99 protein-coding genes (2 of these 99 only partly in view) are annotated in these 115343 nt (G+C 37.5%); 61 read left to right on the top strand and 38 right to left on the bottom strand.

The genetic code is table 11. From position 1 onward, the window contains the following. From JR347_RS16210 to JR347_RS16115, 20 genes are all read left to right on the top strand, one after another. A protein-coding gene (locus tag JR347_RS16210) for a c-type cytochrome (protein WP_205721628.1) crosses the window boundary here: on the top strand, nucleotides 1-821 show its 3' portion. It extends 427 nt beyond the left edge of the window; only the last 821 of its 1248 coding nucleotides appear in the window; its start codon lies beyond the left edge, outside the window; it ends in the stop codon at nucleotides 819-821. A 38-nt stretch (nucleotides 822-859) separates the two neighbouring features. Next, nucleotides 860-3922 carry a TAT-variant-translocated molybdopterin oxidoreductase gene (locus tag JR347_RS16205; RefSeq protein WP_205723943.1) on the top strand — a complete coding sequence of 1021 codons (3063 nt, stop codon included), beginning with the start codon at nucleotides 860-862 and terminating at the stop codon, nucleotides 3920-3922. 48 nt (nucleotides 3923-3970) lie between these two features. Beyond that, complete coding sequence (gene nrfD / locus JR347_RS16200) at nucleotides 3971-5338, top strand: NrfD/PsrC family molybdoenzyme membrane anchor subunit (protein ID WP_205721627.1); 1368 nt, start codon at nucleotides 3971-3973, stop codon at nucleotides 5336-5338. A gap of 3 nt (nucleotides 5339-5341) precedes the next feature. Further along, nucleotides 5342-5872: a DUF3341 domain-containing protein gene (locus tag JR347_RS16195; protein WP_205721626.1), complete on the top strand. Its 531-nt coding sequence runs from the start codon at nucleotides 5342-5344 to the stop codon at nucleotides 5870-5872. A gap of 13 nt (nucleotides 5873-5885) precedes the next feature. Beyond that, nucleotides 5886-6521, top strand: a complete 636-nt coding sequence (locus JR347_RS16190; RefSeq protein WP_205721625.1) for a c-type cytochrome — start codon at nucleotides 5886-5888, stop codon at nucleotides 6519-6521. A gap of 31 nt (nucleotides 6522-6552) precedes the next feature. After that, nucleotides 6553-7905 (top strand): quinol:cytochrome C oxidoreductase, encoded by a 1353-nt coding sequence (locus tag JR347_RS16185; protein WP_205721624.1) that lies wholly within the window; start codon nucleotides 6553-6555, stop codon nucleotides 7903-7905. A 27-nt stretch (nucleotides 7906-7932) separates the two neighbouring features. Beyond that, nucleotides 7933-9003 (top strand): cytochrome c oxidase subunit II, encoded by a 1071-nt coding sequence (locus JR347_RS16180; protein WP_205721623.1) that lies wholly within the window; start codon nucleotides 7933-7935, stop codon nucleotides 9001-9003. Nucleotides 9004-9016: 13 nt separating this feature from the next. Then, nucleotides 9017-10891 (top strand): cytochrome c oxidase subunit I, encoded by a 1875-nt coding sequence (locus JR347_RS16175; protein ID WP_205721622.1) that lies wholly within the window; start codon nucleotides 9017-9019, stop codon nucleotides 10889-10891. Next, the gene (locus tag JR347_RS16170; protein WP_205721621.1) at nucleotides 10881-11918 is read left to right on the top strand and encodes a COX15/CtaA family protein; all 1038 of its coding nucleotides are present in this window, start codon (nucleotides 10881-10883) and stop codon (nucleotides 11916-11918) included. Before JR347_RS16175 ends, JR347_RS16170 begins: the two co-directional genes overlap by 11 nt. Then, entirely contained in the window at nucleotides 11915-12802 is an 888-nt protein-coding gene (cyoE, locus tag JR347_RS16165) for a heme o synthase (RefSeq protein WP_205721620.1), read from the top strand. Before JR347_RS16170 ends, cyoE begins: the two co-directional genes overlap by 4 nt. 13 nt (nucleotides 12803-12815) lie before the next feature. Beyond that, nucleotides 12816-13397 carry a cytochrome c oxidase subunit 3 gene (locus JR347_RS16160; protein WP_205721619.1) on the top strand — a complete coding sequence of 194 codons (582 nt, stop codon included), beginning with the start codon at nucleotides 12816-12818 and terminating at the stop codon, nucleotides 13395-13397. Nucleotides 13398-13421: 24 nt separating this feature from the next. Then, nucleotides 13422-14138 (top strand): cytochrome c oxidase subunit 3, encoded by a 717-nt coding sequence (locus JR347_RS16155; RefSeq protein WP_205721618.1) that lies wholly within the window; start codon nucleotides 13422-13424, stop codon nucleotides 14136-14138. A 20-nt stretch (nucleotides 14139-14158) separates the two neighbouring features. Continuing rightward, nucleotides 14159-14491 (top strand): cytochrome C oxidase subunit IV family protein, encoded by a 333-nt coding sequence (locus JR347_RS16150; protein ID WP_205721617.1) that lies wholly within the window; start codon nucleotides 14159-14161, stop codon nucleotides 14489-14491. A gap of 64 nt (nucleotides 14492-14555) precedes the next feature. Further along, nucleotides 14556-15092: a hypothetical protein gene (locus JR347_RS16145; protein WP_205721616.1), complete on the top strand. Its 537-nt coding sequence runs from the start codon at nucleotides 14556-14558 to the stop codon at nucleotides 15090-15092. After that, nucleotides 15070-15588 (top strand): DUF420 domain-containing protein, encoded by a 519-nt coding sequence (locus JR347_RS16140; protein ID WP_205721615.1) that lies wholly within the window; start codon nucleotides 15070-15072, stop codon nucleotides 15586-15588. Before JR347_RS16145 ends, JR347_RS16140 begins: the two co-directional genes overlap by 23 nt. A 6-nt stretch (nucleotides 15589-15594) precedes the next feature. After that, nucleotides 15595-15840 carry a hypothetical protein gene (locus tag JR347_RS16135; RefSeq protein ID WP_205721614.1) on the top strand — a complete coding sequence of 82 codons (246 nt, stop codon included), beginning with the start codon at nucleotides 15595-15597 and terminating at the stop codon, nucleotides 15838-15840. Further along, the gene (locus JR347_RS16130) at nucleotides 15827-16192 is read left to right on the top strand and encodes a DUF983 domain-containing protein (RefSeq protein ID WP_235689699.1); all 366 of its coding nucleotides are present in this window, start codon (nucleotides 15827-15829) and stop codon (nucleotides 16190-16192) included. Before JR347_RS16135 ends, JR347_RS16130 begins: the two co-directional genes overlap by 14 nt. A 64-nt stretch (nucleotides 16193-16256) precedes the next feature. Next, nucleotides 16257-19898 (top strand): sensor histidine kinase, encoded by a 3642-nt coding sequence (locus JR347_RS16125; protein WP_205721613.1) that lies wholly within the window; start codon nucleotides 16257-16259, stop codon nucleotides 19896-19898. Then, the gene (locus JR347_RS16120) at nucleotides 19895-23320 is read left to right on the top strand and encodes a hypothetical protein (RefSeq protein ID WP_205721612.1); all 3426 of its coding nucleotides are present in this window, start codon (nucleotides 19895-19897) and stop codon (nucleotides 23318-23320) included. The genes JR347_RS16125 and JR347_RS16120 overlap by 4 nt, the downstream gene beginning before the upstream one ends. A 40-nt stretch (nucleotides 23321-23360) precedes the next feature. Next, the gene (locus JR347_RS16115; protein ID WP_205721611.1) at nucleotides 23361-23804 is read left to right on the top strand and encodes a DUF6265 family protein; all 444 of its coding nucleotides are present in this window, start codon (nucleotides 23361-23363) and stop codon (nucleotides 23802-23804) included. Here JR347_RS16115 and JR347_RS16110 read toward each other — a convergent pair whose 3' ends face one another. Both JR347_RS16110 and JR347_RS16105 read right to left on the bottom strand, forming a co-directional pair. Further along, nucleotides 23805-24548 carry an ABC transporter ATP-binding protein gene (locus JR347_RS16110; protein WP_205721610.1) on the bottom strand — a complete coding sequence of 248 codons (744 nt, stop codon included), beginning with the start codon at nucleotides 24546-24548 and terminating at the stop codon, nucleotides 23805-23807. It lies immediately after the preceding gene. Beyond that, entirely contained in the window at nucleotides 24545-25273 is a 729-nt protein-coding gene (locus tag JR347_RS16105) for an MlaE family ABC transporter permease (protein ID WP_205721609.1), read from the bottom strand. Before JR347_RS16105 ends, JR347_RS16110 begins: the two co-directional genes overlap by 4 nt. A gap of 107 nt (nucleotides 25274-25380) precedes the next feature. Between JR347_RS16105 and JR347_RS16100 the strand changes: the two genes are divergently transcribed. The 4 genes from JR347_RS16100 (at nucleotide 25381) to JR347_RS16085 (ending at nucleotide 29249) form a co-directional block, all read left to right on the top strand. Beyond that, complete coding sequence (locus JR347_RS16100; protein WP_205721608.1) at nucleotides 25381-26085, top strand: SDR family oxidoreductase; 705 nt, start codon at nucleotides 25381-25383, stop codon at nucleotides 26083-26085. A gap of 63 nt (nucleotides 26086-26148) precedes the next feature. Then, complete coding sequence (gene ispG / locus JR347_RS16095; protein ID WP_205721607.1) at nucleotides 26149-28143, top strand: (E)-4-hydroxy-3-methylbut-2-enyl-diphosphate synthase; 1995 nt, start codon at nucleotides 26149-26151, stop codon at nucleotides 28141-28143. A gap of 2 nt (nucleotides 28144-28145) precedes the next feature. Further along, a complete protein-coding gene (locus JR347_RS16090; protein ID WP_205721606.1) occupies nucleotides 28146-28352 on the top strand; it encodes a DUF6728 family protein in 207 nt (68 codons plus the stop codon). 540 nt (nucleotides 28353-28892) lie between these two features. Then, a complete protein-coding gene (locus tag JR347_RS16085; protein ID WP_205721605.1) occupies nucleotides 28893-29249 on the top strand; it encodes an MmcQ/YjbR family DNA-binding protein in 357 nt (118 codons plus the stop codon). Here JR347_RS16085 and JR347_RS16080 read toward each other — a convergent pair. After that, the gene (locus tag JR347_RS16080; RefSeq protein ID WP_205721604.1) at nucleotides 29241-29864 is read right to left on the bottom strand and encodes a response regulator; all 624 of its coding nucleotides are present in this window, start codon (nucleotides 29862-29864) and stop codon (nucleotides 29241-29243) included. The two genes, JR347_RS16085 and JR347_RS16080, sit on opposite strands and share 9 nt — an antisense overlap. A 114-nt stretch (nucleotides 29865-29978) precedes the next feature. Further along, nucleotides 29979-31961: a tetratricopeptide repeat-containing sensor histidine kinase gene (locus JR347_RS16075; protein WP_205721603.1), complete on the bottom strand. Its 1983-nt coding sequence runs from the start codon at nucleotides 31959-31961 to the stop codon at nucleotides 29979-29981. Nucleotides 31962-32086: 125 nt separating this feature from the next. Between JR347_RS16075 and JR347_RS16070 the strand changes: the two genes are divergently transcribed. The 10 genes from JR347_RS16070 to JR347_RS16025 all read left to right on the top strand — a co-directional run bounded on the left by JR347_RS16070 (nucleotide 32087) and on the right by JR347_RS16025 (nucleotide 49675). Then, complete coding sequence (locus tag JR347_RS16070) at nucleotides 32087-33136, top strand: hypothetical protein (protein WP_205721602.1); 1050 nt, start codon at nucleotides 32087-32089, stop codon at nucleotides 33134-33136. Nucleotides 33137-33189: 53 nt separating this feature from the next. Next, nucleotides 33190-36567, top strand: a complete 3378-nt coding sequence (locus tag JR347_RS16065; RefSeq protein WP_205721601.1) for a CHAT domain-containing protein — start codon at nucleotides 33190-33192, stop codon at nucleotides 36565-36567. 4 nt (nucleotides 36568-36571) lie between these two features. Then, on the top strand, nucleotides 36572-36910 hold the full coding sequence (locus JR347_RS16060) for a hypothetical protein (RefSeq protein ID WP_205721600.1): 339 nt from the start codon (nucleotides 36572-36574) through the stop codon (nucleotides 36908-36910). Between the two features lies 1 nt (nucleotide 36911). Then, entirely contained in the window at nucleotides 36912-38447 is a 1536-nt protein-coding gene (locus tag JR347_RS16055) for a hypothetical protein (RefSeq protein WP_205721599.1), read from the top strand. Beyond that, entirely contained in the window at nucleotides 38444-39382 is a 939-nt protein-coding gene (locus tag JR347_RS16050; RefSeq protein WP_235689698.1) for an SRPBCC family protein, read from the top strand. Before JR347_RS16055 ends, JR347_RS16050 begins: the two co-directional genes overlap by 4 nt. Nucleotides 39383-39458: 76 nt before the next feature. Next, nucleotides 39459-40013: a hypothetical protein gene (locus JR347_RS16045; protein ID WP_205721598.1), complete on the top strand. Its 555-nt coding sequence runs from the start codon at nucleotides 39459-39461 to the stop codon at nucleotides 40011-40013. 90 nt (nucleotides 40014-40103) lie between these two features. Then, the gene (locus JR347_RS16040; protein WP_205721597.1) at nucleotides 40104-45653 is read left to right on the top strand and encodes an alpha-2-macroglobulin family protein; all 5550 of its coding nucleotides are present in this window, start codon (nucleotides 40104-40106) and stop codon (nucleotides 45651-45653) included. Between the two features lie 7 nt (nucleotides 45654-45660). Then, a complete protein-coding gene (gene pbpC, locus JR347_RS16035) occupies nucleotides 45661-47970 on the top strand; it encodes a penicillin-binding protein 1C (protein ID WP_205721596.1) in 2310 nt (769 codons plus the stop codon). 346 nt (nucleotides 47971-48316) lie between these two features. Further along, a complete protein-coding gene (locus tag JR347_RS16030; protein ID WP_205721595.1) occupies nucleotides 48317-49108 on the top strand; it encodes a hypothetical protein in 792 nt (263 codons plus the stop codon). Nucleotides 49109-49114: 6 nt separating this feature from the next. Then, nucleotides 49115-49675 carry an outer membrane beta-barrel protein gene (locus JR347_RS16025; protein ID WP_205721594.1) on the top strand — a complete coding sequence of 187 codons (561 nt, stop codon included), beginning with the start codon at nucleotides 49115-49117 and terminating at the stop codon, nucleotides 49673-49675. Between the two features lie 8 nt (nucleotides 49676-49683). On the opposite strand, the gene JR347_RS16020 is transcribed toward JR347_RS16025, so the two are convergent. Together JR347_RS16020 and JR347_RS16015 are read right to left on the bottom strand one after the other, a co-directional pair. Beyond that, nucleotides 49684-50145, bottom strand: a complete 462-nt coding sequence (locus JR347_RS16020) for a hypothetical protein (protein ID WP_205721593.1) — start codon at nucleotides 50143-50145, stop codon at nucleotides 49684-49686. A gap of 63 nt (nucleotides 50146-50208) precedes the next feature. Next, a complete protein-coding gene (locus JR347_RS16015; RefSeq protein WP_205721592.1) occupies nucleotides 50209-51624 on the bottom strand; it encodes a thioredoxin-like domain-containing protein in 1416 nt (471 codons plus the stop codon). Between the two features lie 133 nt (nucleotides 51625-51757). Between JR347_RS16015 and gldA the strand changes: the two genes are divergently transcribed. The 5 genes from gldA (at nucleotide 51758) to dnaN (ending at nucleotide 57232) form a co-directional block, all read left to right on the top strand. Next, nucleotides 51758-52678: a gliding motility-associated ABC transporter ATP-binding subunit GldA gene (gene gldA, locus JR347_RS16010; protein WP_205721591.1), complete on the top strand. Its 921-nt coding sequence runs from the start codon at nucleotides 51758-51760 to the stop codon at nucleotides 52676-52678. Further along, nucleotides 52675-53403: a gliding motility-associated ABC transporter permease subunit GldF gene (gene gldF, locus JR347_RS16005; protein WP_205721590.1), complete on the top strand. Its 729-nt coding sequence runs from the start codon at nucleotides 52675-52677 to the stop codon at nucleotides 53401-53403. Before gldA ends, gldF begins: the two co-directional genes overlap by 4 nt. Next, the gene (gene gldG / locus JR347_RS16000; protein WP_205721589.1) at nucleotides 53397-55088 is read left to right on the top strand and encodes a gliding motility-associated ABC transporter substrate-binding protein GldG; all 1692 of its coding nucleotides are present in this window, start codon (nucleotides 53397-53399) and stop codon (nucleotides 55086-55088) included. The genes gldF and gldG overlap by 7 nt, the downstream gene beginning before the upstream one ends. After that, nucleotides 55088-56008, top strand: a complete 921-nt coding sequence (locus tag JR347_RS15995; RefSeq protein WP_205721588.1) for a hypothetical protein — start codon at nucleotides 55088-55090, stop codon at nucleotides 56006-56008. Before gldG ends, JR347_RS15995 begins: the two co-directional genes overlap by 1 nt. A gap of 99 nt (nucleotides 56009-56107) precedes the next feature. Beyond that, complete coding sequence (gene dnaN / locus JR347_RS15990; protein WP_205721587.1) at nucleotides 56108-57232, top strand: DNA polymerase III subunit beta; 1125 nt, start codon at nucleotides 56108-56110, stop codon at nucleotides 57230-57232. 52 nt (nucleotides 57233-57284) lie between these two features. Here the strand turns inward: dnaN and JR347_RS15985 are convergent, their stop codons facing one another. From JR347_RS15985 to JR347_RS15975, 3 genes are all read right to left on the bottom strand, one after another. Then, entirely contained in the window at nucleotides 57285-57515 is a 231-nt protein-coding gene (locus JR347_RS15985; protein ID WP_205721586.1) for a hypothetical protein, read from the bottom strand. Between the two features lie 30 nt (nucleotides 57516-57545). After that, complete coding sequence (locus tag JR347_RS15980; RefSeq protein ID WP_205721585.1) at nucleotides 57546-58112, bottom strand: hypothetical protein; 567 nt, start codon at nucleotides 58110-58112, stop codon at nucleotides 57546-57548. 77 nt (nucleotides 58113-58189) lie between these two features. Then, the gene (locus tag JR347_RS15975) at nucleotides 58190-59023 is read right to left on the bottom strand and encodes a LytR/AlgR family response regulator transcription factor (RefSeq protein WP_205721584.1); all 834 of its coding nucleotides are present in this window, start codon (nucleotides 59021-59023) and stop codon (nucleotides 58190-58192) included. 53 nt (nucleotides 59024-59076) lie between these two features. Between JR347_RS15975 and JR347_RS15970 the strand changes: the two genes are divergently transcribed. Together JR347_RS15970 and JR347_RS15965 are read left to right on the top strand one after the other, a co-directional pair. After that, nucleotides 59077-59442 carry a cupin domain-containing protein gene (locus JR347_RS15970; protein WP_205721583.1) on the top strand — a complete coding sequence of 122 codons (366 nt, stop codon included), beginning with the start codon at nucleotides 59077-59079 and terminating at the stop codon, nucleotides 59440-59442. Then, complete coding sequence (locus JR347_RS15965) at nucleotides 59442-59933, top strand: tetratricopeptide repeat protein (RefSeq protein ID WP_205721582.1); 492 nt, start codon at nucleotides 59442-59444, stop codon at nucleotides 59931-59933. The genes JR347_RS15970 and JR347_RS15965 overlap by 1 nt, the downstream gene beginning before the upstream one ends. On the opposite strand, the gene JR347_RS15960 is transcribed toward JR347_RS15965, so the two are convergent. Genes JR347_RS15960 through JR347_RS15945 form a run of 4 tightly spaced genes read right to left on the bottom strand, consistent with a single transcriptional unit; the run spans nucleotide 59930 to nucleotide 62529 of the window. After that, nucleotides 59930-60397 (bottom strand): hypothetical protein, encoded by a 468-nt coding sequence (locus JR347_RS15960; protein ID WP_205721581.1) that lies wholly within the window; start codon nucleotides 60395-60397, stop codon nucleotides 59930-59932. The genes JR347_RS15965 and JR347_RS15960 overlap by 4 nt on opposite strands. Then, nucleotides 60398-61144: a polyphosphate--glucose phosphotransferase gene (gene ppgK, locus JR347_RS15955; protein WP_205721580.1), complete on the bottom strand. Its 747-nt coding sequence runs from the start codon at nucleotides 61142-61144 to the stop codon at nucleotides 60398-60400. 54 nt (nucleotides 61145-61198) lie between these two features. Next, nucleotides 61199-61816, bottom strand: a complete 618-nt coding sequence (locus JR347_RS15950; RefSeq protein ID WP_205721579.1) for an NADPH-dependent F420 reductase — start codon at nucleotides 61814-61816, stop codon at nucleotides 61199-61201. A 2-nt stretch (nucleotides 61817-61818) separates the two neighbouring features. Continuing rightward, nucleotides 61819-62529 (bottom strand): type 1 glutamine amidotransferase domain-containing protein, encoded by a 711-nt coding sequence (locus JR347_RS15945; protein ID WP_205721578.1) that lies wholly within the window; start codon nucleotides 62527-62529, stop codon nucleotides 61819-61821. Between the two features lie 148 nt (nucleotides 62530-62677). On the opposite strand from JR347_RS15945, the gene JR347_RS15940 reads away from it, so the two are divergent. Continuing rightward, the gene (locus JR347_RS15940) at nucleotides 62678-63025 is read left to right on the top strand and encodes a winged helix-turn-helix transcriptional regulator (protein WP_205721577.1); all 348 of its coding nucleotides are present in this window, start codon (nucleotides 62678-62680) and stop codon (nucleotides 63023-63025) included. On the opposite strand, the gene JR347_RS15935 is transcribed toward JR347_RS15940, so the two are convergent. Then, the gene (locus JR347_RS15935) at nucleotides 63012-63740 is read right to left on the bottom strand and encodes a sulfite exporter TauE/SafE family protein (RefSeq protein ID WP_205721576.1); all 729 of its coding nucleotides are present in this window, start codon (nucleotides 63738-63740) and stop codon (nucleotides 63012-63014) included. The two genes, JR347_RS15940 and JR347_RS15935, sit on opposite strands and share 14 nt — an antisense overlap. A gap of 147 nt (nucleotides 63741-63887) precedes the next feature. Between JR347_RS15935 and JR347_RS15930 the strand changes: the two genes are divergently transcribed. Continuing rightward, on the top strand, nucleotides 63888-64712 hold the full coding sequence (locus JR347_RS15930; protein ID WP_205721575.1) for a DUF4197 domain-containing protein: 825 nt from the start codon (nucleotides 63888-63890) through the stop codon (nucleotides 64710-64712). Between the two features lie 30 nt (nucleotides 64713-64742). On the opposite strand, the gene JR347_RS15925 is transcribed toward JR347_RS15930, so the two are convergent. The 4 genes from JR347_RS15925 to JR347_RS15910 all read right to left on the bottom strand — a co-directional run bounded on the left by JR347_RS15925 (nucleotide 64743) and on the right by JR347_RS15910 (nucleotide 68827). Continuing rightward, nucleotides 64743-65846 (bottom strand): fatty acid desaturase family protein, encoded by a 1104-nt coding sequence (locus JR347_RS15925; protein WP_235689697.1) that lies wholly within the window; start codon nucleotides 65844-65846, stop codon nucleotides 64743-64745. A 108-nt stretch (nucleotides 65847-65954) separates the two neighbouring features. Then, on the bottom strand, nucleotides 65955-67160 hold the full coding sequence (locus JR347_RS15920; protein WP_205721574.1) for a tetratricopeptide repeat protein: 1206 nt from the start codon (nucleotides 67158-67160) through the stop codon (nucleotides 65955-65957). Continuing rightward, nucleotides 67157-67852: an SOS response-associated peptidase gene (locus JR347_RS15915; RefSeq protein ID WP_205721573.1), complete on the bottom strand. Its 696-nt coding sequence runs from the start codon at nucleotides 67850-67852 to the stop codon at nucleotides 67157-67159. The genes JR347_RS15920 and JR347_RS15915 overlap by 4 nt, the downstream gene beginning before the upstream one ends. Nucleotides 67853-67876: 24 nt before the next feature. Beyond that, entirely contained in the window at nucleotides 67877-68827 is a 951-nt protein-coding gene (locus JR347_RS15910; protein ID WP_205721572.1) for a YheT family hydrolase, read from the bottom strand. Between the two features lie 118 nt (nucleotides 68828-68945). Here JR347_RS15910 and JR347_RS15905 point away from each other — a divergent pair, with 118 nt between their 5' ends. The 4 genes from JR347_RS15905 to JR347_RS15890 all read left to right on the top strand — a co-directional run bounded on the left by JR347_RS15905 (nucleotide 68946) and on the right by JR347_RS15890 (nucleotide 75457). Beyond that, nucleotides 68946-71297, top strand: a complete 2352-nt coding sequence (locus JR347_RS15905; RefSeq protein ID WP_205721571.1) for a TonB-dependent receptor — start codon at nucleotides 68946-68948, stop codon at nucleotides 71295-71297. 1 nt (nucleotide 71298) lies between these two features. Beyond that, a complete protein-coding gene (locus tag JR347_RS15900; protein WP_205721570.1) occupies nucleotides 71299-72129 on the top strand; it encodes a DUF4249 domain-containing protein in 831 nt (276 codons plus the stop codon). A gap of 69 nt (nucleotides 72130-72198) precedes the next feature. Next, nucleotides 72199-74556, top strand: a complete 2358-nt coding sequence (locus tag JR347_RS15895; RefSeq protein ID WP_235689696.1) for a TonB-dependent receptor — start codon at nucleotides 72199-72201, stop codon at nucleotides 74554-74556. A gap of 1 nt (nucleotide 74557) precedes the next feature. Further along, nucleotides 74558-75457 (top strand): DUF4249 domain-containing protein, encoded by a 900-nt coding sequence (locus JR347_RS15890; RefSeq protein ID WP_205721569.1) that lies wholly within the window; start codon nucleotides 74558-74560, stop codon nucleotides 75455-75457. A 2-nt stretch (nucleotides 75458-75459) separates the two neighbouring features. Here the strand turns inward: JR347_RS15890 and JR347_RS15885 are convergent, their stop codons facing one another. Then, complete coding sequence (locus tag JR347_RS15885; protein WP_205721568.1) at nucleotides 75460-76173, bottom strand: LytR/AlgR family response regulator transcription factor; 714 nt, start codon at nucleotides 76171-76173, stop codon at nucleotides 75460-75462. A 45-nt stretch (nucleotides 76174-76218) separates the two neighbouring features. After that, nucleotides 76219-78537 (bottom strand): tetratricopeptide repeat-containing sensor histidine kinase, encoded by a 2319-nt coding sequence (locus tag JR347_RS15880; RefSeq protein ID WP_205721567.1) that lies wholly within the window; start codon nucleotides 78535-78537, stop codon nucleotides 76219-76221. Nucleotides 78538-78941: 404 nt separating this feature from the next. On the opposite strand from JR347_RS15880, the gene JR347_RS15875 reads away from it, so the two are divergent. Both JR347_RS15875 and JR347_RS15870 read left to right on the top strand, forming a co-directional pair. Next, entirely contained in the window at nucleotides 78942-80480 is a 1539-nt protein-coding gene (locus JR347_RS15875; RefSeq protein ID WP_205721566.1) for an Ig-like domain-containing protein, read from the top strand. An 89-nt stretch (nucleotides 80481-80569) separates the two neighbouring features. Beyond that, complete coding sequence (locus tag JR347_RS15870; RefSeq protein WP_205721565.1) at nucleotides 80570-82213, top strand: dipeptidyl-peptidase 3 family protein; 1644 nt, start codon at nucleotides 80570-80572, stop codon at nucleotides 82211-82213. A 75-nt stretch (nucleotides 82214-82288) separates the two neighbouring features. Here the strand turns inward: JR347_RS15870 and JR347_RS18420 are convergent, their stop codons facing one another. Beyond that, nucleotides 82289-82420, bottom strand: a complete 132-nt coding sequence (locus tag JR347_RS18420) for a hypothetical protein (protein WP_262897026.1) — start codon at nucleotides 82418-82420, stop codon at nucleotides 82289-82291. Between the two features lie 71 nt (nucleotides 82421-82491). Beyond that, nucleotides 82492-83640, bottom strand: coding sequence for a tetratricopeptide repeat protein (locus JR347_RS15865; protein ID WP_205721564.1), 1149 nt, complete (start codon nucleotides 83638-83640; stop codon nucleotides 82492-82494). A gap of 94 nt (nucleotides 83641-83734) precedes the next feature. Between JR347_RS15865 and JR347_RS15860 the strand changes: the two genes are divergently transcribed. From JR347_RS15860 to JR347_RS15850, 3 genes are read left to right on the top strand one after another with little or no spacing between them, the layout of a single operon-like run. Further along, nucleotides 83735-84247 (top strand): SixA phosphatase family protein, encoded by a 513-nt coding sequence (locus JR347_RS15860; RefSeq protein WP_205721563.1) that lies wholly within the window; start codon nucleotides 83735-83737, stop codon nucleotides 84245-84247. Between the two features lie 35 nt (nucleotides 84248-84282). Continuing rightward, entirely contained in the window at nucleotides 84283-84435 is a 153-nt protein-coding gene (locus JR347_RS15855; RefSeq protein ID WP_205721562.1) for a DUF2256 domain-containing protein, read from the top strand. Continuing rightward, complete coding sequence (locus tag JR347_RS15850) at nucleotides 84436-85431, top strand: potassium channel beta subunit family protein (protein ID WP_205721561.1); 996 nt, start codon at nucleotides 84436-84438, stop codon at nucleotides 85429-85431. 2 nt (nucleotides 85432-85433) lie between these two features. On the opposite strand, the gene JR347_RS15845 is transcribed toward JR347_RS15850, so the two are convergent. Together JR347_RS15845 and JR347_RS15840 are read right to left on the bottom strand one after the other, a co-directional pair. Continuing rightward, nucleotides 85434-85823, bottom strand: a complete 390-nt coding sequence (locus JR347_RS15845; RefSeq protein WP_205721560.1) for a VOC family protein — start codon at nucleotides 85821-85823, stop codon at nucleotides 85434-85436. 44 nt (nucleotides 85824-85867) lie between these two features. Further along, nucleotides 85868-86362, bottom strand: coding sequence for a hypothetical protein (locus JR347_RS15840; RefSeq protein ID WP_205721559.1), 495 nt, complete (start codon nucleotides 86360-86362; stop codon nucleotides 85868-85870). A gap of 95 nt (nucleotides 86363-86457) precedes the next feature. Here JR347_RS15840 and JR347_RS15835 point away from each other — a divergent pair, with 95 nt between their 5' ends. Further along, a complete protein-coding gene (locus JR347_RS15835; protein ID WP_205721558.1) occupies nucleotides 86458-88875 on the top strand; it encodes a ligase-associated DNA damage response DEXH box helicase in 2418 nt (805 codons plus the stop codon). A 3-nt stretch (nucleotides 88876-88878) separates the two neighbouring features. On the opposite strand, the gene JR347_RS15830 is transcribed toward JR347_RS15835, so the two are convergent. Then, nucleotides 88879-89130 carry a hypothetical protein gene (locus tag JR347_RS15830; protein WP_205721557.1) on the bottom strand — a complete coding sequence of 84 codons (252 nt, stop codon included), beginning with the start codon at nucleotides 89128-89130 and terminating at the stop codon, nucleotides 88879-88881. Between the two features lie 150 nt (nucleotides 89131-89280). Here JR347_RS15830 and JR347_RS15825 point away from each other — a divergent pair, with 150 nt between their 5' ends. Then, nucleotides 89281-91011: an FMN-binding glutamate synthase family protein gene (locus JR347_RS15825; RefSeq protein ID WP_205721556.1), complete on the top strand. Its 1731-nt coding sequence runs from the start codon at nucleotides 89281-89283 to the stop codon at nucleotides 91009-91011. Here the strand turns inward: JR347_RS15825 and JR347_RS15820 are convergent. Both JR347_RS15820 and JR347_RS15815 read right to left on the bottom strand, forming a co-directional pair. Further along, entirely contained in the window at nucleotides 91008-91463 is a 456-nt protein-coding gene (locus JR347_RS15820) for a GNAT family N-acetyltransferase (protein WP_205721555.1), read from the bottom strand. The two genes, JR347_RS15825 and JR347_RS15820, sit on opposite strands and share 4 nt — an antisense overlap. Further along, a complete protein-coding gene (locus JR347_RS15815; RefSeq protein ID WP_205721554.1) occupies nucleotides 91444-92022 on the bottom strand; it encodes a YdeI/OmpD-associated family protein in 579 nt (192 codons plus the stop codon). Before JR347_RS15815 ends, JR347_RS15820 begins: the two co-directional genes overlap by 20 nt. 148 nt (nucleotides 92023-92170) lie before the next feature. On the opposite strand from JR347_RS15815, the gene JR347_RS15810 reads away from it, so the two are divergent. Genes JR347_RS15810 through surE form a run of 3 tightly spaced genes read left to right on the top strand, consistent with a single transcriptional unit; the run spans nucleotide 92171 to nucleotide 94799 of the window. Continuing rightward, nucleotides 92171-93388, top strand: a complete 1218-nt coding sequence (locus JR347_RS15810) for a bifunctional 3,4-dihydroxy-2-butanone-4-phosphate synthase/GTP cyclohydrolase II (protein ID WP_205721553.1) — start codon at nucleotides 92171-92173, stop codon at nucleotides 93386-93388. Beyond that, nucleotides 93388-94023, top strand: coding sequence for a hypothetical protein (locus JR347_RS15805; RefSeq protein ID WP_205721552.1), 636 nt, complete (start codon nucleotides 93388-93390; stop codon nucleotides 94021-94023). The genes JR347_RS15810 and JR347_RS15805 overlap by 1 nt, the downstream gene beginning before the upstream one ends. Beyond that, complete coding sequence (surE, locus tag JR347_RS15800) at nucleotides 94023-94799, top strand: 5'/3'-nucleotidase SurE (protein WP_205721551.1); 777 nt, start codon at nucleotides 94023-94025, stop codon at nucleotides 94797-94799. Before JR347_RS15805 ends, surE begins: the two co-directional genes overlap by 1 nt. Here surE and JR347_RS15795 read toward each other — a convergent pair. From JR347_RS15795 to JR347_RS15775, 5 genes are all read right to left on the bottom strand, one after another. Beyond that, nucleotides 94796-95626: a DUF6048 family protein gene (locus JR347_RS15795; protein WP_205721550.1), complete on the bottom strand. Its 831-nt coding sequence runs from the start codon at nucleotides 95624-95626 to the stop codon at nucleotides 94796-94798. The two genes, surE and JR347_RS15795, sit on opposite strands and share 4 nt — an antisense overlap. Further along, entirely contained in the window at nucleotides 95598-96281 is a 684-nt protein-coding gene (locus JR347_RS15790; protein ID WP_205721549.1) for a hypothetical protein, read from the bottom strand. The genes JR347_RS15795 and JR347_RS15790 overlap by 29 nt, the downstream gene beginning before the upstream one ends. Nucleotides 96282-96322: 41 nt before the next feature. Next, nucleotides 96323-98836, bottom strand: a complete 2514-nt coding sequence (gene priA, locus JR347_RS15785) for a replication restart helicase PriA (RefSeq protein ID WP_317192606.1) — start codon at nucleotides 98834-98836, stop codon at nucleotides 96323-96325. A 3-nt stretch (nucleotides 98837-98839) separates the two neighbouring features. Beyond that, nucleotides 98840-100939: a thioredoxin domain-containing protein gene (locus JR347_RS15780; RefSeq protein WP_317192605.1), complete on the bottom strand. Its 2100-nt coding sequence runs from the start codon at nucleotides 100937-100939 to the stop codon at nucleotides 98840-98842. A gap of 148 nt (nucleotides 100940-101087) precedes the next feature. Next, nucleotides 101088-101873 carry a sterol desaturase family protein gene (locus JR347_RS15775; RefSeq protein ID WP_235689695.1) on the bottom strand — a complete coding sequence of 262 codons (786 nt, stop codon included), beginning with the start codon at nucleotides 101871-101873 and terminating at the stop codon, nucleotides 101088-101090. 95 nt (nucleotides 101874-101968) lie between these two features. Here JR347_RS15775 and JR347_RS15770 point away from each other — a divergent pair, with 95 nt between their 5' ends. Further along, nucleotides 101969-102592, top strand: a complete 624-nt coding sequence (locus JR347_RS15770) for a TetR/AcrR family transcriptional regulator (protein ID WP_205721548.1) — start codon at nucleotides 101969-101971, stop codon at nucleotides 102590-102592. On the opposite strand, the gene JR347_RS15765 is transcribed toward JR347_RS15770, so the two are convergent. Continuing rightward, complete coding sequence (locus JR347_RS15765; protein ID WP_205721547.1) at nucleotides 102571-103551, bottom strand: GSCFA domain-containing protein; 981 nt, start codon at nucleotides 103549-103551, stop codon at nucleotides 102571-102573. The genes JR347_RS15770 and JR347_RS15765 overlap by 22 nt on opposite strands. A 3-nt stretch (nucleotides 103552-103554) precedes the next feature. After that, on the bottom strand, nucleotides 103555-104010 hold the full coding sequence (locus tag JR347_RS15760; RefSeq protein ID WP_205721546.1) for a MaoC family dehydratase: 456 nt from the start codon (nucleotides 104008-104010) through the stop codon (nucleotides 103555-103557). Between the two features lie 123 nt (nucleotides 104011-104133). Between JR347_RS15760 and JR347_RS15755 the strand changes: the two genes are divergently transcribed. Beyond that, a complete protein-coding gene (locus JR347_RS15755; RefSeq protein ID WP_205721545.1) occupies nucleotides 104134-105183 on the top strand; it encodes an NAD(P)-dependent alcohol dehydrogenase in 1050 nt (349 codons plus the stop codon). A gap of 52 nt (nucleotides 105184-105235) precedes the next feature. Here the strand turns inward: JR347_RS15755 and JR347_RS15750 are convergent, their stop codons facing one another. Then, complete coding sequence (locus JR347_RS15750) at nucleotides 105236-105763, bottom strand: hypothetical protein (RefSeq protein ID WP_205721544.1); 528 nt, start codon at nucleotides 105761-105763, stop codon at nucleotides 105236-105238. Nucleotides 105764-105893: 130 nt separating this feature from the next. On the opposite strand from JR347_RS15750, the gene JR347_RS15745 reads away from it, so the two are divergent. Together JR347_RS15745 and JR347_RS15740 are read left to right on the top strand one after the other, a co-directional pair. Further along, the gene (locus JR347_RS15745; RefSeq protein ID WP_205721543.1) at nucleotides 105894-109043 is read left to right on the top strand and encodes a UvrD-helicase domain-containing protein; all 3150 of its coding nucleotides are present in this window, start codon (nucleotides 105894-105896) and stop codon (nucleotides 109041-109043) included. An 87-nt stretch (nucleotides 109044-109130) separates the two neighbouring features. Then, nucleotides 109131-112013, top strand: coding sequence for a PD-(D/E)XK nuclease family protein (locus tag JR347_RS15740; RefSeq protein ID WP_205721542.1), 2883 nt, complete (start codon nucleotides 109131-109133; stop codon nucleotides 112011-112013). Between the two features lie 146 nt (nucleotides 112014-112159). On the opposite strand, the gene JR347_RS15735 is transcribed toward JR347_RS15740, so the two are convergent. From JR347_RS15735 to dinD, 3 genes are all read right to left on the bottom strand, one after another. Further along, nucleotides 112160-112459, bottom strand: a complete 300-nt coding sequence (locus JR347_RS15735; protein WP_205721541.1) for a hypothetical protein — start codon at nucleotides 112457-112459, stop codon at nucleotides 112160-112162. Beyond that, nucleotides 112440-114458: a histidinol-phosphatase gene (locus tag JR347_RS15730; RefSeq protein WP_205721540.1), complete on the bottom strand. Its 2019-nt coding sequence runs from the start codon at nucleotides 114456-114458 to the stop codon at nucleotides 112440-112442. The genes JR347_RS15735 and JR347_RS15730 overlap by 20 nt, the downstream gene beginning before the upstream one ends. Nucleotides 114459-114848: 390 nt before the next feature. Next, on the bottom strand, nucleotides 114849-115343 hold the 3' portion of the coding sequence (dinD, locus tag JR347_RS15725) for a DNA damage-inducible protein D (RefSeq protein WP_235689807.1). It continues 249 nt past the right edge of the window; 495 of the gene's 744 nt are visible here — the last part of the coding sequence; its start codon lies off the right edge, out of view — the gene reads right to left on this strand; its stop codon occupies nucleotides 114849-114851.

Genomic DNA, 115343 nt, shown 5'->3' with positions numbered 1-115343 from the left:
ATGGCGCAGCAGTTGCCGCGGGAGGCGAGGGATCAGGTGTTCCATCTACTTATATAAACGCTATAATGATTGGTCTAATCATAGTATTAGTACTAATCCTTGTTGTTTTAATATTAATAACAACGATTCTTCAAAAATACCTGAATCAAAAAGAAGATTTAGATGAAGATGATAAAGCAATCGTTAACCCTACATTTAGTTTTGACTCGTTAATTAAGAGTAAGCCGTTCATCTTTATTGTAATATTCTTATTTGCAGCCATCTCATTTAAAGTTGTTATTAATAACTTATATGCAGTAGGCGTTCAGAAAGGATATGCTCCAAAGCAACCAATAGCCTTCTCTCACAAATTACATGCTGGTCAGTACGAAATTGATTGTAATTACTGCCACACTGGTGTAAGAAAAAGTAAGAGTGCGAACATTCCTTCGCCAAACATCTGTATGAATTGTCATAGTGCGATCAAAACTGAGTCGCCAGAAATTCAGAAGATATATGCGGCTATAGAAAATGATAAGCCTATTGAATGGGTCAGAATTCATAACCTACCTGATTTGGCTTATTTCAACCACTCACAACACGTTCAAGTAGGTGGCATTGAGTGCGAAACTTGTCACGGAGAAATCAAAGAAATGGAGGTTGTACAGCAGGCATCATTATTAACAATGGGTTGGTGCATCGATTGTCATAGAAAAACCGATGTAAATACGAAAGGCAACGATTACTATGACAAATTAGTGGAACTTCACGAACAGGAAAGTAAAGAGGCATTAAAGGTAGAAGATATCGGAGGGTTAGAGTGCTCTAAGTGCCATTACTAATTAATTAAAATAAAATATACATCGATATATAAAATATGATGAAGGATAATAAAAAGACATACTGGAAAGGAATTGAACAGTTATCTAACGATCCTGAGTTTGTAAAAAAAGCTGAGAGCGAATTCCCTGAATTTTTACCTACTGGTAACGGTGAAGGAGAAGGTAGCACAAGAAGGGATTTTCTAAAATTGATGGGTTTTGGCGTGGCTGCAGTTTCGTTAGCAGCTTGCGAGGCTCCTGTAAGAAAGGCTATTCCTTACGTTAACAAGCCAGTGGATGTTGACCCTGGTATTCCTAACTATTATGCTTCTACATATGCATCTGGTGGTGACTATTGTAGCATCGTAGTCAAAACAAGAGAGGGTAGACCTATAAAAATCGAGGGTAATAAGCTTTCAAAAATAACGCAGGGAGGAACAAGTGCACAAGTTGATGCATCTGTTTTATCTCTTTATGATAATGAAAGATTAAGAGGCCCGAAAGCAGGCGATAAGAATACCGACTGGGAAACTCTTGATAAAGAAGTAATGACCAAGTTAGGTTCTATTGCTGCGCAAGGTGGGGCAATTAGAATTGTTTCAAATACAGTTTTGAGCCCAACAACTAAAAAGGTAATTTCTGATTTCCAGGCAAAATATCCTACAACTGAGCATGTAGCTTATGATCCTATTTCTTCTGAAGGTATGCTGGCCGCAAATGAGTCATCATTCGGTAAGCGAGCAATACCTTCTTACGATTTTAGCAAAGCAGATGTAATTGTAAGCTTTACTGCCGATTTCTTAGGAACATGGATTTCTCCTATTGAATTCACGAAACAATATAGTAAGACAAGAAAACTGAATGATGGTAAAAAGACAATGTCTCGCCACTATCAGTTTGAGTCTAATTTATCATTAACGGGATCTAATGCTGATTACCGTACAATGATTAAGCCTTCAGATGAAGGAAAGGCAGTTGCTGCACTTTATAATGCTGTTGCTGCAAAAACTGGAGGTTCTTCAGTTTCCGGTGCTGGTAAATATCCAAACATCGACAAAGCTGCAGCTGATTTATTAAAAGCGAAAGGTAAATCAATTGTTGTTTCCGGATCAAATAATGAAGGAGTTCAAACATTGGTTAACGGAATTAACAGTATGCTTTCCAACTACGGAAAGACTATTGATTTAGATAAGCATGCAAACTTCCGTCAAGGTAATGCGTCAGCTATGGATAAATTCATTACTGATGCAAAAGGCGGACAAGTTGCGGCTGTAGTATTCTACAACTGTAACCCTGTTTACAATCACACTAGAGGAGGTGAACTAAAAGCTGCTCTTGCTAAAGTTTCTCTAAAAGTGTCTACTTCTGATAGACCTGATGAAACTGCTGTGGCTTGTGATTACATAGCCCCTGATCATCATTATTTAGAGTCTTGGAACGATGCTGAGCCTAAAAAAGGCTCTTATAGCCTTGCTCAACCAACCATTACTCCAATTTTTAAAACAAGACAAGCACAAGATTCTTTCCTAACATGGTCTGGTGCTTCTAAAGATTACTATACTTATTTAAGAGATACTTGGAGAAGCACAATGCCTGTAAGTGGCAGCTTCGATATGTATTGGGATAAAGCATTATATAACGGTGTTGTTGAAGTTGAATCTGAAGAACAACAAACTTTTGAGTTTGCGGGAGATGTAAATTCTGCTGCACGTTCGGCAACTTCAATGAATGCTGCTGATCTTGAGTTGGCAGTTTACACTAAAGTTGGTATTGGTGATGGAACGCAAGCCAATAACCCTTGGCTACAGGAGATGCCGGATCCAATCACTAAGGCTACTTGGGATAACTATTTAACAGTTTCTCAATCATGGGCTACTGCAAATGGTGTAAAGGCTTTCGAAGGTAAAGCTAATATGGTAAACCTTACTGCAGGTGGAAAAACTGTAAAGCTTCCAGTTGTTATTCAACCTGGACAAGCACCAGGTACTGTTGGTTTAGCAGTTGGTTATGGAAGAACAAATGCCGGTAAAGTCGCTGATGGTAGAGGCGTTGATGCTTATCCTATATTAGTAGGTGGTGCAGCAAAAGTGGAGGTACTTGATGAACAATATCAAGTGGCTCAAACTCAGACGCATCAAACGTATATGGGAAGAGAGACTGTTATTCAAGAGTCTGTTCTTTCTAAATATCAAAAAGATCCTTCTGCTGGAAGATATCATCCGCATGTATCAACATGGCAAGAAGAGTCTGGTGAAACTTCTCCGGGTAACCTAAGTCTTTGGAAAGGTCACAAATACAAAAACCATCATTGGGGATTAGCTATTGACTTGAACTCTTGTACAGGGTGTAGCGCATGTCATGTGGCTTGTCAGTCTGAAAACAATATTCCTGTAGTTGGTAGAGACGAAGTAATTATGCGTAGAGATATGCATTGGATGCGTATCGACCGTTACTACAGCTCTGCAAGCGTAGATAACTACGAAGCAATGGAAGTAGCTGCTGAAAACCCAGAAGTTACCTTCCAACCTATGATGTGTCAGCATTGTAATAATGCTCCTTGCGAAACAGTTTGTCCTGTTGCAGCAACAACACATAGCACCGAAGGTCTTAACCAAATGACTTACAACAGATGTATTGGTACAAGATATTGTGCTAACAACTGTCCTTATAAAGTAAGAAGGTTTAACTGGTTTAAGTACCATGATAACTCTCAGTTCGAGGATGTAAACACTGCAATGAGTAATGATCTTGGTAAAATGGTGTTGAATCCTGATGTTACTGTAAGATCTAGAGGTGTAATGGAAAAGTGCTCTCTTTGTGTTCAGAGAATACAGTATGGTAAGCTTGAAGCTAAGAAAGAGGGTAGAAGACCAAATGATGGAGACATCAATACTGCTTGTGCTAGTGCGTGCCCTGCAGATGCCATTGTTTTTGGAGACATGAACGATAAAGAAAGCAGAATCTACAAAATGCTCAAAATTGAGGATACGGAGAAAGCTGACTATATTATAGAAAAGGAAATTGGTGAGCCAAGAGCATATCACGTGCTTGAGGAGATAGGTGTTAAGCCTAACGTTACTTACCTAACGAAGATTAGAAATAAAGAAGAGAGCGAAGCTTAAGCAATGCTCTGGGAAATAGATAGAAATTAAAACTAAGAACTAACAAATATGCAAGTTACTTCATCTGTTCGTGAAGCTCTGGTTACCGGAAATAAAACGGTTCATGATGTTACGGAAGATATCTGCAGACAAGTAGAAGGAAAGCCGACAAAATCATGGATGCTGGGCATGGCCATTTCACTTGGAGCTTTAGCCATAGGAGCTTATTGCGTTTTCGTATTGTTATGGGAAGGTATTGGAGTTTGGGGATTAAATAAGACCGTTGGCTGGGCTTGGGATATTACTAACTTCGTTTGGTGGGTTGGTATTGGTCACGCTGGTACCCTAATTTCCGCCATTCTTTTGCTTTTCAGACAGAAGTGGAGAATGTCAATTAACAGAGCGGCTGAGGCGATGACGATCTTTGCCGTAATTTGTGCAGCATGTTTTCCTGGTCTTCACATGGGAAGACTTTGGTTAGGTTTTTACTGGGCATTGCCTCTACCAAATACATTCGGGTCTTTGTGGGTAAACTTTAACTCACCACTTTTATGGGACGTATTTGCTATTAGTACATACTTCACTGTATCATTGGTATTCTGGTATATCGGTTTGATCCCAGATTTTGCTTCGATCAGAGATAGAGCTAAGAACAAAATTTCTAAAGCTGTATATGGTGCTTTAAGTTTTGGATGGGATGGAGCAGCTAAAACGTGGTCGCGTTACGAGACAGTAGCATTAATCTTAGCAGGTTTAGCTACACCACTTGTACTTTCAGTACACACAATCGTATCATTTGACTTTGCTACTTCAGTTATTCCTGGATGGCATACAACGATCTTCCCTCCGTACTTTGTTGCTGGAGCGATTTTCTCAGGGTTTGCCATGGTACTAACATTAATGTTGGTAACAAGAAAAGTATTTAAACTAGAAGATTATATTACCATCAACCACATTGAGTTGATGAACATAGTGATCATCATTACAGGTTCAATTGTAGGTATTGCATACATAACGGAGTTCTTCATCGCGTGGTATTCAGGAGTTGAAGCAGAGCAGTATGCATTTATTAACAGAGCATTTGGTCCTTATTGGTGGGCTTATGCAACCATGATGACCTGTAACGTAATTTCACCACAACTTTTCTGGGTGAAGAGTATCAGAACTAATATCGCTGCTACATTTATCTTAAGTATTGTAGTAAACATCGGTATGTGGTTCGAGCGTTTTGTAATTATTGTAACATCCCTACACAGAGACTATCTACCATCTAGTTGGGCGATGTTTTATCCTACACGATACGATGTAGGTGTATACTTATTCACTTTTGGATTATTCTTTACTGCGTTCTTATTATTCGCTAAATTCTTCCCTGTAATAAACATGGCAGAGGTAAAGAGTATCATTAAGTCATCATCTTTAAAAGAGAAGAATTAAAAAATGGAAAGTAATAAACACTTTGTATTAGGCGTATATGACGATGAAGACGTTTTACTCAAAGCCGTTACTAAGGTTCGAGAAAGCGGAGTAAAAATTCACGAAGTATATTCTCCATTCCCTGTTCATGGGTTAGATGAGGTTTTAGGTTATAAGAGAACGAGACTTCCTAAGGCTGCCTTTATGTTCGGTTTATTGGGAACATGTCTAGCATTAACAATGCAGATAGGAATGTTAGGTTTTGACTGGCCAATGATTATTGGGGGTAAAGATTTCTTCTCAATACCTCCGTTTATTCCGGTAACATTTGAATTAACCGTATTACTTTCTGCGCTTGGTATGGTGGGAACATTTATGATCGTAAGTGATCTAAAGCCTTACAAAAAACCAAGATTGATGGACATAAGAATTACCGATGACAAGCACGTAATGGCAATTGACCTTGCTAAAAATAAAATGTCTAAAGATGACATTAAAAAAGTGGTGCAAGGAAGTGGTGCAAGTGAAGTGAATGATAAAGATTTTGAAGATTAAGAACATTCTGAAAATGAGAATAAATACAGTTTTTAATTACCTTTTTAGCCTTACTCTGGCAGCTACATTAGTTAGCTGTGGAGCTGATGGTGATAATCAAGGGTTGGAATATGCTCCAAATATGTACCATTCTGTACCTTACGAGCCGTTATCTCAGATTACTGATGAGGAGGCAGGTGAAGCTGCTCAGTTTTTGAACGACACTAGAGATGGTCACGGTGAATATTATAACTCTAATCCATTGAATGCACATGGAATGACAATGAGAACACCGGCACCTAATACTGTTCCAAGAAATAAGAATGGTATTTTACCTTACAGAATACCTAAAGATAGTCTTGAAATAGCTGCAGAAATTGCTAGTCCGATTGACAGCACAATGGCGGAAGCGGCTATTAAAGATGGCAAAATATTATATGGCAGATATTGCGAGCATTGTCATGGGGCTAAGGGTGAGGCTGATGGATTAGTGGCTGAGAAGTACCCTGGAGTTGCAAACCTTCAAGGTGTAGCTTATAAGAATATTACAGAGGGTCATATTTTTCATGTTATAACATGGGGTAAAGGCCTGATGGGAGCTCACGGTTCTCAGGTTAGTCCTGAAGACAGATGGAAGATTGCGAAATTTGTAAAGTCGATTCAGAAGTAATAGAGATTTAAGAAGTAAATATAACGATACAATGACCGAAGAAAGATTTGAATTTACCGCTGGTGCCAAGAAAACCCTAATGATTATTGGGGTAATAGGTGTGGTATTGTTGGTAATCGGAATTATAACCTCCATGTCAGGTGGTCACCATGAAGCAGGAGAGCATGCATTAAACTCTTTAACTTCTCAATCAGAATTGGTAGCAAGTGCAGACGAAGGTGGTGCTGAGGCTCACGGAGCTGAAGAAGGCGGCCATCACGGAGCGGCAACCTGGTTAAAAAGGATTTATACTAACCTTTGGGTGAACAATGTTTACTTTACCGGTCTTGCAATTATAGGATTGTTCTTTGTAGCTATTCAATATGCAGCACAAGCTGGGTGGTCTTCAGGCATTAAACGAATTCCATTGGCGATGGCTCATTGGTTGCCAATTGCTGGAATATTAATGATTGCAACTTGGTTTTTAGTGAATCACGATGTGTTTCATTGGACACATGCATCACTTTATGCTCCAGTTGAAGAAGGTGGCGATGAAATAATTCAAGGAAAAGCCTCTTTGTGGTACTGGCCATTAGAAGCTGGTTCATTTCCAATATTCTATGTTTTAAGGATGGTAATTTTCTTTGGTCTATGGATTTTGTTTTTCAACTGGATCAAAAAGGAAATGTTGGCGGAAGATATTGATGGTGATGTAAGTCACTGGTACAAGGCAAGAAAATATTCTGCTATATTCCTAGTGATCTTTGCTGTTACATCTTCAATAGCAGCTTGGGATTGGATTATGTCAATTGATCCACACTGGTTCAGTACAATGTTTGGCTGGTATGTATTCGCGAGCTGGTGGGTAAATGGTTTGGCCGTAATTACTTTAATAGTAGTTGCACTTAAATCTCAAGGATATCTATCGATTGTTAATGCCAACCATTTACATGATATTGGAAAATTCGTTTTTGGATTTAGTATTTTCTGGACGTACATATGGTTCTCCCAGTTCTTGTTAATCTATTATGCAAACATACCTGAAGAAACTGTTTACTTCATTCAGAGATTGGATTCAGGAAATTATAAGTGGGTATTTTTTATCAACTTAATATTAAACTTCTTCCTTCCATTCTTGTTACTTATGACAAGAGATGCAAAGAGACACATGTCTTTATTAAGACTTGTTTGTCCAATCATCATTGTGGGTCACTGGTTTGATTTCTACTTGATGGTAACACCAGGTGTGATGCAAACTGAAGGAACGTTTGGATTAGTGGAAATTGGTATGGCAACTGTATTTGGAGTGGCATTCTTGTTTGTTACATTATCAAACTTGGCGAAAGCACCACTGTTTGCGAAGAACCATCCAATGTTGAAAGAAAGTTTACATCATCACATTTAATTGAATAACTGTTAATTATAGAATAATATGTTCGGTATAGTCATAACAATAGGTGTTCTTCTACTCTTGTTCATTCTGTATACACTATTCAGAATTGGAACACTTGTTAATGTAGTTAAGGGAACGGATAAGAAAATAGTAAGTACCAGCAATAAGGTAAATGCGGCTTTAATGCTGATATTCATGATTACCGGTTTTGGTTTCATGTTCTGGTATTCTTGGGCATATTTTGATAAATACACACTACCTGTGGCTTCTGAACACGGTGAAATAACTGATAAATTATTCTGGGTAACAACAGCTGTTACAGGCGTGATTTTTATCATTACTAACGTGCTTCTTTTCTGGTTTGGATATAAGTATCAGTATAAGGAAGGTGAGAGAGGTAAGTTCTACCCAGACAATACTAAACTTGAATTACTTTGGACTGTTGTTCCTGCTATTGTTCTGTCAGTATTGGTTTTTACTGGTTTACAAGCCTGGACTGACATTACAAGCAAAGCATCTGATGATGCCGAAGTAATTGAAGTAATGGGCTATCAATTTGCCTGGGCTGTAAGATATCCAGGAGTAAAGGATAATCAGTTAGGAGCTTATGACTACAAATTAATTGATGATACACAAGGTAATCCTTTTGGTATAGATATTACTGACGAAAATTCTTACGATGATTTTACACCGTTAGAAATGCATTTTCCTGTGGATAAAGAGGTATTGTTAAAAATCAGAGCAAGAGATGTATTACATAGTGTCTTCTTACCTTACCAAAGAGTAAAAATGGATGCTGTACCTGGTCAACCAACTCATTTCAAATTCATTGCCAATAAAACAACTCAGGAAATGAGAGACGAAGTAGGAGATCCTGAATTCGATTACTTCTTAACTTGTACCGAAATATGTGGAAGAGGACACTTTTCTATGAAATTAAAGGTAGTTGTAGATACTCAAGAGGATTATGAAAAGTGGAAAGCCGAGCAACAAACTTGGTTGAAATTGAATCCTGACTTACTTGAGCAGGTACCTGCTGAGAAAAGGGAACTAGCAAAGATAAAAGCTGGCATTGAAGAGGAAAAAGAAGAATTAGAAGCAACATTATAAGATAATAAAGAATATGGCTACTGCTGACATACATATATCTGAAGAAACACATCATGATGGTCATGAGCACGATCATGATCACTCAACAAATTTTTGGACACATTATGTGTTCACTACAGACCATAAAATGATTGCCAAGCAATTCCTGATTACAGGAATTTTTTGGGCACTCCTTGGTGGTATCTTATCTGTAATCTTTCGATTGCAATTAGGTTTCCCTGAGGCTGAATTAGGTTGGTTGAAACCATTTTTAGGAGATTGGATTACTGCAGAGGGTAAAATAGATCCAGAGTTCTACCTTGCATTAGTAACAATGCATGGAACCATCATGGTATTCTTTGTATTAACAGCAGGTTTAAGTGGTACCTTCAGTAATTTCCTAATTCCATTACAAATTGGAGCCAGAGATATGGCTTCAGGGTTTATGAACATGCTATCGTACTGGTTCTTCTTTGCATCAAGTGTGATCATGTTTATTTCCTTATTCATTGAAACGGGACCTGCTTCTGGTGGTTGGGTAATTTACCCGCCATTAAGTGCATTACCTCAAGCGGTTAATGGTTCTGGTTTAGGTATGACACTTTGGTTGACTTCAATGGCACTTTTTATTGTTTCTACTCTTTTAGGTGGTATTAACTATATTACTACTGTCATAAACCTTAGAACTCACGGAATGTCTTTCGCTAAATTGCCATTAACAATTTGGGCGTTTTTCTTAACGGCTATTATCGGTTTGTTATCATTCCCGGTACTATTCTCAGCTGCATTGTTATTAATATTTGATAGAAGTTTCGGAACTAGTTTCTACTTATCTGATATCTATATCAATGGTGAAGCGTTACCAAACCAAGGTGGTAGCCCAATATTATTCCAACACTTATTCTGGTTCTTAGGTCACCCTGAGGTATATATCGTATTGCTTCCAGCATTAGGTATTACATCTGAAATTATTGCTACAAACTCTCGTAAGCCAATATTTGGTTATAAAGCGATGGTTGGATCAATGTTGTTCATTGCAATCTTATCATTTATTGTTTGGGCACACCATATGTTCGTAACTGGTATGAATCCTTTCTTAGGTTCTGTATTTATGTTACTTACATTAATCATTGCTGTACCATCAGCAGTAAAAGTATTTAACTATCTAACAACCTTATGGAAAGGTAATATCAGGTTCACTCCTGGAATGCTTTTCTCAATTGGATTAGTGTCATTCTTTATTAGTGGTGGATTAACAGGTATATTCTTAGGAAACTCTGCGATCGATATTCAACTACATGATACATACTTTGTAGTAGCTCACTTCCACTTAGTAATGGGTAGTGCATCGTTCTTTGGACTTATGGCTGGTGTTTATCACTGGTTCCCTAAAATGTTCGGTAGAATGATGGATGCTAAATTAGGTTATATCCACTTCTGGTTGACTTTCGTGGGTGTGTATCTAGTATTCTTCCCATTGCATTACATTGGAATTGCAGGATACCCAAGAAGATACTATTCATTTACAAACTTCGATGTACTGAATCAGTTTACTGATTTGAATATGTTGGTAAGTATTGCTGCAATTTTAACTTTAGGTGCTCAATTCTTATTCTTGTTCAACTTCTTCTACAGTATGTATAGAGGAAGAAGAGCAACCGCTAACCCATGGAATTCTACAACTCTAGAGTGGACAACACCAATAGAGCCAGGTCATGGTAACTGGCCGGGTGAAATTCCTACGGTTTACAGATGGCCTTACGACTATAGTAAACCTGGTGCTAAAGAAGACTTTATTCCACAGCACATTCCTTTCTCAGAAACTCCTGAATCTAATCTAGATCATGAAAATGAGTTGATTAAATTAGAAGGAGCAACAGATAAAGGCATCGTAGTGGATGAAAAATAACAATCAAGATAAGAGCAGGTTAGGTAAATTTAGCCTGCTCACTCTTGTTGCCATTTATTTCTTAATTCTTGTTGGAGGTATAGTTAGGAGTACAGGTTCTGGTATGGGCTGTCCTGACTGGCCTAAGTGTTTTGGAAGTTGGGTGCCACCCACTGAATTATCTGATCTTCCACCTAACTACAAAGAAGTTTACTCTCAGAAACGGGCTGCTAAGAATATTAAACTTGCTAAGTATTTGAATGCTATAGGTTTTGATGCCACAGCTTCAAGAATTGTTAATGACGAATCCATACTGGAGGAAGCTGACTTTAATCCTACAAAGACCTGGATTGAATATTTAAACAGGTTAGTGGGAGTCGCTATTGGCTTACTTGTTATTGGGACCTTTTTATTTTCAATTCCCTTCAGAAAAACAGAGCCAAGCGTTTTTTATCTATCACTAGGTTCATTAATACTGGTTATTTTTCAAGGATGGGTTGGATCCTTGGTAGTTTCAACTAACCTTATACCTTTCATGGTATCTATACATATGATCATAGCTATCGTAATTGTATTTCTACTTTCTGTAATTGTTATTAAAACAAATCCACAGCTAAAGTTTGCATCAAAACGATCAAAGTATTTAAAAAATATATTGATTTTATGCATGCTTGTGATGTTCATTCAAATTGTGCTTGGCACTCAGGTTAGAGAAAGTATTGATCAAATAGCAGCTTCATTGAGTAGCAGACATTTATGGATAGAAAATCTTGGAATAGAATTTATAATTCACAGATCATTTTCATGGGTTGTGTTGTTAATAAATGTGTATCTAATATATACTCTGTACAAATTGAATATTCTCAACCAAACGGCTAAAGCATTACTTGCTGTAGTGCTAATCACAATTATTACGGGTGTGATTATGGCTTATTTTAATATCCCGGCAATGGTTCAACCTATTCATTTATTGTTGGGCACAATGGGAATTGGACTTCAATTTTTCTTATTTTTGCAACTCAAAAAACAAGAGCCTGTTACTGCATGATTACTCAAGATTCATATAGTATTACCTTTACCGACAAGGCTAAGTCTTTCTTTGAACTACTAAAATTCAGGCTCTCATTTCTAGTAGCCTTTTCTTGTGGTTTTGGCTACATATTAGGTTCAAATGGTGTGATTGACTGGGTTCACTTTGCCTCAATTTGCTTTGGCGGATTTCTAATATCTGGAGCGTCCATATCTATTAATCAAATCATTGAAAAGGATTTAGACTTGTTGATGAGCAGAACCATGAACAGGCCTCTGCCTACAAAAAGAATAAGTGTAAACGAAGCTGCGGCATTTTCATTTATTACGGGTGCTATAGGTATTCTAATATTAGCGCTCAACACTAATATGCTCACAACATTATTGTCAGTGTTGTCAATGATACTTTACAGTTTTGTTTATACTCCATTAAAAAGAGTAGGACCAATAGCAGTTTTTGTTGGTGCAATACCAGGTGCCTTACCACCACTTTTAGGTTGGACAGCAGCAACGGGTTTCATTTCATTAGAGGCATTAATCATTTTTGGAATTCAGTTTATATGGCAATTCCCACACTTTTGGGCAATCGCCTGGGTAGCAGATGAAGATTATAAGAAAGCGGGCTTTAAGTTATTACCATCTGGAGGTAAGAAGGATTTAAATACTGCTATTCAAATAATGATCTACACATTATTCCTGATTCCTTTCGGCTTACTACCAGCCAAGTTTGGCATTACAGGAATTGATTCGGCTATTGTAGTAACAGTTTGCGGAGTGTTGTTTTTAAGTCAAACTTTTGCTTTGATGAAAAATGGAACACGAAAATCAGCATTAAGAATAATGTTTGGTTCGTTTTTATACTTACCCATAGTACAAATTGCTTATTTGTTAGATAAATTATAAAAGAGGAGGAGATATGACTAGTGATTTTAAAATTGTAGAAGAAGCAAAAAAGCCTTTGTCAATGCATCCAAAGAAATTTGGTATGTGGCTTTTTATGATCACAGTGGTAATGATTTTTGCATCATTAACCAGTGCCTATATTGTAAGACAGGCTGAGGGGAACTGGGTTGTGTTTGAATTACCTACTTTGCTATGGATTACTTCAGGAATTATTCTTTTGAGTAGTGCTACAATGCATTGGACATATCTTTCTGCCAAGTCAGATGAGCTTGAAAATGTTAAGCTTGGAATAGGCATAACCCTAGCTTTGGGAGTTGCCTTTTTATTGGGTCAGGTGTATGCCTGGGGAGATTTGGTTGATAACAATGTGTTCTTCGTGGGAAACCCTTCAGGATCATTTTTATACGTGCTAACAGGTTTGCACGGATTACACCTTGTAAGTGGTATCATTTTTCTAATAATTGTATTAATTTCGACTTTTAAATATAGAGTTCATTCAAAAAATTTAGCACAGATTCAGATGTGCGCCACATATTGGCACTTTTTGGGTGGTCTTTGGATTTATTTATTCGTATTTTTATTATTGAATCATTAATTAAACAGGTATAACTTAACTTCTATGTCAGCTACCGCACATTCAATTGATACAGGTAAAAACATCTGGGATGGTGGACAATCACCTTTAAAGGCGAGTTATGGAAAACTCATGATGTGGTTTTTCCTTCTTTCCGATGCTTTTACATTTTCTGCATTACTAATTACCTACGGATTAATTCGTACTGCACATCCTGCTTACACAGGAACCGTTGAAAACTTTACATTTTCACAAGACTACTGGCCAATACCTGAAAAGGTATTTGAAGCGGTGCCATTTATGCATGGTGTTCCATTGCCACTAGTATTTGTGGGTATTATGACGTTTATCCTAATCATGAGTAGTGTGACCATGGTACTTGCGGTAGAGGCTGGTCATAGAATGGATAAAAAGGCAGTAGAGAAATGGATGCTTTGGACAATCATTGGTGGATTAACATTCTTAGGCTGTCAGGCATGGGAATGGTCTCACTTTATCACTGGAACTGGTGGCGGTGGAGCTGGCTTATCTTGGAATGAATATGGTCCTCCTGATTTTGCGGCTTTATTCTTCTTCATCACTGGTTTCCACGGAACTCACGTTTTTAGTGGTGTTGTGTTAAACTTCCTAATTTATTATAATACTGTTACCGGAGTATACGAACGTAGAGGACATTATGAAATGGTAGAGAAGGTAGGTCTTTACTGGCACTTTGTAGACCTTGTTTGGGTATTCGTATTTACTTTCTTTTACCTTGTTTAATCGACTAAACTACTGAACTAATGCATACAGAAGAAACTTCAAATGTGCAGGTAATACCTGCTGATAAAGAAAAGATCAAATTAATCTGGAAAACAGCTGGTATTTTAGCACTTATTACAGCGTTAGAATTCTTGGTTGCTTTTACAGTTCCTCACGAAATGGAAATGACCAGAGTAGTAATTTTCGTTGGTATGACTATCGTAAAGGCCGCTTATATTGTAGGCGAGTTTATGCACCTGAAGTATGAAGTAAAGGTGTTGATTTGGTCAATTATAATACCGATGATATTTGTTGTATGGATGCTTGTAGCATTTGTATATGAAGGCGGGTCAATTTATGCCGACAGATTCTGAGGATAACTTAACAAAATTATATCAGGCTAAGGTGTTATCATCTTAGCCTTCTTTTTGCTCACTAATGAACAAATCAATAAAAATTGCATTTCTCATTGTAATGCTGGCGATACCTGCCGGCATATTCACTTTTCTGAAATTATTTGGAAATAACCAATTTCAGGTAGAAGTGTTTTATGAAGAGGGGTTATCAGGTGTAGAAGGGTCTTGCTTTCAAACGGAGGGTCAGTATTATGTAATTGATTCTGTTTTAAAACAGACTGGTAAACTAAGGGTGGTGGCATTTGTAGACACTAATGACGTATTGGAATTAAACAATATTTACAATCGCTTGAATTCTTTGTTTGATGATAATGTGGATTTAATTGGTTTCATTGATTCCACAAGCACAATTGAAAGTAGTATTTTCAAAGTGACGAAAGTGGAAAACATAACAAATATTCGAGAATGCCATTTTATTAGTGATCAGAGAAATAAGCTTGTATTAGTAGATAGTAAAAATAGAATTAGAGGTTACTACACTCGAGACCTTGATGAAATTGATAGGCTGATAGTAGAATTAAAAATAATAATTGAGAATGATAAAGAATATGGAGACTGAAAAGTCTAACAAGTTAATAATTGCTATTTCAGTAGTAATTCCAATTGCCGTAGCAATATTATTTGGTGTTAAGATTGATGGGTACGACTTTTCATTTTTACCCCCTATTTATGCTACTATCAACGGTTTAACTTCAGTTCTATTAATTGCGGCTTTGATAGCGATAAAGAGCAAGAAGATTTCATTACATGAAAGAATAATGAAGTTTTGCCTTATTCTCTCCGGGCTGTTTTTAGTGATGTATGTTATATACCACATGACAAGCGAACCAACTTCTTACGGTGGTGATTACAAAAATTTATATTTTACCATCCTAATATCGCACATTTTGCTATCTATTAGTGTTATACCTTTGGTGCTATTTACCTATGTTAGAGCTATAAATGGTAACTTTGATAAACACCGAAAGTTGGCGAAAATTACATTTCCAATTTGGCTGTATGTAGCCGTAACTGGTGTTGTTGTTTATATAATGATTAGTCCGTATTACGCATAATATTAAATGAAAAAGATTTTGCTCATAGTGTTCTTTAGTTTGGCTACCCTCACACAGGAGGTGTTGGCTCAATGTGCTATGTGTAGAGCAACTGTAGAGAATAATCTAAGCAATGGAGATATTGGAATTGGTGCGGGCTTAAACTTCGGTATTCTTTATTTATTTGTAATGCCTTATCTGGCAGTAGGAATTATTGGATTCTTCTGGTACAGACACAGTAAAGCTAATTCTAAGAAGTATGGGTCCGTTTAAGGCAGCATTATCAGGTAAATGCCCCCAATGTAGGGAAGGTGATATCTTTGAATCATCAGCCTTGGAGCTATCAAAGTTTCATAAAATGCATACTAACTGCCCTAAGTGCGGCCTGAAGTTTGAGCGTGAGCCTGGCTTTTTTATAGGTGCAATGTATGTAAACTACGCCTTTTCTGTAGCTATTATCGTGGCCGTTGGTATAGCACTATCCGTATTTAATATATATAATCTACACACGTTTGTTCTTTCTGTGGTAGGATTGATATTACTGCTTCTACCATTTTTATTTAGATATTCCAGAATACTCTTTCTTTACCTGTTTGGAGGTGTTGATTACCAACCAAGAGATTAAAACCATTCATGGAGAGGGAATATTAACAGTCTAATTCTGTTTATATTTATCCTTATACATTTGAATGAGTAAGTTTCGAGCACATCTTATACCTTTTTTAATTTCTCTGGGATGCTTTCTGGTTTCGGCTGCCTGTTATTTTTCCTATAACCATTTCGTTCAACCTGAGGAAGAAGTTACAAGTGATATCAATGATCAATTAAATATTGAAATCACAAAAGCTTTAAATCAACTTAAAAGTATCTCTGATCAGCAACTAGATAATGAAAAGTTGTTTAAAGAAATTGAAAGTAATGATGGTGTATTTGCATATCGTGAGGGTAAAATAAGAGCCTGGTCTGATTTTGAATATGTACCTGACTATGCTGAAATAAAAGGCAATTACGAAGTTAAGTTTATTCGATCAGTCAGAAAGGAATACCTTGCATGCAAGGTAGTTAGCGATGGTTATGAGTTAGTGAAGGTAATTCCGCTTTACTCCAATTTTAAAATAGAGAATAAATATTTCAACAGTTCTTTTAAAAAGTCACTATTCCCAACCTCTGCTATTCGCATAGTAAAAACTGAAAATGCCGATCACAAAATATGTTATAAAGAGCAATGTTTATTTGGGATAGTGTATCTGACTAATTCTGAAGTTAACAGAGGTTGGCTCAGAAATATCGGGATGTTACTTTTCATTACAGGCTCAATTACTTTCCTGATTTTTACATTAGCTTATTGCAAGGATGTAGCAAGGCAATCTTTTTTCAAAGCTCTGGCAGTCTTACTTCTTTCATTGTTTGTATTTAGATATTTACTATTAGAATTGGAGTTGCCTAATGGCCTTTCTGATTCTCCTTTATTTGATTCTAAAGTATTCGCTTCCTCCGTTATTAATACTTCATTGGCAGACCTGATACTTAACCTATTCATTTTTTTGGTATTTGCCTCTTTCGTGTGGTTAAGACTGTTAAAATCAAAGGATTACAGATCGCTTTTGCGAAAAACAGTATTTACTAAAAATCTTGTTTCATTCTTTTTGATCTCACTATTTATATTTTCTTTTCATTGGCTATTTCTTCTATCGCAAACATTATATCATAACTCCCAAATATCCTTTGACATCAACCAATCGATTTTATTCGATGTTCCAAGGATGGCGGCTATTATTTGTTACATCTTATTTGGCATAGCCATATTTTTAATAGCGCACACTGCAGTTAGTGCTGCTATTCATCTTGGCAAAAGCCGAACTAAGCTTACTTTACTTTTTCTGGTTAGTAGTGTGGTGTACTCGTTAGCCAATGAGTTGATTGATCAGGCTTACTTAATATCGGTACTAATTGCGGCAATGGTTTTCTTTACAGTTCTATTGTCGAGGATTAGATTCTCTTTAACAAGGTTATCATTTAGTACGTTTCTTTATCTCTTTTTATTCATGGGTGGATTTGCTCTGGTAGGATCAGGCTCCATTTATGAATTCGAAAATGAACGTGAGGTTGAGAGAAAGAAAAGGTATGTGAGTCAGTTCCTTACTGATAATGATCATATGGCTGAATATTTACTTTACGTTGCCAATGAAAAAATCGCTAACGACATTTTTATTCAGACAAGAATGGCCTCTCCTTTCCTCTCTAAAGATGTAGTGAAATCGAAAATTAAACAGGTTTATTTAAATGATTACTTCGATAAATACGATGTGAGAATTTTCACATACGATGCTGAAGGTAGGTCATTTGAGTCTGAATTAGGGCAACCACAAAATATGAAAAAGCTCACAATGAGTGAGTTTAAAACGGGGTATGATGATATCTACTTTATCAACCTGCAAGAAAGTGGTGCAAGCAAAAGGTACCTCAATTATATTGAAGTTAAGAGACGAGGCATTCAAGTCGGTTTTATTGTTCTCGACCTCCGATTGAAAAGAATCATACCTGATAATGTATTTCCGGAAATGTTGGTGGATAACCGTTTTCTAACTCCATATCAGAATGCAGATTATAGCTATGCAGTTTTTAATGACGATGAAGTAGCCTATAGCTCTGGAGATTTTAATTATGATGAAGACTTTATTGAGAGAAGCAATTTTCAAAATGAAGAGAAATTTTCATTTGATGACTATTCTCACGTAGCTGTGAATGATCAGGCCGGACATAGAATTGTAGTTAGTTCCAATGATCATCCACTTGCAGATGTAGTTTCTAATTTTTCGTTTTTCTTTTTGCTTCAGGTATTTCTATTGCTTCTGTGCTTGTTAGCTTATGTGTTGATCATTTGGATAAAAAAGCTTGACCTATCCTACTCAGCAAGAATTCAGCTTTACCTTAATATAGCCTTTTTCCTACCCTTAATAGCAGTGAGCTTAACCACTTTAAGCTTAATTAATGCCTCATTCGAGCGTGAGGTAGTAGAGGAATATTACAAAAAGGCCGAGCAGATAGGCTCGAGTTTAAGTAGTGTATTAAGCGATTTTGTGGAGAATATCACCAATGAAGATGAATTGAATGAGACAATCGCTGATATTTCCGCGTATGCCGGAGCAGATATTAATCTTTTTAGTACATCAGGTAAGCTTATAGCCAGTAACCAACCCTCTATCTATGAAAATGAATTGCTTTCTGAGTTTGTAAATCCTGAAGCATACAGCCATATAGTTATCGATGGTGAAAAGGCCTATACAACAAAAGAGTCAGTAGGGGAGCTGAAGTATAACTCAGTATATTTTGGCGTAAAGTCGTATGAAACAGGTGACCTTGTAGGAGTGGTAAGTATTCCATTTTTTGATTCAGAGTCTGCCCTTCAGGAAAGCCAAATTGTTGTATTAAAGAATATTATCAACGTTTTTACCTTTGTCTTTATCGCCTTTTTAATCGTTTCTTACTTTGCGACAGAGTGGCTAACATTTCCGTTAAGATTTATTACCCAAAAGCTAAAGCGTACAACATTAACAGAATTTAATGAACCATTAAATTGGGAAAGTAATGATGAGATAGGTTTGATGGTAGGTGAGTATAATAAAATGCTTATCAACCTTGAGGAAAGTAAAAACGCGCTGGCACGGAGTGAAAAACAGAGTGCCTGGAGGGAGATTGCACAACAGGTAGCTCACGAAATTAAGAATCCACTTACGCCTATGAAGCTTACTCTTCAGCACTTACAGCGCACGTTAGATCCTTCAAACAAAGAAAGGAGCAAACCTATTAACAGCCTGCTCAAACAAATAGAAACATTGGATGATATTGCTACATCGTTTAGTTCTTTTGCTAAAATGCCAATACCTGCCAGTGAAAAATTTGAACTCACATCGGTGATTAATAATAATGTAAGTATTCATAAAGCCACAAAAAACTTAATCATCGACTTACAATTACCTAATGAGAAAGTATATACACTCGGTGATGAGCAATTGATGGGTAGAATTATATCTAATCTGATATTAAATGGAATTCAGTCTTCTGATAAAGCAGAAAAGGAGTTGCAGATAGCATTGAAAAGTAATAATCAGAAGATTTTATTAAGTGTAACTGATAATGGAGCAGGAATTCCTGAAGAAATACAATCAAAGATATTTGTTCCGAATTTTACCACGAAGGAATCGGGTTCTGGAATTGGGTTAGCTATTGCAAAACATGGCATTGAACATGCCGGTGGTAAAATTTGGTTTGAAACAGAAGAGGGGAAAGGAACAACTTTTTATATTGAGCTCCCCTTACTAGATGAATGAGAGGGCGAATTTTATCTATACTGCTTTTAGTAGGCTTGGGTTTTTCTGTTCAAGCCCAAATGTCCAATGAACGATGTAAATGGATTAACGTATTCAACCAACCTATCGAATTAGATTCCCTTTCGGTTGTTCCCGGTAGTATTGTTGTAACTGATCAAGATGTGAAAATCTCACATAACATTTCAGATGGAACGATCGAATTAACACAAACTGATACCAGTAAAGATTCAGTTCAACTTTGCTACAAAGTCTATCCTTTTCCACTTCATCAGGAGTTTTACAATCGTAATTTATCAGTGTATGACTCCAACGCCTATTTCAAAGATCCTGTAAAGAATGCAACTACCTTTAAACAGGAAGAGTTATTCAAAACGGAAGGTCTTTATAAAAGTGGGAGCATTACTCGCGGTGTTTCCTTTGGGAATAACCAGGACGTATTTGTTAATTCGGCCTTGAACTTAAATATGGATGGTGAGTTAGCGGAAAATTTGTTTATCAGAGCTTCTATTACAGACCAAAATGTACCATATCAGCCGGAAGGCAACACACAGCAGCTTCAAGATTTTGATAATGTATTAATTGAGATTTATAATGATAAGTTTTCGTTAACCGGAGGTGATGTTGTTTTCAAAAATAGTCCTTCCCATTTTTTGCGGTACTACAAAAATGTTCAAGGGGGGCTGGCAAATGTAAAATACAACCTTGCCGGTTCTGAGGCGGAATCAGAAGTGGGCTTTTCTGTTGCTAAGGGTAAGTTTGCTTCGGTTCAAATTCAGCCGAGAGAAGGGTTGGCTGGTCCCTACAGAATTCCAGGGCCTAATAACGAGCGATTTCTGTTGATACTTGCTAATTCAGAAAGAGTATTTCTGGATGGTATACAATTAAAGCGTGGCTTCGATAATGATTATGTGATTGATTACAATAGTGGCGAATTGACTTTCACCAACAACGTTTTAATCACGCAGTTTTCCAGAGTTAGAGTAGATTATGAGTATTCTGATCAAAACTATAGCCGGGCAATTACTACTGCCAAGCATCAACAAAAAATAGGCGGTTTAACCATAGGAGTAAATGCATATAGCGAACGGGATAACCCTAACAGACCCATTCTCTATGATTTAGGCAATGAGGAAAAGCTGTTTTTGAGCGAAGTGGGGGATAGTTTAAATGCAGCTGTTTTTGAGACTATCGATAGTGTGGGTTATTCGGCAGAAAGTGTTTTGTATAGAAAGCTGGTTATTAATAATAATGGTTCACCATTAGAAATTTACGAGTACTCTAACAATCCGGATAGTGCCTTTTACCGTGTGTCATTTTCTGAGGTAGGCTTGGGTAATGGCGATTATGTTCAAACATCATCAACAACCAACGGACGGGTATTTGAGTTTGTGCCCAGAATTAATGGTGTGCGGCAAGGACAATATTCACCGACAGCTATTTTGCCAGCACCCAATAAACGACAAATGGTAAGTATCAGCGGGCAATATGAAATTAATGAGTATGAATCCGTTTTTACTGAAATAGCTATTTCAGACAGGGACGAGAATTTGTACTCAACTATCGATGATAGTGATAACAAAGGCATCGCATACAAAACGGGAATTCAGACCAGGGGAAGGGAAATAGGCTTTCTGCCAGGCTACACTCTTAATGCTTCTTTTGACTTTGAACAGGATGATAAGAATTTTAATGCTATTGATCGATTTAGATATATTGAGTTTGACAGGGATTGGAGTTTTGATCCCAACGCTGATCAAAGAAGGTTTCAGGATCAAATTATTAATGCAGAAGTAGGAATTTCAAAAGATGATAACTTAATACTATACTCATTATCGCGCAGAGACAGGGGCGAGCAGGTGAGAGGGTTTCAGCATCGTGTGAGAGCTAATCAGAGTTTTGGAAAAGTGAGGTTGCGATCTTCTTACTATAAAATGGACAATGAGGTAGAAACTTTTGATGCAAGTTGGGAGCGCATTTATGCTGACTTGGGATTTGTTGGTGGTGTATTCATTCCGGGGTACATCTATTCCTCCGATAAAAATATTGTGAGGACAAGTGAAGATAGCATTTCTTCATCGGCCATGTTTTTTGAGGAGCATACTGCATATATTACCAATGGCACACAAACCGGAGTCACTTTCGATTTAAGGCATAGCTACAGAGACGATTACCGACCAGCTGAAGGAGAGATAAAAGCATTCTCTACATCCAATACTACCAGATTATCTGCACAAAAGAGTTTTGAAAATCAGACCATAAAATCAATAATCAATTACCGAAAGATTGACTATTTAGAAGATGTATTATCTGAAGAAACCATATCGGGTAGAGTTGACTGGCTCTCCAACTGGCTGGATAATCACATTCGCTCTGAGCTAACGTATTCAATAGCCAATAGCCAGGAGCTAAAGCGGGAGTTTGTTTTTATTAAAGTGCCATTGGGCCAGGGAGCGCACACTTGGCGAGATTTAAATGAGGATGGTGTTCAGGATTTGAGTGAATTTTTTGAAGCCATTAATCCAGACGAGCGCCAGTATGCAAAGATCTTTACACCAACAAATGAGTTTGTTTCTGCGTTTCAAAATCTGTTTATTTTCAGAGTAAACGCCCAGGCTCCGCGATCATGGAGCAATGCAGGTGGCTTAAAAAATTTCTTTAGCAGGTTCTCCAATAATACATCGTGGTCTACTGATACCAAAACAACTGATAAAAGTTTAGAATCCAGAATGTTAGCGTTTGCAACAGATATTGGTGACGCTGAGCTACTAGCTGAGCGTAACTCCTTGAGAAGTACTATGTTCTATAATCGAACGCATCCCGTTTATGGTTTGGATGTTACTTATTCCAACAGTCAGAATAAACAACTGCTCACAAATGGTTTTGAAGAGAGAGACCTGCAAGAGGTAATCAGTGGGGCGAGAATTAATATTGCCCGACAGTACAGCATTAATTTACGCTCTCAGAGAGCTATTAAAGAAGTGAACTCTGATTTTCTTGCTGAAAGAAATTATAACATTGTGAGTTATCGAATGAACCCGCAGCTAAGCTGGCAGCCAACTAACTCATTACGTTTTAGTGCACAATATGCTATCACTGAAAAGGAAAACACGGAGTCTTTAGAATCTATTGAGCAGGCCACCTTGAATGAAATTATTGGTGAAATAAAATATAATAAAGCGATAAGAAGTAATATTAGTTTGCAATTCAGATGGGTGGAAATTGAATTTACTGGTGAAGAAAACAGCCCGGTGGGTTATGACATGCTGGAAGCTCTGAGACCCGGCCAAAACATGACCTGGCAAGTAAATTGGCAGCAAAAAATAACGAATGGCTTGCAGTTGAACCTGTCTTATAACGGACGAAAGTCAGAAGATAATGCCCCTATACATATTGGCAGAGTGCAGGTGAGTGCTTTGTTTTAAGTAATACAACCTTTTGAAGTAATAATCTGACTAATTGGGTATGAGAAAGCTTTTGATTTTTACATACCTATTGATGACTTGGGCTGGTTACGCTCAAACGACATCTGGATTTGATGCTAATAAATTAGATTGGCTAGTCGGAAGTTGGGAAGGAGAGGGCTTGGACGGCTTGAACTATGAGTCTTGGTCTACCCCTGTAGATGGTGTCATGATAGGTATGTTTCGTCATACTAAAAATGACAAAATCATTTTCTATGAATTTTGTAGAATAAGCAAAGTGGGTTTACAACTGAAGCACTTTAATTCTGACTTCAATGGTTGGGAGGAAAAAAACGAAATGATCACCTTTCCATTCCTTTTTATGAGTGATGTTAAAGTTGTTTTCGATGGACTTGAAATGGAACTTGTTAATGAAAGCGAGTTAAAAATTATTGTTCAGCTAGAGGATGGCGAAACAACCTTTAATTACAAAAGGAAAAATTAGTTACTTCAACTTCCGCATCACCTTACTGGCAAATACAAAGTCCTCAAACTCCTTCACGTTTGAGTGAATGATATCATCTTTATGTCCTTCCCACTTTTTCTCTCCTTCGTGCAAAAACATAATATTTTCGCCAATACCAAGCAGCGAATTCATATCATGAGTTACCACTACCGTAGTAATTTTATACTCTTCTGTAATTTCCATGATTAGCTCATCTATTTTTATAGATGTTAAGGGATCTAACCCGGAATTTGGCTCATCACAAAAAAGGTATTTGGAGCTGTTAACAATAGCGCGGGCAATACCAACACGCTTCTGCATACCACCGCTTATTTCTGAAGGCAACTTTTTGTTTTGACCAGTGAGTCCTACTCGCTCCAGGCAAAAATTGACTCTATCCAATTTTTCGTCTAACGGCATATCCGTAAGAATATCCAGCGGAAACATAATATTTTGCTCCACAGTTTTCGAATCAAATAGCGCTCCGCCTTGAAAAAGCATTCCAATTTGTCTTCTTATCTCAGTCTTATCATTTCTTGGTGCTAAAGAAAATTCGGTAGTACCATAATAGACAAATCCATCATCAGGCTGGATAAGCCCTACAATGCATTTTAGTAATACACTTTTTCCCGTACCACTGGCACCTATAATTAAATTTGGTTTTCCTTTTTCAAATGTGCCACTTATACCTTTTAGCACCTCTTTGCCATTGAATGACTTCTTTATGTTTTCAATTCTAATCATAAAAGTAGTTGTGCTAATAAGTAATCGGCCAATAGAATAGCAATTACACTTTGAGTAACTGCTGAGGTACTTGCCTTACCAACCTCAAGCGCACCGCCTGTAGTATAATAGCCTTTGAAAGACGAAATAGAGCTCACCAAAAAGGCAAAAACAAATGATTTAATCAAAGCGAATGTGACAGTATAATCATTGAATTCATACCGGATTCCATAAACATACTCATATGGAGTTATCTCTCCGCTTAGTGTACCAGCCAGGTAGCCGCCAACAATATTTAACAGCCCAGAAATAATCACTAACACAGGATATGTGATAAGTGAACCTAAAATTTTTGGTAGCACCAGATAGCTGGTGGAATTTATCCCCATCACTTCCAGGGCATCAATCTGTTCCGTAATTCGCATAGTACCTAAGCCGCTCGACATACTAGATCCCACTTTACCAGCGTAAATCACGCCAATAATGGTAGGTGCTAATTCCAAAATGGTCATGTCTCTAACTACCAGCGAAATAACATAGTTAGGAATAAGTGGGCTTATCAGGTTATATGCTGTTTGAATAGTGGTTACAGCGCCCATAAAGAATGACACCAAAGACACCAGGAAGATAGAGTTGATACCTATATTAACACACTCATCCATCGTGAGTTTGAAATAGGTTTTAAAATTCTCGGTATTAACGAAAAGCTTCCCTAAAAATATGAAGTACTTACCCAGTGTTTCCATTCAAATCCGTTAATTTAACCACTTTATCTGCAGTTGTTGGAAAGATAACAATATTACAGTAAATGATTTTCCTGATAAATTGATTTAGAGAGATTATTAGAAGAAGTATGAAAAAAATAGCATTAGTAACGGGAGGTACAAAAGGGATTGGTAAGGCATTAATTGAAACATTTTCTGAAAATGGTTTTGATATTGTAACCTGCAGCAGGTCGGAGAGTGATTTGGAGAAGTTGAAGAAAGAAATTGAAGATAGGTTCAAGAATGTACTCGAGTATTCGAAGGTGGATATGAGCAAAAAAGAAGAAGTTCAGAAGTTTGCTGATGAAGTTCTTAAGAAATATCCATCAATTGATGTGTTGATTAATAATGCAGGTGTGTTTATTCCAGGTCAAATTCATGAAGAGGAGGAAGGTATATTGGAGAAAATGATTGATACAAATCTTTATAGTGCCTATCATTTAACAAGAAAAATAGTGCCTTCTATGAAGAACAATAAGCACGGGCACATTTTTAATATATGCTCCACAGCCTCATTTATGGCATATAGCAATGGGGGCTCTTACTGTATTTCAAAATTTGCTTTACTTGGTTTTAGCAAAGTGTTGAGAGTTGAAATGCAGGAATTTGGTGTGAGAGTTACATCAATTATGCCGGGTGCCACCATGTCGGCCAGTTGGGAAGGCGTAGATATTCCAGAAGAGCGGTTTATGCCTGCTTCAGATGTAGCCAGCGCTGTTTACAACGCCTATACAATGTCTGAGCGAACGGTTGTGGAAGAACTAGTGTTACGTCCACAGTTAGGAGATATTTAATGAGGTTGAGAAAACTTTCAGCTGAATAATAGGTTATCTTTGTAAAGTAAAATCGCATAAAAATTGAGTAAGGGAATCATTTCAAATTATAACTATTGTAATAGCCTCACGAGCTATTCTAGGAGGAAAACACGCGAAGTTTATATTGGTGAAATACCTTTGGGTGGTAACAACCCCATTCGTGTACAATCTATGACCACCGTTGATACCATGGATACCGAAGGAAGTATTCAACAGGTATTGCGAATGGTGGAAGCAGGTTGTGAATATGTTAGAATCACCGCCCCAAGTATTAAGGAGGCTCAAAATTTAGCTGAAATAAAAAAGGGGCTGGCTAAGCATGGATGCCATGTTCCATTGATTGCAGATATACATTTTACGCCTAATGCAGCCGAGCTTGCAGCAAAAATTGTAGAGAAGGTGCGTGTAAACCCTGGCAATTATGCCGATAAAAAGAAATTTGAAGAAATAGAATATACTGAGGAAAGCTATAATGCCGAATTAGCTAGAATCAGAGAGAAATTCACTCCGCTTGTTAAAATCTGTAAAGAGCATGGCACTGCTATGCGAATAGGAACGAACCATGGTTCACTTTCGGATAGAATAATGAGCCGATATGGTGATACACCACTTGGAATGGTTGAATCGGCACTAGAATTTTTAAGGATATGTGCAGATCATGACTATCATGACATTGTACTTTCCATGAAGGCGAGCAATACTCAGGTGATGGTTCAAGCTTATAGGTTATTGGTTAATAAGCTCGATGAAGAGGGTTTTGAGCCTTACCCATTGCATTTAGGTGTTACAGAAGCAGGTGATGGAGAAGATGGCAGAATTAAAAGTGCTGTTGGCATAGGTACCTTGCTCGAAGATGGTTTGGGAGACACAGTTCGGGTTTCATTAACAGAAGAGCCTGAAGCTGAAGCTCCGGTGGCTCAAATGATGGTAGATAGATACACCAATCGTGCGAATCATGATTTTATACCAGCCATAGAAAAGAACCCGATCAACCCTTTTGAATACAATAAAAGAGATTCTATTGAAGTGAGCAATGTTGGTGGAGGTAATGTGCCGCGCGTTATTGCTGATTTGTCAAATTGCAAAATAGAGTCATATAAAGATTTGGCAGCTATAGGTCACTTTTACTTGCCAGAACCTGATAAATGGCGAATGAATGACACAGGAGCTGATTTCGTTTATTCTGGTAGCAAGCCTATCTCATTTATGCTTCCCAACGGCTTAAAGGAAATTGTAGATTATACGTATTGGCAAAATCATGCCGATAGAAAAAACAAGTTGCCTTTGTTTACGAAAGATGAGTATCTAACTGCTGAAACGAAGCATGATACAATAAACTTCCTGTTGATTGATTCATTAGAATTGAGCAAAACACTCATCAATAAAATATCGATTGATCCTACTCTTGTTTTAATTCTTGAGACTAAGAATGACCATGCAATGGCAGCACTTAGAAGAGGGTTTTTCGACATGGTGAAGTGGGGTATTAACAACCCAGTGATTATCAAACGTACGTATGAGACTATTAAAGATGATGAACTACAGATTTATGCATCTACTGATATTGGGGGGTTATTGATTGATGGATTTGGTGATGGCGTGATGTTGGGCACAGCATTGTCGTCTCAAGACAGAGGTGAGGATGAGCAACTTGCCTTAGTTAAAAGATATAATTCAACGGCTTTTGGAATATTACAAGCCGCACGCACGCGAATGACCAAGACAGAATATATTTCTTGTCCATCATGCGGCAGAACGTTATTCGATCTGCAAGAAACTACAGCCATGATTCGTAAAAGAACAGATCACCTGAAAGGTGTAAAAATTGGTATTATGGGTTGTATTGTAAACGGCCCTGGAGAGATGGCTGATGCCGATTATGGCTATGTTGGATCGGGTAAAGGAAAGATCACTTTATACAAGGGCAAAGAGGTAGTAAAAAGAGGTGTTCCATCAGAAAATGCTGTGGATGAGCTCATTGAAATAATCAGAGCAGATGGTAATTGGATAGAATTAGAAGAGACTGAAAAAGTGTAATCATGGAAAAAGAAGAAAATAAATCAGAGGATAAAAATACATTGAAGGACTATTTCGCTTTGGGAGAAGTAGCCAATTATTTCTTTAGAAAGAAAGATCCAAACAGACCCACCAATTTCAATATCAAATCGATGCACGTTATTAATAAGATTTCGATGGGGATGTTTTTGATAGGTGTTATTTATTTGATTGTGAAAAATTTGTTTTAACAAACCCCCAATGAGGATGTCATGCCGACAAAGGAGACATCTTCCTAAGTAAGAACAACCAATTAAATTGGTAATCGCATTCTAACAAAGGAAAATCCCTCGTACCCTCGGGATGACCAATTCCTAATAGTATGTCATGCCGACAAAGGAGGCATCTTACTAAGTTAGAAAGACAGTACTCCATTCAGTATCGAATATTAATTAAGGAAGATTCCTCGTACCCTCGGGATGACCAAACCCTAATAGTATGTCATGCCGACAAAGGAGGCATCTTACTAAGTTAGAAAGACAGTACTCCATTCAGTATCGTATACTAACAAAGGAAAATCCCTCGTACCCTCGGGATGACCAATTCCTAATAGTATGTCATGCCGACAAAGGAGGCATCTTACTAAGTTAGAAAGACAGAACTCCATTGAGTATCGTATACTATAATTAAGCATAATCCCTCGTACCCTCGGGAGGACTTTTAAAAAACATTCCCCTTTACATTCAACGAAAAGTGCACTACATTTATCCTTACTTAACTAAAAGGATTACATGAACATCGAATTCTACAGAGAGTACTGCATCAAGAAACCGGGTGTTACAGAAAGCTTTCCTTTCGATAATAATACATTGGTTTTTAAAGTGATGAACAAAATGTTTGCTCTCTGTGATGTTGACCTTTTTACTGGGGTTAATTTAAAATGCGATCCAGAGAGAGCTATACAACTTAGAGAACAATATGATGCCATTATTCCAGGTTATCATATGAATAAAACCCACTGGAACACGGTGCAAATGGATGAAACCGTCCCTGATAAGTTATTCTTAGAGTTAATTGATCATTCCTACGAATTGATAGTAGAAAGCCTGCCCAAAAAAGCTCGTGAAGAATTAGCTGAATTAAGCTAGATGATGTTGATATGCGTATTTAATTAAGGCAACAAGGTTTGAACAGCCTGTTTTCTTTAGTATGTTTTTACGATGTGTTTCCACTGTTCGCTCACTGATAAAAAGTATTTCAGCAATTTGCTTCGTGCTATATTCCTTTACAATTAATCGCACTATTTCTTCTTCTCTTGGCGTTAGTGCACTATTTACTTCTTCATCAATATTCTGAATTAAAAGTTCTGCAATTTCATCACTCAGAAAACGCTTACCGCTTGTTACTTTATCCAAAGCATTCAAAATACTGTCATGTGTATCGCTCTTTAGTACATAACCGTCAACACCCTTTTTTAATAAGTCTTTTACAATGTGAGAATCATCATGCATGCTCAAGACAATAATTTTTAGTTCAGGCAAAACCGATTTTGCAATTTGAATGAGCTGACTCCCATCCATGCCTTGCATTTGGTAGTCTGTAACTAATATGTCGTAATCATTTGCCAACAGTAGTTCCCTGGCCTTTTCTGCTGAGTTGGATGTATCAGCCACTAAAAACAATTCAGATTGATTAATGAGGTTTTTGGTACCCTCAAGAAGAATCTGATGATCGTCAACGAGAAGAATGCGATACTTGTTCATGAGCTTTAAGTATTGAAGATATCGATTCTTAAATAGTTTCACAATGTAAGTTTTTATAAAACTATTGTATTCGATTTAATCAAAACATAAGTGCCAATTGGTAAATCGAAATACCTAGTTGACGGTATTTGGAGTTTGTGTAAGTGTTTTTCTGACTTTGTTTATAGGTATGATAATCAATACGGAATTCCCCTTTTTACCTTCATGAGTATTTAATTCTAAACTGCCGCCAATCAGGCTTAATCGAGTATTAATATTTCGCCAACCGTTACCTATACTGTTTACAAGTGAATTTTTATCGAAGCCCATTCCATCATCCTCAAGAGAAACGACTAATTCTTCCTCATGTCCCGTAATATCAATTTGAAAATATGTGGCATCGCTGTGTTTTAAACAGTTGCCTAAAAATTCCTGTATCAACCTGTAAATGGAAATTTGAGCTACATCATTGAGATCGGGTACATCAAGATGGTTAACTTTCACCTTTATACTTCCTGCCTTGTTTATTTTGATTGCCAATTCGCTTAAACCACTAATAAGGCCTTCTTTCACCAAAGCCTGTGGCATAAGGTTAAAGGCAATATTTCTTATTTCTGTATGTATGTCCTTCAACAAACTTTTAGAATTTTCATAAAGCTGATCTTGTTTTTCTGGCTCAGAGGTTGATTTAATCGATTGAATATTTACTTGTAAAGCAGCTATTAACTGTCCCATACCATCATGCAAATCAGCAGCAAAGCGTTTGCGCTCATTCTCTTGAGATTCCACAACAGCATTCATCTGGGCTTCTCGTAATCTTATTTTTTGCTCTTGTATGATCACTTCTCTTTTAATCTGTTCCCTTTTTCGTAATAAAGCAATCAGTATCAGAATAGCGACTAGAGAAACAACAAGTATGGTGATGAATAACCAGTTTCTCTGAATCTGCAGGTCTTTGGTTTCGAGTTGTGCTTGTTGTAGGGCAATTTGCTGTTCCTTCTTTTCGGTTTCATATTTTACTTCAATTTCAACAACCTGTTTGGATTTTTCCTTTTGATAAACGAAATCTTTAAGGGTATCGTAGGTTTCCATAGCCCATGAACCCAATTTATAGTCACCTTTTTTGAAGTAGTTTTTTGAAAGAATAAACAATGCCTTTGTTTGAAAATCGATAGCATTGATCTGTTGAGACTTTTCAAATGCCTGTGTTGCCAGCTGCAATGCCTCAGTAGTTTGGCCTTTATTGGTGTAATGTTGGGCGAGTAGCAAACTGACGTTTGTTATCTCATATTCATTATTATAAGCCTGATGTCCGTCCATTGCACTGATGTAGAATTTTTCTGCCATCTCAAAGTTGCTAAGGCTATCATAAGCAATGCCAATGTTTGATTGCACATAAGGAATATATCTATCATAACCGAGGCGCTTGTAACCCTCCAAAGTTGATGTGCAATACATAATGGATTCCTCAAACTGTTTGAGTTGAATTAGCAGACTGCCGATGTTTCCTTTAGTAACTATTTGGCTAAACTCCGAACCCAGATCCTCATAAATTTTGAGCGCACGTTCATAGTATTCAAATGATTTTTCGAATTCTTTTTGTTTTTTATAAACAATCCCGATGTTGCCTAATACCATGGCTACATTGAATTTCTGATCGCGATGTAATTCATAAATGCGTAGCGCTTCAAAATAATTTTCGAGAGATTCAGGATATTTTGATTGCTGGTCGTAGACCAAGCCTAGGTTATTGTGAGCACCGGCAAGGCCCAGTGTATCGTTAAGTTCGAGTTTAATATTCAGCACATCTCTGAACAATAGTAATGCACTATCTAGTTTACCTACAGCCTCGTAATTATTAGCAAGGCTATTTAAGGATTGAGAAATTGCAGCCTTCGATTTCTGCTCGCGAGCTATTGCCAGTGCTTGGTTAGCAAATATGAAGGCACTATCCATATCATAATTTCGATAGTACCACGCCAGCTCATTCAAAGACTTAACCTTATCTATCGGCTCCTGCGAGGTTAAAACAGTTTTTAAACTGTCAACCTCTTTTTGTTGGCAAAATGTGGCCTTATGAATGAGAAGGGCTAAAAGGCAGAGAAATAATCGCTTCATGATGATAAATAAACCCATAAGAAACTAAAAAAGGAATTATCTACCTAGTAGTAGGTAGTAAAATTTACCAAGCTTTAGGGATTGAGATGAAGGCGGCATTTAACAATCTTACAATAAAAAAAGCTATGAAAAACATATTGTTACCTACTGTGCTGTTAGTGTGTTTTGCCATCAGTTTACAGGCCCAATCCATCGATGACAAAAGCTATTCTATTTCAGCCATCAAATCGCAGAAAATGGCTGAAGCACCTAAGAAAGTGTTTATAAAAACATTCAAAATCTATTATCAACTTATTGCTGAAGCTGAGGAGAAAGTTTACGGAGGGAGACAATTTGGGGGTGGATCCTATACAGGTGATGCTACAGCGCGTATGGCAGTAGGTGTAGAAGGGTTAGATCCGGAAGATTTACAGCAACTCACTAATGATGTTTACAACGACTACATCGCCAACCTTGAAAAATTGGGTTTGCAAGTACTCACTGCCAAAGATGTAGAAACAGAGTTTTTTGAAGAATGGGAAAGAATTGATGGGCCACATATGAATCAGGAACAATTGGAAGGTAGCTTAATGGTAGTACCTGAAGGATTCTCTTATTACGTAAAAAAGATCACCAAAAAAGGAAAAGAAAAAACGGGGGGCTTTATGTCTGGGGTTACGAATATTAATGGTTCGACTGTATCGGAATTTGCTACCTCTGCTTATGGACCGATTCCAAAACTATCATCTGAATTAGAGGATGCAATAGTTGTTGAAGTAGCTCTGAATGTTCCAAGCATTTATCTGGATCCTAAATCGAAATTAGGAACTGCCAAAATCAAAGGAGGTGCCTATTTAAGGTTGGAGCAAGGAAAGGCCAGTTACATTTCCGGTAAATTAGGAAAGCCCGGTGTAGCCTCCCCTAATACCATGGTTGAAATGATGTTATCTAAAGCTATTCAGATAAATGGAGTTTTTCCCGCCAGTGATTTTAAAGTAGTAGCTACAAAAAGCAGAACTACAGTACCAAGTTATGCACCATTCTTCACCGTAGAAGATAAAACTGTGGAATTGACCAACGTAATTGAATGTGATGCTGAAGTTTATAAAAGTAAAGTAAGTGAGGTAGCTAAAGAGTTTCTTGCTCTTTCCGTGAACAAGTTAAACGAAGGTATGCAGGGAGAAAAAGTGAAATAATTTATTGATTTATAAGGCTTTGTTTATTACTTTTTTAGATTAAATCGTTGGTTTTGAGGTCTATTCTATATCTATTGCTTACTTCAGGGTGTTTGTTGTGTGGAGATTTTGTGCACGCACAACAAGCACCAATACTATTAAATTTTGATGGTTCCCCTAAAGAATTGGCATTAGATGAAAATGAAAAACTATTACTGGTTAATGGTGATTTCAAGGTTATTTATCTTGTCGATTTGAAAACTCAGCAGGCAAACCCTATTCCTATAAGTGATTTCTTTTCACTCAAAGCTGCCCGACAATCAGGTGATAAAGTCTATTTTGAACTGGGTGATGATCTGGATAAAGTTGGAGAAATTAATTTGGTCACCAAGACCTTCACCAAATCTGATTGGCCGGCACAAGCTACTAATCTCACGTATAATCGCCTTCTTATTGATGTTGGCAGCAATCGCTATAAAATATTTGATGGTAAGCTGACTATTATCGACAAAAACCTGATTAAAAAACCAGAAGTTGTTACTCAACCTGTGGTAAAGGAACCTGCAGTGGTGGCTGTAAAAGAAGGTGCTATGGACACTGTTGCATTAAAGAAGAAGTATCTGGCTAGTGACGATTTCAATACCAATTTTACCTTGATTTATGAGGAATTGGTACAAACCAAGAAGTTTAAAGAAGCGGAATTTCTATATGAAAAATTAGCCAAGGATTTCACCAAAATCACCAATGTGTATACGCAATTGGCATGGTGTAACATGTTTTTGAATAAGTGGGATGATGCGAATAAATATGTTCAGTATGCTGATTTATCTAACCCCGGAGATTTATCAGTGGCAGCGATCAAATCTTATATAGCGGCCGCTAAAGGTGATTTTGAATCAATGAATAAATTGATACGCTTCATTGCATTCACTGATGTACAGGCCAGTTCCTACGACTATCTCTTGTTAGACATTAAAGATTTGCTGGATTATAAAATTCTGACTCAAGAAAACGGAAATAAGTATAAAACAGCATTAAAAACAGCGTATGACTCAAGAAGTAAAGTCTATGATGAGGCCATGGCAGTTCTTAATTCGAGTATGGATGCTTACGGTAAAGGTGATTATAAAACGGTTCTGAAAAAATATCGACAAGCACAGGAAATCATTTCAACCAAAGCTCCGCAAGAATTTAAGTACTTAGAAACAATCGTGACATGGAATGCCGCCAGTTTACTCATTTATTCAAATGAAAACCACCCTGAAGTCGACTACAGAGCTGTCTTTGAAAACAACTTTAAAACAGCCTTTAAATACGATCTTGAAAATGCCCGATTAAAGTTTAATGCGGGTTGGTGGTATGCCATTTACCTAAAAGGCTACAATGATTTTGCTACTGCTGAAAACGTCCTCATGAAATCAATGCCTTATGCAGAGAAGTTACCTAGTATGGTTTTCGGTGACGATGTGGGCGAAATGATGAATCTATACTGTCAGACCTTGCTACAACAGGATAAGGTTAGCCAGCTACAGACGTGGGGAAAGAAATTATATGATAATCCATCGCTCCGATTTGAATATCAATATGATATTAACGGGCTTAACTATCAGGGTATGAGCTACATGGATAGTGACAAGCAAAAGGCGGATAGCAAGTTTAAAGAAGCACTCAAATACGCGGAAGAGGTAGGGTTCAAAGACACTGAAATTGAAGTGAAGTCGAACATGGCTACCAACTACTACTTCATGAATAGAAAGTCGGAGGCATATTCGTTGTATAATGAGATAATAGCCTATTACCGGGGTAAGAAAAATTACCAGCAACTGGAAGTAACACTAAATAATACTGCAGCTTTTTACCTTGGAGATAAGAACTATGCTAAAGCAGCTAGCCTATTTGAGGAGGCCATAAGCACTTTGGAATATATGCGCTCAACAGCTGAAGGTGATAATGAAGAGGGCAATGTGTTGTTTTTACAAAGAGTGATTTCTGCTTACCAGTTTATGGCTATTTGCTATGCAGAATTAAATAGGCCCGATAAACTTTTCGAAACCCAAAACTTAATGACTGCGCGTGTTTTAGCTGAAAGTATTGGTCGTTATGATCAGAAGATTGTGCCTAAAAATGTCTCATACGCACAGTTTCAATCAAGTTTAGCACCAGATGAAGCCGCTATATTCTACACCAACACAAAAGCTGGAGAAGTAGTGATCCATGCTGTCACCAATTCGACATCCAAAGCCACAGTTGTCGATAAAACGGCCTATTGGGTGGCACTAAAGAAGAAGTGGCTGGATAGATTTCATAGAAAGGATCCTCCGGGAAGTAGCTATAAGCCCGTGCGCTATGATCCTTCTAAAACACTTTCAACACAACTCAATCCTTCTGATATGGACGAGCACATGGATTTAATCCGAGGGGTTGTTGACCAGAGCATTCCTACAGGAGATGATGTTCAAAAAGTAATTTTTCAGGAATACTTAGGAGGGTATTACGATTGGCTAATCAAGCCAGTAATTTCTGTAATCGGTTCCAAAAAGAGATTAATCATATTTCCAGATGGTGTATTGAATTTCCTTCCTTTTGATGCTCTAATTGATGAAAATGGAAAGTATTTAGCTCAAAGGTTCGAGATTAAGTTTAGTCCCTCAGCACAGGTGCGAGAATTACTTAGAAACAGGCAGTATTCCCCGAATAGAAAACCATTTTTAGCCATGGGTGGCGCCATCTATGAAAAAATGGAAGAACCACCGGTTGAATTATCTGATGAAACCAAATACTTGGAATTGGCTATAGAAGCAAGAGAAAATGCTGAAAAGGGAGCTCCACAGAGACAGGTGTATGCCTCCATTTTCAAAAGCAAGATGAATTACCTGCCAGGTACACTACAAGAAGTGAAAAATCTAAGCGGCATATTCTCTAATGCTGAAGTCTACACTGGTGAGCAGATGACTGAGGCCTTTATTAAGAATCTCTCCAATTCAGGTAAACTTAAAGACTATCGTGTAATTCATTTGGCCACACACGGTTTTGCAATTCCCCAATTTCCCCAGTTATCAGGGGTTGCCATGTGTATTTTCCCCACTATGCGCAATAATCAGGATGGCTATTTAACCGCACCAGAGATTGCTCAATTGGAGATGAATGCTGATCTGGTCGTGCTTTCAGCTTGCGAAACTGCTCTAGGCAAAATTTATGGTGGTGAAGGTGTTTCCGGCCTAATGCAATCGCTGCTTATCGGTGGTGCAAATCGGGCATTGGTCACACTTTGGCCGGTAAGCGATCAGGGTACCATGTATTTTATGACTGGTCTGTATACACTCACAGAAAAGGAGGGTAAGAGCTATGAAGAGGCCATCAACATTATGAAAAATAGATTTATTAACGGAGAGTTTGGAGAGGTGTTTAAAGCACCCCAATTCTGGGCTCCCTATGTACAATATGGACTTTAAGAATATGAAAAAATTGGCGGTGATAATTACAGTGCTTTTACTATTTGGCGGAATTAATATCTCGCAGGCTCAAACCAAGGATTGCGAAGAAACAATCTATGATAAAGGGCATGAAAAAAATATTAAAAAATTGAGAAAGAAGTGGGAAGGACAAAAATTTATTGTTCTTCAAAAGAAATGGGGTGGATCTTCCTATTCTTCTAAATACACGAATACAAAACATTATAATTATAAAAATATTTGTGGCACGGATTACTATTTAGCTGTTTCATATAGTGGTCAGGGATTGGATGCCTGGGTCTCCAATATTCAATACATACCTTATAACAATATTCCTAAATAGCATGAGGAAAGGGCTGATTTTATTAACCATTTCATATTTGTGGCCTTTATTTTGTAATGCGCAGCAAATTTTTTTTCGTGAAGACTTTGATGACAATTACAACGAATGGAAATACATAAAAGAGGCCGAAAATTACCTTGGTGCAATACAGGATGGTCATTTGATATGGGAAAGTAAAAATCCTCAATCAGGGTATGTAATAGATAAGCAAATAGGCCTTAATGAATTAAAAAACTGGCAGTTAGATGCCGTAATCTCGAGAACGAAAGGTGATAAAAGAATTAATCTGCTTTTTGGCGGGGAGGATTATAAGAAATTATACTACTTCGGTTATGATGAAAGTTCTGCAACCATCGTGTTGGATCAGGGGGAGAACAATTTAGAAATTCAGGATTGGACAACAGTGCCATATATTGATGAAGAGGGGGCAAATAAACTATCAGTCATTCAATATGAAGATCATTGGTATTTTGTCATCAACGATGTTCTCTTCAAGAAATTCAGGAAACTGCCGATTTACGGTGGGAATGTAGGGTTTAGCAATTATGGCAGTGGAGGTTTAAAGGTTGATTATGTACAGTTGAAACAATTGAACTCATTACCTCAATTCCTCGAAGTTGAAGAAAAGCTTATGCAGGGGATAGCTATGAACGAAACTTTTGATCATGATGCCGGCCTCTGGATTGTGGAACAAAATGAAAAATTCGCCAAGAAAGTAGTTAACGGACGATTTGACATCGAGATACTTAATGAATCAACACATGTCTTTGATGTTCCCACTGCAATTCCTGCACATGCCAGCTATGTAATAGAGGCTGAATTCAAATATGAAAGTGGGGCATCGAATAAAGCCTACGGATTCAATTTCGCCATGAATAATGCCAACGACAAATACTACCGGTTTTCCATTTCAGCCAACGGCTCTTACTTGCTCAATCATAAGAACGGCCAAACGTTTACGAGCCCCATTGGCTGGACCAAGTCAGATGCCATAAATATCAACGGAAGCAATATTATCAGAATTTATAAGATTGCTAATGAGGCTTACTTGTTTTTAAATGATCAGCATGTGATTACTATTAATGACTTTACCGTGTACGGAAATAGATTGGGCTATTTAGTAAGTAAAGAATGTCATATAAGCTCCGACTACATAACTATCAACTATTTATCAGACGACTTCAAAGTAAAGGGCTTAAACAAGGACGCACAAACTTTTAAAGCACCAAAAGAAGCTATTGATTATTTTAATGTAGAATATACACCCATAGCCAGAGTTGAGTGCGATAAAAGCGAAATGGAAAAGGACAAAAAGAAATGGATGAAACAATGGGTGGGTAAATCCAGTGACGACATTAAAAGAGCATGGGGTAAGCCATTGCCAACGCAATCATTGATTAGAAACGACTTTTACTATAAGTATAAAGAAGTCTGCGGGGAAGAGTATTACATCTGGGTTCACTTTACTATTCCTGATGGCATAATTATCCAAAATGTAGATTTTGTACTTGCCAGAACCATTTCGTTGAAGAATTGATAAAAGTTAATATTAAAAAGAGTCAATTATTAGCTGTAATTATCACCATTGCAGTAGCTGCGCCACTTACATTGTGGGGTATTTATGGTATTGGTCAGTATGGCATGGCCTTATTTATTATCACTCCTTTTTTTATTGGTTTAAGTAGTGCTCTTATATTAGGAAGGTGGGAAAAGCTAACTCCTAATAAGTCTCGTAAGATTGGTTTTCTTACACTTTTGATTTTCACTGCAGGACTAGTACTATTTGCCATTGAAGGTCTTATTTGTATTGCTATGGCCGTACCGCCTGCTTTACTGCTGACATGGTTGGGTAGTTTTTTGGCCAATTATCTAACGAATAAAAGCAACCGAAATGTTGCTATAATTTATGTCCTAGTTGGACTTTTGATACCATGTACAGCATTTTTAGAACGAAATAAGAAGCCAGAAGTACTTCCAGTTGTAACTAGCATTATCATCAGTGCAAGTCCGGAAGTAGTTTGGAAAAATGTTATTGAATTTCCTGATTTAGAACCACCTCGAGAATTTCTATTTAAGGCAGGTATATCTTATCCAATAAATGCCAGAATTGAAGGCCATGGTGTGGGTGCTATTCGTTATTGTAATTTCAACACAGGAAGTTTTGTGGAGCCTATAACCATATGGGAAAAGCCAAAATTATTGGCGTTTGATGTAAAAGAACAACCCAAACCTATGACCGAATTGAGCTTTTGGGATATCGATGCCCCACACTTGCAAGATTATTTTGTAGCAAAGAAAGGGCAGTTTAAGCTTACGCCCTTACCTAATGGAAAGACAGAATTAGAAGGAACAACTTGGTATGTACAAAAAATCTACCCTGGATTTTACTGGAATATTTGGAGTAATTCGATTATTCATGCGATCCATGACAGAGTTTTAGCTCACATAAAGAAAGAATCTGAGAGGAACTAACTAATTAATCCAGTAAACAGATTAATTAAACAATGCACTACACGAGTGACTAAAGCCTTATTTGAGGTAAAAAGTCATGAAAAAATTATTAGTCCCTGCATTTCTACTGATCACTACATTCTCAAACGGACAAGATCAAAAAGTTCAAGATTTAGATTTTCTCATAGGTACATGGGAAATTACCTTTGATATTTATGACACTCACCATCCTGAAAAGGGTATTATTTTCTCAGAAATAGGAAGGCAAGAGTGCTATTATGACCTTGAGCACAACGGTGAACCAAGATTCATTACCTGTAAAGGTAAAGTAGCTCGGGAAGATGGACGTGAACGCACATTTCAAGAGTCTATTCGATATGGCAATTTTTCAGGTACGTTTGAGCGTGTTGGTATTTTTAGCAATTGGCCAGCAACCAGTGAGGAGCTGTTATTTTATCATGAAGCTGAGAGGAGATTCGAAATTCGTGGTGAATTAGGTGTTCAGGATAATATGCTTGAGCGGTATGAAGATATTTACCAGTTTAATGAAGATTATACATCTTATGAACGAAAAAATGTGGCCAATTTTTCTAACATGCCAGTTACGGAATATAATGTTACTCTCATGGGTACGGGTAAGAAAATAAAATAATTATTAAATAATTAATTAAAATCTTAACATTCCTTGAACGGAGTGGCAATCGTAGTATTTTAGTGACCTCAATTCAACCAAACTACTACTATGCGTTACTATTTGCTACTCCCAATTTTACTTTTTCTGGCCTCATGCGGTAAAGATTCACCTACAGAAGGTGTTCAAATTGACCCCGCTTTTACAGGCTATATCTCAGCTTTTACCTCAGGAACTGTTTCCAATCAGAGCACGATACAAATTCGTTTTCGTGAGAATGTCTCAGCTGCAATTGTTGGTGAGGAGGTAGATTCCGATCTCTTTGAAATAGTGCCGGAAATAAAAGGTAAAGCACATTGGGTGTCAGAAAATACTATTGAATTCACTCCTGAAAAAACACTTCCTTCTAATAAACTATTTGAAGTGCGCTTTGAACTTGGAGATGTCATTGAAGTACCAGAAAAACTTAAGGTTCTGGTTTTTCAATTTCAGACAATTGAACAACGTATTAGTATCAATTTCGAAGGATTAGAAGCCTACAATAAAAAAGATTTAAGCTGGCAAAGACTCAATGGCAATCTCATTACTTCCGATTTTGCATTGGAAGAGCAGGTAGAGCAATCACTATCTGCTACACAGGCTGGCAAAAAAGTAAAGCTCAAATGGGATCACTCCGTAGATGGTCGCACGCATAATTTTAGAATTGATAGTGTCTCAAGAGGCAAGACTGTGAATCAGGTGGTTCTTGTATGGGACGGCAAACCAATGGATTCCGACTCGAAAGGAGAACGTGTGGTAGAAGTGCCACCATTGGGAGATTTCAGCGTGATGGAGATGCGTTTAACTCAACAACCAGATCAATTTATCACCCTTTATTTCTCCGATCCTCTGGATAGCAAGCAGGAACTAAATGGCCTCATTTATCTCAAATCAGGTGATAAAGTGCGCTTTTCAGTAGATAATAATACCGTAAAGGTTTATCCGGTTAACAGGCTTACTGCAGAAACTGATATCATCGTAAATCGCGGAGTTAAAAACTCCATGGGCTATCAGCTTAAAGCAGAGTTTACAAAAAAAGTAAAATTTTCGAACATTAAGCCAGATGTCAAATTACTGGGCGATGGCATCATTCTCCCCAGCACAGATGGTTTAGTACTGCCCTTCAAGGCGGTTAATTTGAGCGGTTTGAATGTCAAAATCATCAAAATTTTTGAAGACAATATCACCCAATTCTTTCAGGTAAACCAGTTTGATGGTACCCGTGAATTAAAGCGTGTGGGTCGCTTGGTTTATAAAGAGTCGGTTGATTTACAATCTCTTGGTTCAGTCGATTTCGGAACTTGGAATACGTTTGGTCTCGATCTATCCAAGATCATTAATGTTGAACCCGGGGCCATTTATAGAGTCTCATTGAGTTTCGATATTAATCAGTCATTATACCCATGTGCAGGTAATTCTGTGGAAGAAGGAGAAGTAGATTTTCTGTTAGATGATCCTGAGATGGATGCCTACGATCAGGTTGATGGGTATTACTATTACGATGATTATTACTACGATGACTACTACTATTATAATGATGGCTATGATTATAATGAGCGTGATAATCCTTGTCACCCTTCGTATTACATGCGCAATCAGCATGTGGTTACCCGAAACGTATTTGCCTCTGATCTAGGCATTATTGCTAAAAAAGGAGAGGGCTCACAGGTAGTTGTGGCCGTTTCGGATATCAGAACGGCCCTAACGATGGAGGGTGTCTCTGTAGAGCTGCTCAACCTGCAAGGTCAGATAATCGGCAGTGGCACAACAGACGCCAACGGATTAGCAAAAATTAATGCCGAAGGTAAGCCATTCATGTTGGCTGCCAGAAAAGGTCTTCAGGTTGGTTATCTCAAAATGGACGATGGTTCTGCCTTATCGCAAAGCATGTTTGACGTTTCCGGTAGCGAAGTAAGGAAAGGACTTAAAGGTTTTATCTATGGTGATCGTGGGGTATGGCGCCCGGGTGATTCATTATATGTGGCGTTTATGTTAGAAGATGCACTTAACGTGATTCCAAATGGTCATCCGATTGTGATGGAACTGTATACTCCTGAAAATCAGCTATATAAAAGAAAGGTAAAAACGAAGGCGGTAAAAGGAATCTATGATTTCAGAACTGTTACAGAGCAAGATGCACCTACTGGTAATTGGCTTGCCAAAGTGAAAGTAGGAGGGGCTTCTTTCACCAAAACTCTGAGAATTGAAACTGTTAAACCTAATAGACTTAAAATAAACCTGAAATACGAGGATGAAATCTTAAGAAATAAAAAATCAACCTCAGGTAATTTGGAACTCAAGTGGTTGCATGGAGCAATTGCTAAGAACCTGAAGGCCGATATAGAGGTAACCTTGGACAAAGGTCAGCATCCTTTCAAAAAATTCAACAACTATGTTTTCCACGATCCATCTAAAGACTTTGATGCAGAAACGCAATTCATTTTTGATGGTAAGGTAAATGAACAGGGAGTTGCTAGTGTTCCTACAAACATTAATGTAAACTCAAATACACCGGGCATTTTGCAAGCCAACTTCAAAATAAGAGCTTATGAGCAGGGAGGTGATTTTAGTGTGGATAGATTCAGTATGCCTTTTTCACCATATACTTCTTACGTAGGGGTAAAAGTTCCTGAAGGACAAGGTTGGAGAAGTGCCCTTTATTCCAATGAAGCTAATCTTATTCCGATTGTTACCCTAGATGAAACTGGTAATCCGGTTTCCCGATCAGGATTGAAGGTGGAGGTATATGAAATTGGTTGGCGCTGGTGGTGGCAGCGCAATGAGTCAGAAGATTTGGCGAGTTATATCCGCAGTAATTCCCGAAACAGGCTCATTTCAGATGAAATAAGTACTGGTGCAGATGGTAAGGCCATGTATGAGTTGAACTTCAAGAACAACACTTGGGGACGGAAGCTTATTAAAGTGACAGATCCTGTCTCAGGGCATAGTACAGGTCAGATTTTTTACACCTCTTATAGAGGCTATTGGTCAGCAGGTAGTGCAGGACCGGGCGGTGCCGAGATGTTAACTTTTAGAACCAATAAAGAAACCTACAATGTTGGTGAGCAAGTAGAAATAACATTACCTGCCGGAGAGCAAGGTCGAGCGCTTATTAGTCTGGAAACAGGCTCAGAAGTGGTAGATGCTTTCTGGGTGGAATCCACGGGTAAAGAGTCGAAATATACCTTCGAAGTGACCGATAAAATGGCACCTAATGTCTTCGTTCATGTATCGTATGTGCAGCCCCATAACTTAAAATCCAATGACAGACCCATACGTTTGTATGGCATTCAATCAATTGGGGTAGAAGACCCGGCAACGCACCTGATGCCAGTAATTAATATGCCTGATGTGCTTGAGCCTGAGTCTAAATACACCATCGAAGTGAGCGAAAAGGAGGGTAAAGAAATGGCCTATACTATCGCAGTGGTTGATGACGGTCTGCTAGATTTAACACGTTTCAAAACACCTAACCCTTGGGATCATTTTTATAGCAAAGAAGCTCTTGGAATCAAAACTTGGGACATGTATAAGTATGTGATGGGTGCTTATGCTGGTGAACTAGCTGGTTTATTAGCTATCGGTGGTGATGAAGAACTAAATGCTGGAGGCGATGGTAAAAAGGCCAATCGATTTAAGCCTGTAGTTAGTTATCTGGGGCCATTTTATTTGAAGTCAGGACAAAAGAAAAAGCACACCCTCGAAATGCCTAATTATATCGGGTCTGTGCGAGCGATGGTTGTTGCAGGTTCTGAGTTTGCCTATGGCAATGCACAAAAAACCATTCCGGTTAAAAAGCCGCTGATGGTATTGAGCACCTTACCAAGAGTAGTAGGGCCGAACGAAACCATCGATGTGCCAGTCACCATTTTTGCCATGGATAAGAAAATTAAAAATGTGAGAGCAGAAATTCAGGCCAATGAGCTATTCGAAATTGTTGGTAGCGATAAGCAAACTACCCGTTTTAGTGAAGAAGGTGAGCAAACAGTTTACTTTAAGCTGAAAGCCAAAGAAGCGATTGGCATAGGTAAGGTGGAGGTTGTAGTTTCCTCATCAGGAGAGCGTGCAAGCCATGAAACTGAGCTTGATGTACGCATTGCTAACCCACCAGTAACTGTTGTTCAGGATGCAGCTCTGGAGCCAGGCAAATCATGGAGCACCACTTATGAGGCATTAGGTGTTTTAGGAACCAATGAGGCTACACTTGAATTTTCAAAAATACCGTCCATTAATCTGGGTGAACGCATTGAGTATCTGATCAGGTATCCACATGGTTGCATCGAGCAGACTACTTCATCTGTATTTCCACAGTTGCATCTGGCTAAACTTATGGATTTAACCGAGAAGCAAAAGCAGGAAACGGAAGATAACATCCGGGCAGGTATCAATCGTCTGAAAAATTTCCAATTGTCAGATGGTAGTTTTGCCTACTGGCCGGGTAATCTGGATTATTCTGAATGGGGAACTTCTTATGCTGGCCATTTCTTGCTCGAAGCGGAGGCTGCTGGATATTCTCTGCCTTATAACTTTAAAAAATCATGGATCAAATTCCAGACTGGATTGGCTAATAACTGGATGCGTACGCAGAGTCAGTACAGCTATTTGATGCAGGCTTACAGACTTTACACACTGGCTTTAGCTGGTAGTCCGGCACTAGGAGCCATGAATAGAATGAAAGAAGTTCCGAATTTGAGCACTGCAGCCAAATGGAGACTGGCAGCAGCTTATGTACTGGCGGGCAAGGAACGTGTAGCTAAAGAGATTGTATCCAATACATCCACGTATGTTGAAAAATACAATGAACTAGGTTACACTTATGGAAGCAGTCTGCGAGATCAGGCGATGATTCTGGAAACGCTGGTTCTCCTCAAAGATTTTACGAATGCGAAATCTGTGTTGGATGAAATTGTAGATCAATTTGGTAAAAGGCAGTGGTATAGTACTCAAACTGTTTCTTATACATTGATTGCAATTTCCAAACTCCTTGGTACTGATGCAGATAACAAAGAAATGAATTTCAGCTACACGATCAACGGTGGTGGTAAACAGACCGAAAAAACGTCTAATGCCATATCAAGCAAGGAGTTAGAGTTCTCAAATAATAAGGTTTCAGTGACCAATAATGGTAATGGGATGTTATTTGTGCGACTTTCAAATAGTGGTACCCCGTTAGAAAGTGATCTCATCGATCAGGAAAATAACCTGAACATGACGGTAAAATACACCAATATGAATGGTGCCCCTATTGATGTGACCCGATTAGAACAAGGTACGGATTTCATAGCAGAAGTTACGGTGAGTCATCCGGGCTTACGAGCTAGATACGATGAAATGGCGCTGACTCAGATTTTCCCTTCGGGATGGGAGATCAGAAACTTGAGAATGGATTTGAACACTGCCATTAATACGGGAGATGTACCTGAATATCAGGACATCCGTGATGACCGTGTAATGACTTATTTTGATATAGTGAAAGGCGATTCAAAAACATTCCGGATCATTCTCAACGCGGCTTATACGGGTAGTTATTACTTAGCAGCTACGCATTGCGGTGCGATGTATGATGATAATATCAGCGCATACAAAGCAGGCAAATGGGTTGAAGTAGTTAAAGCTGAATAGATTGAAAATGTACATCAAATATGCTGGCTGGGTCTTACTGGGTGCATTGGTCATCTGGTTCTACTTTTGTCTGCCTAAGCCGCTGTTTGATGTACCTTACAGCATTGCTGTTGTAGATGCTAATCATAAACTATTAGGTGCTTCAACCGCTCAAGACGGGCAGTGGAGGTTGCCTTTAAGCGATTCAATTCCTAATAAATTTGAGAAAGCATTACTTCATTTTGAAGATGAATATTTCTATTGGCATTTAGGTATTAACCCGGTTTCAATAGGGAAAGCACTTATCCAGAATATTGAATCTGGCGAAGTGGTCAGAGGTGGAAGCACGCTTTCCATGCAGGTAATCAGATTGTCGAGAAATAGTCCCCCCAGAACATATTCCGAAAAAATCTATGAAATGATTCTTGCTATTCGTCTGGAGTTGGGCTACAGTAAGAAGGAAATTTTAGGATTGTATTCAGCTCATGCGCCATTTGGTGGCAATGTTGTTGGTTTAGAGGCAGCATCATGGAGGTATTATGGCAGGCCGGCACATTTACTATCATGGGGTGAGGCTGCCACACTTGCAGTTTTGCCGAATGCTCCGGGGCTTATTTACCCCGGCAGAAATCAACAAACATTACGAAACAAGCGAAACCGTTTACTTGACAAATTGGTTGAAAAAGGAATTTTGGATCAACTAGATGCAGAATTGGCTCAAACTGAACCGTTACCGGGTAAGCCTAAAGCTCTACCCAACGAAGCGCCACATTTACTTACACATTATAAAATAAAGTACCCGAAAGGGCAAACGCGCTATTTTAAAACTACGCTTTCACAAGTTACACAGCAAAAGGTTAACCGTATCGTGCAGCGGCATGCCAATGAGCTGCGAAGTAATCATATCTACAATGCAGCAGTGTTAGTAGTTGAGACCAAAACAGGAAATATTATTTCCTATGTAGGAAATACACACGACCCAAAAAATGCCCACGAAAATGCAGTTGATATTATCAAATCAAGGAGAAGTTCAGGAAGTACTCTAAAGCCATTTTTATATGAGCGCATGCTGGCTTCTGGTCAACTGATGCCCAAAATGCTTCTCCCAGATGTTCCAACTTACTTTTCAGGGTATTCACCCCAAAACTTCGATGAGAAGTATGATGGAGCAGTTGCAGCGGATCAGGCACTGGCCAGATCTCTGAATGTTCCTGCAGTACGGATGCTTCAGAACTATGGAGTAGAAATATTTCATCAAGACCTGCAGGAAATCGGCCTGCAAACTATTGACAGAAGTGCATGGGATTATGGTTTATCCTTGATCTTAGGTGGGGCAGAAATCACACTGAAAGATTTGGTTGCTTCGTACAGAAAACTGGCTTTGAGCGCTATGTATCCTATTAATCAGCCAAATGATTTGACAGAAATTCATTTTGATCAAAACACCATCAATCTTAAAAAAAGTAAGTTTAACTCAACGGCCTCATGGCTTACTCTAGAAGCGCTGAAAGACATGGAGAGACCGGTAGAAGGTGAGAACTGGAAACAGTTTGAATCGAACAAGACCATTGCTTGGAAAACAGGTACCAGCTTTGGCCATCGTGATGCGTGGGCAGTTGGTGTTACTCCAGAGTATATTGTAGGAGTTTGGGTAGGTAATGCTGATGGCGAAGGCAGACCTGGCATGACGGGTGCTTCAACAGCCGCACCATTGATGTTCAAAGTGCATAAATTATTACCAAGCCGCAGCTGGTTTAATCAACCAGAGACCGATATTCTTAAAATGACTGTTTGCAAGCAATCTGGCTATCTGCCCTCGCAATATTGCAAAGATTTGGTAACTCAATATACAACAATGCAGGCCGAAAATAGCGGCACTTGTCCGTATCATACTATGGTAAACCTAGATGAAACGAAAACCTATAGAGTGAATGCTGACTGTTATCGGGTTACAGATGCCGAGCAACAAAGTTGGTTTGTATTACCCTCCATCATGGAAAGGTTTTATAAGCGTAAAAACCCTTTTTACAAGGAACTGCCACCTTATCTGGATGGCTGTCTGGCTGATCGAAATCTGATAGATATCGTTTATCCACATCCGAATGCCAAGTTATTTATACCCAGAGACCTTAGCGGTGAAAAGCAGCGCATCGTCATGGATGCAGCCACCAATGCGGAAAATGCGACTATTTTCTGGCATTTGAATGAAGAGTTTCTCGGTTCCACAGACTCCGAACATCAAATGGAAGTATTGCTCGCGCAAGGCGATTATACATTGACAATTGTCTCGAATACAGGCGAATCATTATCTAGGAAGTTTAGTGTGGTTGATAATTAAAAAAAGAACGTCATGCCGACAGAGGAGGCCTGGAAAACTCTTAAAAGCAGGTCATGCCGACAAAGGAGGCATCTTACTAAGAAAGTACAACAAATGAATTATGATTACGAATCTCATTTAGAAAGATCCCTCGCTTACTCGGGATGACTATCAGAAATAGAGTGCCGACAAACCAAGGCTTATGTTTAGAACTTATTCATTCTCAGTTACTTTCATTTATTTAGAAATTCCTTTAAGTATTGATTTTTTGGAGTTAATTTTAAAGTTTGACCAAAAACATGCGAAAATTGTACATTTTTACGTTGTAGAGGTGTAAAATTTTCGACTGAATCACAGGATGATCAGAATGAAGCAATATATAGTTGGTATTATTATCTTCTTAGTGGCTGCCTCGTGCAGTACCGAGAGGATGATCTGTCCTGCATATCAAAGTGCTTTCATTCATGATAAAGCCACTCTGGAGAAGAAATTCAGCTATTTTGGTGAAGACTCACTTCCCAAAATTTTAGAGGCCAGCAAGGACAAGCACTTACTCATAGACCCTGTTACTTACCGCAAGAAATTGAGGAGCCTGCAAACTGTGGCCATGACAGATGTCTACCCTCAAAAACCTGATTCAGTCGAGTTTGATGACGATTTATCTTCAGAATTAATGCTGGCCGAAAGGGATGTGAAGGAGGGTGATTTATACAATGAAGAAGATTTGCTTAAAGAAATGCCCGAGGAAGGCACCTCTAACGAGATTGCCGCATCGCAAGACTCTGTATATGTTATTAGTTTAAAGAAAGAGAAATTTAACATTGATCAGGAGCTTTATTTATGGTATTTAAGAAAGTTCTTGGTATATCCAGATGTTAAACTTCAGATGGAATCTGAGATGGAGGCGTCAGGTCAAACTGCCAAAGAAGAAAAGCAAGGCTTCTTTAAAAGACTTTTTGGCGGCAAGAAGAAAGATAAGAATGATTTAAATGAAGAAACATCTGCTACAGAGCTAGAAGAAGAGGATGGTAAGAAAAAGAAGAAATTCTCATTATTTGGCAAAAAAAATAAGGATAAAGATAGCAATGAGACCGATGAAGAAAGTACTCCAGAACCTGTTGAGGAGGAGGACCCTACCGATGGTGATGAAGACTTTTAAAATTCTATGAAGAAGAAACTTTTACTCATCTTTTTACTTTCAGCTTTTTACTTTACATCCATTCAGGCGCAAAACTTCAGAGCCTATATCATTGCAGGTTTTAACGTTTCACAAATTGAGGGCGATGAGCTTTCAGGTTACAATAAGGCGGGGCTAATTTTTGGTGGCGCTACTAACTTCAAGCTTGATGAAAAATGGTCTTTTCAGCAGGAGATTGTGTATTACCAAAGAGGTAGCCGAGCCACGGATGAAGAACTGGAAGCCGATGATTTTACCAAACTAAGAGTAGATTATATAGATATTTCAATACTGCCAGTCTATCATATAGATGAAAAATGGAGCGTTATTGGAGGCCTGGGTTATGGATTTTTCATTGATGTTGTATCAGACCTCAATGCAGAAAGATCAGTTTTTGAAAACGACCTGTTCTTTGCTCTTGGTCCACAATATCAATTGAGTTATAAACTTCTAGCTTCTATTAGACTGCAATTTTCAACAATCACAGTCTTAGACTTTCAGGATGCTTATAATAACAGCATCAACTTTACAATCAGATATAAATTATAAGAAAGGAATTAAGCCACTCGCTCTTTGCCGGCTTCCATCACCGCATAATGCTGAATTGACTTATAATCAGATTCTTTCAAAGTATCTTCCGCTTTACCTGTTTGCTCTGGGGTAAACTCGCCTTCATTTTCCCACCATTGCTGGGCATTTTTTCTTGATTCACTCTTATCTACATCAAAAAGATGGATGTAAGAATCAGAAACCATCCAAGGTTTTTCTACTGTGCTATGCTTCTCAAAGATCATCTGGCGCATTTTGGTAGCCATTTCATCGTTGCTTTTAAAGTGAGATACTGTGTATGACATTGTTTCTGGTTCAGTCATTACATTGTCCCAGAATTTTTTTGATGATACGACTTGCGCTGTTGTTAGAAGATACCCAAACCCTTTTTCTACAGGTTCTTTGCTGATATCGCAGCTGGCTTTAAATTGTTTCTTTTTTTTACCGAATAATGATGAGATAAATGACATGTTGTTCTGTGTTTGAGTTTGTGACCTGTTATTTTTACGTCAAAGGTAACCAATGGTTGCAAATTACTGTTCATTTTCGGACTCAACATGGAATTTCTCATACTGAGTAAGGAAATCCTCCAACCGAGCTGCTGGAATCTTCTTTGCTATGATCTTTTTCTTATCGTCAAGTACATAGATGGTTGGAGTTGTGTTGGCATCGTAAGAGTTGTGATAGGAGCCGGTAGCAGTTCGCGGACCGTTTACCGTTATCCATTTCATCCCCATTTTGTTGATGTAGTTTTCCATTTTAACCATCGAAGTATCGGCACTTACAGCAAAAATTTCTACATCATATTTAGTGGTATTATAGAAGTCTGCCAAAACAGGAGTTTCTTTTTTACAATGCCCACAATCGGGGTCGAAGAAGTAGATTACAGTATATTTATTTGGAATAGCGTAGAGCGATTTCATTTGTTTATTCTTATCCATCATCACCATATTGGCCGCTTTGTTACCTATCAAGCTTAGTCTTAATTGATCAGCCCTTTCTTTTAAGTTCTTTTTCAGCTGTGCATTTGCCCAAAAGTCCATTTCTCCAGACTCAAAGTACTTGTCTATCAGTTCAACAAATACTTTGTCAAGACCCATAATTGTAGGGTTCTGATAAAGTAGCGTAACCGTCCATATAAAATATTTGTAAGTATCTTGAGTGGCTTTCGCCTCTTTTGCCAATAGCTCGACCTGCTTAAGGATTGAATCAGGTTGTGGAATTATTAGGCGATTAAAAAAGTTCTCAACTTTTTCTTTATAAACTGGGCGTCCTAATCTTAACATGGCAGGGTCTCCAAGGTCGAAGTTATTCCAGTAATTTTTCTTTAGATATTTATAACCAAACTCAGTTGGGTCTTCTCCTTCAGGAGTTTCAGGAATGTCAGTTCTTCTATTCGCTAAAAATATTTTTGAGATTAATAAATCAGGGTGTTCTTCAATTATTTTATCCTGATGCGCTACTACCTTGTCGTTAATTTTATCTAATTCAGCTCTTGCTAATTGAGTTTCTTGTTCTGAAGAGAGTGAATCCTGAACTATTTTAACAAAAGGCGAAGCTTCTTTATTTCTTTCAGCGTTAAACTTCATATCATCTATGAACAGCTGATTGCTGATATCACCTTCTACGCTTAAGTTGGTGACGTAATCATCTGTAGAGGTGCTAATTTTGAATTGCTTGTTCTTGTCAACAAGAAAATCAAATAATCTGGTTTTATTCAAAACGAGAAAATACATACCCGATTCCAGATCTCGATTGCCATCAAAAGTAAACTCACCTTTGCTATTCACTCGAGCAGTATCTTTCAAATAAGTGCTCTCACCAAAATAGTTACCCAGATACACGGTGGTGTCTGCTAATCCCTTAACCTTAAAATCAAGCTTGTATTTTTGAGCAAATACCGCATTGAAAGAACAGATTATGGTGATAATTAAAAAAATGTTTTTCATCTATATGCTGTATATCGATTTATTAAACTGGTTTTGATGAAATTGGGTTCAATATTAACCGCAAAACGCCTTTCCACCAAAAAAGATTGTCATAGTAAGACCATTATAATAGTTTTGCCGTTCATTACGAGCTATGTCGATACGAGTCAATCAACTCACTAAATATTTCGGAGAACAAAAGGCACTAGACCAAATTTCTTTTAGCGCAGGCAAAGGAGAAATAGTAGGGTTCCTTGGGCCTAATGGTGCGGGTAAATCTACCACCATGAAAATAACCACCGGATATTTACCACCAGATAGCGGTACAGTTGAAGTGTGCGGTATCGATGTAGAACAGAATCCCCTCACTGTTAAGAAGAAGGTAGGCTATTTGCCTGAACATAATCCACTCTATCTGGATATGTACGTGCGTGAATATTTAGAATTTATCGGGAAGGTGCATAAGGTTAGTGGCAATACCCTAAAAGGCAGAATAAATGAGGTTGTTGAAATGTGTGGCTTAACTCGTGAGCAGAACAAGCTCATTGGCGCTTTATCTAAAGGCTACCGACAGCGTGTTGGATTGGCTCAGGCACTGATTCATGATCCTGAAGTACTTGTTTTAGATGAACCAACTACCGGATTAGATCCTAATCAAATTATAGAAATTAGAAATTTGATTAAAAATACTAGCGCTGATAAAACAGTAATCTTCAGTTCGCATATAATGCAGGAAGTTCAGGCTTTGTGCGATAGAGTGGTGGTTATTGATAGAGGTAGAATTGTAGCTGATGATAAAATAGAGCAGTTGAAATCTGAAAAAGTGGAGGTGGTTTCCTTGGTGCTTGAGTTTTCAAGTGCACCTAATAGTGATGAGTTGAAGGCAATTGATGGCGTAATCTCGATAGAACCCATTTCTGATTTAAAATATAGAATTAAGGCCACTACTACTAATGACGTAAGGCCTCAGTTGTTTGATTTTGCCTCTGAGAAGGGTTTGAAGTTGCTCGGGCTTCAACAAGAGGAGGTAACGATGGAGAATGTATTTAGAGAGCTAACCAATACTAAATCATGATTCAGATTTTATCTAAAGAGATCAATGGCTTTCTGAATTCCTTAATAGGATACATAGTTATATCCGTTTTTCTAACAGGTATTGGCTTATTAATGTGGGTCTTTCCTGAAACTTCCGTTTTGGAATATGGCTATGCCGATATGGAGACTTTGTTTAGTCTCGGGCCCTATGTTTTCATGTTCTTAATACCCGCCATTACCATGCGTATGTTTGCAGAAGAAAAGAAGGCAGGCACCATGGAGCTTCTTCTTACCAAGCCACTTACCGACTGGCAAATTATTTTAGGCAAATACCTATCTGGCTTCATTTTGGTGGTGGTTGCTTTAATACCTACGCTCATTTACTATTTTACAATTTACCAATTAGGCAACCCTTTAGGTAATGTTGATACTGCTGGAGTTATTGGATCATATATAGGTTTGGTTGCCCTCGGGGCTGTTTTTACTTCCATCGGTATATTATCTTCATTGATTACTACCAACCAGATTGTTTCATTCATCATTGCTGTATTCTTATGCTTCTTTATCTACACGGGTTTTGAGTCATTGGCAGCAATTAATGTTTGGTCGTCATCTTCATTATTCATTGAACAATTAGGCATTCTTTATCACTATAGAGCTATGAGTAAAGGTCTGATAGATACCCGTAATCTGATATACTTTTTGAGTGTTCTGACATTTATGCTGATGCTAACCAAATTTATTTTAGGGAGTAGAAGATGGTAAATTTAGAATCTAAAAGGCTCGAAGATATATTGAGGCTCCTCATCGGTCTTACGCTGATTGTGTGGGTCAATGTGCTTTCTTCCCAATTCTTTGAACGTATTGACCTTACCGAGGAGAAAAGATATACCATTAAAGAAGCGACTAAGGAAATGCTTTCCGGACTGGACGACAAGGTATATGTGGAAGTTTTTCTGGCAGGTAAGCTTAACTCAAGCTTTACTCGTTTTCAGCGTTCAATAAGAGAAACGCTGGAAGAGTTCCAGGTGTATTCAGACAACAAAGTTCAGTTCACTTTTACTGATCCCTCATCGGCTTTAAATGAAAAAGCGCGGAATGAGTTCATGCAAAACATTATGGCTCGAGGAATTCAGCCCACCCGTGTTTTTGAAGAGAATGATGGCGCCAGCCAAAGCAAACTTATATTTCCTGGTGCTGTAATTTCCTATGGCGGGGCCGAGGAAGGTGTAATGTTATTAGGTGGTAACAGATCAGCTACAGCAGAAGAAAAAATCAATCAATCTATTGAAGGAATTGAGTATGCCTTGGCATCCACTATTTATAATCTGGCAAGTATTGAAAGAAAATCTGTAGGCATTGTTAAGGGGCATGACGAACTAAGTGAACTTGAAATGTCCAGTTTGTTGGTCTCTTTACGTGCAAGTTATGTTGTAAGAGATGTTAGCTTACAAAATGAAGTGGAAAATACAGATGCTCTGTTTATAGCAAAGCCTACCACAAAATTTAGTGAAACGGAAAAATATCATTTAGATCAATATTTAATGTCTGGTGGGAAAGTGTTTATGATGCTTGATAAACTGCAGGCAAACATGGATAGTGCTTCGAATATGGCCAATTATTCATTTCCTTATGACTTGAATTTAGATGATCAGCTTTTTAAATACGGTGTTAGAATTAATAATGATTTGATTCAGGATTTCAGTGCGGCCAGCTATCCGGTAAACGTTAGTGCCGTAGGTGATGAACCTCAAATTAAATTATTGAAATGGTGGTTTTATCCCATTTTAAATCGATTTGGAGATCATGTTATAACTAAAAACCTGTTTGGTGTACTAGGTAAGTTTGTGAGTACGATAGATACAGTAAAAGCCGATGGAGTTAAAAAAACACCTTTAATTTACACTTCTGATTATTCCAGAACCATGACTGCTCCAGTAAATGTTTCCTTGCAAGATCTACGAAAACAGGTAACGCCTGAAATGTTCGGTAAATCTCAATTACCGGTTGCGTATCTGTTGGAGGGACAGTTTAATTCATTATATAAAAACCGGTTTAAACCGAAAGGTGTGAATACATCAGAGTTTGTAGAAGTGAGTTCAAAAGATGCCAAATTAATAGTAGTGAGTGATGGTGATTTGGCAAGAAATGATATTAATCCAAAAACAGGGAGTCCGCAACCTTTAGGTTATGATCCTTTTACTCAAACTACTTATGCCAACGAAGATTTTATATTAAATGCCATCAATTACCTTGTAGATGATCAGGGTTTAATAACAGCACGCGGTAAAGAAGTTAAAATCAGGCCGTTGAATAAAGTAAAGATTAAGGAAGAAAAGCTTTATTGGCAATTGTTAAACATCGTTTTACCAATAGTTCTGGTTATAGTTTATGGACTTCTCAGGTACATACTGAGAAAAAGAAAGTATACCGGATTTAAAACTGATTGATGCAAAAAAAGAAAAACATACGATTACTCATTTTACTGGTCACTGCAATTATAGTGACTGTAATTACTTATGTTTTAGTTCAACCGAAAAGTGGAATATCGGTAAATAAAAATCTTTTCTCGTATGATCAAACAGTAGATATTAATAAGGTAGTGTTTAACTCAAACCCTACCGTTACTCTTGAGTTTAGCAGAAATGCCTGGGTGGTTAACGCATCATATGACGCAGACCCACAACGCATTAATGTGCTTTTTGCTGTTTTATCGCAAGTGAGTGTTCGCAGAGAGGTGGCATCTAATGAAAGGAGTAAAATAGACTCATTAATGAAAGGACAGGGCACAAAAGTAGAGTTTTATTCAGATGCCAATGTGGTTAAGTCATTTTATGTGGTAGGGGATGAAAGCCGAGGCGTTACCTACATGTCTGAAAATTTGGAAACATACTACCTAGTGGAGATTCCCGGGTATAGAAGCTATTTAGCGGGAATATTTTTGTTGGATGTCAATGGTTGGAGAAATCCGCTCGTTTTTGATTTAAATTGGGCTAATTTAGCTAGTGTTCAAGTGTCTTACCCTCAAAATTCAGGCAATAATTTATTCATTACTTTTGATGAGCGCACATTGTCACTTGAAGGAATGCCTAAGGCGGACTCTACAAAATTGACAGATTTGATAGACGATATTTCGCTGATGTATGTGAATGACTACCTTTTTGAAAATGAAGTGGTTGACTCATTGACTACTGAAATTAGTGCCCGAATTTCAGTAACTGACATTGCCAAAAACGTCTATACATTAGAGGTATATCGTCAAAATGGTAATGAGCAATATTTGGTTAGAAAAGACTCTACTGATTTCGCTCTGATGGAGCCCAATTTGGTAAGAAGAGTAACCAAACCAAAGTCATATTTTAGGCAATAAAATGAGCGGTTCAATATTGTAAAGCTGATTTCCTAAAAATGATTTTATTTTTAACTTTACCGTGCATAAAATTTAATAGATTCAACTAACACCTATAGAATGAAGTTCATCGTTTCTTCGTCAGTTTTACTAAAGCAATTATCAAGTATTAATGGCGTAATCACCACAAACCCTGTGGTTCCTATTTTAGAGAATTTCTTGTTTGAAATTAACGAGAATCACCTGACTATTACTGCTTCTGATTTACAGACTTCTATGATCACTGAATTAGAGGTAGAGTCTAAGGAAAGTGGAAACATTGCTGTACCGGCAAGAATATTAATGGAAACATTAAAGAACTTGCCTGAACAGCCTGTAACATTCACTATTGATGAAGATTCGTACAGCATTGAAATAAGTTCTGATAACGGTCGCTACAAACTGGCGGGAGAAAATGCTACGGATTTCCCTAAGGTGCCAACGGTGTCTGACGACTTCTCTGTAGACATGTCAACAGACGTTTTGGCCAGTGCTATTAACAATACCATTTTTGCAACAAGCAATGATGAGTTGAGACCTGCTATGACAGGGGTTTACATGAACCTGACGGACACAAATACAACATTCGTATCTACAGACGGTCATAGACTAATCCGTTACAGAAGAGTGGATGTAGCCTCTGATAATGGTAATGCAATCATCATCCCAAGAAAGGCACTGAATTTATTAAAAACCACTTTGCCTTCAGAAAACATCAATGTTTCTGTTGAGTTTAACGTTTCAAACGCTTTTTTCAAGTTTGGAAATATTAAAATGATTTGCCGTTTGATCGATGAGCGTTTTCCTGATTATGAGAACGTAATTCCTGCAAACAATGACAATAAAATGACGATCGACAGATCTGAGTTCTTGAGTTCTTTGAAAAGGATTGCGATTTATGCAAATAAAACTACCCACCAGGTAAGACTTAAAATTACTGGCAGCGAGCTTCAAATTTCAGCTGAGGATTTAGATTTTGCCAATGAGGCCAATGAAAGGTTGTCGTGTGAGCATGACGGTGGCGATATTGAAATTGGATTTAACGCCAAATTCTTAATTGAGATGTTAACGAACCTTGATTCAAAGAAAGTAGAGTTAATGCTTTCTGAGCCTAATAAAGCAGGGTTGCTTACTCCTGCAGATAAAGATGATAATGAAGATATATTAATGCTTGTTATGCCTGTTATGTTAAATAACTATGTGTAAATAGCTTTGTGATACTAATATTGAAGCCATCTGCTTAATACGGATGGCTTTTTTATTGGTCTGAGTATTTCTTGTCAACATCTGAATACCAATACCCTTCATCAAACTTTTTGTTGGATTCTTTTCCATTCTTCAGAACCTCATACACCATATACAGAAATAAGGCATTTCCAATTAAGAAAAGTAGAAATCCTAAAGCATACGCAATGTTTAGCAATGGAATCATCGCATAAAAAAATACGTAGATTGATATCCCGATTACTGTCCATTTAATTGGTTTCATACTGTAGAAACAAAATCTACTGCATAAAAGTTACTCTTCTTTAATACAGTATATTCTCCATGTAGGATAAACTATTAGCCTGTTTTTGCTAACCCACTCACCAACCCAATTAAATGAATCTTCTGAAATATCGCTAAATGTAATTCTATAGTCACCTTCAAACCCATTAGGAGATTTTTGATCTCTGTATAAAATGATTTGATTTCCTTCTCTGTTTCCTTCCCAAGCCGGCAGCGTTGGTACAGCTCTACCAGTTGTATAATAGTGCACATACCACCGGGTACTATCATAATTGTATTGTCTAATGCTACCTGAATGCACATTATCATCTTTATATGTTTCATCTTGTACGGCCATGCCATTCATAATATATTTAAATATCCAGGTCATTTGTACAGTATCAGCCCAGGTGTTTTGATCAATTCTTGAAACCGATTTGCAGGCACTTTTACCAATTAACTCGGCATAGTCAGCAGTTTGTTTAGGAGCAGCAGGATTTATTAGACCATAGGGGTTTTTATCATTAACAACATAATCAAAATTTTGACTGTAGCTAAGAGTGGAACTCAGAGTAATAAGTAGAATAATTCTTTTCATGATTTTTTAGACTAAAAACCATAGAAAAGCCATTTTCACCAATTTTTTGCAGTTAACGATGTGTATTGTGCAGTAAGCTATAGACTAACTTTATCCAAAACTTGCTTTAATGCCTGCTCACCTGATTTTGAAATTTTAACTACTTTCTCATTAGACAGCTTTACTTTTGAGCTTTCAAAATGGAGGCTATCAATAAAATCAAGGTTTAAAAGTGCTCCGCGGTGAACCCTGACAAACCCATGAGGTTTAAGTTGTTTTTCCAGAAACTTCATCGATTTTCTTAAGTAGTAGCTTTTGTCTGTGGTATGAATTCTTACGCAGTAGTCATCTGCCTGAATCCAACAGATATCTTTAAAAGGCAATGGTTTGGTGTAATCACCATGCTTCACCAATATTTTGCGCTCTCCTTTTCCATGTTTTAAGTTTTCTAATTCAACCCATTGAGCTTCTATCATTTTGGATTGAGCAGCCATTTTAACAAATAAAATTACCGCTAAATAGGCAAGTAGAAACGTAATGCCTTTTTGGTAGATAAAGAATATAAATCTTTCAGGCAGAAATGAAATACTCGCATTTTTCTCACCAAAAATGGATAATATGGTGATAGGAAGAATTGCAAATAATGTTGAAGAAAGGCTTAAACCAATCCATTTAAAATGGCTTAACTGCTTGAGATCTGGATATTCAGACTGAAACATTTTATGACTTAAAATCAATACAGGAATAGCAAATAATAGCCAAATCAGCCATCTGGTTAAATGATTTAAGAAGAATTCTGAAAATGGGATAGCATCCTTACTCAGCTGGAAAGTATCTACATAAAACTTTTGTTGTGAGGCATCAAATATTATGAGCAACGTAAGTGTAGCAAATAAATAGAGTAATGATCTACGATTTAATAACTTAGACATTTATAAAACCTATACGCTTAATCTCGTTTAAGGATATGGAGAATTAATCGAAAATGAAGAAAATAAATATTTTAGAGAAGTTCGGGCTTTTCAATGATAATTGGTCGCCAAGAATAATTGGTGAGTTAAATGGGCAACAAGTAAAGCTCGCAAAGCTTAAAAATGATTTTGTATGGCATAGCCACGAACATGAAGATGAACTGTTTTTAGTAGTTAAAGGAACACTAATGATGGAATTTAGAGATCGGACAGAGGAAGTAAAGGAGGGGGAAATAATTATTGTACCAAAAGGTATAGAACATAATCCTCATACCTTAAATGGTGAGGAAGTGTGGGTTCTTTTATTTGAGCCAGCAGCCACCAAACATACAGGAGATGTACAACATGAAAGAACAGTTAATAATCAACCCTGGATATAATGCGTTGGATTAAAGTCATCCTATTTTCATTTATATTCTCCGCTGTTTCAGGTCAGTCAAGTGACTCATTAATAACCATAGGTCATAGAAATTATGAGTTGGGTGATTACACTGAGGCGATAAAATATTTAAACCAGGCTGCAGAAGTGGATGGAAGAAACCCGGAAATATTCTATTTACTGGGCGTATGTAAATCTCAGTTGCAATTAAATAACGAAGCACTCAAAGATTATCAAATCGCATTAGCTCTTGACCCAACATATGCAGAAGTATATTTTGAAAAAGGCTATTCGCTATTTATGATTGGTAAACTGGAAGAGTCCATTGAAGCCTATGATAAATCGATAAAATTACGGCCGGAAAATGCTGTAGCTTATGTGAACAGAGGTAGTGTAAAATGTATTTTGGGTGATAAAGAAGGGGCTATGAAAGACTGGAAAAAAGCCGAAGATTTAGGCGCTCCTCTTCCTGAACAGGAGTGTGATATTTAAAAGCTACGTTGAATATCGAGGTTCAGTTCATTTGCAAACTGCTTAAGTTTTTCAGAGAAGCTTTTGTAATTACTGCTAGTAAAAATTTCAACCTCTTCTTTGTCTGTGATAATGGAGGCTGTATACATATTAAATTCTACTTGCCTTGATCTAGAGCGTGTATTTGCAGTATATCGCTCATTCTCCTTTTCGAGGCTGATGGCTTTAAGGAGATTATAATTAAACTCTCTCTTTTTTAGATATAAACCAAGAACCTTGGTAGCATCAATTATTGTTTTTGCATTTGAGTCTACACTTAATTCATATTTTGTAGAAGCAATAACTCCCAGGAGTAAGGCCAAAAAAACATGCCAGATGGGATTATAGCCTAAATGAACTATAAAAAAACCACCTACCAAAATGGTAATACCAATGATTATTTTGAATTCTGTGGAAAAGTAGTCTGTTGTATAGGTTGCTTTCATTTACCTATGATGTTCAGCGGCATTAACTGCAGCACCAATAATACCTGCATTATTTAATTTTTCAGAAGCTGTAAAACGGGTTTTAATTTTAATCTGATCTCTGAATTTATGAATTTTCTTACTTGCCCCACCACCAATAATGATAAAGTCCGGTGAGAAAACGCGCTCTATATGTTTTAAGTATTGATTAACCCTTTTACCCCATACATCAAATTCTAATTCTTCTCTTTTTCTCGCAGAATCAGCGGCAAATTTTTCATAAACTTTACCATTCTTACCTAAAATGCGACCAAGCTCAAAATTGGGTATAAGTACACCATCATAAAAGACGCCACTACCAATCCCTGTACCAAATGTCAATACCATGACTAGTCCTGAGTGATGCTTACCTGCGCCAAATCGCATTTCTGCAATGCCAGCAGCATCTGCATCGTTAATAACCTCGAAATGTTGATCGTCACAGGCGTTGCTAAATATATCCTCTATATTTTTGCCTGTCCATGAATTGTCAAGGTTAGCGTCATATACTGCTTTACCTTCAATTACTACAGTTGGGAAAGCGCATACAATATCATCTGTCCAATCGAAGTGGTCTTTTATTTCTTTGATGACTTTAGAAACAGCCTCAGGAGTTGCTGGATTTGGTGTTTCAATACGATACCTTTCACTAATGAGTTTGCCTTCAATAGTATCTACCACTGCACCTTTGATACCTGAGCCACCAACATCAATACCTAACATATTCATAAGAATTAAAGATATTGATATTCTGGTTGTCAGCCAATAATGAAATTTAAATTACTATCGTTTTAGTAATTTAAAAGCTATCTCTCTTCCTTGTCCCTGAAACATCGCAAGGTTAATCCAGAACCACGCAAACTGCTCCATCAATTGAAATTTATCATTGCCACCTACATCATAACATGCTGCAAATCCAGCATCTAAGGCAAGTTGTTCAGCCACTTTTTTGCCCTGTACGCTGTTGCCTGCAACAAACATATCTGCGTTTGAATCGCCATAGTTGGTATCCTCCATATTATTAAAGCCGGTAGTATTAAAGCATTTAACCACGTCTTTAGTGGAAGTATTTGCTAAGATGGCATCAGAAGTATTTGTATAACCTTTTGGACCGTTACCCATAATAATGTTCATGGCGTCAATAATGACTTTGCCAGATGTATCTCCAAGTCCTTTTGCTACTTCAGTCGCAGCTGTAGCCGGGGTTGCAATTAAAATGACATCACTTTCCTTAACCGCATCTGCAACCAGATGAGCTGTGGTGTGGGGGTTGGAGAGGAGGTCTTTACCCTTAAAATTCTTGACATCCTGCACTCCCAAATAAATCGAGTGTCCAGCCTTCGCCCATTTTGTGGCCAATGCGCCACCCACATTTCCTGTTCCTATAATTGCGATATTCATAATTACTTTTCTAAAAGATTTACGATTGTATTTGCTACTTCTTCTCCAGACATATTCTGCTGTCCGGTCACCAAATTGCCGTCAACAACTACATGTGAGTTCCAGTTGTCTGCTTTTTTGAAATCGGCTCCTAACTTTTTGAGCTCATCTTCAATTCTCCAGGGCATAACTTTCACGCCTGCTGCCTGATCAGCATCATCCTCCTCACCATTAGTAAAACCTGTTATCTTCTTGCCCTTTGCTATAAAATTGCCTTTTGAATCTTTAGCATATCGAAGTATAGCAGTACCGTGGCATAGTGCCGAAGTCACTTTGCCAGACTCATAAAAATTTGCAAAGAATTGATGCAAGTCTTTCTCACCCTCAAAATTGAACATGGGTGCCTGACCACCAGCTACAACAATGGCGTCATAATCATCTGCATTCACCTGAGAAATTGCAGGTGTGTTTTTTAATAATTTTTTGAATGACTCATCATTCAGCACCTGTTTGCTTAGTTCGTCCCAATCAGAATATTTACTCGGATCAAAAGGATCGCTCATCGCATCCATTTCTAAATTACCTCCTTGAGGACTGGCTATATCTACCTCATATCCTTTATTAGTGAATACATGATATGGGTGTGTGACCTCTGAAGCCCAAAAACCTACTGGCCACCCTGTAGTGCTGGAAATAGCCGGATTAGCTGCAATAATTAATATTTTCTTTGACATAACTTATTTGATTTATTGATTCAAACTTCGAATATTTACGCTCCTAAAACAATATACTTACCATGAAGTGGGGTACTTACTTTTAAGAAAGAAATGGACTAATTATTATTAATTAGTGTTTAATTGCAGTGAAAACGTTTAATTAACTATGCCCGAGTTTATATATAACCATAAAGTTTATTACAATCCTGTTGAATTTGCCATGGATCAAATTGGCGGTACATGGAAAATGCCAATTCTTTGGCGACTGAAAGATAAAGTATTGCGTTTTAGTGAGTTCAAAAAGACCATGCCGAAAATCACGGATAAAATGCTAACAACCCAACTGAGGGAGCTGGAAAAAAATGGTTTTATCAATAGAAAAGTTTATCCTGTTGTTCCACCTAAAGTTGAATATACCATTACCGAAAAAGGCTTAAGAGCAATACCTATAATTGACGCAATTAGAATATACGGACAAGGACTAATGAAAGAAGCAGGTATTACTGTAGAATAACTTTTCCTATTGTCACTAAACCAATTAATAAAATCAAAATCAGTGAGATTCTTTTAAACTGCTCCTGAGGGATATAATTAAGAATTTTCTTACCTATATAGGTGCCTCCAATTCCGATAGCAAATAAGAATGGTATGTAAATGAAGTCATGATCGTGAATATATCCATTTTGATAGTAAACTACAGTTCTTGATAAATCAACCATAAAATCAATAAATGCTGAGGTGGCAATAAAAATGCTTTTTTCAAGATTGAAAGCGGCCATAGTTAATCCTCTTATAGCACCTCCGGTACCTAAAATCCCTGATGAAAATCCAGATAACGAACCTCCAATAATCGATTCTTTAATATTAGGGGCAATGCTAAAATCTTTTTTTATTAGAAATAGACTACTCAATGAGATTAGAAAGCAGCCTAAAATTATTTCTAGAATATAACCCTCAAATAAACTGGAAAGATAGCCACCAACAATTACCATGATCACTGAAGGAATGCCAATTCGAACTATAAGTTGTTTGTTTAATCCTTTTCTAAAAAGTAGAATTTTACTGAGATTGCTGGATAAATGAAAAACTGCCGTTAAGCCAAGTACCGAATAAAAGTCGAAGTAGAAATTACCGATAGGCACAAAAAACACCGATGAACCAAAACCACCAACAGTTCCGATAATTTCAGCTAATAAAGCTAAGGCCAAAAAGATGTAACTTATATTCATTTATTACATGTTAGGTTACCATCTAAAGTATAGCCTATTAATGATACATACTTCATAATTAAACAGTATGAGTTGGCATTACTTTTGACTTGAAGTTAAAATCTAATTAATTAACTTTATTAATACATTAAATAAAAAGAAGGGAAGATGAGACTATTTACTAAACTAATATTATGCTCAGCACTAGTTATTGGTTTTGCTTCATGCGATGAGGTAAATGACGTACTTAATGCAGGTTTAACGGATGATGAAATTGTGCAAGGTTTAAAAGAAGCTTTGACTGTGGGAACTGATAGTTCAGTTACTTCAGCATCAGCTGTTAATGGGTATTTGCAAAATCAGGCCATTAAAATATTATTGCCTCCAGAAATTCAAACATTAAAAAACACGGTTGATAATGGAGCAGTTAATGTTCCAATCATAGGAGATATACCTTACCAGACCCTTTTGGATGCTTACGTTTTGGTGGCGCCAAATATAGAATCTGACCCTTTTGAGGAGCTAATTACCGCAATGAATCGCGGTGCTGAGAGTGCTGCAGTGAAGGCGAAGCCTATATTTATTGATGCTATAACAGGTATTAGTATTTCTGACGGTTTAGGAATATTACAAGGAGGTGAAACAGCTGCAACGGAGTACTTTCAAACCAATACCTCAAATGCCTTAGTAACAGCCTTTACTCCAGATTTAACTACTGCATTAGGTAATACAAAGGCCTTGGCAATTTATTCTGACCTTGTTGGCTTTATGAATTACAGCTACAACTACGGTTTGGGATCAGTAACCGTTTCTGATGTAATTGATTTAGGCGTTGAGTTACCTGAATCTATCGAAGGTTATGCAACTGAGAAGGCTGTGGATGGATTGTTTCATTTAGTAGGTGAAGAAGAAAAACAAATCAGGGCAGATCCTTTCGCCTGGGCAAGTGACATTTTACGAAAAGTATTTGGTAGCCCACAAGCAGGCAATTAACAAAAAAAAGGAGGTTTTAACCTCCTTTTTTTATGCTCTTACTTTTTCAGGTTGCCCTAATTGCTTCAACATGGAAGCATGTAATGAAATGGCTTTCCAGAAAGTTGGCTGCTGATGATAAGGCAGTCCAAACTCTTCTGCTGTTTTTCTAACAATAGCAGATAGCTTTTTATAGTGCACATGGCATATTGTTGGGAACAAGTGATGCTCTACCTGAAAGTTTAATCCTCCTACATACCAGTTTAAAAACCAGTTGTTAGGACTAAAATTGGTAGTAGTATATAACTGATGTATTGCCCAGTCATTTTCTAAATTTCCTTCCTCATCAGGCAATGGATACTGAGTAGTTGGCATCACGTGTGCCGGCTGAAATACAATACCTAAAATAAATCCTGCTACCATGTGCATGGCTATAAAGTGAATAACAATTATCCACCAAGGGGCGGCAATGGTTAACAATGGAATTGCTAAAAAGATTGTATAGTATACTACCTTGCTCAGTGCCAGCTTGGTTAATTGCCATCCTACATTCACATTTTGAGCCTTTGTTAAACCCATTTTCTTATATCTGAATAGCTGTCTGAAATCTTTTGTAGTGATCCAAAGAAAAGTCATTAACGAGTAAAGAAACCACCCATATATATGCTGTAATCTATGCATTTTGTAATGCTTGGCATGAGGCGATAATCTCATCAAAATTCCCGGATCAATATCCTCGTCCACGCCTTCTACATTCGTATAAGTATGGTGTAGCACATTGTGCTGTATTTTCCAGTTTACTGAGCTACCACCAACCAGGTTGATGACATAGCCCATGTATTTGTTAATAGTTTTGTTTTGGGAATAGGCTCCATGGTTCGCATCATGCATAATAGAAAATCCGATGCCAGACATTGTAGCTCCCATAAACATCCATGCAGCTAACATTAGCCAAACATTAGTTATTACACCTGTGATTAACAATACATAAGGTATTGCATAGGCTGTAAGCAGTATAAACGATTTCCAAAACATGGTACTGTTACCATATTTTGAGATTTTGTTTTTCTCGAAGTATTCTCCTACACGTTTCCTGAGTACACCTATAAAGTTGAACTCTTGATCCCTCGAAAATTTTATTGATTTGTAATTCATTAAATAACGTATTGAATTTACGTATTAGTTAAGGTTGCAAAGATAACACTATAACTCTCAAAAGTGAAATAGGGTTCCATACAATAGTAATTCGCTTTATCGTAATCTTTAGAGGCACTTTTCTAATAATCCTTTAACAACTTCATGCTCATTAAAACCAAGTTCTAATGCTTTAGAAAGTGAATGGCAGGCTTTTTTTCTCTTTCTTAACTGATAATAGGTCAATGCTTTGAAATAGTGGCCTAGCGGATAATCCGGCTTTATTTCAAGCCCTTTATTAATATATTCTAGGGCAGTTTTAGGTTTGTTTAGCAGGTAGTAGCAGTAACCAATATTAACGTGTGTATAATTTTGTTTAGGCTGATATAAAAGCGCGTTTTCAAAATCCAGTATTGCTTTTTCGTAATTCTCAAGCTGAAAATTGGTAAGACCCTTATTTCTATAAGCATCTGCATTTTGAGAATCAAGTTCTACAACTTTCCCCCAATCATTCAAAGCCGAAGAATATTCAGTTTGTTCAATTTTTAAGACTGCCCTTCTATAGTAAACCTCTGCTGATGTGGTATCCAATTCAATAAATCTGTCATATTGGGTAATTGCTTTTTTCGGTTGCAAAAGATCTGTATGAAGATTTCCAAGTTGAAGATATACCCATTTATAGTTAGGGTTAATTTTTACTATTTTATTCCAATGGTATTTGGCAGAATCGGTATTACCCAATGATTTATAGAGTGAACCGAGTGTCATCCGAACCTGGATATTGGAAGTATCTCTTTTGATCGCCTTGTTTAAAACAAGTTTAGTTTCATTTAATCTGCCCTGTTCTGATAGAACTTCGGCCAGACTTAAAACGATCGATTGATTGGTTGGGTGAAGTTTCAATGCTTTTTTATATTCTTCTTCAGCATCTAGTAATCTGCTTTGCTGTAATCGAATTTTACCTTTCAGATGATGCATATAGGCCTGATCGGTAGTGAACTTCCGGAATCTATTTGATGAATCCGGTTCCATACCCAATATATTAAGTGATCTTTCAGTAGATTCAATCAAATCATCAGTAATGTCGAGCCCAACATTACAGTACTGAATGGCCATATCATAATCCTTTATTTGATAGTAGATTTCAGAGAGTCTTAACGCTGCAGCAAAACTTTCAGGGTAAATTCTAAGTGTTTCGTTAAATGCTGCTAATGCTCGAGTGGTATCACCAGCGGCTAATATTTTTTCGCTTCTAATAAGCAGATCAACTTTATCTTGGGCAAAACCTGTTAGGTTGCCGGCAATAAATAAGAAAACAAGTAATAATTTTTTCAATCGAATAGGGAGTAATTACCAAACTGGTCGGCAGGAGCAAAAGGTTTAATGAGATGCTCACCTTCGTTTTTAATATCTTCAATTTTAGGTGAAACGCTGTAAATATGGATTTTATTGGCAGGGTAGGGCGATATCATTGAAATTAGTTCTTCAGCTGATGCATTACTTTTTAGCCATTCTTCTTCTTTGTCTCTTTCAATGATTGCAGGCATTCTGGTATTCATTGGTTCTATAGCTTCATTAGCTGATGTGGTTAGTATTTTAAAAGTATGATGCATTTCACCTTCATCGCCTTCAAATTCTTCCCACAGACCAGCCACTCCAATTATTTCATTATCTCCAAAAATAATTCGGTGCGCTACTCTTCCTTTCTTACTTATTCGTTTCCATTCGTAGTAGCCATCCATAGGGATGATACAGCGTGTTTGGGTTAATGATTTGGCCAATGAAGCCTTCTGAGTTATTTCCTCAATCGAGCCAAACAGAAGTTTATTACTTAATGGCTTGTTATTCGACCAATCAGGAATTTGTCCCCAATAAAAGTAGGATATGCCTTTGCTGCCTTGAGTAATTATTGGCAACAATTGTGTGGGTGCGGCATTGTACTTTGGTTTATAGCCGGAAGTAACCTCCACATTAAAACGCTGGCTCAGTACACTCGCAAGAGCTGTTATTGTATAACGATCACCCATGCTACTAAATTAATAATTTTAAGGTCAACCTTCAGAGGTACTGGCAAATGCAACTGCTCTTTTTTCAGACCAATACATTTTTTCATCATTAAATTCTGTAAACCCAACATGCCCTCCATAATCCGGAATTTCAAGAGTAACAAATGGATGGTTTTCTAACTGTTTTGTTGGGTAGCAATCTTCAGAAAGAAATGGATCGTTTTTGGCGTTTATAACTAATGTTGGACGAGCTATAGAATCTAAAAAATACAATGAACTACATTTTGTGTAATAATCGACCGCATCATTGAAGCCATGAATTGGAGCTGTGTATCGATTGTCAAATTCGATTAAAGTAGAAATAGCCCCCAAACCTTTAATATCTAGCTGATCAGGCATTATCCTGGCTTTATTACGAACCTTCTTCTTTAAATTTCTTAAAAAGCGCTTTGAATAAACCAGGTTGCCGGGTTTAGATATTTTAATACAACTCGTATGAAGATTTACAGGTACTGAAATGGCAACGGCCTTTGATATTTTCTTAGTTACATTTTGACCTTGTTCACCTAAATATTTGAGCGTAATATTTCCGCCAAGGCTAAATCCAACAAGAACCAACTCATCATAATTTTTATTAAGGCAATGTTTAACAACTGTATCTAAATCGTCAGTCGCGCCACTATGGTAAAACCGTAGTTTTTTGTTTACCTCACCACTACAACCTCTGTAATTCCAGGCGCACACATCATATCCTTCCGAATAAAAAGCTTTGCCCATTCCACGCACGTATGGTTTTTCACTGTTGCCTTCAAGACCATGAGAAATAATAACCAATTTATTACTGTCTTGAGTCACCCAGTCTAAATCAAGAAAATCATCATCTGGCGTTTTAATTCGTTCTCTTGAGTAAGGTTCAAAGCTCACTTTTCTAAAAAGAGCTGGAATAATGGTCTCAAAGTGAGAGTTGAGATAAATTTTAGGTGGTTTGTATTTCATTCTTCGGTAATAATATTAAACTTCGCTTTGAATATTAACATTTCAATAATTTTTCGGATAAATCAGAACCTTTTAATGTCATTTTCGTGACAGAAATCTGAAACTCAAACCAACTGAAATGAAATACACTTTTTTCGTAGTTTTTCTTACTACGATTTTTTTTGCGCTTAATACAGCACACGCTCAAACAAAATACACAATAAACGGCTATGTAAAAGACGCTGAAAATGGCGAAGAATTAATTGGTGCTACTGTAGTAATAAAAGAAAAATCATCTGGGACGGTCACCAATGTTTACGGCTTCTATGCGCTTAGTCTAACGCCCGGAGAATACTCTATCCAATATTCTTATATCGGTTATCAGACGATCGAAAAATCTGTTTCACTAACATCGGATGTTGAATTGAATGTGGAACTACCAGTTCTGGCCACAGAAATGGAAGAAATAGTGATTACTGATGAGGCGCTGGATGCGAATGTTTCTGATATTAAAATGAGTAAGAATGACCTTGATATCAAGCAAGTAAAGAAACTACCTGCGCTTTTTGGTGAGCCGGATATAATTAAAACCATTCAATTACTGCCAGGAGTAATTAGTGCAGGTGAAGGTACTTCGAGCTTTTTCGTTCGTGGAGGTTCGGCAGATCAAAACTTAATACTCATAGACGAAGCTCCTATCTACGACCCCTCCCATTTATTCGGTTTGTTTTCAGTATTTAATGCTGATGTGATTAAAGACTCTGAATTATATAAAGGTGGAATACCATCAAAATATGGCGGCAGGCTTTCATCCATTTTAGAAGTGAGAACCAAAGATGGTAATAATAAAAAGTTAGGCGGAGCAGCAGGCTTGGGTCTTTTGGCCAGCAGGTTTATGTTGGAGGGCCCAATTAAGAAAGACAAAAGCTCATTTATTCTATCCGGCAGAAGATCTTATGTTGACCTTTTCCTGAAAGCCGCTGATGAAGAAAATACGGTGTTTTTTTACGATGTAAACGCCAAAGTAAACTGGAAGCACAATAACAACAACCGGTTTTTCTTTGCCTTATATTTAGGTAGAGATGTATTTGATTTTGGAGATACATTTGGTTTCAATTGGGGCAATGCTACCAGCACTTTCAGATGGAATCACCTCTTTAACGAGCGCTTGTTTTCCAACACTTCACTCATAGCCAGCAACTTCGACTATCAACTGAAATTTGATGATCCTGCCCAGGGATTTGACTGGAGATCGAACCTTCAAGAATTTACTTTTAAAGAAGATCTTAACTACTTTTTAAGTACTTCTAATGAGTTGGAATTTGGCTACCATGTTACTTACCGCAGGTTTGAACCAGGCGACCTAAAACCAACATCAGAAACCTCTCTATTTTCAAGACAGCAGTTAGATGAAATGTTTGCGTTAGACCATGCATTTTATCTGGGCAATCAACAAAAAGTTAGTGACCGACTAACGCTGAGATACGGTCTTCGCTTATCTATTTTCCAAAATATAGGTGATCAGACGGTTTATATCTATGAAGATCCTAAAGACAATATTGATCCTAATAGAATAGATAGTGTCTCTTATGGCTCGTTTGAGAATATTAAAACCTACGTAAATCTGGAGCCTCGCTTTTCAGCAAGATATATGTTGAATGCATACAGTTCTATTAAGGCTTCCTATAATAGGATGGTTCAAAACACACACCTAATTTCCAGCGGAACTGTACCTATACCTTTTAATACTTGGAGCCCAAGTAGCCCATATTTAGAGCCTCAATTGGCAGATCAGGTGGCACTGGGATATTTCAGAAACTTGAAGGACAACGCCTATGAACTTTCAGCTGAAGTGTATTATAAAGACATTCAGAATGTGACGGACTTTGCAGATAACGCACAGCTATTTTTTAATAGGGATTTAGTTACTGAATATAGACAAGGAACTTCTCAGGCTTATGGATTGGAATTGATGTTACAAAAGAAAAAAGGCGATTTAACGGGCTTTGCTAGTTATACACTATCCAAAGCTGAAAGAGATGTGCCAGGGGTAAACAACAACACTACCTTTCTTGCCAATTACGATAGAAGACATGCGCTAAACTTAGTGGCTACCTATGATTTAAATGAGCAGTGGCAATTTGGTAGTAATTTCACTTATTCTTCAGGTAGGCCTATTACTGTTCCTGCAGGCAGATATGAATACGATGGCTATCAGGTGGATTATATCACTGAAAGAAATGGGTATCAGTTACCTGATTTTCATCGGCTTGATTTTTCAGCGACATACGTTCCAAAGAAGAATAGAGGGAGAAAATGGCAAAGCAGTTGGGTGTTCTCCATTTATAATGTCTACAGCAGACAAAATACATTCACAATCTACACACGTTTAAAAGAATTAGATAATGGTGATTATAGCAATGAGAAAGAAGCGGTGCAGCTTTCCTTATTTCCAATTTTACCATCAGTAACATATAATATTAGATTTTAAGATGAAGAATTTTGCAATTTTATTATTCGGCTTAGTTGTTCTATTCTCCTGTGAAGAGGTAGTACAATTAGATTTGGATTCCGCTGAACCGATAGTTGTAATTGAAGGATTGGTTCTTGATCGTCAAACAACACAATACGTGAAAATTAGTCGCTCAGTAAATTTTTATTCCGATGAATCTTCTGAGCCAATTCGTGATGCGAATGTTTATGTGACTGACGGTTCAGTTACCTATACCTACGAACATAATCCAAATGATCAGTCAGCTTATGAAGGATATTATTTTTCAACTCTTTCATTTCGAGGAATACCAGGTAGAACCTACACTCTTGTAGTGGATGTAGACGGCACCAGATATACTGCTCAGGATCAACTCTTTCCCGTAACTGCAATTGATTCTTTATCGGTTAGAATTAATGAAGATGAATTTGAGGACCCTGAAGATGAGGGATACTTTTATGAAGTATTGTTCTATGCAAAGGAACCTCAGCAAACTGAAGATTTTTATCTATTCAAATTTTACAGAAATGATACTTTGCTATTAGATAGCCCTAATGACATCTATTTTTCAGATGACAAACTCATTGCTGAAGAAATTAATGGAGTTCCGACTTCGGGTTTCTACAAACCAGGAGATATTGGTAGGGTTGAAATGTATAGCATATCTAATGCCGGTTTCATTTATTATAATGATTTGATCAATCTTCTTCAAAGTGATGGTGGTATGTTTGGTTCACCACCTGTAAACCCGCGAAATAATATCTCGGGCGGGGCATTAGGATTCTTCCAATGTAGCTCTATGGTATTCGAAACAATAGAAGTTACAGATTAATTGATTATTTAATGAACAATTAACCCGATTCAGCTGTCTTAGAAATATTTATAGGAATAACTTAGCGGCATGCAGAAATGGATGTTTCTGTCGATATTAATTCTATCGGCAATAACAAGTAAAGGTCAGGACAAAGTAACTCTTAACGGGTATGTCAAAAATGTAGATGATGGCGAAGCACTGATAGGTGCAACGGTTTACATTGAAGAACTTAAAACCGGTACATCAACTAATGTGTATGGTTTTTATTCCATCACGCTACCAAAAGGTGAGTACACCATTCAATACAGCTATATTTCATTTAATAACCTCACCGAGAAAGTTAATCTCACTTCCAGCACACGTAAGGATGTTGAGCTGGAACCTGAAAGTAAAGAACTCGAGGAAATTGTTATAACTGACGAGGCACTAGATGCCAATGTCCAAGATATTGAAATGAGTGCGGAAAAGTTGGACATTAAAACCATCGAAAAAATTCCGGCATTTCTTGGTGAAGTAGATGTGTTAAAGAGTATTCAATTGCTGCCGGGCGTCAGTTCTGTTGGTGAGGGTTCTTCAGGATTTAATGTAAGAGGTGGGGGCGTTGGTCAAAACCTTGTATTGCTGGATGATGCACCAGTTTACAACTCATCCCATTTATTTGGCTTCTTCTCAGTGTTCAATCCAGATGCAGTTAAAGATGTTAAACTCATTAAAGGAGCTATACCTGCCAATTATGGTGGACGACTAGCCTCAATACTGGATGTAAGAATGAAAGAAGGTAACTCGAAGAAACGAACTATATCAGGGGGAGTCGGTACAGTTTTTAGCAGGCTGGCTGTTCAGGGCCCGATTAAAAAAGATAAGGCATCATATTTTGTGGCAGGCAGGAGATCTTATATCGACATTCTGGCAAAACCATTTACGGATGGAGCAACGTTGTTTTTCTACGATTTAACTACGAAAGTAAATTACAACATTAATGAGAAGAACAGACTTTATCTTTCCGGATATTTTGGAAGAGACGTTTTTCGTTTTGATGAACGACAAGGCTTTAGTTGGGGGAATACCACAGGGACATTACGATGGAATCATCTATTTAACGATCGCCTGTTTTCAAACTTTGCTTTTATCGTAAGTACTTTTGATTATGGCTTTAGCTTTGGCGAAAATGATCTGGACAAATTTGACTGGGATTCACGCATTGTTACCTACACATTTAAGCCATACTTCAATTACTTTCTTAATACGAATAATGAGTTGACAATAGGTGGTGAATCTACCTACTATAAATTTAATCCTGCCGAAGCAGTGGGTGTATCTGATGGCGTTACTCAGGATATTAGCTTAGACAAGAAATTCGCTTTGGAAAGTGCTGTTTATATAGATAATACACAGAAAGTGAATGACCGAATTACTTTAAGGTATGGACTAAGGTATTCTTCATTTCTTTATTTAGGCGAAGGCACCAAGTATGAATACTCTTATCCTAACGCAGGTGAAAGAAAGGAGTTGATTGGTTCAGAGGATGTTGGTTCTAATGATGTAATTGCAGATTATGGATACTTGGAACCAAGAGCTTCCATCCGGTATTCATTGGGTTTAAGCTCTATAAAGGCAAGTTATACTCGAACTGCCCAGTATATTCATCTGGTTTCAAATACCGCTGCACCAACACCCATCGATTTATGGACACCCAGTACCAATAATATTAAACCACAGGTGGGAGATCAGTATGCGCTAGGATATTTTAGAAATTTTGGTGGAGGCAATGCCTTTGAAACTTCTATTGAGGGGTATTACAGAGAAACAGATAATCAGGTTGAGTATGTTCGAGGTGCGGATATTTTTATCAATGAATTTCTGGAAGGAGACTTGATAAGTGGCGAAGGTAGAGCGTATGGTCTTGAACTAAGTATCAAGAAGAATGCGGGTAAAATAAATGGTTGGTTGAGCTACACGCTGGGCAGATCGGAATTAAAAACTGAAGGAATAAATAATAATGAATGGTATCCAACCAGATTTGATCAAACTCATAATTTGAAGCTCTTTGGTGAGTATAAACTATCTGAGAGAACTTCTTTATCGGCCAATTTTACATACGTGTCTGGTTCGCCAGTAACGGCACCAACATCAAGGTTTGAAATACAAGGCATTACCATTCCTTATGATTATTACGATGAAAGAAATAATTTGAGAATACCCGCAACACATAGATTAGATATTGGTGTGAAGTGGCTACCAGGCAAAAACAGAAGTGAGAGAAAAGTGGATGACTACTTCGTTTTCTCTATTTATAATGTCTACGGTAATAAAAACCCATTTTCGATTTTCTTTTCACAGAAAGAAGGTAGGGTAGTTCCCGGTGATCCTACCGAAACAGCAGCAAATCAATTTTCGATAATTGGTGCACCGGTACCGGCTATATCATACAATTTCACATTCTAATATGAAGAAGTTTAGTTTATATATCGTCTTTATTTCATTCTTGTTTGCTTGTGAGGAAACAATTGATGTGGACTTGAAAGATGCTCCACCAGCTTATGTGGTCGATGCGTGGATTAATGACAAAATGGAAACCCAGGTTATTAGACTAACATTAACACAGCCATATTTTGATGCTGGCGAGTACGAATCTGTGACCGGAGCCAATATTACAGTTACATCAGAAAACAAAACATTTGAATTTATTGAAACTGATCCAGGATATTATGAATGGAACCCAGTCACCAGCGCTGACAGAATAGAAACAATAGGTTCCAGATATCAGCTTAATGTAAATGTTGATGGTGAGCAGTTTTTTGCTGAATCAGAATTAAGAAGAGTGCCACCTGTAGACTCCATTAAATATACCTACAAAGAGGAACGAAATCAATTTCAACCAGAAGGTTATTATGGTGAATTTTTAGCTACCGATCCTGTTGGTTCGGGAGATACCTACTGGATTAAAGCTTACAAAAACGGTGAGTTATTGAATAATCCTTTTGATTTAAATATCGCCTATGATGCAGGCTTCAATGAAGGTGGCAATATAGATGGTGTTGTTTTTATTCAACCTATACAGGATGCAGTTACACCTTTAAATGAAGACTTGGATGAAATTGTTCCCTATGTACCGGGTGATTCACTGCATGTAGAAATACATTCCGTTACGCATGAGGCTTTTGCATTTCTTCAGCAGGTTCAAATTCAAACTCAGCGAGATGGAGGCTTTGATGAAATCTTTGCTGAGCCATTGGAAAATGTCTCCTCAAATATCATCAAGCAAAACACTACCTCTAACGTTCAAGTAATTGGGTTTTTCAATGTCAGCGCTGTTTCTGGTCGAGGTAGGAAATTGGTGGAATGATTTCAAACCTTATTGATACTAGACATTAAATCTTGAAGTTGCTGCCTTCCAATTGGCAGCTTCCAATTATCTAGATATACATAAATAGAGTTAATGGCAGTCACTTTTTTCAAGTTAATGATAAATGACTTATGCGATCTGAAAAAATCTTTTGCTGGAAGCTTCTCTCCAATATCTTTAAGGGTAGATCTTAAGGTATAATTTTTTTCTTGTAGTTGAATTATGGAATAATTTCCTTCAGCTTTCACATAGTAAATATCTTGTATTGGCACCTTTACTGAAAGGTTATTGTACTTCACAAATAGAGAATCATTAAGTACAAACTCATTTCTTGGACCCTCATTAGCAAAATTGCTCAAGGCTATTTCAATAGCTACTTTTACATCTTCGGGTTCAAATGGTTTTACTAAATAACCATAAGGGTTAACTTCTGACGCCCTTTTTACTGTCACAGAATCTGAGTAGGATGAAATAAATATAAATGGCACTTTATACTTTAGACGAATTTCTTTGGCCAAGTCTATTCCGTCTTTTTCACCTTTTATACGGATATCAAGTAAAACGATGTCGGGCAGTTCAGCTTCAATCAATTGAATGCCGTTATTAAAATTACCTGCTAGGCCAACAACTTCATGCCCTTGTTCCTCTAAAATATCCCTAAGATCTTCAGCTATAATAAATTCATCCTCAACTATTAAAACTCTTATTTTGTTCATCTTTTTTACTTGTTAGCATTTGCATTACTGCACTACACCTTTTAGTTATTGGGCAGTAATTGGCCGCATTTTGAATTTTAAGGTAAATAATGCACCATCAATATTTTCAAAATGCTTCACACCATTAAGTTGTTCAGAAAGTGAATGAATTAATCGCATACCCATACTTCTGGTACGCTCAAAATCTTCAGGAAACCCGGGGCCAGTGTCTTTCACTTTTAAAATGTACTCGTCTTCTAATTGGCTTAAACTTATATCTATAGCGCCTTCATCATTATCAGAAAATGCATACTTAAAAGAATTAGAAATAAGTTCATTTAAAATTAATCCCAGCGGTATGGCGGTGTCTATATCCAAAGCCATATTATTTACTGATATGTGAGATTGAATATTACTTTTGGGTTTATATGTATTTTTTAAGAATGAGCTCAACTCATCAATATACTCTCTCATGTTAATGGTGGAGAGCTCATCATTTCCATACAGTTTTTCATGAATGAGAGACATGGATTTTATTCTACTTCTGCCCTCATCTACAGCTTTCTTGGCCGATCCTTCTTGCAATTTTCTTGACTGAATATTGAGTAAACTAGAAATGATTTGTAGGTTATTCTTTACGCGATGATGAATTTCTTTTAAAAGAACCTCTCGTTCTTTGTTCTTTTGTTCGATGCTTATTTTAGCATTTCTTAGTTTAAAATAAAAGAAGAGCGCACCTGCGAGAATAATTACTAGGATAACTCCAATCCATAAATATAACTGGTTTTGCTTCTCCAGTAAAAGTGCATTATCCTTTGCCAGCTTAATATCGCTCTGATAGCCCACAACATCACGTCTCACTTGCTCTTCTTTGAGTTTTATTTGGGCATCAGCCTTGAAAACGCTGTCGTGAAATGCGTAAAATAGTTTGAAGTTTTCAAGTGATTCTTTATACAAGTTATTCTCTTCATAAATTTGACTCAATAACGCATGGGCTTTCTCAATGTAGGCGATATTACTTTGCTCATAACCATATTTTATGGCTAGCTGTCCGTAGTAAGAGGCTGAATCATACTGTTTTAATTTGAGGAAAGTATTAGCCAACCAGAAAGATGATTCTAATCTGCCCTGGCCGTTAGTAGCATCATTGTAAACCTGGTAAGCCTTCTTAAAATCCTTTAAAGCATTGTCCGTGTCTCCTTTATAAAGAGCAAATTCTCCTTTTACAGTAGAATAAAGCCCATAAGTTTCAGGGTTATTCACAGTGTTGATTATTTGGTTGATTTCATCAAAATGCATTTCGGCAATATCAGTATAACCCCTTCTCATATTTATTGTCGCTTTGAGCATCAGACGCTCGAGAAGAAAAAGAGAATCGCTTTTTTCTCGTGAATATTTTATGGCATTATCGATGTATTTATCAGCAGAGGTGTAATCTTCAAGTTTTGTCATTACTTGAGCCAAATAGGCATTCGAATTTGCGATATGCTGGGGTAATGATAAGGTTTCAAGTATCTTATGGTTCTTAGTAAAGTAATCCAAGGCTTGATCGTAATATCCTCTAGAAATATAATGCCAGCCCATTCGTTCATATTGCCAGGCTATTATTCGCGGACGGCCTGATTTTAGCGCAAGTTTTAAAGCTTCTTTCAAATCCTCTTCTGAACCGGCCGTGCGACCTAATCTCAACTTGGATTCAGACATATTATTGTAGGCATACTGTAAGAGGTTATCAATATCTCCATATTGTGCACTTACCCTGCCTATTCTTGGGTCTATAAACGGATCTGTTTTCATCTTTTTTAATATGGAAATAGCTTTTTCCATATACTCAAAGCCTTTATCGGGCTCACCCATCCTGGTTAGTATGTAACCATAAGTTTTTATAGCATTGGCTTTGTGCTTGTCATCTACCGTCTCATCTATATAGGTCAAAATTTCCTCTATAATTTCTCTCGACTTTTGAAAGTCTCCAAAATTTGTTCTATATCTCTCAGATAGTTGATAACCTGCAAATACGATTACATCATTGCAATTATATTGCTTACCTATTCTTATGGCTTCTTCGCATGTTCTAATGGATTTTTCTCTGTCATTCTCAATATTATAAGCGAAAATATTTTCCATCACCAGGGCATAAGCGCGTGCAACGGGTATATTTTGCTCTTCTGCATTTTTATAGATGATATTGATGTGGCGCATGGAGTTATCATAATCCCCGGCTCCGCCAATATAAAGTCTGGCCAGCCCTACCGAGTAATCGATCTGATCCCAACCAGGTTTGGCTTTAGCGGCCAGTTGCTCAAGGCTATCTATGGCTGAATATTGGGAGTAGGAATGAAGGGAACATACGAAAAGACAAAAGACAACGATAAGATACTTCATGAATCAGTTGATTTATAAATTAAGCCAATGCAGAATTTAGGTTAAATAACGGTGATCTCCACGAGAAACATTGATTAATAAATAAAAAAAGAAATTTAAATAACAATATACATTCAAATTATCTATACTCCAGAAAAGATACTTTCATATACACTTTCGTACAGTTGATCACAGTACGCATCGTTTAGCATTCTACATTATTTACTTTCGATATGCGAAATAGAGATTCTTTACTGAATTAGATTGAAGTCCATGGAATTGAAAATCAAAACAGCAAATACAAGTGAATTTGCTATTCTCTCAAAAGAGTTCATTTAAAAATTAAGGAATTCAAAAAGATAGCAAGTAAGCAATTGGAGTTTTTCTATATCAGCAAAATTTACTATTAACCAAAATAAAAACTTATGAAACGATTACTTGCTTTCTCATTGTCAACATTCTTTCTTCTGGCCTTGCTAATTACAGTTGGCTGCTCAAGTGACGAGGATGAAGACCCAGGAACCAACAATGGTGGCGGAACTTCAGTAGATGAGATACAGCCATCGGTGTTAAGCGTAAGTCCGGTAGATGGCGCCACAAATGTGAGTGTTAACTCATTTATCACTATTTCATTTTCAGAACCAATAGATATAGAGTCTGTTACCAATACATCAGTTATTTTGTCTGGTGGCATTTCCAATTCGGTGCAAGCAAATGTTTCCATTTCCGGTAGCACAATGACGATTGATCCTACAGAAAATTTGGAATTTGAGGAAGAATATTTACTAAGACTAAGCACTGGACTAACAGATTTGGCAGGAAATAGCTTGATATCTAATTTTTCCACACGTTTTACTACTCAAATTGAGCCTGATAACACCCCTCCAACTGTGGTGAGCATCACTCCATCAAATGGGGCTTCCAATGTTTCAGTGAATACTCAAATTATTGTTGAGTTTTCAGAACCAGTAGAGAACATTGGTTTTGAAACATTTAAAATCCGTAAAAGTGGAGAAAGTGGAAGCCTTGACGGCTCAGGATCATTTTCTGGGAATTCATTCATTTATACGTTGGATGAGCCGCTTGCCGGTGCTACAACGTATTCTATTTTTGTAGGAACAGGAATAACAGATTTAGCTGGTAATAACTTACCTTCTAATATTGAAAATACATTTAGTACTGAATCAGTAATTTTTTCCATCCAAAGTACATCATTTGAAAATGAGGCCGAGGATATGGAAATTGATGATATTTCATTTTCAATAACTTTTGAAGCTGATATCGATCCTAGCACTGTTAATTCAAACACTTTTAAAATATTATTAGAAAGGATCACCGCTATAAATGGTACCATATCTGTTGAAGGACCAACTATTACTTTCACTCCATCAACACCTTTAGAAGAGTTCGAGCAGCTTTATTCTATGTGGTTTGATGGGGCTGCAATAAAGGATGTTAATGGAAATCCTTATGAATATGACTACCCTATAGAATTTGAGTTTACAACAGTTTTCTTGAGTGATTTATATTGGTATCGCTTTAGAAATGCTTCATTGGGAGATGGAATTGATATTGCGGCTGCAACTGATGGCGCTTTCCAATTATTTTATGCAACCACAGGAAACTTTTGTAACGTATATTGGACAATTCAGAAACAAAATAATGGTTATTTCACCTTTACGCATCAGTGTGCTAATAATCGATATTTAGAAGCTGCAAGTCCTAACGATGGAAATCCAGCCTATATGCAAACTTTGCCTTCAGGTGGTGGCTTCTTTTCCGGCCAACTTTGGAAGTTTACGCCAGTTACTTTCCCTGGCTTTGCTAATGGTAATTTCTATACAATGAGTTCGCTTTCGTTGGGAACGGGCTTATCGTTAGATAGAAATCAATTTGATATGGTTTCTACAAGTGGTGCTGATCCAGATCAGTTTTGGAGATTTATAAGAGCCAATAAAAAATAGTTTTTTACGCGTCTTTAATAGGCGTTGGCATACTGTAATGTTTAGGGTTTTGGTTAATTTCAAGCAGATTTTAACCAAACCCTTTTTTTATGTATAAATTATTTTTGAGAGGTGCATTTGTTGCTCTCCTATTTGCTGCGTGCCAGCCTGCAGATAAAAAAGAAGAAGCTACGGCTGAACCAAAAATGGATAAATACGAAGAGCTCAACTCTAAGTATACCTCAGTAAAACTAACAACCGATATTTCTAAGCTGTCGGAAAGCCACAAGCAAATGATACCAAAACTGGTAGAAGTTGCTCAAATTATGGATAAACTTTTCTGGTATGAAGCTTTCGGAGAAAAAGAATCCTTATTAGATACTATTTCTGACTCTGGAGCAAAAAGATTCGCTGAAATCAATTACGGCCCATGGGATAGATTAAATGGAAACCAGGCATTTATTGATGGAGTAGGTGAAAAGCCTGAAGGCGCGAATTTTTACCCACAGGATATGACTAAAGAAGAGTTTGAAGCAGCTGAATTAGAAGATAAAGCTTCACTTTATACTTTTATCAGAAGAAATGATGAGGGTAATTTAGAGTCTATCCCTTACAATAAGATGTTTAAAGAAGACATTACCAGAGCTGCTCAATTGTTAACTGAATGTTCTGAATTAGCAGAAAATCCTGAATTGAAGAAATATTTAGCATTACGTGCAGAGGCATTGCTTACCGATGACTATTACAATTCTGATATCGCCTGGATGGACATGAAAACCAATCAGTTGGATATGATTGTTGGGCCTATTGAAACCTATGAAGATCAGCTTTTTGGATACAAAGCAGCACATGAGGCGTACATTTTGGTAAAAGATATGGACTGGAGTAAAAAGCTTTCTAAATACGCTGAACTACTTCCTGAACTTCAGAAGGGCTTACCAGTAGCCGCAGAATATAAAGCAGAAACACCGGGAACAGACTCTCAGCTAGCAGCATTTGATGTGATTTATTATGCTGGTGATTGTAATGCCGGAAGTAAGACTATTGCAGTGAATTTGCCTAATGATGAAGAAGTGCAGTTAAAGAAAGGAACAAGAAGATCACAATTGAAAAATGCGATGAAAGCTAAGTTTGATAAAATCTTAGTCCCCATAGCGGATTTGCTTATTGCTGAAGAGCAGAGAAAGCATATTACATTTGATGCGTTTTTTGCGAATACAATGTTTCATGAAGTAGCGCACGGGCTAGGTATCAAAAACACAATTAATGGTAAGGGTACAGTAAGAGAAGCATTAAAAGAAAATGCATCTGCACTAGAAGAAGGTAAAGCTGATATTCTCGGCTTGTATATGATTACTAAATTACATGAGCAAGGTGAAGTGGATGGCGATTTAAATGACTACTATACTACGTTTATGGCTAGTATTTTCCGTTCTGTAAGGTTTGGTGCTTCTAGTGCGCATGGTAAAGCAAACATGATCAGATTCAATTTCTTTAAAGAAATGGGCGCATTCCAAAGGGGCGAAGATGGTTACTATACGATCAATTATGATAAGATGACAGATGCTATGAATGCGCTATCAGAGAAAATTCTTATGCTTCAAGGTAATGGAGATTATGAAGGTGTTGGAAAACTGGTAGATGAAAAAGCGAATATTGGAGCAGAACTTCAAGGCGATTTAGACAGGCTGTCAACTGCGGGAATACCAGTGGATGTGGTATTTGAGCAGGGAGTAGAAGTACTTGGTCTATAAATTAGTTTGGAACAACAATAAAAAAGGGATTTGCCATTGGCAGATCCCTTTTTTTAATGTCTTTAACAGATGCGATTATTCGTCATCTTTTGGGTTTTCTTTTTCTGTTTTCATTTGATCTAGTTTACCAACTGCGGCAAGAAACCCGATAATACAAGCCACTATGGTAATAAATAAACTAGCTCCGTCACCTATATATTGTTCCATGATTGCGTGTTTTAAATATTAATTCAAATTTATAAGATTCAATTCTAAATAGAAGTTAAATCCTATCTAATTTATTCATTTTGTTTTTTCAAGCGGAAAATAATAATGCCTGCAGCTAAAAGAATAATGCTGCCCATTACGGCAAGCAATACAATTATTCTGCTATTTTCAAGCTGTAAGCTTTGTATTTGCTGATCTTTTTTAAGTTTTTGTAGTTCTTTCTCCTTTTCCTGAAGTTCTACCGCCACTTCCATCTGGGCCATCATGCGGCTGCTTTCTTCATTAAACACAAAATCCTTGGCCTCATCATATTTTATGCGGGCTTCATAGGCAGATTCAAAGTCGCGCTTCTTAAAATATAGCGCTGAAAGTGTTTTGTAAATTTCTCTTAATAGAGGATAAGCCCCAGCTTCTTTAGCAATGGTTAAAGCGTTATTCAAATATTCTTCAGAACGATTGAATTGCTTTATCTCAAGGTAGGTAGACCCTAAGTTAGACATTGCATAGGCCTGCCCTAACTTATCACCGCTTTGCTTTTCGAGGTTTAACGCCCGCTCATAATAAATTAAAGCATTGGAGTAATCACCTCTGTAGAAATAAACATTTCCCACATTGTTCAAAGGGTTGGAAGCTTCCATCGAATGCGAACCAAGTTCAGATAAAGACATAGCCTCTGAATAATAGTCTAATGCCAAATCCTCGCGCCCCATTTCCATATAAGCATTCCCAATGTTGTTGATGGCATCTACCAGCTTACCGGTGGCATCAATAGATTTAAATATCTCGTAAGACTCAATAAAATAGATTAGCGCTTTATCATATACTCGCTTTAGAGAATAAACAGTACCTATATTATTAAGTGTAGAGGCTTGTGCTTCTTTATCATTAATCTCAGTGCTAATTCGTAACGACTCAATATAATATTCAAGCGCCTCTTCATATACCCCCTGATTTTTATAAATCACACCGATATTATTGAGTGCCGCTGCTCTTCCATTAGGGTAGCTAATTTCATTGGCCAATTCCAAAGCTAGGATAGATTGCTCCAACGCTTTTGTAGGGTTCAGACGATTGTAAATCGCATATAGTTTATTTAGTACATCAACGCGTTCTTTGCCCACAGCTGTTTGAAGTACATTTTCCAAGCTATCTAAATTTTGGAAAGCCTGACAGTTGAAAGCCGCTACTATTAAAACAACTATAAGGAATACTCTTTTCATAGAATGCCAAATTAAGCATATAATGCGAAACAACATGAAATCAAATAAAAATTGTATTCGTTCATGTTTGTAATTAGTTTAAAGAAAAAATCATATGAAAAAAATAGTATTCATTTTCATTGCGTTGGCCTTAGCTATTAATGGTATGGCTCAGGACTCACTTACTACAGTAATTCTTGTTAGACATGCAGAAAAGGGTTTTAGTGAAGATGGTGATCCTTCTTTAACTGAAGAAGGTGTTGAACGAGCCAAGGCATTGTGCAACTTACTTGAGTCACAGTCTGTAGATGGTATTTTTACTACGCCATTTAAGCGAACCCGAGAAACGGTGGCTCCTTTAGCTGAAGCTAAACGAATAGAAATACAAGAATATAACCCTTTTGCTGTAGATGAAATTCTTGAGCTTATTTCGGGAATGTACGGAAGGACGATAGTATTCTCTGGCCATTCGAATACTGTACCTATTATGGTAAATAAACTCATTGGTGAAGAAAAGTTTAAAATGATTGACGAAGATGAATATGATAACCTTTTTATTATTTCGTTAATGACTGTAGGTGATGGAAAAGTACTTCATTTGAAATATGGAGAATCATCTAAAAAGTGATGAACTAACATTAGTCAGATGTGTTAAATCTATAAGTGCATCGTAAGCCAAATCTTCCAACCAAATTATGTCCTGTTTGCCAAAAACCATTCTCATGGCGAAAAAAGTGGGCAAAAGTATGGTCTGAAGTTATTTATTGCAGTGAGAGGTGCAGAAGAAACAAAATCAAATTAAAAACATCTTTATAAATGGAATATAAAAGATTAGGTAAATCAGGATTACAAGTAAGTAGGTTATCATTCGGCTCATGGCTGACATTTGGCAAACAAGTGGGCGATACAACCGCAGAAAGTCTAATGAAGATAGCCTATGAAAATGGGATAAATTTTTTTGATAATGCCGAAGCCTATGCTGGTGGTAAGTCTGAAGAAGTGATGGGCGAGGTCCTAAAAAAAATGGGCTGGAGAAGAGATAGCTATATAGTTTCCAGTAAAGTATTTTTTGGTGCAGATGGAGGTAAAGGAGATTTAAAACCAACACAAAAAGGACTGAACAGAAAACATGTTGTCGAGGCGTGTGATCAGGCTTTGCAAAGGTTGCAGGTAGATTATCTCGATTTATATTTTTGTCACAGACCCGATAAAGAAACGCCAATTGAGGAAACCGTTTGGAGTATGCATAATCTGATACAACAAGGGAAGGTGCTGTATTGGGGCACATCTGAGTGGAGCGCTCAGGAAATTATGGAGGCTCATATGGTGGCCAAACAGTATAATTTGATAGGTCCAACCATGGAACAGCCTCAGTATAACATGTTGGTGAGAGATAAAGTAGAGGTGGAATTCAAGCAAATTTATAAAACGGTGGGGTTAGGTACCACTACCTGGTCGCCATTGGCTTCGGGCATACTAACAGGTAAATACAATGACGGATTTCCGAAAGACACCCGATTGGGAATTGAAGGCTTAGAGTGGTTAAAAGACCGATTACTAGCCGAGGAAAATCTAAAGAAAGTGAAGAAGTTAACAGAGTTTGCCAAAGAGTTGGGTACTACCATGCCTTTATTGGCATTAGCCTGGTGTCTGAAAAACGAAGATGTAAGTACTGTTATACTAGGCGCATCAAAAAATGAGCAGCTCTCAGAAAACTTAAAGGCATTTGAAGTGGTTCCTTTACTAACGGACGAAGTGATGGAAAAAATCGAGGCAATGTTAGATAATGCCCCGGTTCATCCACCATTTTAATTTTAGGCTCTGCTATGCAGAGCCACTCTATTGCCTTCAGTATCTTCGAAAATGGCCATATAGCCAATATCCTCAGTAATTAGCTTTTTGGGCATTAATACTTTTCCGCCAGCAGGTTCAATTCGTTTGAGTTCATTATTCAAATCACCGGAATGAGCTGTAAAGTATACTAGTGGACCTTCGTGGCTAGGTGTATAAAAGTCAGGATGTTTTACTAAGGAGCCCATAGCACCACCGGCTTTATGATTGGATGGAAACCAACCCATATCCAGTTCACCCATTTCATGCCGTTCAATTTTAAAGTCAAATACCTTTTCGTAAAATTTAATGGCTCTAGGCATATCGTTTACTGGCACCTCAAACCAGCCGACTACGTTTGATTCTAATTCCATAATAACTAGTGAGTTTGATGACTCTACTAATTTACGAATTAATGCTATTCATTGATAGTGTCTACAATAGCGTTAATTTCATCTACTAATGGATGAATCTGCTCGGGTATGTTCGATTTAATTTGATCAATTAGCCAATATCTGCGTACATCACCTTGTTTGTATTCAAAATAAACGCCACCACCATCGGCACAATCAGGGCAACCTAGAATGGTATCCTGAATTGCAAATATTGATGCGGGAGTTTGGGTTAGTATGTTTTCTGTATCAAGCATCTTTAAAGAGGTCAATGGTTGAAAATTCCCATTATATGGCATTTTATAATCAGGGTAATTATCGTTGATGTCTTCGCTAAGCACGTTATCTTCCAGCTTAAAAATCTCTACGCATTCCTCACCGACACAAAATCCTGCATATCTACCAAAAATTAAATAATCAGCGCTTTGGAGTGTCTTCTCGCCACTTAATAAAGGCTCTTCATCTTTATTGCAACTGAAAAGAGTTACACTTAAGAGTAATAGAAAAGTGAATCTAACCATGTCTACAAATTTAATGTTTTCAATAAGATGACACATGCACAGCTAAATTGGTTGGAACTCGACAATCAAAAAGGCATAATACCTATCTTTAGCAAATGACCAATGGTGAGTTAATAGCTATAGGAGCGAAGTGGTTCGAATCCAAAGATTGGAATGTCTTTGATTTCCAGCGAGAAGCATGGGAATCTTATTTGGAAGGAAATCATGGTTTGGTGAATGCACCTACAGGCAGCGGAAAAACTTATTCATTGGTAGTACCTGCTTTGTTGGATGGTTTACATGATACAAACAATGGCCTGCAAGTAATTTGGATTACTCCCATCAGGGCACTGGCCAAGGAAATAGCTAATGCTACCGAGCGAGCCATTGATGGTTTGGGAATGCAGTGGAAAGTGGGGGTTCGTACCGGTGATACCTCCACAAAGGAGAGGAATGCGATGAAAAAGAATCCTCCTGAGTTTTTGATCACAACCCCTGAAAGCCTTCATCTTATGCTGGCACAAAAGGGCTACCCCAACTTGTTTAAAAACCTAAGGGCAATAGTTTGCGATGAGTGGCATGAACTTATTGGTTCAAAAAGGGGAGTTCAAATGGAGCTGGCACTTTCCAGGCTAAAATCGGTGAGCGATAATTTACGTATATGGGGAATCTCTGCTACCATCGGTAATATGGAACAGGCCATTGAAGCATTGTTGGGCGATGAAAAATCGTTTAAGCTGATACGCGCGGATATAGAAAAGGCTATTGAAGTAGAAAGTGTTTTTCCTGAATCTGTGGATGAATTACCCTGGGCAGGCCATTTGGGTGTAAACCTTATCGATAAGGTGATACCGATTATCGAAAACAGTAATAGTACTCTGATTTTTACCAATACCCGCTCATTCGCTGAAATATGGTATCAAAAACTGTTGGAGAGGGCGCCACAGTTGGCGGGTATCATGGCCATGCATCATGGCTCTATTAGCAGGGAGCTAAGAGATTGGGTGGAGGATCAGTTGTATCATGGGCAATTGAAGGCCGTGGTATGTACTTCTAGTTTGGATTTAGGTGTGGATTTTCGCCCTGTGGAAACTATTATTCAGGTGGGTAGTCCTAAAGGTGTGGCAAGGTTCATGCAAAGGGCAGGAAGGAGCGGCCATGCTCCGGGTGCACTTAGTAAAATATATTTTGTACCTACACATTCGCTTGAATTAATTGAGGCAGCTGCGCTTAGAAATGCCATTGGAGAGGGTTTGGTAGAAGATAGAATCCCATATCTGAGATCATTCGATGTACTCATTCAATACCTTATTACTTTGGCCGTTTCTGAGGGGTTTCGGTCAAAAGATATTTACAAGGAAGTTAAATCAACGTTTTCATACAATAGTATTTCTGAAGAAGAATGGCACTGGTTACTAAATTTCATAACCACTGGTGGAGCCTCTTTATCTGCCTATGATGAATACCGAAAAGTTGAATTAGAAGATGGTATATACAAAGTATCAGATCGAAGGATTGCCATGCGGCATCGGATGTCTATAGGTACCATTGTAAGCGATGCTTCTTTAAAGGTGAAGTATACTTCCGGTAAATACATAGGCACCGTGGAGGAATACTTTATTTCGCGGCTCAACCCCGGAGATGTATTTTGGTTTGCAGGCCGAAATTTAGAATTGGTAAGAATTAAGGGAATGGATGTTCAGGTGAGAAATACCAAAAAGAAGGCGAAAGCTGTCCCATCGTGGCAAGGAGGCAGAATGCCTTTATCATCGCAACTTTCTGTTATGCTCAGAAAGAAACTTCATGAGTTAACAAAGCCAACGGTGGAGGACCCCGAATTACAGTTTATTAAACCACTAATGGATTTGCAAAAAGAGCGCTCTCACTTACCTACTAAAAAAGAATTTCTAATTGAATATTTTAAGAGTGATGAGGGCTACCATGTGCTCATGTATCCCTTCGAAGGTCGTTTTGTTCATGAGGGAATGGCTGCTCTCATTGCTTTGCGATTGTCACGAATTACTCCGATATCACTAAGCATTGCCATGAATGATTACGGCTTTGAATTGCTCTCGGACCAAGAAATACCAATTTATGAAGCTATTGAAACGGATGTTTTAACCACTGATGATTTATGGAAAGATATTCAGGCCGGTATTAATTCTGTGGAGATGGGAAGAAGGCGATTCAGAGATATTGCTTCCATATCAGGATTGGTTTTTAAGGGTTATCCAGGAAATCAAATTAAAGACCGACACATACAGTCATCTTCACAGTTATTTTTTGATGTGTTCAACGATTATGAATCAGATAACTTATTGTTGCTTCAGGCCTATGAGGAAGTAATGGATTTTCAATTGGAAGAAGCTCGAATCAGACAGGCATTGGAAAGAATCAACAATCAAAAAATAGTGATTACTGAACCACAAAAACCAACGCCATTTGCGTTTCCCATTATGGTAGATCGATTGAGAGAAAAAGTGACCTCAGAAAAGTTAGAAGATAGAGTTAAGAAAATGCAGTTGCAGTTTTAAGTGTTAAGATCTTTTGGCTAACTCTTCTTTTAGCTTGCTATTGTTTTTTCCAATTGAAATTAAAATTGGAGCCATGCATGCAGGAATTACCATTAAACCAACAAATGCCATATTCCCTTTAATGAATACCAAATAGCCTGATGAAAGAAGTATAAATACAAATAATACTATAAAGCCTATACTGATGCCGGTATTAATCGATATTTTCTGTTTTATGTCCTCCGTTGGCATATTAGCCATTTCTTGATCTTTCACTCTCGTTTGTTTTATTGATTATTCTCAAATCTACTCTACAAGTTGCACATAGTCTATAAGATTCAAGGCCCAACAGTCATGTTTAATACTAATTAAGCTTGATTATCTCATAATATCCTACTAGCTTATAAGTTTAAATCACTCAATATTATGGCTTCAGAAAGAAAATTCCATCAGCAGAGCATCTCTGGCACACCCTCATTTAATTCTTTTTTGAAAGGATTCAATGCATATACCATTACTTGGTTTTTATTAACTACCGCAGCAACGGCAGCTTATGGGTATTATTTGCAGAGTGCTACATTAGAAAGTGTAGGTATTTTTACATGGGCAGCTACACTCACCGGTGAGTTTGTGCTGTTTGGCTTAGGTATCGGGGTGATTATATTATTCATTCATGATAAACGCCAAACGGAAAACCCGATTCAACGAATGTTTCCTGTTGTGATCTGGGGAAGAAAGATGCTGGTAAAAATGGGCCCATTGTTGCGCCAGTACCTGTTTTTAAACGATCAGGAGGAAACACCATACAATAGAATTACACGAAATTGGGTATACGAAACTGCCAACGGTGTAAGAAATACCATTGGATTCGGTAGCCAGATAGATATGGATAAGGTAGGAACCACCTTAATTATGCCAGCCACTTTTACCAACACAACTATTAAAACGGGTGAAGAAACAGGTAAAACGTATTCGAAGATTATCGGAAAGCATACTGGAGTTGAACCAGTGGAATTAAAGCACTTTGTGCATATCAGCGCTATGTCGTACGGAGCGCTATCATATCGAGCACATGCCGCCTTAAACAAGGGAGCGCAAATGGCTGGCATTTTTCATAATACTGGAGAAGGCTCTTTAGCCCCATGTCATGAATATGGTGGTGGAGATTTGATCTTTCAAATTGGAACAGCCAAATACGGCATTAGAGATGATGAAGGAAATATGGATGATAATCTTCTAAGGGAGATGGCGCAGCATCCACAAGTGAAAATGTTTGAAATAAAACTTGCTCAAGGTGCCAAGCCGGGTAAAGGAGGTATGCTTTTAAAAGAAAAAATAACAGAAGAAATTTCTAAAATCAGGAAAATACCAATGGGTAAAGATGCGTATGCTCCCGCCAGGCATAAAGAGTTTACCGATGTAGATGGATTATTTGATTTTATTGATCGGGTAAGAAATATAACTAAGAAACCTACTGGTATTAAAATGGTAATTGGACACACCTCTGAGATTGAGGCAGTGGCTGAAAAGATAAAAAAGGAGCCGGGTAGGGGACCTGACTACATTGTGATTGATGGTGGTGATGGTGGTACGGGAGCTGCGCCATATGTGCTCAGTAGTTATTCTGGTTTACCAATGAAACAAGCCTTGGCTGTGGCCGATTGGGCATTTAAACGTCATGGTGTTCGTGATAAGGTTGTGATTTTTGCGAGTGGTAAAATTGCTACACCAATTGAGATTGCTGTAGCTATGGCTTTGGGAGCGGATGCAGTTTATATGGCTCGAGGTTTTATGTTGGCATTAGGTTGCATCCAGGCATTGGAGTGCCATACAAATCATTGTCCGACAGGCATTGCCACACAAAATAGACGTTTAGAAAAGGCTTTAGATATTGAAGCAGCTGCTAAGCGTGTGGCTAAATATGCCGATTCACTATATAAAGAAACCCAAATGCTGGCAGAATCATGCGGTTATGAAACACCTAGCGATATCACGCCTGATGATATCATGGTGGTAACCTCACCGGGTCATTTAGATTACTTATCTGAATTACATGGTATATCGGCCTATGAAGCAAGTCTCGAACGTAAGAAAGCACGCGATAAGGGAATGACAGTAGGTGAAATGAAAATGCAGGAAGAAGAGCTGACTAATTAAGAAGTTTCTTTAGTCATATAGTAAAGGTCAAGGCCTTTGCCCCAAAAATCGTTTTTAATATACTCAAGTTTGAAATCGAACTTTTCAAAGAATTTATGAGCAAGCTGAGAAGTTCTTACAACCACACTGTGAACATTGGCTTGTTCGGCAATTTTATCGAGGCAAAAATTGACAATTTTTTGTCCCATACCTTTTCCCTGAGTATCCGGATGAAAAAATATCCATGTAATGTGGCCTGAATTTCTATCGTCAATTTTATAGCCACAGCAGCCTTTAACTTCACCATCACTTTCAATAACGTAATGATTGTCAGGCTCTTGTATTAAATAGTTTTCAAAATCTACCACTTCTTTAGGATCAAAATAAGTGGGTGTATTTAATTTGAAAATTGAAATGAGTTGATCGAAATCCTCGCTTTTATAAGGCCTGATATTACTTTTTGTATTTGTCATTTAATCCTGTTCCAGAAAGTATGTAAGGTTTAATTTTCTTTAATCTAGCTAATTTGGTTTGCTCCTGTTTAGCATCTTTAATGTAATCAGCAAATTCACGTTGTTTAGAGAGTGTAAACTTTTCAAAAGCTTTCTTTAAACTCTGATCGTCATTTAATGCTTCAACTAATAAGTCAGGAATAATCAACGGCTTTCTTTCCGGTTTTATTTCTTTGCCGGCTTTTTGATTTTTTATTGCCTCCATTACATAGCTCTTTACCAGTTCCTCATCAACTTCCGTGCTATTGGTAAAGCGCCATTGCCTCATGGCTTTTGTTTTACCATCCTGTGCATTTACCAGAACATTATGAGAATCTTTTAATAGTGCGCCCTGAAAGAACCATAAGCCAAAATAAGATTTAAAGGAGCTCATACCTACAATATTTTTACCGCCAATTGTGTAAACAGGCATGCCCCACTTTATTGTTTCTTTCAGGCCACAGGAAAGTAAAATTCCCCTCAATAACGTGAGTTCCTGTTGGTGCGCCCTATTTACTTTTAGGTATTCGTCAACATTCATGATCTCTAAATTTATAAAAATATAGCTTAGCTGACATAACGTTCAAATACTTGGGGTATTAAGAACATCTGCTCTCACAATTGTGTTGAGTAAGTAAGTTTCTAATACCAATCAAAACCGCTACTTTTGCGGCATATTTAAAAAGAACATGCAAGACATACAACTGAATACGATAGAGGAAGCGTTAGAAGACATTAAAAATGGAAAAGTAATCATTGTAGTAGACGATGAAGACCGCGAGAATGAAGGTGATTTTATTTGTGCTGCGGAATGTATTACGCCTGAGATAGTAAACTTTATGGCTACGCATGGTAGAGGCCTAATTTGTGTACCCTTAATTGAAAGCAGGTGTGAGGAGTTAGACCTGGAATTAATGGTAGGGAAAAATACAGCGGCCTTCGAAACTCCTTTTACTGTATCGGTTGATTTAATTGGACACGGCTGCACCACAGGTATTTCTGCGCATGACAGATTTAAGACCATTAAGGCTCTTGTAGACCCTGAAACTGACCCCAAAGAATTAGGTAAGCCTGGTCATATATTTCCGCTTAGAGCGAAGTCTGGTGGAGTTCTTAGAAGGGCAGGCCACACGGAGGCCGCTATCGATTTTGCCAGGCTTGCAGGATTTAGACCGGCTGGTGTATTGGTGGAGATTATGAATGAAGATGGTTCCATGGCAAGGTTGCCTGACTTAGTACATGTAGCTGAGAAATTCAACTTGAAGCTGGTAAGTATTCAGGACCTGATTAAGTACAGAGTAGAAAAAGAAAGCCTCATCACAAAAGAGGTTTCTGATGTGCACATGCCTACCGAGCATGGTGATTTTCAATTGCATGTATATCAGCAAAAAAATACAGGAGAAAATCATATTGCTTTGGTAAAAGGGGAGTGGGATGAAAACGAAACGGTCATGGTGCGAGTACACTCATCGTGTGTTACTGGTGATATTTTTGGCTCTTGCCGATGTGATTGTGGAGGCCAGCTACACGGTGCCATGGAAATGGTAGAAAAAGAGGGGAAAGGTGTAATCATTTACATGAATCAGGAAGGAAGAGGCATTGGCTTGGTAAATAAACTGAAGGCATATAAACTCCAGGAAGAAGGGCTTGATACTGTAGAAGCGAATCTTAAACTTGGTTTTGAGATGGATCAACGTGATTATGGTGTGGGAGCACAGATTCTTAGAGATATTGGAGTGAGAAAGATTAAATTGATTTCTAACAATCCTAAAAAGCGAGTAGGTTTAATTGGTTATGGGTTAGAAATTGTGGAGAACATCGGCATAGAGATTGCTCCTAATCAGCATAACCATAAATATCTCGAAACAAAGCGAGATAAAATGGGTCACCAAATCCTTAAAAAATAGTGTTAAAGAACGTATTGGTCTTCTGCTTTTTTATCTCAACTCTTGTGTCTGTTGGCCAGGAGTTTCCATCGCAGGTATGGCATGATGGTAAAATAGTTTCGATAGAAGGCGATACGTTAAGAGGCCAGATCAGGTATTCTCAGGAAACGGATATTGTAGAATATATTGCTGATGGCATGAGAACTGCCTTGGCGCTGACAGGCCGCAAACTGTTGTATTTCGAGATTTTTGATAAAACCGTTAGTAGGTATCGTGAGTTTTATGCCCTGCCGTACGCTTTAAATAACGATTATGAAGCTCCTATTCTATTTGAGGTAATTCATGAAGGCCGACCCATGAGCTTGTTAAGTAGGGAAAGAGTTGAATATAAAGTAGTGAATAATCCTTATGCCATTGCTGGTACATATAGTAGGCTTGAGTTGGTGTACACATATTATTTTCTCGATGCCAAAGATGGGATTAAGAGGTTTGGAGGCTCCAAACGAGATCTGGAATGGATATTTAAAAATAGAGAACAACAGATTAAAAAATTTATAAAGCAGAAAAGAATAAGAACGGATAGGAGGGGAGATTTATTAAAAGTAGTGTTGTACTATAACTCGTTATTCGAAGAAAAAAACGCATCCAATAAATAATGGCAAAACCACTGATACTTGTTTCCAATGATGATGGAATAACCTCAAGGGGAATTAGATTACTAGTTAATGTGATGAAAGAACTGGGGGAGGTAGTAGTAGTCGCTCCAGATGGCCCTCAAAGCGGCATGGGGCATGCTATAACTATAGGTAATACTTTGAGATTGGAACCTAATGATTTGTTTGGCGATGTGAAGGCCTATGAATGCAGCGGAACCCCTGCCGATTGCGTTAAAATTGCCAAGCATTTTGTATTAAAAGACAGAAAACCTGATTTAGTAGTAAGCGGTATTAATCATGGAAGTAATACCTCAATCAGTGTGTTGTATAGTGGAACCATGTCGGCTGCTATTGAAGCTTCGTTGGAAGGCTTGCCTGCCATAGGCTTTTCTTTATGCGATTACTCCTCAGATGCGGATTTATCTCACGTAAGTGAATATGTAAAACGCATTGCAAAAAATGTGTTAGATAAAGGCCTTACGAAAGGTGTAGCATTAAATGTGAACTTTCCTCCCAAGAGGAACGAATCTATTAGAGGAATTAAGATTTGCAGACAGGCAAATGCTACGTGGCAAGAGGATTTTGATCAAAGGCACGATCCCAATGGTCGCAGATATTTCTGGATGGCCGGTAACTTTGTAAATCACGACAAAGGTGAGGATAATGACGAATGGGCCATTGCTAACAACTATGTTTCAGTAGTGCCATGCCAATATGATATGACAGCCCATCATGCGATTTTACATTTGAATGAAGATTGGGACGATATCAGTTAAAACTGATATTTGACATACAAATTTATAAATGGGCTGCTTTGATTGGAGGTTAGTCCATAACCCGGAATAGTGTAGATGTCAATAAACTCTGCTTCATCTTTCTCGTTGATAAAGCGAACACCAGCTTCACCACCTAATAACAGATGGCCATTCTTAAACATTTTTTCTGAGCCTAGCACAAGTTCAAACCAATCGGCAGCAAAACCATCACGTTCAAAACTTTCGGTAAACGTAGGCCATAATTCGCTGGTAATCTCATAGCTTCCAGAATCGTTGAATTCAGATTGTGCATACCGTACCCCAATAAATAATCTATTAATCTGATCAAGCGGAACGAGATAGTTGACACCCGCCCGCCAATAACTTCCTTCGGAGGTATATTCGCCATTTTCAATGGCAGCATCTGGTTGTATTGTTGCAATACCAAAATGAAAATTAGGTTGAAACCTATTTTTAAACTGATATGCTAACCCAATTTCAAATTTTTGCTCAAATTCTGAAGGTAATGTTAAAAGCTTTCCATAATCAATATATATCTGAGGCCCACTCGTAATTTTTATTCTGGCAGTGTCGCTTTTAGGAAGCTTTTCTTTCTTGGCCTTGCTTTTATTCGCCTGCTCCTGTTCTGCAGCCTTAGTTAATTCAACTTTAGCAGTGTCAGTGGTGCTTTTGTTTTGGAGTTGGGCACTATCAGTGGCTTGTAATACTCTAACTGTTCTAATGCTATCTGGCTTTGCTAAACGCAAGCTATCCTGACTGTAACTAGCTAGAGGCAGCGCTAACAGCAGTAATGCCAGATTAAAAGTATGCTGTAAGTTCTGCTTCATTGCTTATACATGTACTATCTCCGCATACCAGTTTTACAGAATCGAATGTGAAATAATTCACTTCTAAATTGCTGGCGATTGCTCTCAATTGATTTTCTATGAACTCGTTACTTAGATTATAAGTGAAATCTAGGGTGTCAAGCCTTCCGTTGATAACCGTAAAAAAACGTACACTCGTGGAGTTGGAATTAATTGGAAATTGATGTTGAGTGGCGCTATCTGCGGAAAGTATTTGATCAATTCCCCCAGTACCAGATAATGAGGATAGAATTATTTTTCCCGAGTTTATCCTACTTCGAATTGATGATAGTCTTGTTTTTTGTTTGTTTAAGCTTGATTTCACATCATTTAATGAATCCTTTTCATCGCGCAATTCAGACCTGTTTTCGGCAGCATCTATTTCTGCAATTCTATCATCGATGACCTTGATATCTGCATTTATTTGGGCAATAGCTGTGTCTAATTCTTTAACGCTATCCTGATTAATAAACTTCACAGTCACAAAAGGCTCAATACCTTCTGCCTGTATTTCTTCTTCGGAGCAGCTTACAAAAGCCAAAAACCCCATGGTAGCAAGTAGTAATATGTGGCATAGCCATTTCATCGGGCGCAAAGGTAGTTGTTCAATACTTAAAGTTCTATGTTCTATGTTCAAAGTTTGTATTGACTTTGAACTTTAGACTTTGAATTTTTAAACTAATACGGATCAACGTCAAAAACTATTTTAGATGATTTCAGATCTTTTTCGTTAAGTATTTCATTTGAACAGTTCTGGATGATTTGTTTTACTTTATTAAGGTCAATGCTGCCTCTTTCAAGCTTTATAAGCAGTTCTACCAAATATTCATTTCTTATTTTATTAATCACCGGCTCTTGTGGGCCAAGCACCCTTTGGCTTCCAAGCTGTTCCTTTAGCAAGTTACTAAGTCTGTTAGCGGCCCTGTGCGATAGATTTTTGTCTTTATTTTTAATTCTAATACCTATTAGTCTCGTAAATGGAGGGTATCGGTGCATTTCCCTTTCTCGAATCTCTTCATCATAGAATTTTAAATAGTTGTTGCTGATGATGTCTTTTAAAATAGGTAACTCAACATTTCTGGCTTGTATAACTACTTTACCTTTTTTTTCTCTTCTGCCTGCTCTGCCGCTTACTTGTGTTGTTAATTGAAATGTTCTTTCGTACGCTCTGAAGTCAGGAAAGTGGAGCATTCTATCAATATCAAAAACACCCACTAAACTCACATGATCAAAATCCAGGCCTTTGGTCACCATTTGAGTGCCTACCAGAATGTCAATTTCCTGATTTTCAAAATCTGTGATAATACGTTCGTAACTGTTTTTGTTTCGGGTAGTATCTAAATCCATCCGCTGAATTTTAGCTTCAGGAATAAGTAGTTCCAGATCTTCTTCCAATTTTTCTGTGCCTACGCCTATGGTTTTTAACGATTTTGATCCGCAAGCTTCACACTCATTCGGCATCGGTTCGTGATAGCCACAATAATGGCAAATCAGCTGCTTTTTATATTGGTGATAGGTAAGGCTCACTGCGCAATTCGTGCATTTTGGAATGTTAGCACATTGCTCACAACTTATGTATGGTGAATAACCCCTACGATTTTGGAATATGATAGCCTGCTCCTTCTTTTCTAAAATTTCATTTAAATGATTTATCAATAAGGAAGAGAATTCGCCTTTTAAGGTTTTCTTTTTTCCTTCACGCAGCATATCGGCTATTTCAAAAGATGGAAGCTGAGCTTCGCCATATCTTCGGTTGAGCTCTATTAGTCCATATTTTTTTTCTTTAGCCTGAAAGTAAGATTCTAATGATGGTGTAGCTGACCCTAACAGAACCTTGGCATGATGCTGCTTGGCCATAAAAAGTGCCACATCTCGTGCATTGTACCGTGGTGCAGGGTCGTATTGCTTGTAAGATGATTCATGTTCTTCATCCACGATAATCATCCCTAAATTATCGAATGGTAAAAAGATAGAGGATCGAACACCAAGCACTAATTGATATCGCCCTGATAAAACACCATTCCAAACTTCAACGCGCTCATTATCAGAGAATTTCGAATGATAAATACCCACTTTATTGCCAAAAACCTTCTTTAGTCGGATAACGATTTGGGTGGTGAGAGCAATTTCAGGCAATAAGTACAGTACTTGCGATTCTGACTCCAACGCATCTTTAATCAGGCTGATGTAAATCTCTGTTTTACCACTACCTGTTATACCATGTAGTAACGCAGTGTCCTTAGTTTTAAAACTGTCAAGAATTTCATTTTTAGCATGCTGCTGGTTCTCAGTTAACTTTATTTCGGTTAATGGGGAATTATCATCTTCAAATCTGGAAATGGTTATTTCAAATTCTTCGAGAATATTATTTCTTATCAACGTTTTGAGTGATGAAGCGGATAATTCTGCTGTTTGAAGCAAACTTTTTTCAATGCCTTTACTATTCAATTCTGGCTGTTTATAAATGGGCATGTGCTGCAAATAGGCCAGCAGTAATTCTTCCTGTTTCGGTTGAGACTCAAGTTGTTTAAAAAGACTTTCCAATACCTTTTTATCCTCATATTCTGACTTTAATCGAATTCTTCTTTGCTTCTTGGGCTTGTACTTCTCTTTTATTTCTTCATAAATAATCACCGCGTCTTTTTGAACCAAAGATTTGATAATTGAAAAACTGTTTTTGATTTGAAGTGCCTTACCAATTTCACTATAAGTCAATGATTCATTTTTCTCCAGGATTTCTATGAGCAATAGTTCATTATCAGAGAAATCGAAATCAGAATCATAAAGATCAAAATCAGGGTAGAGCTGAACTCTGGATTCACTACTAAGTTTTAAACCTGAGGGAATTGCCACATTCATCACCTCTCCCAAGGTGCACATGTAGTAATCAGCAATCCATTGAAATAATTTTATTTGCGGAGGGTGAATAATGGGCTCCTGATCCAGAATATCTAATAATGATTTCGCCTCATATTTTTGGGGTGGCGTGGTGTGAATGGCGCCAATAATACCTGTCATTATTTTTCTGGAGCCAAACTGCACAATCACTCTACAACCAACCTGTAGGTAATCATTAAAATCGGCCGGACTTCTATAAGTAAACATTTTGGGAATAGGTACTGGCAGAATTACATCTACAAAGTATGTTTCCCGGCCTGTCTCAGAAGGGTTATTTAATTCTAATTGGCTCAATGCTTACTTCAATTGTTTTAAAGCTGATTCAACATCCGTAACTGGCAATTTACAAGTCTTATTATAACAAACGAAGATAGTGGTTTGTCCATTTTTCAGGCTCTTACCTTTTAGTAAAGGGAGCTCACTCTCCTGTTTGCTTCCCAATAATACTTTGTTGGGTAAGTATCGACTCGCAATATCTTCTCTAAACTTTTCTGCTTCATTACCGACAATTACAATTTCAGCGGTTTGGTAGGCAAACATAGAATTTAACGAACACCAATTGTAAGTATATGCAGGCTCTTCTACGCATAATTTTGCTACTGCAGATGCCATGGAATGGGCTCTTGATTTGTAAGTATCGTTGTCCAAGATGATTCCCAACACATAAAGGTTTCTGGCCATTTGAGAGTTTGAAGAAGGTATTACATTATCAAAAACTTCCTTCTTTCTGGCAATTAATTTTTCGGATTGGTTATCCGTAAAATGGTAGAAGTTTTCATCTGAATCATAAAAATTAGTATTTATATATTCCATGAGTATTTTAGCTTCTTGAATCCATACTTCATCAAAAGTTGATTGATATAACGCTACAAATGCATCAATCACAAAGGCATAGTCTTCCAAGTACCCGTCAATGCTGGCCTTATCATTTTTGAATGATCGAAACAGTTTGCCATCTTCTATCATAGAATTTTTAATGAATTGTCCATTACTAACGGCCAATTCCAAAAATGTGTCATCACCAAAAGCGTCATAGGCGTCACATAGACCTTTAATCGACATTCCGTTCCAGCCCGATAATACCTTATCATCCAAACCAGGTCGTACTCTTTTGCTTCTTGCTGCTAATAATAGCTCATTACCTTCATTTACAATTTGATTTAACGCTTCGATAGTAACGCCTTCTTTCTGAGCGAACTGTTCGTCACTGGCAGTCATATGCAGAATGTTGTTTCCATGCTCCCAATTGCCTGTATCTGTTACATTGTAATACTTCGAAAGCAATCCTGAATTTTTTCCTACCACATCATCAAACTCAGCCTTAGTCCAGACATAAAACTTACCTTCTACACCTTCACTGTCAGCATCAAGCGCAGAATAGAAACCTCCATTGCCTTCCGCCATTTCACGCTGCAGCCATTCTACCGTTTGTTCAACCACTTTTTTATACAAAGGTTTTTTTGTGAGTTTATAGGCATTAGAATAAAGGCTAAGCAACTGGCCATTATCGTAAAGCATTTTTTCAAAGTGTGGCACCAGCCAGTCGGCATCTACTGAGTATCGTGCAAAACCACCACTCGCTTGGTCATAAATACCACCTTTGGCTATTTCATCCAATGTGAGAATTAATTGATCGAGTGCTGCCTTATCATTGGTGTAATGATAATACTCTAGTAATAACTGCCAATTCCCGGGCATTGGAAATTTTGGTGCACGATCGAACCCCCCTCTCTTTTTGTCAAACCGTTTTAATAATTTTTGATAGAGACTGTCTACCTGTTCTTTGGAGAAACCATTTTCATTGGAGGTAAGGTTGTATTTTATCAATTCACTGGTAGAGAGTGCATCAGTTAGTTGGTCTGCGGAAGCATCTATTTCCTTTCTTTTGGTTGCGAATGCTTGTGCCACATTTTGTAAAAGTTGTGCCCAACCTTGGGGTGGAAAATAGGTGCCCCCATAAAATGGTTTTTGATCGGGTGTGAGAAAAACATTCAAGGGCCAACCACCGTTTTGTCCCATCGCCTGCACGGCATCCATATAAATTTGATCTACATCCGGCCGCTCTTCTCTATCTACTTTAATGTTAATAAAGTGCTTATTCATAAGGGCGGCAATAGAATCATTTTCAAACGACTCTCTTTCCATCACATGGCACCAATGGCATGATGAATAACCAATACTTACTAAAATTGGTTTATCTTCTGCCTTCGCTTTTTTTAATGCTTCTTCTCCCCACGGATACCATTCCACAGGATTATAGGCGTGCTGCAATAAATAAGGACTGGATGAATTTATAAGGTGATTGGCTTTGGAATTTTTACTCATAGAGGGCTCTTGTTCTTGTTTACAACCAAAAAACTGTGATAAGGTAACAAGAATGATGAGTTTTTTGATCATCAAGTAAAACTAGGAAGTATCTATTAGATAGAAGGTTAAAGTGAAATAAAATAATCTTTGGGAATTATTCTATTTCACTTTTGTATTGATCAATTTTCCAGATTTAAATGGTAAGCATCAGGTGATTGAAATATGGTTGATCTGTTATCTAATTATTACTGGTATGCGCATTAGTAATATCTTTAAACTTAAGCATATCAATAACTTTGTTTGAAGCACCAAGATAATAACCAGACTCAGCACAAAATGATTTAGGATTTTTAAAGGTTCCAAAAATCATGTCAATGATTGGTAAATCAGTATAATTATATCCGTGTATTCCTTTAGCATGATGTAAGGAATGGCTTTCAGGCCTTTGTATAATATAACCCAGCCATTGGGGCGTATTAATATTTGCGTGTTGAAATACGCCCATAAAAGTTATGCTGAGTAAAATAATAGTGATAGCTTGTGGCGATAAGCCCATCAACAATGTAAAACTTAGTGAACTTACTAATGAAAGGCCAATCATATCATTGAAGCTAAACATGAATGCACTTGGTACGTCAAGGCGTTCGGCACTGTGATGCAACTGATGCGAAACTCTGAATAGAAAGTTTGATTTATGCATCGATAAATGCCAGCCGTATTGAATTAATTCAAATAGTATAATTCCAGATATCACTTGGCTCCCAACACTCCAATGACTTAAATTAAAAAGCTGGTAAGATGCTAAATATCCATCCCAAAGAATTGGAACGTATGTTGTAAATAAGATGTAAACAAGAAAGAAGGTGAGGCCTCGTATTTTCCAATACTTAATGCTTGGTAATTCCCTCGCTGGTAGAAGCGTTTCCCATATAAAAAGTGCACCTAAAATTAAATAGACAATAAAAGATACAGGGTCCATGAGTACCTCTATTGGAGATGGTAGTTGTGAGATAATTTCATTCATAATGTTGTTATTTTATTTTAAACAGACTAGTTGGTACAAATATAAAATTATTCTTTATTGTACCAACTAGTCTGTTTAAATTTTTATATTAGTGTATGCCAAAAGATGGAACACCAACAAGGGAGAAAATTTTAGCCGAAAGCCGTGCACTGGTACTTCAAAACGGTTTTTCGGGAACAAGTATTGATCAAATTTTAGAAAAGACGGGTATTACAAAAGGAGCCTTTTTTTATCACTTTAAAAATAAGAATGTATTAGCTCAGGCACTCATAGAAGATTTTGCGAGGGAGGATAGAGAAAACAAAGCTGCTGCACTGGAGCATTCAAAACCATATATTAATAACCCAAAGGAGAGGTTGCTGGCCTTTATTCAGTTGTTTATTGATATGATGTCCGGATTAGAAGAGCCTTATCCCGGATGTCTTTACATATCCTATACGTATGAGCCAAATCAGTTTGATGAAGAAGCTAAAAAAGTCATTAAAGATATCATTCTTGAATGGCGCGAAACACTTGAAATGTTATTAAATGATGTGCATAAAACTTTGGAAGCCAAACCAACAGTGGATATTAAATCACTGGCTGATAATTTTAATGTGATTTTTGAGGGAGCCTTTGTTGTTTCCAGGGCACTGGAAGATAATGAGTTAATTGCGGATCAATTAAAGCATTACAAAAACTACATTAAATTGCTAATTCAATCTGAATTTAGAATTTGAGTCTCCAATAAGTCTACTTCGCTTGAGAAGTCAACCTCGGATGGTAAACCTTTAATCTTTTGGAGGGTGTTTTTTAAGAATTTCTGATGCTTATCGGAGTTAGGATTAAAGGGCTTGTGGTCAATGGCTCGTTTTATTTTCGCCCATTCGTTAATAAATTCTATGGTGTTTTTGTCGAAGTTGCACTCAGCAAATTTATTCCAGATATAATCAGTGGCTTCCTCCGTTGGGTGTAGCATATCGGATTTATAAAATCGGTAATCACGAAGATCATCTAATTGTATCTCGTAAGAAGGAAAGTAAGTAATATCATCATACTCTTCTTGTAATGAATGACATGCCGTCCTTAAAGCTGATTTGCTTACGCTGTTAAGCTCTAATGTATCTTTAATATGCCTCACAGGGGAAACAGTAAGCATAAATCTTAAATCAGGATTAAAGGCTTTTAATTGCATATAAGTCACTTTGAATTGATTACAGATTGCTTCATGCGAAAGCAGCTCTTTATTAAACTCTTTCGCAGGTACTTTATGACAGTTAGCAACTATCGTATTATTATCTATTCTTCTGTAAACAAAAGCCGTCCCGAATGTAATAATGATAACCTTTGCAGATTTTAAAAATTGGTGGGTTTTGGAAATACTTTCCTCTATACTTTCCTCTAAATCTCCCTGATGTAAGGATGAGAAAGAAGAATGGAAATCATAATTAGCATGTAAACCATCATTAGTTAAATATGAATCAGCCTCAGGTAAATTCTGACTGACGGCTGTATTTAGTAGTTTGAAAATACTAATCGGATTATAGACCGTTCCAAATGGATTACTAAGTACTTGAAATTTATTTTCTTCAAGCTTTTCACCTATGTTATCTGAAAAACATGACCCAATCGTTAGGATAGGAGTAGATAAAGTTATCTTATCCTTTGAAGGAGTAATATTTAGCTCAGTTCGGAACACCGTCTATTTGAAATGATAAAGGAAAATAAGGGATGCAGTAAAAGCATTTTTAGGATTATCTTTTATCTCTAAGGTTATATCTAACTGAGCCTTGGTAATTCCTCTTAAGTCAATTAGTGAGGCTAGCTGTGCTTTTAGCCTTACTTCACTATCCACTTTTACCGCCTGATTAAATTTCATTTTCTCAATACCGTAATTAATCATCATTTTGGTATTTCTAATGTCCGCAATCTGCTCCCATAAATGTGGCGTAACTGAGAGCGTAAGATACCCATGTGCTATGGTGCTACCAAATTGACTTTGCTTGGCTCTTTCAGGGTCTGTATGTATCCATTGATGGTCTAATGTAGCATCAGCAAATTTATTTATTTGCTCTTGAGTAATTTTAATGTAATTGGAAACGCCCATTTCTTTTCCAACCCACTGTTCAAATTCTTTGTGGTTATTGATAATGATCATCGACTCGTTTTTCTTGTGAAACTAATGTGTTGATCAACTTGTTACAAGTTTTTCTAAACAATTCCTTTCTAAAAGGATTACCCTTACAAGTAAATTATTCAACCTAAATTATAAAAACTAATTATGAGTTCAGTAAAAGCATTTGGTGCCGCAAGCAGTGAATCAGACCTTGCACAACTTTCTATAGATCGAAGAGATGTTCAACCCAATGATGTAAAAATCGACATATTATACTGTGGTGTGTGCCATAGCGATATACATACAGTGCATAACGATTGGGGCGGAACAAAATACCCTTCTGTTCCCGGGCATGAAATTATTGGTAGAGTTACCGAAGTTGGTAATAAGGTAAGTAACTACAAAGTAGGTGATTTAGTAGGAGTTGGTTGTTTGGTTGATAGTTGTCGCACATGTGCTTCTTGTCAGGAAGATTTAGAACAATACTGTGAAAATGGTATGGTACCTACCTACAATGGGGCGGATAAGCATCTTGGAGGTCATACATTTGGAGGTTACTCTGAGACAATTGTTGTTGACAAGGACTTTGTATTGAAAGTACCTGAGAATATAGATCCCAAGGCAGCGGCACCGTTATTATGTGCAGGAATTACCACTTGGTCGCCATTGAGGCATTGGAATGTAAAAAAAGGAGATAAAGTAGGCGTTATAGGTCTTGGCGGTTTAGGCCATATGGGAGTGAAGTTTGCCAATGCGTTAGGAGCTCGTGTAGTAATGATTACTTCCTCTGAATCAAAAAGAGAAACGGCTAAAGAGCTAGGTGCACATGATGTGTTAATTTCTAAAAATTCAGATGAGATGAAAAAACACGCAAACTCATTTGATTTTCTTTTGAATACTATTCCTGTTAAACATGATCTAAATCCTTATGTAGGGTTGTTAAAGCGCGATGCTACTATGTGCATGGTTGGGGCTATAGAGCCATTAGAACCGATGCATGGCGGATTAGTGATTCTAAAACGTAGAAATATTGCCGGCTCTTTGATTGGTGGTATTAAGGAAACCCAAGAAATGTTAGACTTCTGCGGTGAGCATAATATCGTTTGTGATATTGAAATGATCAATATGCAAGATATCAATGAGGCTTATGAGCGAGTAATGAAAGCGGATGTGAAGTACCGATTTGTGATAGACATGAAATCGTTGAAGGAATAAAAAAAGCCCCTTCTAGGGGCTTTTTCAGTTAAATATAAATATTTACAATTTCTTAAATACCTGCAGTCACATTCAGTACAAAAGTCAAAGTCACTTCAAAATTGGCAGGTACTTTGTCAACACTGGCTGACATATCAATAGTTATTTCTTCATCCGCTAAAATTTTAGCCTTTATCGCAGAAATTGCAGTTGCATCGAGTGCATCTTTTAATTCTTGAGGCTGGGCAAATGCATCAGCAACGTTAAATGAACTTATATTAACACTTACTTCAGGGTTCGTACCTACAAATGTTAATGAAGCATTCTCTATTGTAATATCACCAACTGCTGCATCGCCAGTATAACTAGTGATTTCAAATATGAAACTTTGAATGGTCACATCTTTAAGAGTAAATCCTGCTAATGATGCATCAAAGTCTCTTACAGCACTGAATTCAGTGGGACTATTTTCATCAAGATCTACCAAAATAGACTCATCAACAGTGATTGTTTCATTTTGGTCAAGAGCCTCTTTCACATCATCTTCGCTACAAGACATTGCGAATACTGCTAATAGAATAAATAATAATTTAAATTTCATTTTTCTAGATTTAATTGAATACTATTCAAATATACCCATTTTAAATGAATAGTAACCCCACCAAACTGGGTGAAGAAATTTATAGCAATTGCATTCCATGCTCGGCTGGCTTTAGGTAGATTTGAAATGTATGCAGCAACCTTTCCTTATTTATCGCTCTTCGGCCGGTTCTGGTAAAACCTATACACTTGCTAAGTCTTATTTAAAGCTGGCACTTGTCGGTAAGAATAGGTTTCGAAGAATATTGGGAGTTACCTTCACGAATAAGGCTACCGAAGAGATGAAGCAGCGCATCATCAAATTCTTAACGTTGCTAAAAGAAGGGAAGGAGCCAACACTAGCCAAAGAACTTTCAGGTGAACTAGGGATTGATGAGACTATCCTAAAACAAAGAGCCGCTGATGTGCTTTCAGAAATTCTACACAACTACAGTCGTTTTTCGGTAGTTACCATTGATAGTTTCTTTCATCAAGTGATTAGGTCATTCGCCAGAGAAATGGGTCTGCAAGGTACGTTTACAATTGATCTGGATACTGATAAAGTGATGCAGGAGGTAATTGACCGAATGTTATCTGAAATTGGTGATGAAGAACATAAAGAAATTAAAAGCTGGCTTACACAATTTGCCGAAGAGAAAGTGGAAGAGGGTACAAGCTGGGATTTCCGAAAAGATATAAGCAAACTGGCTAAAGAAGTTTTAAAGGATGACTTTAAAGGGTTCTCAGAAAAGATAAATGAAGCCGCAAATTCACCCGAACAGTTGAGTGAGATTAAGAAGCAGTTGGACCATGTACAGTTAAACTTTGAGAAAGAACTTGCTGATATTGGAAAACGGGCTTTAAATATTATTGAGGAAAACGGCCTGACCCCAGAAAGTTTCAAAGGTAGAAGTAAAAGTGTTGCCAAACTTTTCTTAAAAGTTCAGGGTCAAGATTATGGTATAACAGCTACCAATAGAAAAGCAATTGATGATATTAGCCAATGGGTTGGGAAAGCTGATGATCAGTCTTTACTACCTATGGTTGAGAATCAGCTCATGCCACTTCATAATGAAATTATTGATTATTTCGACACCAACTTCATCGAATATCAATCTGCTATTGAAGTTAAAAGATACTTCTACACTTTCGGGATTTTAAGTTATATCAATCGCTACTTGCAGATTTATAGGGATGAGAATGAAGTTATGCTCATTTCAGATTTGCCCGATTTTCTCAATAAAATCATCTCTGATAGTGATACTCCTTTCATCTATGAAAAGGTGGGCTCTCGATTCGATCACTATTTGATTGATGAATTTCAAGATACTTCTTCGTATCAGTGGAATAACTTCAAACCATTGGTAAAGAACGCTACCGATCAGGGACAGTTCTGCATGGTGGTGGGTGATGCCAAGCAATCAATCTACCGTTTTCGTGGTGGTGATTGGAAGCTATTACAACATCAGGTGAAGTATGACATTGGTGAGGTGATGACCAATGAGCAGAACCTGGATACCAACTGGCGTAGCTCAGCAAATATCATTGATTTCAATAACGACATATTCGAGCGACTAAAGCCATTGATGCAAAAGAATTATATCACGAATGCATCTCAGGAGATTGATCAGCTTATGAATGAAGTGTTGTCCAGTTTCAATGAATCGTTCCAAAAACTTCCTGCTCATAAGCCAAAAGATCATGGTCTGGTGGAATTGAGCTTTTTGGAATTAGAAAAGGATACTGAGGAGAAGTACAGAGACTTGGCCATTGAATATACCATTTCAAAAGTAGAGCAACTTCAGCAAGCGGGCTATGCATTGAGAGATATTGCCATCCTTACCCGAACTTCCAGAGAAGGAAAGGATGTTGCCAGGGCTTTTATAGAACGCAGTAATTCCGAATTAGCCAAGCCCCATCTGAAATACGATGTGGTGAGTAAAGAGGCATTGTTTCTTACTGCAAGTCACGTGGTGCAATTTATTATTTCAGTGATCAAATGGCTGCATGATGAAAAGAATGCCATTGAATTAGCGCACTGGTACAGTACCTACCAGAAATATGTGGTGGGTAATCATGAGAATGAAAGCGAGCTTTATTTGCAGCTTGCAAACTGGGATAAAAATGTGCCTGATGAGTTTGTCAAGAACAGGCATCAGCTTAAATCACTGCCACTATATGAATTGGTAGAAGAACTTTGCAGAATCTTCAGCTTGTCGAAGATCAAGGAGGAGTATACCTACCTACAAGGATTTCAGGATGCCGTATTGGAGTACAGCAAAAATGAACGTGGTGATATTGCCTCGTTTTTAGTATGGTGGGAGGATATTCGAAAAACACGCTCAATCATTATTTCTGATGATAACAATGCTGCTAAAATTCTAACCATTCATAAATCGAAAGGACTGGAATTTCCCGTGGTAATCATTCCATTTTTGAATTGGTCGCTTGATGTTCAGAATTATAGTATCGATAATATACTTTGGTGCGAGTCGGTAGATAAGGCTCCTTTCAATCAAATGCCGATGGTTCCTTTGAAGTATACTTCGGCCTTAGAAAAGACCTATTGGGCTAATGATTACCATAGAGAAAAGCTGAAAAATCTGTTAGATAACTTGAACATCCTCTATGTAGCGATGACTCGTCCGGAGGTTGCGCTCTATATGGCAAGTCCATTACCCACAAAGGACGCGCTTAACAAGATCAATGACCTGATGCTGAAATTAATTAAATCGGAATCAGGGTGGAATGAAGAAAATAATACCTATACCCTTGGTAAACTTCCTGCTCCTATCAAAAAGGAAATAACCAACGCTGAGGTTCAGCTGAATGATTATACCTCACACAACTGGCGTAGTAAAGTGCATTTGCAGATGCGTGACGCAGCTGCTCAAAAAGAGGATCAGTTTGATGATGCCAAAGCTTTTGGCATCAAAATGCACGATATGCTAAGTCAGATTCATTATGAAAATGATCTCAAAAAGTTTGAGAATAATGATCACGCAGCCGATTTAGCAAAGACAGTTCAAACACTATCAGACTATTTCAGCGAAAGCTGGCAAGTAAAAACCGAAGTCCCTGTGCTACTTCCCAATGGAGAGCAAAGACGCATCGATCGAATGAATACTAATGAGAAGGAGGTAGTGCTGATTGATTATAAAACAGGAACACCAAGAGATAAAGATAAATCACAAATGAAAGAATATATGTGGATCATCGGGCAGATGGTGGCATTACCGGTAAGAGGTATGTTGCTGTACCTGGAAGATCAGCATATTATAAATGTGGAGGATGGTAGTTGACAATAAACAATTAACAATTAGCAATTAACAAGTAACCAACAATCAACAACCATTAACCAATAACTAACAACCAGAAACCAGAAAACCTTGACAAAACACAAGACATTCATAGCGGAGATTGCTGAAAAGGTGAAAGCTGAAAATGAGGCTTTGGAAGATGTCATTGTCATTTTTCCGAACCGCAGGGCCGGGTTATTCTTTCGTAAGGAGCTAGCGAAACTCATCGATCAGCCGGTATTTATGCCTGAAGTATTTAGTCTGGAAGACTACCTAATGCAATACAGCGATCTTGAAAAGATCGAAACTCTGGAAGCGATATTTGAGCTTTATGAGGTGTATAAAGAGGTTCAGAATAAGAATGAGACTTTCGATCGGTTTTTCTTCTGGGGTGAAATGATCCTTCGTGATTTTGAGGAGATCGACCAGTACATGGTGGATACAAAACATCTCTTTACAGGCATTAAAACACAAAAAGAGCTCGATGAAGCTTTTTACTTTTTAGATGAAGAGGATAAAGCCATTATCCAATCGTTCTGGAGTAGCTTTTTGCCTGATACCACACAAACACAAAAGCTCTTTCTTGAAACGTGGAGAATACTATTGCCATTGTACGAAGGCTTTAAGCAAAGACTCAGACAACAGGGTAGAGGCTTTGGCGGGATGATCTATCGGGATATTGCTGAAAGACTCGAGGAGGAAAAAATCAAAACAAATTATAAGGTCTACTTTGCAGGTTTCAACGCTCTGACAAAAACGGAAGAAGTTATTTTCAAATATTTCGTTCGAGAGTGTAATGCCGAAATTGTCTGGGATGTTGATGCCTATTATTTCAGTTCACCACAGCAGGAGGCAGGCACGTTTTTAAGAGCCTATGCAAAGGACACCTTGCTGGGCAGATCCTTCCCAAAAGAAGCGCCTGAGTTGATTGCTTCAGAAAAGCAGATGACAGCCACAGGCGTGTCACTAGAAGTAGGACAAGCCAAGGCATTGGGTGAGGAGCTGGCAAGAATAGCTAAGGAACCAGATTTTGATCCCAGTAAAACGGTGGTGGTGCTGCCGCAGGAACATATGATGTTTCCGGTACTGCACAGCATCCCAGATGAGATTGAAAAAGTAAACATTACGATGGGCTATCCTCTGAAGGATACTTCCGTTTATAGTTTGTTGGAAAGTGCGCTGGACTTGCAGCGACTAAGAAAGGAAAGTCAAATCAAAGGAGTGAGCTTCTATCACAGACCTGTGCAGGAGCTGTTGTTGCACCCATTGCTCCACTCTCTGGAGGAAGAAAAGGCATTAGAGCTACTCGGAGAAATCAAAGGCAAGAATAGAATCATGCTACCAGCGGAGAATTTTGATTTTCAAGATCCACTGCTACAGCAAATATTTCAAAAAGCTGATAACCCACTGGAATACCTCATTACGATTTTAAAAGGATTGTATGACTCCTGGCAGGAGAAGGATCGAGAGCTGGAAGTAGAGTTTGTGAGTAGGTTTTATGAGCAAATGCAGCAGCTTGAGCGCATGATTGGTGATAAAGCAGAAACTTTGAATTATGAATTCTTTACAGCACTTTTCAAGCGACTAGCCAGAAGTTTTAAAGTACCATTTACTGGTGAGCCATTAGATGGATTACAGGTGATGGGAATATTGGAGACACGTAACCTCGATTTTGAGCGAGTGTATGTGTTGAATATGAACGAAGGCAGCTGGCCTGCTCAGCCAAGACGAGGTTCATTTGTGCCTTACAATATTCGTAAAGCTTTTGATCTTCCAGTGTTTGAGAATAATGACGCCATGTATGCCTATCTGTTTTACAGATTACTACAACGCGTGAATGAGGTGCATTTCTATTACAACACTGTTTCTGAGTTTAATATCAATGGTGAGATCAGTCGTTTTGTACGACAGTTGGAAGTAGAATCTAATCACACTATTGAGCGCAAGCTATTATCCAATCCTGTTAAAACGCAGACTCTGCAGGACATTACCATTCACAAAACACCGGAGGTGCTGAAGCGAATGGAGCGGTTTACTTCACTCAACAAAGAAGAGAAGCCACCGAGGATTACACCTTCTGCTTTGATTGCCTACCTCACTTGCCGACTTAAATTTTACTTTAAGTATGTAGCCAAGCTGTATGAAGCTGATGAGGTACAGGAAGAAATGGATGCCGCCATTTTTGGTAATATCCTCCATAATACGATGGAAATCCTGTACAAGGATTTTAAGAAAAGAGAAAAGAGAGATGTGGTTCAGGAAACGGATTTTCTCGCTTTAGAAGGTGGGGTAGAAGGAGCCTTGAAGCAGGCATTTAAAAAACACTATCATGTAAAAGAAAAAGAGGAATTTAAACTGGAAGGCCGTACGCTGATTGCTGAGGAGATATTGAAGAAGTTTGCGTATCAGATATTGAAGCATGATAAACAATACGCACCTTTTAAAATTCTTGGATTAGAAGCCAGTACAGAGGAGGGCTACTATTTGGAGCTGCCAGTAATCTGTGGTGAGCAATTGGTAGATGTGCGTATTAAAGGAATTATTGACCGTATTGACCTTAAGGATGGCAAGGTGCGTGTGATTGATTATAAAACGGGTAAGGATGAAAAGGAATATGTTTCCATTGACGACCTGAAAAACCGAGATAAGATTTTAAAGAATAAGACCGCTCTGCAGGTATTCTATTACAGCTATCTGTATTGGAAGAAATTTGGTAATGAGCATGTGATAGAGCCGGGCATCTTCAATAGCAAAGACCTGTTTAATAAAGACTTTGACTGGCGCGTAAACCAGCGTGAACCACGCAAACAAGGCGTTCCCTTGAGCGACTTCCGTCCATTAGCGCAGGAGTATGAAGATTTTTTGTTAGAAACCCTTACAGAAATCTACAGTACCGAAGTACCCTTTGATCAGGTAGAAGATGAGAAAGTTTGTGAGTACTGTCCGTATGTTGGGATTTGTGGGAGGGGGTGACGGTTCTCAGCTATACGCAGGCTAGAATTTTTACCACTCAACTTACTACGAAGAACTGATCTTTAAATTTACCACTTCCTTGTCCTACGAAGCAAGAAACCCCTGCTTTCGCATAGGTGATGTTGTGTGTTCGGCTTTCTTGTCTGTCATTGTAATTGGTACTTTTCAATCGCTTGTTTATAAGTTGACTCAGCACTATCCTGAAACCTTGTCTTGTTTTTTAAAAAGTCATTGAACTTGCCATAAATGTTTTTGTAAATGATATTATGCGCAGGATTTTGAAGTAGTTGATCTTTATACTCGTCCATTTCAAATTCACCTGTTGATGCAAATTTCAGCAAATCCAATAAATGTTCTTTGTTGATTTGGTCAAGGTCTGTCCAAATATCTTGTGTTGTGTCAAGTCGATATAAACCCTTATTATTTTCAATCTTTAAGTATTTCATAAGTTTGAGTTTTACGTTCAGTGTAAGCATCTTCACCAGCTTCTAAACAGTTAAGAATTGCTTCATAATTTTTAATTTTTGTTCCGTCAGTACAAGTCAATTCTTTATCCGATGGATAACCTGTAAATATGCGATAGACAAATTCTCCGTCTTCAAGGTTTTTATGAGTGATTGCAACAAAATTTGGTTTTATTGATGCCCCAACAGTGCTATTGTGTGTAACTACTACAACTGGCATTAGTTGTGCCATATCCTTAATTAGACAATTTATTTCTTTTCTTAGAAATAAATTGTCAAAAGAAGATTCAGGCTCATCAATTAGCAGAATATCATATTTGGTAGCGTCCTTTATTTCGTGGATTAAGTTAAATTCAGAACGCTCACCACCTGACACTTTAAATCCGTCCTTATTTAAAGTAACGGATTCAATTTTTACGAAGAACTTGTAGAGATTTGCATCTTCAACACCTGTCTCTCTTAGTTTTTGAATATAGGAATATGGCTCATTATACTTACTAAGTGCTGTGCTATATATTTTTTTGTCTCGACCAATTTTTTGCAAATCTGAAGCACTTTCAAGTGGCTTTGCGGTTGTAATTATTGAAAATTTACCTAATTCTTCTCGATGTATATTTCTTGGTTTTTTAAGCTCAGAAACTACTTGATTGAATTTTGCCACTTTCATTTCATCCGTTGCGATTTTATAAAAATCAACATTTTCAATGAAAGTGCTAGTGGTTTTAACTCTCAATTCACGTTGAACATCGTTAATGATTGAGTTCAACCATTTTTTTTGTTCGCTCTCAACTTTTGAAATTACAGCTTTTTGGATTAGCTCATTCAATAGCCCTTTCAGGTTTTCTTGCGAGATGTATTTGGCTATTATGTCTTGATACTCGTTGTTTTCAATAAGTGTCGTTACAGATTCAATAAGCTTATCAAGATTTTTGAAATCTTCTAATGAAAATAATTCTTCACTAAATAACAAGCATTTCGAGTATAAGTCTTTTTTCTCACTCTCAGTTGCAAATTTTTTAAGTGACTCTAAATAGCTTTCTATACTCAGCAAGTTTTGTTTAAGGTCAATTTGAACAACATCTTCAACAACCGATTTAAACTCAGTTAAATAATTGTTATTCACAATACTTAGTTTAGTGTCGTTTGTCCTATTAAAAGTTTCTTCATCATTTTGAAGAAGTGAGAATTGTCTAATGTATTTAGCACTTCCCGATGATGCAGCTATTTTATCAAGAGTAACCGTTTTACCAGAAGAACGACCACCCAAAATAATATTTAAACCAGTTGATAACTCTAAACCATCATCGGTGGCTTGAAAAAAATTGTTACCACTTTCTTTTGTTAGTGAGATTTTTGTTTTGTCTGCAAAACACGATTTAATTCCTGCTATGGAAATTTCTTTAAGATCAACAAATGTGTGCCTTGTCGGAAAGTCAACTAAGCTACTACTAAAACGCATATCACTAAACAGGACGGGCGTAAGCCCGTTCTGTTCTTTCATCATTCTTTTGAATTTTGGGATACTAGCTACTTCGCCTGATGTAATATGAGGTTGCAAATCCGCTATTGTTGCTTTCTTTATTTCTGGACTTTTGTCGTAATGCGGAATAAGAATGTATTTGTGAAGCTCGGTAAAAATGCTTTTGAATTGTGCAATTGTAAGTGTGTCAGTATTTGTTTTAATTAAAGCAGTAACTTGCTTGCATTTTTCGTCAAAGTTTGAGATTTCAAATTCGTCTGAATCAGTTATTACCAAAAGATGACCGCCTTCTAAGTCGACTTCAATACCTGGGAAAACGGTAATTGTCAGGTTGTTTTTAATATGTAAATATTGCGCTAAGTCAAAAACATTGTGATTCGTGATAGCTAGAGCATCAATTTTCAACTTGTCAACATACTCTTTGACTTTTGAAAGGTCAAAGTCAAAAGGATAGTCGCTAATTGTCGAAATAGTATGTGTATGAAGGTCTATTTTTTTCATTCAATGTCTTTCTGTTTCGGTTGTTTTTAAGCTTAAGAACAACAAATGTATATGCACTATTCTTGGCGCCTATTTTCTAAATATAAGACACTTTGTAGCATGTTTTACCAGAATTAGGTGTTTTACCCTATGCATTTGAGGGTTTTTACCTAACGTTTTGGGCTTTTCTGCTCAGTGGTCTTTACTTTTTTTTCAATGCTACTAAGAGTTAAAATAATAAAAATCACCTGTTTAGGTGGGGTGGGGATACCCTTGGATCAGGTAGAAGATAAGAAGGTTTGTGAGTACTGTCCTTATGTTGGGATTTGTGGGAGGGGGTGACGTTCCCGATATGAAACGCGTCCCGAAGGGCATGTTTTTATAGCGATTGTTGTGGTGTCGTTTTTTATTTCAATTTATCAGGATTTTTCCCAAGATTTTTTTTGGTTCAGAAGTTACACGTCTTTCCAATTTTTTAATATCCTCTTCAGCGGGTAGCTCTTCTGGTTTAATTCCTCTTTTTAATAAAATGTCTCTAACACCTCTGTTGTTGGTTATGTGTTCAGCCGAAATTTGTCTTTCAGAACGTAAGCCTTTTTCTTTTGTATTAAATACAGTTATCTCTGTGGCAAAGTCTTTTGCTTTTATTGTAATTGTTGGTAAGAAGTCAGTGAGAGCCCTGCCTTTTGGTACTCTAAGTAAATTTTTCATTTGCTGAGTAGATTTCCCAAAAAGAGCTTGGTCGCCTTTACTTCTTATCAGTCCAAAATTTTTGTCATTTCCCGTTTTTTCATAAATTAATTCTGAAAGCTCTTTTTCTGACAAAGTCAATTTTTGTCTTGCTTGAAGTCTTTCCCAATCTTTTATTCTTTGTTCAATTACTTCAAGTTTCCTTGTCTGTACAGC

The sequence above is a fragment of the Fulvivirga lutea genome (assembly GCF_017068455.1).
Lineage (GTDB): Bacteria > Bacteroidota > Bacteroidia > Cytophagales > Cyclobacteriaceae > Fulvivirga > Fulvivirga lutea.
Note: the sequence above shows the minus strand (reverse complement) of the source record. Positions and strands in the feature narration are given on the sequence as shown.

What these genes read in the sequence shown, in the direction of transcription:
- JR347_RS15880 (WP_205721567.1), bottom strand. Translation starts at nt 78,537, where the DNA reads ATGAAGTATCTTATCGTTGTCTTTTGTCTTTTCGTATGTTCCCTTCAT.
- JR347_RS15760 (WP_205721546.1), bottom strand. Translation starts at nt 104,010, where the DNA reads ATGATCATTATCAATAACCACAAAGAATTTGAACAGTGGGTTGGAAAA.
- JR347_RS15750 (WP_205721544.1), bottom strand. Translation starts at nt 105,763, where the DNA reads ATGAAATTTAAATTATTATTTATTCTATTAGCAGTATTCGCAATGTCT.
- JR347_RS15845 (WP_205721560.1), bottom strand. Translation starts at nt 85,823, where the DNA reads ATGGAATTAGAATCAAACGTAGTCGGCTGGTTTGAGGTGCCAGTAAAC.
- JR347_RS16055 (WP_205721599.1), top strand. Translation starts at nt 36,912, where the DNA reads ATGAGGAAAGGGCTGATTTTATTAACCATTTCATATTTGTGGCCTTTA.
- JR347_RS16015 (WP_205721592.1), bottom strand. Translation starts at nt 51,624, where the DNA reads ATGAAAAACATTTTTTTAATTATCACCATAATCTGTTCTTTCAATGCG.
- JR347_RS15735 (WP_205721541.1), bottom strand. Translation starts at nt 112,459, where the DNA reads ATGAAATACTTAAAGATTGAAAATAATAAGGGTTTATATCGACTTGAC.
- JR347_RS15885 (WP_205721568.1), bottom strand. Translation starts at nt 76,173, where the DNA reads ATGAACAAAATAAGAGTTTTAATAGTTGAGGATGAATTTATTATAGCT.
- JR347_RS16175 (WP_205721622.1), top strand. Translation starts at nt 9,017, where the DNA reads ATGGCTACTGCTGACATACATATATCTGAAGAAACACATCATGATGGT.
- JR347_RS15910 (WP_205721572.1), bottom strand. Translation starts at nt 68,827, where the DNA reads ATGAAATACAAACCACCTAAAATTTATCTCAACTCTCACTTTGAGACC.
- JR347_RS15850 (WP_205721561.1), top strand. Translation starts at nt 84,436, where the DNA reads ATGGAATATAAAAGATTAGGTAAATCAGGATTACAAGTAAGTAGGTTA.
- JR347_RS15900 (WP_205721570.1), top strand. Translation starts at nt 71,299, where the DNA reads ATGAAGAATTTTGCAATTTTATTATTCGGCTTAGTTGTTCTATTCTCC.
- JR347_RS16080 (WP_205721604.1), bottom strand. Translation starts at nt 29,864, where the DNA reads ATGAACAAGTATCGCATTCTTCTCGTTGACGATCATCAGATTCTTCTT.
- JR347_RS15770 (WP_205721548.1), top strand. Translation starts at nt 101,969, where the DNA reads ATGCCAAAAGATGGAACACCAACAAGGGAGAAAATTTTAGCCGAAAGC.
- JR347_RS15895 (WP_235689696.1), top strand. Translation starts at nt 72,199, where the DNA reads ATGCAGAAATGGATGTTTCTGTCGATATTAATTCTATCGGCAATAACA.
- JR347_RS16030 (WP_205721595.1), top strand. Translation starts at nt 48,317, where the DNA reads ATGAAGCAATATATAGTTGGTATTATTATCTTCTTAGTGGCTGCCTCG.
- JR347_RS16115 (WP_205721611.1), top strand. Translation starts at nt 23,361, where the DNA reads ATGAGAAAGCTTTTGATTTTTACATACCTATTGATGACTTGGGCTGGT.
- JR347_RS16155 (WP_205721618.1), top strand. Translation starts at nt 13,422, where the DNA reads ATGTCAGCTACCGCACATTCAATTGATACAGGTAAAAACATCTGGGAT.
- JR347_RS18420 (WP_262897026.1), bottom strand. Translation starts at nt 82,420, where the DNA reads ATGGAACAATATATAGGTGACGGAGCTAGTTTATTTATTACCATAGTG.
- JR347_RS15995 (WP_205721588.1), top strand. Translation starts at nt 55,088, where the DNA reads ATGCAAAAAAAGAAAAACATACGATTACTCATTTTACTGGTCACTGCA.
- pbpC (WP_205721596.1), top strand. Translation starts at nt 45,661, where the DNA reads ATGTACATCAAATATGCTGGCTGGGTCTTACTGGGTGCATTGGTCATC.
- JR347_RS16090 (WP_205721606.1), top strand. Translation starts at nt 28,146, where the DNA reads ATGGAAAAAGAAGAAAATAAATCAGAGGATAAAAATACATTGAAGGAC.
- JR347_RS15870 (WP_205721565.1), top strand. Translation starts at nt 80,570, where the DNA reads ATGTATAAATTATTTTTGAGAGGTGCATTTGTTGCTCTCCTATTTGCT.
- surE (WP_205721551.1), top strand. Translation starts at nt 94,023, where the DNA reads ATGGCAAAACCACTGATACTTGTTTCCAATGATGATGGAATAACCTCA.
- JR347_RS15980 (WP_205721585.1), bottom strand. Translation starts at nt 58,112, where the DNA reads ATGAAAAGAATTATTCTACTTATTACTCTGAGTTCCACTCTTAGCTAC.
- JR347_RS16180 (WP_205721623.1), top strand. Translation starts at nt 7,933, where the DNA reads ATGTTCGGTATAGTCATAACAATAGGTGTTCTTCTACTCTTGTTCATT.
- JR347_RS16195 (WP_205721626.1), top strand. Translation starts at nt 5,342, where the DNA reads ATGGAAAGTAATAAACACTTTGTATTAGGCGTATATGACGATGAAGAC.
- JR347_RS16110 (WP_205721610.1), bottom strand. Translation starts at nt 24,548, where the DNA reads ATGATTAGAATTGAAAACATAAAGAAGTCATTCAATGGCAAAGAGGTG.
- JR347_RS15905 (WP_205721571.1), top strand. Translation starts at nt 68,946, where the DNA reads ATGAAATACACTTTTTTCGTAGTTTTTCTTACTACGATTTTTTTTGCG.
- JR347_RS15930 (WP_205721575.1), top strand. Translation starts at nt 63,888, where the DNA reads ATGAGACTATTTACTAAACTAATATTATGCTCAGCACTAGTTATTGGT.
- JR347_RS16100 (WP_205721608.1), top strand. Translation starts at nt 25,381, where the DNA reads ATGAAAAAAATAGCATTAGTAACGGGAGGTACAAAAGGGATTGGTAAG.
- JR347_RS15940 (WP_205721577.1), top strand. Translation starts at nt 62,678, where the DNA reads ATGCCCGAGTTTATATATAACCATAAAGTTTATTACAATCCTGTTGAA.
- JR347_RS16205 (WP_205723943.1), top strand. Translation starts at nt 860, where the DNA reads ATGAAGGATAATAAAAAGACATACTGGAAAGGAATTGAACAGTTATCT.
- JR347_RS16025 (WP_205721594.1), top strand. Translation starts at nt 49,115, where the DNA reads ATGAAGAAGAAACTTTTACTCATCTTTTTACTTTCAGCTTTTTACTTT.
- JR347_RS15775 (WP_235689695.1), bottom strand. Translation starts at nt 101,873, where the DNA reads ATGAATGAAATTATCTCACAACTACCATCTCCAATAGAGGTACTCATG.
- JR347_RS16140 (WP_205721615.1), top strand. Translation starts at nt 15,070, where the DNA reads ATGATAAAGAATATGGAGACTGAAAAGTCTAACAAGTTAATAATTGCT.
- JR347_RS15945 (WP_205721578.1), bottom strand. Translation starts at nt 62,529, where the DNA reads ATGTCAAAGAAAATATTAATTATTGCAGCTAATCCGGCTATTTCCAGC.
- JR347_RS16085 (WP_205721605.1), top strand. Translation starts at nt 28,893, where the DNA reads ATGAACATCGAATTCTACAGAGAGTACTGCATCAAGAAACCGGGTGTT.
- JR347_RS15925 (WP_235689697.1), bottom strand. Translation starts at nt 65,846, where the DNA reads ATGAATTACAAATCAATAAAATTTTCGAGGGATCAAGAGTTCAACTTT.
- JR347_RS15970 (WP_205721583.1), top strand. Translation starts at nt 59,077, where the DNA reads ATGAAGAAAATAAATATTTTAGAGAAGTTCGGGCTTTTCAATGATAAT.
- JR347_RS16185 (WP_205721624.1), top strand. Translation starts at nt 6,553, where the DNA reads ATGACCGAAGAAAGATTTGAATTTACCGCTGGTGCCAAGAAAACCCTA.
- JR347_RS16120 (WP_205721612.1), top strand. Translation starts at nt 19,895, where the DNA reads ATGAGAGGGCGAATTTTATCTATACTGCTTTTAGTAGGCTTGGGTTTT.
- JR347_RS16135 (WP_205721614.1), top strand. Translation starts at nt 15,595, where the DNA reads ATGAAAAAGATTTTGCTCATAGTGTTCTTTAGTTTGGCTACCCTCACA.
- JR347_RS15835 (WP_205721558.1), top strand. Translation starts at nt 86,458, where the DNA reads ATGACCAATGGTGAGTTAATAGCTATAGGAGCGAAGTGGTTCGAATCC.
- JR347_RS16105 (WP_205721609.1), bottom strand. Translation starts at nt 25,273, where the DNA reads ATGGAAACACTGGGTAAGTACTTCATATTTTTAGGGAAGCTTTTCGTT.
- JR347_RS15825 (WP_205721556.1), top strand. Translation starts at nt 89,281, where the DNA reads ATGGCTTCAGAAAGAAAATTCCATCAGCAGAGCATCTCTGGCACACCC.
- JR347_RS15865 (WP_205721564.1), bottom strand. Translation starts at nt 83,640, where the DNA reads ATGAAAAGAGTATTCCTTATAGTTGTTTTAATAGTAGCGGCTTTCAAC.
- JR347_RS16070 (WP_205721602.1), top strand. Translation starts at nt 32,087, where the DNA reads ATGAAAAACATATTGTTACCTACTGTGCTGTTAGTGTGTTTTGCCATC.
- JR347_RS15795 (WP_205721550.1), bottom strand. Translation starts at nt 95,626, where the DNA reads ATGAAGCAGAACTTACAGCATACTTTTAATCTGGCATTACTGCTGTTA.
- JR347_RS16145 (WP_205721616.1), top strand. Translation starts at nt 14,556, where the DNA reads ATGAACAAATCAATAAAAATTGCATTTCTCATTGTAATGCTGGCGATA.
- JR347_RS15810 (WP_205721553.1), top strand. Translation starts at nt 92,171, where the DNA reads ATGCAAGACATACAACTGAATACGATAGAGGAAGCGTTAGAAGACATT.
- JR347_RS16125 (WP_205721613.1), top strand. Translation starts at nt 16,257, where the DNA reads ATGAGTAAGTTTCGAGCACATCTTATACCTTTTTTAATTTCTCTGGGA.
- JR347_RS16045 (WP_205721598.1), top strand. Translation starts at nt 39,459, where the DNA reads ATGAAAAAATTATTAGTCCCTGCATTTCTACTGATCACTACATTCTCA.
- dnaN (WP_205721587.1), top strand. Translation starts at nt 56,108, where the DNA reads ATGAAGTTCATCGTTTCTTCGTCAGTTTTACTAAAGCAATTATCAAGT.
- JR347_RS15730 (WP_205721540.1), bottom strand. Translation starts at nt 114,458, where the DNA reads ATGAAAAAAATAGACCTTCATACACATACTATTTCGACAATTAGCGAC.
- JR347_RS15935 (WP_205721576.1), bottom strand. Translation starts at nt 63,740, where the DNA reads ATGAATATAAGTTACATCTTTTTGGCCTTAGCTTTATTAGCTGAAATT.
- JR347_RS15860 (WP_205721563.1), top strand. Translation starts at nt 83,735, where the DNA reads ATGAAAAAAATAGTATTCATTTTCATTGCGTTGGCCTTAGCTATTAAT.
- JR347_RS16130 (WP_235689699.1), top strand. Translation starts at nt 15,827, where the DNA reads ATGGGTCCGTTTAAGGCAGCATTATCAGGTAAATGCCCCCAATGTAGG.
- gldA (WP_205721591.1), top strand. Translation starts at nt 51,758, where the DNA reads ATGTCGATACGAGTCAATCAACTCACTAAATATTTCGGAGAACAAAAG.
- JR347_RS16150 (WP_205721617.1), top strand. Translation starts at nt 14,159, where the DNA reads ATGCATACAGAAGAAACTTCAAATGTGCAGGTAATACCTGCTGATAAA.
- JR347_RS16060 (WP_205721600.1), top strand. Translation starts at nt 36,572, where the DNA reads ATGAAAAAATTGGCGGTGATAATTACAGTGCTTTTACTATTTGGCGGA.
- JR347_RS15915 (WP_205721573.1), bottom strand. Translation starts at nt 67,852, where the DNA reads ATGGGTGATCGTTATACAATAACAGCTCTTGCGAGTGTACTGAGCCAG.
- JR347_RS16190 (WP_205721625.1), top strand. Translation starts at nt 5,886, where the DNA reads ATGAGAATAAATACAGTTTTTAATTACCTTTTTAGCCTTACTCTGGCA.
- JR347_RS16040 (WP_205721597.1), top strand. Translation starts at nt 40,104, where the DNA reads ATGCGTTACTATTTGCTACTCCCAATTTTACTTTTTCTGGCCTCATGC.
- JR347_RS16170 (WP_205721621.1), top strand. Translation starts at nt 10,881, where the DNA reads ATGAAAAATAACAATCAAGATAAGAGCAGGTTAGGTAAATTTAGCCTG.
- cyoE (WP_205721620.1), top strand. Translation starts at nt 11,915, where the DNA reads ATGATTACTCAAGATTCATATAGTATTACCTTTACCGACAAGGCTAAG.
- JR347_RS15820 (WP_205721555.1), bottom strand. Translation starts at nt 91,463, where the DNA reads ATGACAAATACAAAAAGTAATATCAGGCCTTATAAAAGCGAGGATTTC.
- JR347_RS15950 (WP_205721579.1), bottom strand. Translation starts at nt 61,816, where the DNA reads ATGAATATCGCAATTATAGGAACAGGAAATGTGGGTGGCGCATTGGCC.
- JR347_RS16020 (WP_205721593.1), bottom strand. Translation starts at nt 50,145, where the DNA reads ATGTCATTTATCTCATCATTATTCGGTAAAAAAAAGAAACAATTTAAA.
- JR347_RS15960 (WP_205721581.1), bottom strand. Translation starts at nt 60,397, where the DNA reads ATGAAAGCAACCTATACAACAGACTACTTTTCCACAGAATTCAAAATA.
- JR347_RS16075 (WP_205721603.1), bottom strand. Translation starts at nt 31,961, where the DNA reads ATGAAGCGATTATTTCTCTGCCTTTTAGCCCTTCTCATTCATAAGGCC.
- JR347_RS15780 (WP_317192605.1), bottom strand. Translation starts at nt 100,939, where the DNA reads ATGATCAAAAAACTCATCATTCTTGTTACCTTATCACAGTTTTTTGGT.
- JR347_RS15745 (WP_205721543.1), top strand. Translation starts at nt 105,894, where the DNA reads ATGCAGCAACCTTTCCTTATTTATCGCTCTTCGGCCGGTTCTGGTAAA.
- JR347_RS15755 (WP_205721545.1), top strand. Translation starts at nt 104,134, where the DNA reads ATGAGTTCAGTAAAAGCATTTGGTGCCGCAAGCAGTGAATCAGACCTT.
- JR347_RS15985 (WP_205721586.1), bottom strand. Translation starts at nt 57,515, where the DNA reads ATGAAACCAATTAAATGGACAGTAATCGGGATATCAATCTACGTATTT.
- JR347_RS15890 (WP_205721569.1), top strand. Translation starts at nt 74,558, where the DNA reads ATGAAGAAGTTTAGTTTATATATCGTCTTTATTTCATTCTTGTTTGCT.
- ppgK (WP_205721580.1), bottom strand. Translation starts at nt 61,144, where the DNA reads ATGAATATGTTAGGTATTGATGTTGGTGGCTCAGGTATCAAAGGTGCA.
- JR347_RS15875 (WP_205721566.1), top strand. Translation starts at nt 78,942, where the DNA reads ATGAAACGATTACTTGCTTTCTCATTGTCAACATTCTTTCTTCTGGCC.
- JR347_RS15840 (WP_205721559.1), bottom strand. Translation starts at nt 86,362, where the DNA reads ATGGTTAGATTCACTTTTCTATTACTCTTAAGTGTAACTCTTTTCAGT.
- gldF (WP_205721590.1), top strand. Translation starts at nt 52,675, where the DNA reads ATGATTCAGATTTTATCTAAAGAGATCAATGGCTTTCTGAATTCCTTA.
- JR347_RS15975 (WP_205721584.1), bottom strand. Translation starts at nt 59,023, where the DNA reads ATGTCTAAGTTATTAAATCGTAGATCATTACTCTATTTATTTGCTACA.
- nrfD (WP_205721627.1), top strand. Translation starts at nt 3,971, where the DNA reads ATGCAAGTTACTTCATCTGTTCGTGAAGCTCTGGTTACCGGAAATAAA.
- gldG (WP_205721589.1), top strand. Translation starts at nt 53,397, where the DNA reads ATGGTAAATTTAGAATCTAAAAGGCTCGAAGATATATTGAGGCTCCTC.
- JR347_RS15965 (WP_205721582.1), top strand. Translation starts at nt 59,442, where the DNA reads ATGCGTTGGATTAAAGTCATCCTATTTTCATTTATATTCTCCGCTGTT.
- JR347_RS16160 (WP_205721619.1), top strand. Translation starts at nt 12,816, where the DNA reads ATGACTAGTGATTTTAAAATTGTAGAAGAAGCAAAAAAGCCTTTGTCA.
- JR347_RS15815 (WP_205721554.1), bottom strand. Translation starts at nt 92,022, where the DNA reads ATGAATGTTGACGAATACCTAAAAGTAAATAGGGCGCACCAACAGGAA.